A 91183-nucleotide genomic window follows, 5' to 3' on the forward strand; every position below is an offset into this window, starting at 1 on the left:
TTTCCCCGCGAACACCGGCGAAGCGGGTGCCATGCACCGCGCTGCCTGCTTCGCGGGTTAACCCGCTCCCACAGGATGGGGGTTCACCCGCGAAGGCGTCTGGTCAGGCGGAAGCGCCCAACTGGCCTGGGCGTCGCACCTGGGGCTGCGAGGCATTGGCGGCTGCGCCTTCTTCGATGGCCTGCTGAATCGCCTTGCGGCGGCGTTCTTCGGCGCGGCGGCTGAAGTACCAGACGAAGAAGGTCACCAACGAGACAGACAGCAGAATCAGGCTGGCCACCGCGTTGATCTCGGGCTTCACACCCAACCGCACCGCCGAGAATACTTCCATCGGCAAGGTGGTCGAACCCGGGCCCGACACGAAGCTGGCCAATACCAGGTCATCCAGCGACAGCGCAAACGACATCATGCCGCCAGCCGCCAGCGAAGGCGCGATCATCGGGATGGTGATCAGGAAGAACACCTTCCACGGCTTGGCACCCAGGTCCATCGCCGCTTCCTCGATCGACAGGTCCAGCTCGCGCAGCCGCGCCGATACCACCACCGCCACATACGCCGCACAGAATGTGGTGTGGGCGATCCAGATGGTGACGATGCCACGCTCCTGCGGCCAGCCGATCATCTGCGCCATGGCCACGAACAGCAGCAACAGCGAAAGGCCAGTGATCACCTCAGGCATGACCAGTGGCGCTGTGACCAGGCCCCCGAACAGCGTCCGGCCCTTGAAGCGGGTGACCCGGGTCAGCACGAACGCCGCCATGGTCCCCAATGCCACGGCCGCCACCGCCGTGTAGCAGGCGATCTCCAAAGAGCGCATCACCGACCCCATCAACTGGGTGTTGTCGAGCAGGCCGACATACCACTTGACCGACCAGCCGCCCCACACTGTCACCAGCTTGGAGGCGTTGAACGAATAGATCACCAGGATCAGCATCGGCAGGTAGATGAACAGCAAGCCGAGCACCAGCATCAGCTTGGAGAAACTGAAGCGCTTCATGCCCTGCCCTCCATTTCTTTGGCCTGGCTACGGTTGAACAGCAGAATCGGCACAATCAGAATCGCCAGCATCACCACCGCCAGCGCAGACGCCACCGGCCAGTCGCGGTTATTGAAGAACTCCTGCCACAGCACCTTGCCGATCATCAGGGTTTCCGGCCCGCCGAGCAGTTCAGGGATCACGAATTCACCCACCACCGGAATGAACACCAGCATGCAGCCGGCAATGATGCCGTTCTTCGACAGCGGCACGGTGATTTTCCAGAAGCTGTTGAAGGTGCTGGAGCCAAGGTCGGACGCGGCTTCGAGCAAACTTGAGTCATGCTTCACCAGGTTGGCGAACAGCGGCAGGATCATGAACGGCAGGTACGAATAGACCACGCCGATATACACCGCCAGGTTGGTATTGAGGATCTGCAGCGGCTGGTCGATCAGGCCCGTCCACATCAGGAAGCCGTTGAGCAGCCCGTTGTTGCTCAAAATGCCCATCCACGCATAGACGCGGATCAGGATCGCCGTCCAGGTCGGCATCATGATCAGCAACAGCAGCACCGTCTGGGTTTCTTTCTTGGCATTGGCAATGGCATAGGCCATGGGGTAGCCGATCAACAGGCACAACAGGGTGCTGAAGAAGGCCATCTTCAGCGAGCCGAGGTAGGCCGAGATGTACAGGTCGTCTTCGGTCAGCAGGCCGTAGTTGGCCAGGTTGAGCACCAGCTGGATCTTGTCTTCGACGTAGCTGTAGATCTCGGTGTACGGCGGGATCGCCACGTCGGCTTCGGCAAAGCTGATCTTCAGCACGATGAAGAACGGCAGCATGAAGAACAGGAACAGCCAAACGAACGGCACACCGATCACCAGGTGCCGCCCCTCAGGGGTGATGCGCCGGAAGGCTCGCTTGAGCTTGCGCAGCTTCATGACCGCAGTACCACGCCGCTGTCGTCTTCCCACCACACGTAGACTTCATCGTCCCAGGTGGGGCGGGCGCCCTGGCGCTCGGCGTTGGCGACGAACGACTGGACGATCTTGCCGCTCGGCAGTTGCACATGGAACACCGAGTGGCCGCCCAGGTAGGCGATGTCGTGGATCTTGCCGCGTGACCAGTTGTATTCGAAGTCTGGCTGCTGGGTGGTGACCAGCATTTTCTCGGGGCGCAATGCGTAGGTGATGTGCTTGTCTTCCACCGAGGTGGAAACCCCGTGGCCCACATAGATCTTGCGTTCGAGCTCTGGCGAGGCAATCAGGGCGTGGCCCTCGGCATCGTCGATCACCTCGGCGTCGAACAGGTTGACGTTGCCGATGAACTCGCACACCAGGCGGCTGGTGGGGGTTTCATAGATGTCCACCGGCGAGCCGATCTGGGCGATCCAGCCCAGGTGCATGATGGCGATGCGCTGGGCCATGGTCATGGCCTCTTCCTGGTCGTGGGTGACCATGACGCAGGTTACGCCCACACGCTCGATGATCTCCACCAGCTCCAGCTGCATCTGCGAGCGCAGCTTCTTGTCCAGCGCGCCCATCGGTTCATCCAGCAGCAGCAGCTTGGGGCGCTTGGCCAGCGAACGGGCCAGGGCCACACGCTGGCGCTGGCCACCGGACAACTGGTGCGGCTTGCGCTTGGCGTACTGGGTCATGTGCACCAGTTTCAGCATCTCGGCCACACGGGCTTCGATGTCGGCCTTGGGCATGCGGTCCTGCTGCAGGCCAAAGGCGATGTTCTGCGCCACGGTCATGTGCGGGAACAGCGCGTACGACTGGAACATCATGTTGATAGGCCGTTCGTAGGGCGGCATGTCGGTGATGTCGACACCATCGAGGAAAATGCGCCCCTCGGTGGGCCGCTCGAAGCCGGCGAGCATGCGCAGCAAGGTGGACTTGCCCGAGCCGGAGCCACCGAGCAAGGCGAAGATCTCGCCCTTGCGGATTTCCAGGGACACATCGTCCACGGCGACCGTTTCGTCGAATTTTTTCGTGACCCGGTCGATCTTGACCAGCACCTGCTTGGGTTGCTGGCCACCCTCGAGGGCTTTTTTATAGGCACCGGAGGCAACTGCCATGAGTGAAACTCCCAACAAGATTTTTTATGCCCGCCGGGCCTGACGCGCAGGCACCGGTGCGGGCCTGGTGGATTACTTGCCCGACTTGACCTTGGTCCAGCTACGGGTCATCAGGCGCTGCACCTTGGGCGGCAGCTCTGCGTTCACGAACATCTTGTCCAGTACGTCCTGCGGTGGGTAAACCGCGGCGTCAGTCCTCACGGCCTGGTCCATCAGGTCGCCAGCCTTCAGGTTGGGGTTGGCGTAACCGACGTAATCACTGACCTGGGCGATAACCTCAGGTTTCAGCAAATAGTTGATGAAGGCATGGGCCTGTTCGACGTTCTTGGCGTCCTTGGGGATGGCCAGTACGTCGAACCAGAGGTTGCCGCCTTCCTTGGGAATGGCATAGGCCAGGTTCACGCCCTTCTTCGCCTCTGCGGCGCGGGCCTTGGCCTGGAACACATCGCCCGAGAAACCCGCTGCCACACAGATGTCGCCGTTGGCCAGGTCGGTGATGTACTTGGAAGAATGGAAGTACGTCACGTACGGACGCACGGCCAGCAGCTTCTGCTCTGCAGCCTGGTAATCCTTGGCATTGGTGCTGTTGGGGTTCAGCCCCATGTAGTTGAGCACTGCCGGGAGCATTTCGTCTGCCGAATCGAGGAACGCCACCCCACACTTGGAGAGCTTTTTCATGTTCTCGGGTTCGAACAGCACAGCCCAGGAGTCGATGGTGTCCACGCCCAGCGCAGCCTTCACCTTGTCGACGTTGTAACCAATGCCGTTGGTGCCCCACAGGTAGGGCACGGCATACAGGTTACCCGGGTCGTTCTTGTCCAGCCGCTTCATCAGCGACGGGTCAAGGTTGGAATAGTTTGGCAGCAGGTTTCTGTCGAGCTTGCGGAAGGCGCCCGCCTTGATCTGCTTGCCGAGAAAGTGGTTGGACGGTACGACCACGTCGTAGCCGGTGTTACCGGCCAGCAACTTGCCCTCCAGGGTTTCGTTGGAGTCGAACACATCCAGCACGGGCTTGATGCCAGTGGCTTTTTCGAAGTCCGCGAGTGTGGTGGGGCCGATGTAGTCGGACCAGTTGTACACGTGCACCGTAGGCGCCGCTTGGACGCTGCATGCCAGCGTCAGGCCCGCTGCAGCCATGAAGGCCTTGCGTAATACAGAATTGGACAAGTGGGAGGTCCTCACAATCAGTGCCTGGGTAGCGACAATGCTGCCGCACACGCAAAACCGGCGCGCAACTTACCTTCGCAGCCTCGATGCCGCAATCATCAATTGCCATTGTTGGCCTCCAGGCCGGAAAAGCCCGGCCCAGAGGTGCTGCAACGGGCTTACTTGCCCGATTTGATCTTGGTCCAGCTACGGGTGATAACCCGCTGTACAGCCGCATCAGGCGCTGCAATTGCGTACAGCTGCTTTTTCACTTCGGCGGACGGGTAGATGCTCGGGTCGCTGGTGATGTCCTTGTCCACAAACTGAGTGGCGGCCTTGTTGCCGTTGGGGAAGCGCACGGCATTGGTGATCTCGGCCATGACTTCTGGCTGCATCAGGAAGTCCATGAACTTATAGGCCGCTTCCTTGTGCTCGGCGTCCTTGGGCATGGCAACCATGTCATAGAACGTGCCGGCACCTTCCTTCGGAATCACGTAGTCCAGCTTGACCTTGTCGCCGGCTTCGTGGGCGCGGGTCTTGGACTGTTCCAGGTCACCCGAGTAGCCGACCGCCAGGCAGATGTTGCCGTTGGCCAGGTCACCGATGTACTTGGAGGAGTGGAAGTAGGTGATCGAAGGACGGATGGAGAGGAACAGGTCCTCGGCGGCCTTCAGGTCTTCTTTCTTGGTGCTGTTGGTCGGCAGCTTCAGGTAGTGCAGTGCAGCCGGCAGCATCTCGGTGGGGGCGTCGAGGAAGCTCACGCCGCAGCTCTTGAGCTTGGCGATGTTCTCGGGCTTGAACACCACATCCCACGAGTCGATCTTGTCGACACCCAGTGCGGCCTTGATCTTCTCTGGGTTGTAGCCGATGCCGATCGAACCCCACATGTAGGGGAAGGCGTATTTGTTGCCCGGGTCGCTGGCATCACCCACGGCCTTGAGCAGGTCTTCGTCCAGGTTTTTCCAGTTGGGCAACTTGGAGCGGTCCAGTTCCTGGTAGACACCCGCCTTGATCTGCTTGGCCAAGAAGTTGTTGGACGGCACCACGATGTCGTAGCCCGACTTGCCGGCCAGCAACTTGGCCTCCAGGGTTTCGTTGCTGTCGAAAACGTCGTACTTGACCTTGATACCCGACTGTTTTTCGAATTTGGCGATGGTGTCCGGAGCGATGTAGTCCGACCAGTTGTAGACGTTCAATTCCTTGTCTTCAGCCTGTGCAGCACCCGCCATCGCGCCCATCAGGGCTGCGGCCAGCAACGTCTTGCCCATTTTATTCATGCGTCATGCTCCAGATTGTTCGGTTAGCCATCCGTTCAGCTGCCAGGCCACGCAGTACCTGCGTTTGGGCGACTGCAGCAGCCGCTAGTCTGGCAAGTTACGAGGCTGTGTTTCAAGAAAACCACAACCTTGTAACGACTTAATGTCACATCGCTAGGTTCATTTGATCGCTTCGAGGGTGAGGTCCAGGCACGTGCGGGCCTTTTCCACCAGTTCGTCGATCTCCTGATGGCTGATGACCAGGGGCGGCGCGATGATCATCGTATCGCCCACCGCGCGCATGATCAGGCCGTTTTCGAAGCAGAAATTGCGGCAGATCATGCCAACACCCATGCCCTCGTAACGGCTGCGCGTGGCCTTGTCTTTCACCAGCTCGATAGCGCCGAGCAGGCCCAGGCCACGCACTTCACCCACCAGCGGGTGGCCCTGCAGCTCACGCAAACGCTGTTGCAAATACGGTGCCGCTTCGCGGCGGGCCTTCTCTACGATGTGCTCGTCGCGCAGGATGCGCAGGTTTTCCAGGCCCACTGCTGCGGCCACAGGGTGGCCAGAATAGGTAAAGCCATGGTTGAAGTCGCCGCCTTCGCTGAGTACCTGGGCCACCGTGTCACGCACGATCACACCGCCCATGGGGATGTAACCGGAGGTAAGGCCCTTGGCGATGGTCATCAGGTCGGGCGTAAGGCCGTAGTAATCCGAGCCGAACCACTCGCCAGTCCGCCCGAAGCCGCAGATTACCTCGTCGGCCACGAACAGGATGTCGTACTTGGCGAGGATCTCCTTTACCTTCGGCCAGTAGGTGTCTGGCGGGATGATCACACCCCCGGCGCCCTGAACAGGCTCGGCAATGAACGCCGCAACGTTCTCTTCGCCGACCTCGAGAATTTTCTGTTCCAGCTGTTCGGCAGCCCAGACCCCGAAGGCGTCCGGCGTCATGTCGCCACCGTCGCCGTACCAGTACGGCTGGGGGATGTGCACGATGCCGGGTATCGGCAGGCCGCCCTGCTCGTGCATACCGCTCATGCCGCCCAGGCTGGCGCCGGCTACCGTGGAGCCGTGGTAGCCGTTGATGCGGCCAATCACGGTCTGCTTCTGCGGTTTGCCCTTCAGGGCCCAGTAATGGCGAACCATGCGCAGCACGGTGTCGTTGCCCTCGGAACCTGAGCTGGTGAAGAACACATGGCTCATGCCTGTCGGGGCAACCTCGGTGATGGCCTTGGCCAGTTCCAGGGCCGGGGGGTGCGCGGTCTGGAAGAACAGGTTGTAGTAAGGCAACTCACGCATCTGCCGCTCTGCAGCCTGCACCAGTTCTTCACGGCCATAACCTACCGCTACGCACCACAGGCCGGCCATGCCGTCGAGAATCTTGTGCCCCTCGCTGTCCCACAAATGCACGCCCTGGGCCTTGGTAATGATGCGCGGCCCCTTTTCCTTCAACTGTTTGTAGTCGCTGAAGGGGGCGAGGTGGTGCTCGCCACTCAGGGTTTGCCATTCACGGGTTTGCGGGTTGTTGAGGCTCATGTGCTTCTCCGTAGACAGACAGCCGCGCTGCTGCGGCACCAGGGTTATCAGACAGCAAACAGCAGGAACTCACGCTCCCAGGAACTGATGACGCGCTTGAAGTTTTCGTGCTCGGCACGTTTGGTGGCGACGTAGCCGGTGATGAACTTCTTGCCCAGGTACTGCACCAGGGCACGGCTGTTCTCCATGCGCTCAAGTGCGTCTTCGATAGTCAGCGGCAACCGCAGGTTGCGCCGCTCGTAACCACGCCCCTGTACCGGCGCACTGGCGGCAATGCCTTCGACCATGCCGATGTAGCCACACAGCAGGCTGGCTGCAATGGCCAGGTAGGGGTTGGCGTCGGCGCCAGGCAGGCGGTTTTCCACCCGCCGGTTTTGCGGGCCGGCGTCCGGTACGCGCAGGCCGACGGTACGGTTTTCTTCACCCCACTCCACGTTCACCGGTGCCGAGGTGTCGGGCAGGAAGCGCCGGAACGAGTTGACGTTGGGGGCGAACAGCGGCAACGCCTCGGGGATGAACTTCTGCAGGCCGCCAATGTGGTTGAGGAACAGCTCGCTCATGCTGCCATCGGCATTGCTGAAGATATTCTTGCCAGTGGCCACGTCCACCACGCTCTGGTGCAGGTGCATGGCGCTGCCGGGCTCACCGGTCATGGGCTTGGCCATGAAGGTGGCCGCCACGTTGTGCTTGAGCGCCGCCTCACGCATGGTGCGCTTGAACACCAGGATCTGGTCTGCCAGGTGCAGGGCATCGCCGTGACGGAAGTTGATTTCCATCTGCGCCGTGCCGTCTTCATGAATGAGCGTGTCCAGGTCGAGCTGCTGCAGTTCGCACCAGTCGTAGACGTCTTCGAACAACGGGTCGAATTCGTTGGCGGCTTCGATCGAGAACGACTGGCGCCCCGTTTCTGGGCGGCCTGAACGGCCTACGGGCGGTTGCAGCGGGAAGTCGGGGTCTTCAACGCGCTTGGTCAGGTAGAACTCCATCTCGGGCGCGACGATGGGCTGCCAGCCCTTGTCGGCGTAGAGCTTGAGCACCTTTTTCAGCACGTTGCGCGGCGACAGCTCGACTGGGTTGCCCTTCTTGTCGTAGGTGTCGTGGATCACCTGCGCGGTCGGTTCGATGGCCCAGGGCACCAGGAACACGGCGCCCTCGTCGGGGCGGCAGATCATGTCGATGTCCGCTGGGTCCAGCAGCTCGTAGTAGATGTCGTCGTCCACATAATCGCCGGTCACGGTCTGCAGCAGTACGCTCTCGGGCAGGCGCATGCCTTTTTCGGCGATGAACTTGTTGGTGGGCGAAATCTTGCCGCGCGTGATGCCTGTCAGGTCGCTGATCATGCATTCGACTTCGGTGATCTTGTGCTCTTTCAACCAATCGGTGAGCTGGTCGAGGTTGTTACTCATAAATACCTCAGGAGGTAAGGTGGTCCGCGACTTGATTCTGGCTGCAGTAGGTAGCTAAAGCAAAACCCTCCGCCCACGCGGGGGGTGGATACACTGCACGTGGAGCGTATCCGTAACGGGGTATCGGGGCAGGAATACAGAGAAAAGGCGAAAACCAATGACGAGGGCGGGCCGAGCGATGCCAGACGTCAATTATTGCGGCCAGTACGGACCTTGTGTCGACGCACCGCGCAAGCATGACTGGAACACCCTGCAGCACTGTACGTGCAGTGCTTTCAGGCCGTGACAAGCGGACCATGTGACCCTCGTTTTATTGTGTTCTGGGGTGTGATCGAGCTTAGCCTCGTTCATTTTTTTACACAACTACCGCGTAAAAAATAAACGACGGCAAGCTTCAGATAGCCCTTCTCGATGGAAATAGCGGATAATGGCACGCCCCGATATGCAGCAAATCTGCCGTAGATGAGCCATTTCAGGGCATCATGGGGTCGGCTTGACATCAGTTGGGCTTTTCGATTGACTGGTCCTGCAAGCCCCCCTTGATTGATATTTTTAACAACAAAGGTGTTGCATCATGTCGGTACCCCCGCGTGCCGTTCAGCTTAACGAAGCGAACGCGTTCCTTAAGGAACATCCTGAGGTTCTCTACGTTGACCTTCTGATTGCAGATATGAATGGTGTGGTGCGCGGCAAGCGCATAGAGCGCACCAGCCTCCACAAGGTTTACGAGAAAGGCATCAACCTGCCGGCCTCCCTCTTCGCCCTGGACATCAACGGTTCCACCGTCGAAAGCACCGGGCTTGGCCTGGACATCGGCGATGCTGACCGCATCTGCTACCCGATTCCGGACACCCTCTCCAACGAGCCATGGCAAAAACGCCCGACTGCCCAGCTGCTGATGACCATGCACGAGCTGGAAGGCGAGCCGTTCTTCGCCGACCCGCGTGAAGTGCTGCGCCAGGTGGTGAGCAAGTTCGATGACATGGGCCTGACCATCTGCGCCGCATTCGAACTGGAGTTCTACCTGATCGACCAGGAGAACGTGAACGGCCGCCCGCAGCCACCACGCTCGCCCATTTCAGGCAAACGCCCGCAGTCGACCCAGGTCTACCTGATCGACGACCTCGACGAGTATGCCGACTGCCTGCAGGACATCCTCGAAGGCGCCAAGGAACAAGGCATCCCGGCTGACGCCATCGTCAAGGAAAGCGCCCCCGCCCAGTTCGAAGTCAACCTGCACCACGTGCCCGACCCGCTCAAGGCGTGCGACTACGCGGTACTGCTCAAGCGGCTGATCAAGAACATCGCCTACGACCATGAGATGGACACCACCTTCATGGCCAAGCCCTACCCGGGCCAGGCAGGCAACGGTTTGCATGTACATATTTCCGTGCTGGACAAAGATGGCAACAACATCTTCACCAGCGAGGATCCCGAGCAGAACGCCGCGCTACGTCACGCTGTCGGCGGTGTGCTCGAGACCCTGCCCGCGTCCATGGCGTTCCTGTGCCCGAACGTGAACTCGTACCGCCGCTTTGGCGCGCAGTTCTACGTGCCCAATGCGCCGAGCTGGGGCCTGGACAACCGTACCGTCGCCCTGCGCGTGCCTACTGGCTCGCCGGACGCGGTGCGTATCGAACACCGCGTGGCCGGTGCCGATGCCAACCCGTACCTGATGATGGCTGCCGTGCTGGCAGGCGTTCACCATGGCCTGACCAACAAGGTCGAGCCTGGCGAGCCGATCGAAGGCAACTCGTACGAGCAGCTGGAACAGAGCCTGCCGAACAACCTGCGCGATGCACTGCGCGAGCTGGATGACAGCGAGATCCTCAACAAGTACATCGATCCGAAGTACATCGACATTTTTGTCGCGTGCAAGGAGAGCGAGCTGGAGGAGTTCGAGCACTCGATCTCTGACCTCGAGTACAACTGGTATCTGCACACCGTGTAAATGAAAACGCCGCCCATCCAGGCGGCGTTTTTTTGGGGCTCCCGCGAAGAGCCCACCCCAGGTTTACAGAGCCTTCTCGAAAATCTTCGAATTGCGCTGGTAGTTGTACAGCGAAGCCCTCGCCGCCGGCAGGCGCTCGACACCGCTGGGTGCAAAACCGCGCTCGCGGAACCAGTGCGCCGTACGCGTGGTGAGCACGAACAAGGTACTCAACCCCAACTGCCGGGCGCGGCTCTCGATGCGCTCCAGCAGCTCGTCACCGCGCCCGCCGTGGCGATACTCCGGGTTTACCGCCAGGCATGCCAGCTCGCCGGTATCGGACTCGGCAATCGGGTACAACGCCGCGCAGGCGATGATCATGCCTTCACGCTCCACCACGCTGAACTGCTCGATCTCGCGCTCCAGCACCTCACGCGAGCGACGCACCAGGATACCTTGCTCCTCCAGCGGGCTGATGAGGTCGAGCAAACCGCCCACGTCCTCGATGGTGGCCTCGCGCACGATCTCGAACTGCTCTTGCGACACCAGCGTACCGCCACCTCCCCGGGTGAACAGCTCGTTCAGCAGCGCACCGTCTTCGGCATAACTGACGATATGGCTGCGCGCCACGCCGCCCTTGCACGCCTCGGCTGCAGCATCCAGCAACTCGGCCTGGTAGTCACTGCCCAGCCGCTGCAGATGGGGCGCCACCTGCTGCGGGCGCAGCTCACGTATCAGGTTGCCCTGCTCGTCCAGCAAGCCCGACTCGGCACCGAACAGCAGCAACTTGTCGGCGCCCAGTTCGATGGCAGCACGGGTGGCGACGTCTTCGCAGGCCAGGTTGAAGATTTCACCGGTGGGCGAATAGCCCAGCGGTGACAACAATACGATGGAGCGCTCATCGAGCAGCCGGCTGATGCCCTTGCGGTCAACCCGGCGCACTTCGCCGGTGTGGTGGAAGTCCACACCCTCCACCACCCCGATGGGCCGTGCGGTGACCAGGTTGCCGGAGGCTACCCGCAAACGTGAACCCTGCATCGGCGAGGCAGCGATATCCATCGACAACCGTGCCTCGATGGCCAGGCGCAGCGCCCCCACCGCATCGATCACGCAGTCCAGCGTGGGCGCATCGGTGATGCGCAGGCCGCGATGGTAGCGCGGGGCAAGGCCACGCTCGGCCAGGCGGTTTTCGATCTGCGGGCGCGAACCATGCACCAGCACCAGGCGCACGCCCAGGCTGTGAAGCAGCACCAGGTCGTGGACGATGTTGCCGAAATTAGGGTGTGCAACCCCATCGCCGGGGAGCATGACCACGAAGGTGCAGTCGCGATGGGCGTTGATGTACGGGGAGGCATGACGCAGCCAGTTGACGTAATCGGGCATGACAGGGCCTGTGGGTAAGTGGACGGAGAACGGCGTTACAGGGGGCGTTCGGCATCATCGTCGGAACAGGCTTGCGGTCACGCGCGGTCTCCTCTAGGCAGAAACGATTGAATGCGATGGACGTTTACTGCAGGCAATAGTGCCGGATCAGGTCACGCAATAGACGCACGGTAGGCTCGATACGTGACATTTCAAGGTACTCGCCCGGCTGGTGGGCGCAGGCGATATCACCCGGGCCCAGCACGATGGTCTGGCAGCCCAGCTGCTGAAGATAAGGCGCTTCAGTGCCGAATGCCACCGCTTCGGCGCGGTGGCCGGTGAGGCGCTCGGCCACCTGGACTAGCTCGGCGTCGGCCGCCTGCTCGAACGGCGGCACCTCGGGGAACAGCGGTGCGTAGTCGATGTGCACTTCGTGACGCTCGGCGACCGGCTGCAACTTTTCACGAATGGCGGCACGCAACTGTTCCACGTCCATGCCCGGCAACGGCCGCAGGTCGAACTCCAGGGCGCATTGCCCACAGATACGGTTAGGGTTATCGCCCCCGTGAATACAGCCGAAGTTCATGGTCGGCGTAGGTACCGTGAACTGCGGGTTACGGTAGGTAGCCTGCCATTGCCGGCGCAGGCCCATCAGTTCGCCCATGGCCTCGTGCATGGCCTCCATGGCGCTGTGGCCCAGGCTCGGGTCGGAGGAGTGGCCGCTGCGACCGAGAATGTCGATGCGGTCCATCAGGATGCCCTTGTGCATGCGGATGGGCTTGAGGCCGGTCGGCTCGCCGATGACGGCTGCGCGGCCAAGCGGCTGGCCGGCCTGCGCCAAGGCACGGGCACCCGACATCGAGCTCTCTTCGTCACAGGTGGCCAGGATCAGCAGGGGCTGCTTGAAGTCATGCTCGAGCAGCGGGATGACCGCCTCGATGACCAGCGCAAAAAAACCTTTCATGTCGCAGCTGCCCAGCCCCACCCAGCGGCCGCCCACCTCGGTGAGTTTGAGCGGGTCACTGGTCCACAGTTGCTCGTCATAGGGCACGGTGTCGCTGTGCCCGGCCAGTACCAGCCCGCCCGGGCCGGTACCACGGCTGGCCAGCAGGTTGAATTTGCCGGGGGCGACCTGCTGAATGTCGCAGGCGAACCCCAGGTCACCGAGCCAACCCGCCAGCAGGTCGATCACCTGGCGGTTGGACTGGTCCAGCGCAGGCTGGGTGCAACTGACCGAAGGCGCAGCGATCAAGGCGGCAAATTGGTCTTTCAGCGGCGGCAACGGCATGCGCGTACTCCTCGGAAGCGTTGCCCATCATAGGACTATCCGCTGTCTGGAATAAACCGTTGGCGGTCGACTGCTGTAGACTCTGCGTCAACCACGCCCCCTCCTTCGAGCCTGTGATGCACAAAGAAACCGAACTCAAGCTGCGCGCCAGCCGCGAGACCCTTGCCGCGCTGCGCGAGCACCCGCTGCTGAAAAAGCGCAACAAGTCTGGCTGGCAGACCCGCGAACTGCTCAACCAGTACTTCGACACCCCCGAGCGCGAGCTTTCTGCCGCCCGCGTCGCCCTGCGCCTGCGCCGCGACGGCGATGCCGTCATCCAGACCTTGAAATGCCGCGGCCAGAGCGTGGCCGGGCTGTCCGAGCGCAACGAGTACGAGTGGCCGCTGGACAAGGCCAAGCTGGACCTCAAGAAGCTCGACGACAGCTGCTGGCCGGCACAACTGGCCAGCCTGGACAAAAAAACCATCAAGCCGCTGTTCACCACCGACTTCAGCCGTGAATACGCCGAAATCGCCTGGGGCCGCGGCAAGAGCAAGGTTGTGATCGAAGCAGCCCTGGACCAAGGCTTTGTGGTCGCCGGCAAGCGCAAGGAAGCCATCTGCGAGTTGGAGCTGGAACTGCGCGAGGGTGACCCGCAGGCCTTGCTGGAGCTCGCTGCGGAGCTTGCCGCCGGCCTGCCACTGATGCCATGCGACATCAGCAAGGCCGAGCGTGGCTACCGCCTGCTGGAGCCTGACAGCTACGACCTGGGGCTGCCAGCCACCGAGCTGGACGCCGAGATGGCAGTGGACGATGCCTACGCCGCCCTGGCCTGGCAACTGCTGGGCAGCAGCCAGCGACTGGCCGAGCAGTACCGCCATAATGGCCATTGGCGGCTGCTGCAGGACTGGGTGGAATGCCTGGGCGAACTGCGCGCCCTTACCGCCAGCCTGGGCCAGGCCGCCCCGCGTGCGGCTACCCGCGACCTGCGCGGGCGCCTTGATGCGCTGCTGGAAGACTGGCGCCCGCTGGTACAGGCTGGCAACGACGACGAAGACGTCCGCCGCGCAGCCCCCGAGCAGTTTGCCGAAGAGCTCGAAGACATCCGCTGGGGCCAGTTCTCGCTGGAAACCTCGCGCTGGCTGTTGGCCCGCACCTGGACGTTGGAGCGCAAGGGCCGTGGCGAGCGTCAGGGCAAAGCACAACTGGCCAGCTGGCTGGCGCACCTGGTGGGTGAAGAAGGCCGCGCGCTCAAGTTGCCACTGTACACCCAGCGCCCCGAAGACCTGGCAGAACAGCTGCCGCGCATCGAACAGTTGCTGGCCTGGCTGCACCATGCCCGGCAGGTACTGGATGCGCCGCAGATGGACCGCCTGTACGGCGACCTGAAAAAGCTCCATGAGCTGGCGGAGCAACCCATCAGCGATGAGTCGCTGGAAGCCCGCATCGAACAGGCGCGTACCGTGGATCAGAGCCGGGGCTGGAAGCACCTGCTCAAGGCCTGACCCCGCTCACGCCCCGCTGCGCCCTCAACGGGCCAGCGGCAGGCTGGTGGTGGACTTGATTTCCGAGAGGGCAACGATCGAGTTCACCTCCTGTATGCCAGGCACATTCGACAGTTTTTCGAAGAAGAACCGCTCGTAGGCTTCGATGTCGGGCGTGACGATGCGCAGCAGAAAGTCCACAGACCCCATCAGCACATAGCATTCCAGCACCTCCGGAAACCCACGGATTGCGTCGGTGAACTCGGTGAAGTTGGAGCGCCCGTGTGCGTTGAGTTTCACCTCGGCAAATATCTGCGTGTTCAGGCCAATTTTCTTGCGGTCCAGCAAAGTGACCTGCCCCCGGATGACGCCTTCCTCGCGCAACCGCTGAATACGCCGCCAGCACGGCGATTGCGACAGGCCCACACGCTCGGCGATCTGTGCGCTGGACAGCGACGCGTCTTCCTGCAGCAGTTCCAGAATGCGACGGTCGTAAGCATCCAGTTCGCTGCGCATTGATCAGTCTCCAATATCTATTTTTTCGAATAACTTTATTCGCCTTACCGGCGAACGAGCTCGATCATAGCGAAACAATGCCGTTTCAGGCATGCAAGAATTTCTGCATGAACCTGGAGATGCCCATGAACCCGATGCCCCGTACCGACGCCTGGGCCGCCAGCAACGCCCACAGCACCGTGAGCTACCAGCTGCAGGCCGAAGCCGAGCCAGACAGCCTGTGCCGCGTGCTCAACCTGTTCGCGTTGCAGTTTTTGACGCCCCACAGCGTCCACGTGAGCCAGCACGCGGATTGGCTGGCCATTGAAATCGGCATTGCCGGGCTGAGCTGGCACCGCGCCGAGGTGATTGCGCAAAAACTGCGTAACCTGGTGTGCGTGGCCGATGTGAACCTGACCAACCAACACCGTGTGGAACTGGCAGTGATCTAGCGCCAGCGCAGCCCTGCAAAACCTCGAAACCCTTTGCAGCTGCCGCCTGCGGCCGCCCGGCTAGCCTTGATGGACGTACCCATCAGGCACGGACGCCCTCATGCACAACCCCGACACCCTCGCACTCGACCTTCACCGCATACTCGAAGCCCTGCTCGCCGACAGGCTGGTGGATGCCAACGACAGCCTGCGCGTGCTGCAACGCGCGGCCGAACACCCCGTCGACCACCCGCTTGAGCAGATCGCCGCCTGCGCCCTGGACAACCGCAAATCCCCCGGCCAGCCACTGGACCTGGACCATTTGTGCCAGTGGCTGGCGGGCAAGGTCGGCCAGCCCTACCTGCGCATCGACCCGCTGCAACTGAACCTGCCCCAGGTGTCGGGCCTTGTATCACCCGCCTTCGCCCGGCGCCACGGCATCCTGATCGTCGCAGCCGACGCCCTCAGCGTCACCGTGGCCAGCGCCCAGCCCTATCAGGACGACTGGCAGGCAGACCTTGCGCGCAGCCTCGGCCGCAAGGTGCTGCGGGCGGTGGCCAGCCCCGTGCACATACGCGAGTGCGGGCAATCGTTCCAGCGCCTGGCGCAGTCGGTGAAAGGCGCCCAGAGCCAGCAATCGACCAGCCTGGGCGAGCTGGAACAATGGCTGGAAGCGGGCCGGCGCCACACCGACGCAAGCGCAGACGATGCGCATATCGTGCACATCGTCGACTGGCTGCTGCTGTATGCCCTGGAACAACGCGCCAGCGACATTCACCTGGAGCCGCGCCGCGACCAGGGCCACTTGCGCTACCGTATCGACGGCCTGCTGCACGCCGTCTACAGCTTCCCGGCCGGGGTGTCGTTGGCGCTGGTCAGCCGGCTGAAACACCTGGCCGGCATGGACGTGGCGCAGAAACGTCGCCCTCAGGACGGCAGGTTGCACAGCCGTCTGCCCAGCGGCGAGGCAGTGGAGTTGCGGCTATCCACGCTGCCCACCTCGTTCGGCGAAAAGCTGGTACTGCGCCTGTTCGACCCGCAGCGGCTGCATGAGAGCTTCGAGCAACTGGGCCTGCAGGCGCAGCAACTGGCACAGTGGCAAACCCTGCTTGGCCAGCGCCAGGGCATCATCCTGGTCACTGGCCCTACCGGCTCGGGCAAGACCAGCACGCTTTACGCCAGCCTCAACTACCTGGCCACGCCCCAGGTCAACCTGTGCACCATCGAAGACCCTGTGGAGCGGATCGAGCCCGCCTTCAACCAGTTTCAGGTCCAGCACGGCCTGGGCCTGGGGTTCTCCGAAGGCGTAAGGGCGATGCTGCGCCAAGACCCGGACATCATCATGATCGGCGAGATACGCGACCGCGAAACCGCCCTGGTCGCCGTGCAGGCCGCACTCACCGGGCACCTTGTGCTGTCTACCCTGCATACCAACGATGCCTGTGCAACGATCATCCGTTTGCAGGAGCTGGGCGTGGCCGACTACCTGATAAAAGCGACCCTGGTGGGGGTGATGGCGCAGCGGTTGGTGCGCACGGTTTGCCGGCGCTGCCAACCCAACGCATCCGCAGCCTGCCGCACCTGCCGCGGCACAGGCTTCTGGGGCCGCACGGGGCTGTTCGAGCTGCTGGTACCCAGTGAGCGCCTCAAGGCAATGATCGGCCCCGGAACTGACTTGGCAGACCTGCGCCGCCAGGCACTGGCCGATGGCCTGATCGACTTGCGCCGCGCTGCCCAGGCAAAGCTGGCAAGCGGCCAGACCGTGGAGCAGGAAGTGCTGCGAGCCTGCAACTGACCCACCTTGGGCATCAAGGAACTTGGCGTGCTGGAAAAGATCCAAATCCCATCTTAAACCCCCACCCTTCGAGGTGTTCAATCATGCGTCTCAAAACCGCCATCACCGTCGCTGCCTTGCTTTCGCTGCCCGTCGGCTCGGCCATGGCCGATACGTTCTGGCGTAATGTGCTTTCGTCCGGCGCAACCACCGGGTCGACGTACCTGACCTCACGCGACCACAAGCTGGTCATGGCTGCACAGGACGATGCTGGCAGCTTCGTGGCCAGCGATGGCGCCATTCGCGGCCCCTTCCTGGAGTCGGCGATGCGCCAGGTACGGGTGGAGAACCCGGGCCTGAAGGCGACTGACATGGAACTGGCCAACGCCATTCTGGCAAAGAATGCAGTGGCCGAATAAACCTGTAACCGGTGACTGCAAAAGGGCTGCCCGGCAGCCCTGAGCATTGCATCACTCGCCGATGGCTGCCTTGTAACCGGCAGCATCCAGCAGCTTTTGCAACTCTGCAGCATCGCTTGGCTTGAGCTTGAAGATCCAGGCGTCGTAAGGCTTCTCGTTCAATTCCTCAGGACTGTCTGCCAGCGCTTCGTTGACGGCGATCACTTCGCCACCCACCGGGGCGTAGATGTCCGAGGCCGCCTTCACCGATTCCACCACGCCCGCTGCGTCGCCAGCGGCGAACACCTTGCCCACTTCGGCCAATTCCACGAAAACCACATCACCCAAGGCTTCCTGGGCGTGGTCACTGATGCCTACGGTAACCGTGCCGTCGGCTTCCAGGCGAGCCCACTCATGGCTGTCGGCAAAACGCAGTTCGGCGGGGATATTGCTCATGTCTTGAATTCCTCGATTGGCTCAGCGGTACGCCCGCCGTTATGTGATGGTTCAGATCAGGACCTTGCCATGGCGCACGAAGGTCGGCTTGACCACGCGCACCGGGTACCATTTGCCACGAATTTCTACCTCGGCCCGGTCACCCGTGGCCATGGGCACGCGTGCAAGGGCGATGGACTTGCTCAGCGTAGGGGAGAAACTACCACTGGTGATCTCCCCTTCGCCAATCCCTGCTACACGCACGACCTGATGGGCGCGCAGAACACCGCGTTCTTCCAGTACCAGGCCGACCAGTTTTTCCTGGACACCCTGCTCGATTTCGGCCAGCAGGGCGGCGCGACCGATGAAGTCGCGAACGGGCTCCCAGGCAATGCTCCAGCCAAGGTTGGACGTCAACGGGGTGTGGGTTTCGTCGATATCCTGGCCATACAGGTTCATGCCCGCTTCAAGGCGCAGGGTATCGCGGGCCCCCAGGCCACTCGGCGCGATACCGGCACCCACCAGGTCGTTGAAAAAGTTCACGGCCTGGTCGCCGGGGAAGATGATTTCCAGGCCATCCTCGCCGGTGTAGCCGGTGCGCGCGAAGAACCAGTCGCCGTCGGCGAGGCCCTCGAAGGGGCGCAGTTGGCGAATCAGGGCAGCACGCGAGGCACTGACCAGCGCTGCGACCTTTTCCCGGGCATGGGGGCCCTGAATCGCCAGAACGGCCAGGTCGGGGCGCACCTGAAACTGCACGGCAAAGCCCTCGCACTGCAATTGCAGCCAGCCGAGTACCCGGGCCCGGGTGGCCGCGTTGGTGACCAGGCGGTAGCCATTGGCGGTGCGATAGGCGATCAGGTCATCGATGACGCCGCCCTGCTCGCTCAGCAGTGGGCTGTAGAGGGCCTGCCCGACCAGGCCCAAGCGGGCGACGTCGTTGGCCAGCAGCCGCTGCAGCCAGCCGGTGGCCTCGTCGCCCTGGACATCGATGACCGTCATGTGGGAAACGTCGAACACCCCACAGTCCTTGCGCACCTGGTGGTGCTCCTCAACCTGCGAGCCGTAGTGCAGCGGCATGTCCCAGCCGCCGAAATCGACCGTCTTGGCACCCAGTGCCAGGTGCAGGTCATACAAAAGCGTGCGCTGTCCCATGGGTTTCTCCTTCCGGGCGTGGCGAAGCGGCGGCGGTGCGAAACTGGGCGCCGTCCGGCTGTGCCAGACCTGCTGCTACGCCATCACCTGCCGCGCGAATGCCGCGCATTGTAGCGGCAAGCCCGCCAAGTGGCACCCTCAGCGCGACTGACCGGGCCGCCGTGCAGAACGCCTGATAAGGCCGACAACCGGCAGCAGGCCCACCAGCACCAGCGTCAGCGCCGGCAGCGACGCACGCGCCCACTCCCCCTCGCTGGTCATCTCGAACACCCGTACAGCCAGCGTATCCCAGCCAAACGGGCGCATCAGCAGGGTGGCCGGCATCTCCTTGAGCACGTCGACGAACACCAGCAACGCGGCACTGAGTACACCGGGCACCAAGAGCGGGAGATACACCCTGAAAAACAACCTGGGGCCGCCCACGCCCAGGCTGCGGGAGGCCTCCGGCAGCGAAGGGCGAATCCGTTCCAGGCTGCTTTCCAGCGGCCCGTAGGCTACGGCGATGAACCGCACCAGGTAGGCCAACAGCAGCGCCGCAAGGCTACCCAGCAACAAAGGCTTGCCGGCACCACCCAGCCAGGTGGACAGCGGAATCACCAGGTGGTTATCCAAATAGCTGAACGCCAGCATGATCGACACGGCCAGCACAGAGCCTGGCAAGGCGTAGCCCAGGTTGGCCAGCCCTACCCCCATGCGGATACCGGGCGCAGGTGCCTGGCGCCGGGCAAAGGCCAGCAGCAAGGCCACGCAAACCGTGAGCAACGCCGCCGTCCCCCCCAGATACAGGGTATGCAGCACCAGGCCCACATAGCGCTCATCCAGGTCGAAACGTCCGCGCTGCCAGAACCACCACAGCAACTGCAGCACCGGGATGACGAATGCACAGGCGAATACCAGCAGGCACCAGCCACTGGCCAGTAGCGCCTTCAGGCCGCGCAGCCGGTACAACGCCTGCCCGCGCGGCCGTTCGTTGCCAGTGCGGCTGGCCCCCCGGGCGCGACGCTCGCCATACAGCACCAGCATGACTGCCAACAGCAGCAGGCTGGCCAGCTGCGCGGCAGTGGAGAGGCTGAAGAAGCCGTACCAGGTCTTGTAGATGGCCGTCGTGAAGGTGTCGAAGTTGAAGACCGCCACGGCGCCGAAGTCGGCCAGGGTCTCCATCAGCGCCAGCGCGATGCCTGCGCCGATCGCTGGCCGCGCCATCGGCAGGGCCACCCGCCAGAACGCCTGCAACGGCGACAGGCCAAGCACCCGCGCCGCTTCCATCAGGCCTCTGCCCTGGGCCAGGAAGGCCGTACGCGCCAGCAGGTACACGTAGGGATAGAACACCAGCACCAGCACGATGATCACGCCACCGGTAGAGCGTACCCGCGGCAGGCGCATGGGCCCGAAGGCCTCACGCAAGGCCGTTTGCACTGGGCCGGCGAAGTCCAGCAGCCCAACGAAGACGAACGCCAGTACGTAGGCGGGAATCGCAAATGGCAGCATCAGCGCCCAATCCAGCCAGCGCCGCCCCGGAAACTCGCACAGGCTGGTCAGCCAGGCCAGGCTGACGCCCAGCACGGTGACACCGATGCCCACACCCACCACCAGCGTCAGGGTATTGCCCAGCAGCCGGCTCATTTGCGTGTCCAGCAAGTGTGACCAGATCTGCAGGTCCACCGCTTGCCAGGACAGCAGCAGCACGCTCAGCGGCAGCAGTACCAGCGCCGCGATCAGGCCGACCGGCAGGTACCAGCGGCGTTGGGGGGTGTGGGGCAAGGTCTGGGTTCCGAGTGGGGTGAGGCGGGCTTAGTTGTAGCCTGCGCGGTCCATCAGGCGAATGGCTTCAGCCTGGCGCTTGCCGGCGATTTCCACCGGGATGCTGTCGGCCTTGAAGCTGCCCCAGGCGGCGACTTCATCCGAAGGCTTGACCTTCGGGTTCGCCGGAAACTCCTGGTTGATGTCGGCAAACAGCTTCTGCGCCTCTTCACCGGTCATCCACTCCACCAGCTTTTTGGCCGCTTCCGGATGCGGTGCATGCTTGGTCAGGCCGATACCGGACAGGTTGACGTGCACACCGCGGTCGCCCTGGTTGGGCCAGAAGATTTTCACCGGCAGGTTCGGGTTCTGCTTGTGCAGGCGGCCGTAGTAGTAGGTATTGACCACGCCTACGTCGCACTGCCCGGCCTCGATGGCCTGGATCACTGCGTTGTCGTCGGAGAACACATCGGTGGACAGGTTGTTGACCCAACCCTTCACGATCTGCTCGGCCTTGGCTTCGCCGTGGTTTTCGATGAGGGTGGCCGTCAGCGACTGGTTGTACACCTTCTTGGCCGTGCGCAGGCACAGGCGGCCTTCCCAGTCCTTGTCGGCCAGCGCTTCATAGGTGCTCAGCTCTTCAGGCTTGACCCGGTCACTGGCGTAGACGATGGTGCGGGCGCGCAGGCTCAGGCCAGTCCAGTCATGGGACGAGGCGCGGTATTGTGCAGGGATGTTGCGGTCGATGATGTCCGACTTGATCGGTTGCAGAATGCCCATCTGCTCGGCCTGCCAGAGGTTGCCGGCATCGACGGTGAGCAGCAGGTCCGCCACCCCGTTGTCGCCCTCGGCCTTGATGCGTTGCATCAGTGGCGCTTCCTTGTCGGTGATGAACTTGATCTTGACCCCGGTCTTGGCGGTGTAGGCATCGAACACCGGCTTGATCAGCTCATCGATGCGCGAGGAATACACCACCACTTCGTCAGCTGCCTGGGCAGTGCCACCGAACAGGGTAAGGGCCAGTGCGGCCAACAGGGGCTTGCGTGGCAACATGGAAAGCGCTCCTCGGATCGTTAGAGAGGCGCAAATGGTAGTGAATCCCATTTTCCAGCTCATCCCCTTAGCCGTTACCGGATGTTGCAGTGGGCCACGGGGTGACCCCGACGTTTCAGGCCTTGGCCAGTTCCGGCAGGTCGCCACTCAGGCCCAGCGCCTGGCGCACGAACACCGCCTTGGCTTCTGGCATCTGTTCCACCAGCTTCAAACCGCTGTTGCGCAACCAGCGCAGCGGCAGGGGGTTGGCCTGGAACAAACGCTCGAAGCCTTCCATGGCCGCCATCAGCGCCAGGTTGTGCGGCATGCGCCGGCGCTCGTAACGGCCCAGCACTTTCACATCGGCCAGCCGCTCGCCCCGCTCGCAGGCACCGATCAGTACCTCGGCCAGCACAGCAGCATCCAGGAAGCCCAGGTTCACGCCCTGCCCCGCCAGCGGGTGAATGGTGTGGGCGGCATCGCCAATCAATGCCAGGCCTTCATCCACGTAGCGTTTGGCATGGCGCTGGCGCAGCGGCACGCACACCCGAGCGTCGGTTTGCAGCACATCGCCCAGCCGCCCTTCGAATGCCTGCTGCAGCGCCTTGTTGAATGCAGGCTCGTCCAGCGCCATCAGCCGCTCGGCGTGCTCCGGGGTGGTCGACCACACGATCGAACACCAGTCTTGCGCGCCATCACGGCTTAGCGGCAGGAACGCCAGCGGGCCATCATCGGTAAAGCGCTGCCAGGCGGTGGCCTGGTGGCCGGCCGTGCAGCGCACGCTGGTGACGATGGCATGGTGCAGGTAGTCCCACTCGCGGGTTTCGCACCCGGCCAGGCGGCGTACCGCAGAGTTGGCGCCATCGGCAGCGACCACCAGTGGCGCCCGCAGTTGCCGGCCATCGTGCAAGGTCACCAGCCAGTCCTTGCCGGACCGGCGCAATTGCTCCAGCCGGGCGTTGGGCAGCAGGCCGACATCGCTGTCGTGCAGGCGCTCCAGCAGGCCGTCCTGCACCACACGGTTCTCGACAATGTGGCCGAGTACCTGGGCATGCACGCTGGCGGCCGAGAAGTGGATCTGACCCGTGCCGCTGCCGTCCCACACCTGCATGTGGCAGTACGGTGTAGCACGGCGCTGCGCGATGCCTTCCCAGGCCCCCAGCCGCTCGAGAATGCGCTGGCTGGCGGCCGAGAGGGCACTGACCCGTGGCTCGAAGGCGGCACTGGCATCGAAAGGCCGCACTGTCAGCGGCCCGCCATCGAGCAGCAGCACGTGCAAGCCGCTGTGGCGCAAGGCCAAGGCCAGGGCACTGCCGACCATGCCGGCACCTACTATCAGAAGATCTGCGCGCATTTCCATGCCTTACGCCAGCCTCGCTTGCGGCTTGAGCCGCACGTATAGGGTTTTGTCGACCCGCGCCACCAGCTCGCCGGCACCGTCGCGGATATCCACCTGCAGCCTGGGCAGGCATTTTTTGCCAGTGGCGGTCTGTTGGCGGATTTCGTCCAGCAGCCCGTCATCGATGTGGAATTCGGCATACACCGGGCCCTTGCCCGGCGAAATGAAATCGATGCTGGCGGCCTTGTCCCAGACAATGTAGTCGCGCCCCAGTTGCTCGATCAGCAGCAGCATGTAGAACGGGTCGACCATGGCATACAGGCTGCCGCCGAACTGGGTACCGACGTAGTTGCGGTTCCAGCGCGTGAGTTTCATCGCCACCTGAATGCTGCGCATGTCCGGGCTGATGTGCTGCACACGGATACCAGCCCCCAGGTACGGCGGGTAGAGGTTGAGCATCCAGCGCAGCATGCGTGCACGCCGCGCCAGCTTGCGGGGGTTACTCATGCTTTGCTCCGCAGGTCCGGCCGGGTACCCAGGCCCATGGCCTGGCGCGCGAACCAGCGCTTGGCCGGCGGCAGCAGGTCGAGGCCGAGCAGGCCAAGGTTACGTGCCGCCGCTACCAGCGGCTGGTTGCTGCCGAACAGGCGCGTGACCTGATCGGAAAAACCAATGGTCAGGGCCTGGTCCAGTTGCTGGCGACGGTGGTAAGCCTGCAGGGTCGGCAGGTCGCCCGGTATCGCGGGGCCGGCCAGAAGTGCCTCGGCCAGGGACTGCACGTCACGCAGCGACAGGTTGAAGCCCTGCCCGGCGATGGGGTGCAGGCTGTGCGCGGCATTACCCAGCACCACCAGGTGCGGCCGCACCTGTTCCTGGGCTTCGACCAGCGAAAGCGGATACAGGTGCCGGGCACCGACCTGGCGCAGCGCCCCCAGGCGATAGCCAAAAACACCCTGTAGCTCACGCAGGAAGCTGCGTTCGTCCACCTCGGCCAGGCGCTGTGCATCCATGCCCTGGCGCGTCCAGACCAGCGCGCAGCGGTTTTCAGGCAGCGGCAGCAAGGCCATGGGCCCGGCTTCGGTGAAGCGTTCGAAGGCCTGGCCGCCATGGGCTTCACCCGGCGTGATGTTGGCAATCAGCGCGCTCTGCTGGTAAGGCGTGGTGCGCACATGGATGCCCAGCTGCTCACGCAGCCCCGACCGACCGCCATCGGCGAGCACAGCCAGGTCGCACTCGAACAGCGTGTCGTCGTTGAGCCGCACGCGGTAACCGCCTTCGATGGCCTGCAGCGCAGACACCTCTGCGGGGCAGCGCCAGCTCACCACGTCACGGTCCAGGCCTTGCCACAGGCACTGCCCAAGCCAGGCGTTTTCTACCACATAGCCAAGCGCTGGCACGCCCTCCTGGCCGGCGTCCAGGCGGGTGGTGCCAAAGCGGCCACGGTCCGACACATGGATTTGCGTGATCGGTTCGGCCCTGCGGCCAATGGCCTGCCACAGCCCCAGTTGCTCGTAGATCTGCCGGGTGCCAAAGGACAGCGCCGATGAACGTGCATCGTAGCTGGGCTGGAAGCTGTCGCCGGGCGCGAAAGGCTCGATCAGCAGGATCTTCCAGCCGCGGGCCTTGGCGCCCGCCTGCAGGGCCAGGGCCAGGCTCGCGCCCACCAGGCCACCACCGATGATCGCCAGGTTTACCCGGTTCATACGCGCGCGGCCTGCATCAACGCTTCGATTTCGGCGACCGTGCGCGGCACGCCCGACGTCAGGATTTCACAACCTTGCCTGGTCACCACCACATCGTCCTCGATCCGTACACCAATGCCGCGCCACTTCCTGGCCACAGCCTGATTGTCGGCACCTATGTAGATACCGGGTTCGACGGTCAGGGCCATGCCAGGCTCGAGCACCCGCCATTCACCCCCGACCTTGTAGTCGCCCACATCGTGCACATCCATGCCCAGCCAGTGCCCGGCACGGTGCATGTAGAACGCACGGTAGGCTTCGCTGTCGATCAACGCCTGCACCTCACCCTCAAGCAGGCCCAGTTCCACCAAGCCCTCGGTAATGACCCGTACCGTGGCCTCGTGGGCGTGGTTCCAGTGCTTGCCGGGGGCGATCTCGGCAAACGCCGCCGCCTGGGCCTTGAGCACCAGCTCGTAGATGGCCTTCTGCTCAGGCGAAAAGCGCCCGCTGACTGGGAAGGTGCGGGTGATGTCGCTGGCGTAGCAGTCGATCTCACAACCGGCATCGATCAGCACCAGGTCGCCGTCCTTGAGCAGGGCGTCATTCTGCTGGTAGTGCAGGATGCAACCGTTGCGCCCGGCGGCCACGATGGACCCATACGCCGGCATCTTCGCCCCGCCCTTGCGGAACACGTAGTCCAGCTCGGCCTCCAGGCTGTACTCATACAGCCCAGCCCGGCACGCCTGTATGGCCTGCACATGGGCCCGCGCAGAAATATCCGCGGCGCTACGCATCACCTTCACTTCCGCCGCCGATTTATACAGGCGCATGTCGTGCAGCAGATGATCCAGGGCAACGAACTCGTTCGGCGGCTGCGCGCCCAGGCGAGCCTTGGAACGGATCACGTTGATCCAGTCCATCAGCCGGCGGTCGAATTCCGGGTTGCTGCCCATGGCGCTGTATACCCGCTCGCGGCCTTCGATCAGGCCCGGCAGGATTTCGTCGATGTCGGTGATGGGGAATGCATCATCGGCGCCGAACTCGCGTACCGCGCCTTCCTGGCCAGCACGCAGGCCATCCCACAGCTCACGTTCGGGGTTGCGCTCGCGGCAGAACATCACGTACTCGCCATGCTCGCGGCCTGGGATGAGGGCGATTACCGCCTCGGGCTCGGGGAAACCACTGAGGTACTGGAAATCACTGTCCTGCCGGTACACATGCTCGACGTCGCGGTTGCGGATGGCAACCGCAGCGGCGGGCAGGATGGCAATGCTGTTGGGGACCATCTGCGCCATCAGCGCCTTGCGCCGGCGGGCATACTCGGCCTTGGGAATACGGCTCATGGGCAGACTACCCCCGGGTTGGTCAGTGCAGAGATGGCTTGGGCGCGGGTGCAGCCGGCGTGGCCAGCTCGGAGAACAGCAGCAGCGGCGCTACGCGCAGGTATTCCATGACTTCCATGTAGTCGCTTTCGCCGTCTTCGGACTCTTCCAGGGCTTCTTGCACCTGGGAGATGGCGACCAGGTCCTGCAGCACTTCCTTGGCCTCGATGGACAGGTCCTTGCCGCCGGCGTTCAAGCCGAAGCCGGTAATGAAGCCCTGGCACCACTGACCCAGCGCGGTGGCGCGGTCGGTGAGGGCGGCATCATCGGAAGGCAACAGCAGGACGATGGCCATTTCGTCGCCGGTGAGTTCACCTTTGACCATTTCCTGCAGGCCGATCAGGGCGTTGCGTACGGTATCGCCGGGTTCGGTTTCCAGCAGTTGGGCCGCATCGGCCAGCCAGGCATCGGCATCGAAGCCGGCACCGGCGCAGCTGCGGCCAATGAGCAGGCCGTGCAACTCGGCCGGGGTGACAGGGTGACCATTGCTCGACAGCAGCATGGCGAAGGCGACGTAGGGCGATTGGGTATTGGGCATGGGCAGCTAGGCGCCAGACGGCGCAATGACTAGAATGGAGGCCTTGTATCCTAGCACCGGCAGGCGCGCCAAGACCATCGGCACTGGCCGGCGCCACCCAGGGAGAGGCATCATCGTCAGGTGAGTCAACGACGGAGCGAATCGAGTGCAACCCACGCAAGACAAAGACCTGCAGGCACTGATGAGCCGATTCGAGCTGCTGATCGAACGTGTCGAGCAACTTAAACGGCAAAATGCACTCCTAGTAGCTCAGGAAAAGTCCTGGCGCGAAGAGCGCGCCCACCTCATCGAAAAGAACGAGATCGCCAAGCGCAAGGTCGAGTCGATGATCTTACGCCTCAAGGCTCTGGAGCAAGACTCATGAGTTCAAGCAATAGCGTCACCGTGCAGATCCTGGACAAGGAATACTCGATCATCTGTCCACCCGAAGAGCGCAACAACCTGGTGAGCGCCGCGCATTACCTGGACAGCAAGATGCGCGAGATCCGCAGCAGCGGCAAGGTGATCGGGGCCGACCGCATCGCGGTGATGGCGGCGCTGAACATCACCCACGAAATGCTGCACCGCCAGGAAGACCGCACCGCTGCACCTGCGGGTGGGGCGAGCCGCGAGCAGGTGCGCGACCTGCTGGAACGGGTCGATCAGGCGCTGTCCGACGATGCGGATACCAAAATCAGCTGAGATTGGTATACTGGCGCCACTCCCTGGGGGATGCGCCAGTCGGTTATGTCCCTGAGCCGATACGCACAACCACGGGGGTTGCACGCTGGGGCCGGTGTGCATGTCCGCTCGACGGAAAGCCTTAACGCCCCCTGCAATCTCCACCTTGAACTTTCGGGTTCAAGGGCTACACCGATAGCGGTCTTATCGGGGAGCCTGAATTCTCTTGCCCGCCCTTCGGCGGGCAATTCGTTTTGGCCGCAAGCGTCGGCCAGTACCCCTGGGACCGCCTGTGCCATGACCGACACCGCGCCGCTCACCCGCCCCCAGCTTCGTCGCCTGCTCCGCAAAGCCCGCCGCGCACTCACCCCCGCCCAGCAACGCCAGGCCGCTGCCGGCCTGTATCGCCAGCTGGCGCAGCACCCGCTGTTCCGGCGCGCCCGGCACATTGCCCTGTACCTGCCCAACGATGGTGAAATAGACCCTCGCCTGTTGCTGCGTGAAGCCCAGCGACGGGGTAAGCGCACCTACTTGCCGGTACTGCATGCATGGCCACGCACACGCATGGTGTTCCAGCGCTTCGAACAGGGCGAAGCCCTCAACCCCAACCGGTTTCGCATCCCTGAGCCGGTCATCGACCGCAGGCGGCAGCGCCCGATCTGGGCCTTGGACCTGATTTTGCTACCACTGGTCGGTTTTGATGATGCAGGCGGGCGGCTGGGGATGGGCGGCGGGTTCTACGATCGCAGCCTGGCCTACCAGGCACGCCGTAAAACGTGGAAAAAGCCACTGCTGCTGGGGCTGGCCCATGAATGCCAGAAGGTGGAGCGGCTGGCGCAGGCCAGTTGGGATGTACCGCTGCAGGGCACGGTGTCGGACCGCCACTGGTACCTGGCGCCGCAGTAGGCCGTGCCGCTTGTGGGGGTCAACGTTGCGGCTGGCTGGCCTCGGCGGCCGTCTGATAGGCGTTGTCCAGCTTGCGCTCCCAGAACCCTTGCGCATAACCGGTGGTGACCACACCCAAGCCAAAAATGAACACCAGGACCCACAGCAGGTCCGGCTTTTTACGTTGATTCATCGACGATTGCCCCCCAGGCAAACTGTTCAGTGCTCGGCGACTTTTTGGGTAGCGCCGTAGCATCGCACTTCAAACGGGGCGCATTCTCCGACAACATGCGTCCGCAAGCAAACCTTGACGTCAACCGGCTGTCGGTTTAGTTCAATACGTTATTTCAAAACTTTTCAGGAGCACCGCGCATGGCCTATTGGCTGATGAAGTCCGAGCCCGACGAGCTGTCCATCGAGGCCCTGGGGCGGTTGGGTGAGGCGCGCTGGGACGGGGTGCGCAACTACCAGGCGCGCAATTTTCTGCGGGCCATGAGCGTTGGCGATGAGTTCTTCTTCTACCATTCCAGCTGCCCGCAGCCTGGGATCGCGGGCATCGCCAAGGTAGTGCGCGCGGCGTACCCGGACCCCACCGCCCTCGACCCGCAAAGCCACTATTACGACGCCAAGGCCACCGCCGATAAAAACCCGTGGAGCGCGGTGGACGTGGCCCATGTGCAGACCCTGCCGCGGGTGCTGGAGCTGGGCTGGCTGAAGCAGCAAGCCGAACTGGCCGAGCTGCCACTGGTGCAAAAAGGCAGCCGCCTTTCAGTGATGCCGGTCACCCCCGCGCAGTGGGCGGCGGTGTTGGCCTTGCGCTAGGCCTCACAGCCAGCCCGCCCGCCTTACTGGACGATCAGGTTGTTGAACAGCAGGTCCTCGACGATCGGCTTGCCCTCTTCGGCTTCCATCACCTGCTGAACCTGCTTCAGTGCCTCCTGGCGCAGGTGCTCCTTGGCCTCGACATTGCTCATGCTGTCTACCGTCTGCTGGGCGAACAGTGCCACCAGCTGGTTACGGATCAACGGCTCGTGGCTCTGCACGGCCTTAGCCGCTTCATCGCCGGTGACCCGCAGGGCTACGTCAGCCTTGTACACCCGCAGGCGAGGGCCACCGTCGAGGGCATAATTGCCTACGAATGGAGGGTTGAGGCTGATATAGGCGACCTTGGGCGCGCCCTCCTTGGCTTCTTCGGCCAGGGCTGCGGCAGGTAGCACCAGGGCCAGTACCATCAAGATCCACGCTTTCACGAATTCGCTCCTCAATACAGTTGCCGCCAGCTTACCCAGCGCGCCGTGCAAACCCAAGCCCGGGCTTATGCCTGCCCATCAGGGCAGGCCATGCTCGTTGACCCGGCGGGCCGGCCTCCTACACTTATCGGCCATTACCCGCAAAGGAATAGCCCACGATGAAAGCCTTGCTGTGCAAAACCCTGGGCCCGGCAAGCGGCCTGGTACTCGAGGAGGTGGCAAGCCCTCTCCCCAAGCCAAACGAGGTGCTGCTGGATGTGCGTGCCGCCGGGGTCAATTTCCCGGACACCCTGATCATCGAAGGCAAGTATCAGTTCCAGCCTGCCCTGCCCTTTTCACCTGGTGGGGAGGCGGCCGGGGTGGTGGCGGCGGTTGGCGAAAAGGCTGGCGCCTTCAAGGTAGGTGACCGGGTAATGGCGCTGACCGGCTGGGGTGCATTCGCCGAACAGGTGGCGGTACCGGCCTACAACCTGCTGCCGATACCGGCGGGCATGGATTTCACCAGCGCCGCAGCCTTCGGCATGACCTATGGCACCTCGATGCATGCCCTGCGCCAGCGGGGACGGTTGCAGCCAGGGGAAACCCTGCTGGTGCTGGGCGCATCCGGTGGCGTGGGCCTGGCGGCCGTTGAAATCGGCAAGGCCATGGGCGCCCGGGTGATCGCAGCGGCCAGCAGTGCCGAGAAACTGGCGGTGGCCAAAGCTGCCGGGGCAGATGAGCTGATCGACTACAGCGGGGGCAGCCTGCGCGAAGAAATCAAGCGCTTGACCGGGGGTAACGGTGTGGATGTGATCTTCGACCCGGTGGGCGGCGAACTGTTCGAGCAGGCGGTACGCGGGCTGGCCTGGAACGGCCGGTTACTGGTAGTGGGCTTTGCCAGTGGTGTGATCCCGCAGCTTGCAGCCAACCTGGTGCTGCTCAAAGGCGCGGCGGTGCTGGGCGTGTTCTGGGGGGCCTTCGCCCAGCGCCAGCCCCAGGACAACGCGGCAAACTTCCAGCAGCTGTTTGCCTGGTACGCCGAGGGCAAGCTGAACCCACTGGTGTCGCACACCTATCCACTGGCCGAGGCTGGGGCGGCCATCGACAAGCTGGGCCAGCGGCAGGCAGTGGGCAAGCTGGTGGTGTCAGTGCCGTGAGGGCGCTACCGCCTCAGGCCTCGCCCAGGTTGTGACAGCGCCTGAAACGCGCCTCCAGGCTGCGGTCAGGCATCTGGTGAGTACGCAGGGCGTTGAGTGTTTGCTCAACATAATCGCGCGTAGTGCCGTAGCGCCCTGCTGCACGGGCCAGAATGTGGCTGAGCAGCGTGTCTGGCAGGTTACCTGCGTAGCACGGCAAATGGCGCTCCAGCACAAAGCCCAGTGCCTGCACCTTGCTGCCGTCGCCCAGCCGGCAATTCAGCCAATGGGGGCGGTACGCCGGGTAGGGCATCTCCCGTTGCCACAAGGCCATCAGCGAGGCGTCCAGTGTGCGCTCGTCCAGCCTGTAGGCGAAGCCGCTGCAGGAGCCACCACGGTCCAGGCCGAAGACCAGCCCAGGGGTTTCTGGCGTGCCACGGTGCTCGTGCGACCACAGGTACAGGCCGCGGTGATAGCCGTGCACCCGCGCCCGCTGACGCTCCACGGCGCTGCACTCTGGCCGCCAGATCAATGAGCCGTAGGCAAACAACCACACTGGCCCACCCGGGTGCTGCGACAGGGTGGCCTGCATGGAAGTGTGCAACTGCTCACGTGTGAGGGGCTGGCCAAAATCGAGTGACGGGGGGTAGTTAACTTGCCAGGACGAACTTTCAAGTGCCGACATAAGCTGCCGCCAGGAGTCTCCGCATACAAAAACATGTAACCCAACTAGGCCTTGAGGCACACGCAGTACCCACTCGCCGCGGCCGGCATGGGCCGGGACGCCAACAGAGCGGGCCCGGACCTTGTATAAGCTAAGTCAGGAAGTTGAGGCGGACAAGCGCATGTCGAAATTTTCATGCACGCAGCCGACGACCGGAACTTATTGTTTCCAGGCCAGCGAAAGTTAGTGATCAAGGCGGTAACAATTACCGCCTTATACCCCGATGTTCAAACTTCGGTTATTAGCCGCGGGGGGCGTAGGCAAAGACATCGGCACGCATACGGTGCGCATCCATGCCCGCTTCAACCAGGGCGTCGAGGGTGGCATAGATCATGTTGGGCGAACCGCTGGCATAGACGTGTACGCTGTTGAGGTCACTGATGTCCTCGCAGACCGCTTGGTGCAGCATGCCGCAGCGCCCTTCCCAACCACACAGGTCGCTGACCACCTGGTGCAGGTACAGGTTCGGCAACTGCAACCACTCGTCCCAGTGTTCGATCTGGTAGAAGTCCTCTGGCCGGCGCACGCCCCAGTACAGGTGGACCGGGTGCTTGAACCCTTGAGCGCGGCAGTGCTCGACCAGGCTGTGCATCTGCCCCATGCCGGTGCCAGCAGCGATCAGCACCAGTGGCCCGTCAGGCAGTTCGGCCAGGTGTGTATCGCCAAAGGGCATTTCAATGCGCGCCAGGCGGTCGTGCTGCAGTTGTTCGATCAACTGTACCGCGCTGGGCTCGCGCGCCAGCACATGCAGCTCAAGCTCGCGGCCGGCATGGGGGGCAGATGCCAGCGAAAACGCCGCCTGCTTGCCGCCCTGGCGTTCGATCATCAGGTACTGCCCGGCATGGTAACGCAGCGGCTTGCCCGCTGGGGCACGCAAGCGGACGCGCCAGACGTCGCCGCCAACCTCGCGGCACTCACTCACGGTGCACGCCAGTTTGCGCACCGGCAATTCGCCCAGGGCGAGCACCCCATCCCACAGCAGCACGCAGTCCTCCAGGGGTTCGGCAAGGCAGGTGAACAGCTCACCATGATCGCGCACCTCACCGTCCTGGCGCACGCGGCCCTCTACCAACAACGCGGCGCAGACATGGCAATTGCCATTGCGGCAGCTGTTGGGGCAGTCATAACCCAGCCGGCGCGCGCCATCCAGGATCCTTTCACCGGGCTCGAGCGCCAACACCGCCCCGGACGGCTGCAACGTTACCTGCATCAATCTATTCCCAACTGATCCCACAGCTCATCGATACGCCGGGTAACGGCTTCGTCCTTGACGATAACCCGCCCCCACTCGCGTGTAGTCTCGCCCGGCCACTTGTGGGTGGCATCCAGGCCCATCTTCGAACCCAACCCCGACACCGGTGACGCGAAGTCCAGGTAGTCGATCGGCGTGTTGTCGATCATCACCGTATCACGCTTGGGGTCCATGCGCGTGGTGATGGCCCAGATCACGTCGTTCCAGTCGCGGGCATTGATGTCGTCGTCGGTCACGATAACGAACTTGGTGTACATGAACTGTCGCAGGAACGACCATACACCCAGCATCACGCGCTTGGCATGCCCCGGGTACTGCTTCTTCATGGTCACTACCGCCATGCGGTACGAACAACCTTCGGGCGGCAGGTAGAAGTCGACGATTTCCGGGAACTGCTTCTGCAGGATCGGCACGAACACTTCGTTGAGCGCCACACCCAGGATGGCAGGTTCATCCGGCGGCCGACCGGTGTAGGTACTGTGATAGATCGGTTTCTGCCGATGGGTGATGCGCTCCACGGTGAACACCGGGAAGCTGTCGACTTCGTTGTAGTAACCGGTGTGGTCGCCGTAAGGCCCTTCGGGGGCCATCTCGCCTGGGTGAATCACACCCTCGAGGATGATCTCGGCACTGGCTGGAACCTGCAGGTTGTTGCCCCGGCACTTGACCAGCTCGGTGCGGTTGCCGCGCAACAGGCCGGCGAAGGCGTATTCGGAAAGCGTATCGGGCACCGGGGTCACGGCGCCCAGAATGGTCGCAGGGTCGGCGCCCAGCGCAACAGCGACGGGGAATGGCTGCCCGGGGTGCTTCTCGCACCATTCGCGGTAGTCGAGGGCGCCGCCACGGTGGCTCAGCCAACGCATGATGACCTTGTTGCGGCCAATCACCTGCTGGCGGTAGATACCCAGGTTCTGGCGGTCCTTGTTCGGGCCGCGGGTAACGGTGAGGCCCCAGGTAATCAGCGGCGCCACGTCGCCTGGCCAGCAATGCTGCACCGGCAACGCACCGAGGTCGACATCATCGCCCTCCAGCACTACCTCCTGGCACACGGCGTCCTTGACCACCTTGGGCGCCATCGACACGACCTTCTTGAAGATCGGCAGCTTTGACCAGGCATCCTTGAGGCCCTTTGGCGGCTCCGGCTCCTTGAGGAAGGCCAGCAACTTGCCGATTTCGCGCAACTCGTCGACAGACTCGGCGCCCATGCCCATGGCCACCCGCTGCGGGGTACCGAACAGGTTGCCCAGCACCGGCATGTCAAAGCCTGTGGGCTTCTCGAACAACAATGCCGGGCCTTTGGCGCGCAGGGTACGGTCGCAGACCTCGGTCATTTCCAGGACGGGAGAGACCGGGACCTGGATGCGCTTGAGCTCGCCGCGCTGTTCCAGGCCACGGATGAAGTCGCGCAAGTCGCGATACTGCATGCAGAAGCCTCGTGTTGGCCGTGTCGATCGGGGGGTGCAGAGTGTAGCGCAAATGAATTGGGGCCGCTTCGCAGCCCTTCGCGGGCAAGCCCGCAAAGGGCTGCAAAACAGCCCCAATCAATAACCGCCGGAAATGCTTACTTGCGCTTCATCGACAGGAAGAACTCGTCGTTGGTCTTGGTCTGCTTGAGCTTGTCGACCAGGAACTCGATCGCGGCGATTTCATCCATCGGGTGCAGCAGCTTGCGCAGAATCCACATGCGCTGCAGCTCGTCGTCGGCAGTGAGCAGCTCTTCGCGGCGGGTACCGGAACGGTTGATGTTGATGGCCGGGAACACGCGCTTTTCGGCGATGCGGCGGTCCAGCGGCAGCTCCATGTTACCGGTGCCCTTGAACTCCTCGTAGATCACTTCGTCCATCTTCGAGCCGGTTTCGACCAGCGCGGTGGCGATGATGGTCAGCGAGCCGCCTTCTTCGATGTTACGCGCAGCGCCAAAGAAGCGCTTTGGCTTTTCCAGGGCGTGGGCGTCGACACCACCGGTGAGTACCTTGCCGGAGCTCGGGATCACGGTGTTGTAGGCACGTGCCAGGCGGGTGATGGAGTCCAGCAGGATCACCACGTCCTTTTTGTGCTCGACCAGGCGCTTGGCCTTCTCGATGACCATCTCGGCCACCTGCACGTGACGGGTGGGTGGCTCGTCGAAGGTGGACGCAACCACTTCGCCGCGCACGGTGCGCTGCATTTCGGTCACTTCTTCAGGGCGCTCGTCGATCAGCAGGACGATCAGGTGGCACTCAGGGTTGTTACGGGTAATGTTCGCCGCGATGTTCTGCAGCATGATCGTCTTGCCCGCCTTGGGCGGCGCGACGATCAGGCCACGCTGGCCTTTGCCGATCGGGGCGCACAGGTCGATGACGCGACCGGTGAGGTCTTCGGTGGAGCCGTTACCGGCTTCCATCTTCAGGCGCTTGTTGGGGAACAGCGGCGTCAGGTTTTCGAACAGGATCTTGTTCTTCGCGTTTTCCGGGCGGTCGAAGTTGATGGTGTCGACCTTCAGCAGCGCGAAGTAGCGCTCCCCTTCCTTCGGCGGGCGGATCTTGCCGACGATGGTGTCACCGGTGCGCAGGTTGAAGCGGCGGATCTGGCTTGGCGAGACGTAGATGTCGTCAGGGCCGGCCAGGTAGGACGCATCAGCGGACCGCAGGAAACCGAAACCATCCTGGAGAATCTCCAGCACGCCATCACCGGAAATCTCTTCGCCGCTCTTCGCGTGCTTTTTCAGCAGGGCGAAGATCACGTCCTGTTTGCGCGAACGGGCCATGTTTTCGATGCCCATCTGTTCGGCCATTTCCAAAAGATCGGTAATCGGCTTTTGCTTGAGTTCAGTCAGGTTCATAAGGGGAATGACGTAATCATGTAAGAAGGGAGAATTAAGCTTTGGCTTAATGAGGCCGCGCCGCTAGATGGCGAAAGGATCGCGTACTGATTCGAATTGGGGATGCTTCGGCGACGGCATGTAGAGGGCACTGGAGAAGCAGTGCGAGGCCGAATGTAACACTTGCTTTTTTCTGCGTCTAGTGCAGTAGAAAAGAAAAGCCCCGCATTTGCGGGGCCTTTGTATCACAGGTGGGCGTCGAGGAACGCTTGCAGCTGGGATTTGGACAGCGCACCCACCTTGGTGGCTTCGACGTTGCCGTTCTTGAACAGCATCAGCGTCGGGATACCACGTACGCCGTGCTTGGCAGGGGTTTCCTGGTTCTCGTCGATGTTCAGCTTGGCGACGGTCAGCTTGCCCTCGTAGGTACCCGCGATGTCGTCCAGCACTGGAGCGATCATCTTGCAGGGGCCGCACCACTCAGCCCAGTAATCCACCAGCACCGGGCCTTGGGCCTTCAGGACATCAGCCTCGAAGGTGGCGTCGGTCACATGTTTGATCAGATCGCTGCTCATGGATATCTCCAGGTTCGTATGCAAAAAAACGTTGCCCATCATAGCTGCACCCGCCGCCTACAGGAAGCCGCAGACGATTGAGTGTAACTATAGTTGTGGAAGATGCCGCGAATCGAAACTGTCACATGGCCTTCATAGAATCGAATGGCACATTGCCTTGCATCAAGCACAGTACGAAGGCGAGGTGCCACGCGTTGGCGACAGCCTGCTATCGTGGCACGATTGCCAGGTTAACGACCGAGAACGACCAGATCATGCCGCAAACCACCGCGAAGAACCTGTCCCTGATCGCAGCCATCGACCTTGGCTCCAACAGTTTCCACATGGTAGTGGCCAAGGCCCACCATACCGAAATCCGCATCCTCGAGCGGCTGGGCGAAAAGGTGCAGCTGGCCGCCGGCATCGACGAAGAGCGCAGGCTCAGCGAAGAAGCCATGGAGCGGGGCCTGGAGTGCCTCAAGCGCTTTGCCCAGTTGATCAACGGCATGCCGGCAGGCGCCGTACGCATCGTGGGCACCAACGCCCTGCGCGAAGCACGCAACCGCAACACCTTCATCCAGCGTGCCGAAGCCATTCTGGGCCACCCCGTCGAGGTCATTTCCGGCCGCGAAGAGGCGCGCCTGATCTACCTGGGCGTATCGCACACCCTCGCTGACACCCCGGGCAAGCGCCTGGTGGCCGATATCGGCGGCGGCAGCACCGAGTTCATCATCGGCCAGCGCTTCGAGCCGCTGCTGCGCGAGAGCCTGCAGATGGGCTGCGTCAGCTTCACCCAGCGCTACTTCCGCGACGGCAAGATCACCCCGGCCCGCTACGCCCAGGCCTACACCGCCGCGCGCCTGGAACTGATGAGCATCGAAAATGCCCTGCATCGCCTGACCTGGGACGAGGCCATCGGCTCGTCCGGCACCATCCGCGCCATTGGCGCAGCCATCAAGGCCGGTGGCCTGGGCAATGGCGAGGTCAACGCTGAAGGCCTGGCGTGGGTCAAGCGCAAGCTGTTCAAGCTGGGCGAGGTCGACAAGATCGACTTCGACGGCGTCAAGCCAGACCGTCGTACCATCTTCCCCGCAGGGCTGGCCATTCTCGAGGCGATCTTCGATGCCCTCGAACTGCAGCGCATGGACCACTGTGACGGCGCGCTTCGTGAAGGGGTGCTGTTCGACCTGCTGGGCCGCCACCACCACGAAGACGTGCGCGAACGCACCCTGAACTCGCTGATGGAGCGTTATCACGTGGACCAGGGGCAGGCGGCGCGGGTAGAGCGCAAAGCCCTGCACGCCTTCGACCAGGTGGCCGCCGCGTGGGACCTGCAGGGCGGTAACTGGCGCGACCTGTTGGGCTGGGCTGCCAAGGTGCACGAAATCGGCCTGGATATCGCCCACTACCACTACCACAAGCATGGCGCCTACCTGATCGAGCACTCCGACCTTGCCGGGTTTTCCCGCGAGGACCAGCAGATGATGGCCTTGCTGGTGCGCGGCCACCGCCGCAATATCCCCAAGGACCGCTACGCCGAACTGGGCGATGAAGGCGTGAAGCTGTTGCGCCTGTGCGTGCTGCTGCGCTTTGCCATTCTGTTCCACCATATCCGTGGCAACCAGCAGATGCCAAAAGTGGAACTCAAGGCAGACGATGACCGGCTTGAAGTGGTGTTCCCGCAGGGCTGGCTGGAGCAGAACCAGCTGACCCAGGCCGACTTCGCCAACGAGGCGGAGTGGCTGGCCCGGGTCGGGTTCATCCTCAGCGTACGTTAAGTACCGGGTTGCTCAGGCGCTCCAGCAGGGTCGCCTGGGCACTGCGCGGGTTCTGGTTGCCGGTTGGCGAGCTACGCACATAGCGGCCGTCCGGCTGCAGGGTCCAGGCATGGGTGTTGTCGGTGAGGTAGGCTTCCAGTTCCTTCTTCACCCGCAACAGCAGCTTCTTGCCTTCCACCGGGAAGCAGGTCTCGACACGCTTGTCGAGGTTGCGCTCCATCCAGTCGGCACTGGACAGGTAGATCTGCTCTTCGCCGCCATTGAGGAAGTAGAACACCCGGGTGTGCTCCAGGAAGCGGCCGATGATCGAGCGCACCTGAATGTTGTGTGAAACCCCCGCAATGCCTGGGCGCAGGCAGCACATGCCGCGCACCACCAGGTCGATCCTCACGCCCGACTGGCTGGCCTTGTAAAGCGCCTTGATGACCTTGGCGTCGGTCAGCGAGTTGAACTTGGCGATGATGTGCGCCGGTTTGCCGTCGAGGGCAAACTGGGTTTCCCGCGCGATCATGTCCAGCATGCCCTTCTTCAGGGTGAACGGCGCATGCAGCAGTTTTTTCATGCGCAGGGTCTTGCCCATGCCGATCAGCTGGCTGAACAGCTTGCCGACGTCTTCGGTGAGGGCATCATCGGAGGTGAGCAGGCTGTAGTCGGTGTAAAGGCGGGCGTTACCGGCGTGGTAGTTACCCGTGCCCAGGTGGGCGTAGCGCACGATCTCGCCCTGCTCGCGGCGCAGAATCAGCATCATCTTGGCGTGGGTCTTGAAGCCAACCACCCCATAGATCACTACTGCCCCGGCCGCTTGCAGGCGGCTGGCCATCTGCAGGTTGGACTCTTCGTCGAAGCGGGCCCGCAGCTCAATCACCGCGGTAACCTCCTTGCCGTTACGCGCTGCATCCACCAAGGCATCGACGATCTCCGAGTTGGCCCCGGAGCGGTAAAGGGTCTGGCGCACGGCGAGTACATGCGGGTCCTTGGCGGCCTGGCGCAGCAGGTCGATCACCGGCGTGAAGGACTCGAACGGGTGCATCAGCAGGATGTCCTGCTTGCCAATCACGCTGAAGATGTTGTCGGCATTCTGCAGCAGCTTGGGGATGGCCGGGGTGAACGGCAGGTACTGCAGCTCGGGGTGGCTATCCAGCCCGGTGATGCTGAACAGGCGCGTAAGGTTTACCGGGCCGTTTACCTGGTACAGCTCGCTCTCGCTCAGGCTGAACTGCTTGAGCAGGTAGTCCGACAGGTGTTTCGGGCAGGTGTCGGCCACCTCCAGGCGCACGGCATCGCCATAGCGGCGCGAGAACAGCTCACCGCGCAACGCGCGGGCCAGGTCATCGACCTCTTCGGAGTCCAGTGCCAGGTCTGCGTTGCGGGTCAGGCGGAACTGGTAGCAGCCCTTGACCTTCATGCCCTGGAACAGGTCGTCTGCGTGGGCATGGATCATCGACGACAGGAACACATAGTTGGCCCCCGCGCCGCCCACCTCCTCTGGCACCCGGATGACCCGGGGCAGCAGGCGCGGTGCCGGGATGATCGCCAGGCCCGAGTCGCGGCCAAAGGCGTCGACGCCTTCGAGCTCGACGATGAAGTTGAGGCTCTTGTTCACCAGCAGCGGGAACGGGTGCGTGGGGTCGAGGCCGATCGGGGTGATGATCGGGGCGATCTCGTCGCGGAAGTAGCGGCGCACCCAGGTCTTGAGCTTGGGTGTCCAGTAACGGCGGCGGATGAACCGAATCTGGTGTTTTTCCAGCTCGGGCAGCAGCACATCGTTGAGGATGGCGTACTGGCGGTCCACTTCGATGTGGACCAGCTCGCTGATGCGCGTCAGCGCCTGATGCGGCTGCAAACCGTCGGCACCGGCCTGCTCACGGGCAAAATTGATCTGCTTCTTGAGGCCGGCTACGCGGATTTCGAAGAACTCGTCCAGGTTGCTGGAGAAGATCAGCAGGAACTTGAGGCGTTCGAGCAGCGGGTAGCTCTCGTCCAGCGCCTGTTCCAGTACGCGAATGTTGAACTGCAACTGCGACAGCTCGCGATGAATGTACAGGCTGGTGTCGTCCAGGCCTGGTACGGCGATGGCAGGCGCAGGGGCCGGCGGCGGCGCGACCGGCTCAGCGGCCTGCTCCACCAGAGGCTCTGGCACGGGGGGCAGGTCTGGCGGGGTTTGCACCAGTTCTTCCGGAAGCTCCTGGGCCTCCTTGATCACGACAGGGGTGAGCACTTCGTTGTTCATCTGGCGGTCCTGAGGACGTTAACGCCCTATCATCAATTGAGCGGCAAGATAAGCGCCCATTATGACGCCTGTGTTACATAACAGGGCAAGGCATGGCGCGTAGCATCAGGCATTGTCCGTGTAGGCATTGTTCACGTCGAGACACATTTGGACACTTTCCCGAATGCCCACGAAGGGGTAGGCTGCGCGTTCATTTCGCCAGCACCTCAGAAAATGCTCCAACAATTCCTGCAGGATTTCGGCTACTTTGCCCTTTTTCTAGGCACCTTCTTCGAAGGCGAGACCATTCTGGTGCTTGCGGGTTTTCTTGCGTTCCGCGGTTACATGGATATCAAACTCGTGTGCCTGGTGGCCTTTCTGGGCAGCTATGCCGGGGATCAGCTGTGGTACTTCATGGGCCGGCGGCACGGGCGCAAGATCCTGGCACGCAAGCCACGCTGGCAGGCCATGGGCGACCGGGCCCTGGACCACATCCGCCGCCACCCGGATATCTGGGTGCTGAGCTTCCGCTTCGTCTACGGCCTGCGCACGGTCATGCCGGTTGCCATTGGCCTGTCTGGCTACCCGCCACGGCGCTACCTGCTGCTCAATGGCATTGGTGCAGCCATCTGGGCAGTGGCCCTGGGTGCTGCGGCCTACCACTTCGGCGCCATCCTCGAAGGCCTGCTGGGCAACATCAAACGTTACGAGCTGTGGGTGCTTGGCGCCTTGCTGGTGCTGGGCGTGGGGCTGTGGCTGCGCAGGTACTTGCGCACGCTGCGGGCAGAACGCCGGGCCGCGCGCGAGTCGCAGGACTGAACACCCGCGCGCCCGCGCAATCCAACCAAACAGGACGTCCCCGCGCTGGGCAGCGCTGCCAGGCTGGCGGGTATCGAGCGCATCGACCCTGGAGAAATGAGCATGACAAAAAAAGTAGCGGTGATTCTTTCCGGTTGCGGCGTGTATGACGGCGCAGAAATCCACGAAAGCGTGATCACCCTCCTGCGCCTCGACCAGCGTGGTGCGCAGGTACAGTGCTTCGCCCCGGACATCGCCCAACTGCACGTCATCAACCACCTGACGGGCGAAGAGATGCCCGAATCGCGGAACGTGTTGGTGGAGTCGGCGCGCATTGCCCGCGGTGAGGTGAAGGATATCCGCGAGGCCAAGGCCGAGGACTTCGACGCGCTCATCGTGCCGGGCGGCTTCGGGGCGGCCAAGAACCTGTCCACCTTCGCGGCTGACGGGGCGGACTGCAGCGTCAACGCAGACGTACTGGCCCTGGCCGAAGCGTTCGCGGCCGCCTGCAAGCCGGTTGGCCTGATCTGCATTTCGCCGGCGCTGGCGGCCAAGATCTACGGGCCTGGCGTGGTGTGCACCATCGGTACCGATGCCGATACCGCCGCCGCCGTGGTGAAGATGGGCGGTACCCATGAAGAGTGCGACGTACACGACATCGTTGAAGACGTGCAGCGCAAGCTGGTGACCACCCCGGCCTACATGTCGGCCAAGACCATCAGCGACGCAGCCGGGGGCATCTACAAGCTGGTGGACCGGGTGCTGGAACTGACCCACGAGTAAACCCAGGCTCGCAGGGCCTGGCGCAGCGCCGTCGGCTCAGGCCTTGGACAGGCGGGCGATGATGCGGTCCAGCGCGTTGGCGAACGCCTGTTTGTCGCGCTCGGCGTAGGGCGGCTGCCCTCCCCCCGCCTGGCCCTGCTCGCGCAGTTCGGTGAACAGGTTACGTGCTGCCAACCGGTCGCCCATGTTTCGCTCGTCGAACTCGCGCCCACGCGGGTCCAGCGCCGCCACGCCCTTCTTCACCAGGCGGTCGGCCAAGGGCACGTCGCTGCAGATGACCAACTCGCCCGGCATGGCGTGTTCAACCAGGTAATCGTCGGCCGCATCAGGGCCGCTGGGCACCACGATCAGCTTCACCAGCGAAAACGCCGGTTTGGCCACAGCCTGGCCCGCCACCATCACCACCTCGAACTTGCGTTTGAGGGCAAATTTCACGATCAGATCCTTGGCTGCCTTGGGGCAGGCGTCTGCATCGATCCACACTCTCATCAGAAACCTCACACTCAACTTGACCCGCCCATCATGCAGCAAGCCTGTGCAAAGCAGTAATTGCCGAGCAACCGACGGGCAAATGACGCCAATATTCCGATAATGCTGCTGAGGCACCGCGGGTAAGGCTAAACTCGCTGCAGCCCCACCGGCCTGCCGAGCGCCCCATGAACCACCCCCACGAAATCCGCCTTGACCTGGACCAAGGGATTGATCGCAAGCTCTTGTCGACGTTGCGTGGGCGTTTCATGCACATCAATCAGGGCCGGTTACTGCGCGCAACAGAGGGCCTGTCCACGCGCCAGCAGCAGGTGCTTACGCTGCTACCGCTGCTGCTGCACGTCAATCATCCCCTGCTGCCGGGGTACATCTCTGGCAATACGCCTGCCGGCGTGTGCGGCTTCGAACCGAGTGCCGCACAGGTGGCCGAGGCCCAGCGCCTGGCCCGCTCATTCAGCACCAAGCCCCGTGAAAATTCTTCGCCACGCCCGATACAGGGGCTGTTCCTGATCGGCAGCCTGGGCTCGCTGGCCCAGGCCGAGCAAAGTGACATGGACTTCTGGGTGTGCCACGCCGCGGATCTACAACCCGAGGCGCTGCAAACCCTGCGCTGCAAATGCCAATTGCTGGAGGCCTGGGCCGCCAGCCTGGGCGCCGAGGCGCACTGCTTTCTGATCGATACCCAAGCGTTCGCACAGGGCCAACGCACCGGCCAACTGGGCTCGGACGATTGCGGTACGACCCAGCACTACCTGCTGCTGGACGAGTTCTACCGCACTGCCATCTGGCTGGCTGGGCGCATCCCCGTGTGGTGGCTGGTACCGGTGGACCAGGAGGGCGATTACGCTGGCTACACGCAGGCGCTGCTGGGCAAACGCTTCATCCCCGAACAGGAAACCCTCGACCTTGGCCATCTGGCGCAATTGCCTGCCCAAGAGTTCGTCGGCGCCGGCCTGTGGCAATTGTTCAAGGGTATAGACTCGCCCCACAAGTCGCTGCTCAAGCTGCTGTTGATTGAGGTCTACGCCAGTGAACACGCCACCCAGCCCTGCCTGAGCCTGGAATACAAAGCGGCCGTGTTCGCCAACCAGACCGACCTGGACGCGCTGGACCCGTACGTGATGATGTACCGCCGCATCGAACGCTACCTGCTGCAACGCGGGCAACCTGCTCGCCTGGAATTGGTACGGCGCAGCCTGTATTTGAAGGTAAACAGAAAACTCAGCGACAAATCCCGGGCAAGTGGCTGGCAGCGCAGGTTGATGCAGCGCCTGACCGACGAATGGGGTTGGGGCCAACGGCAGCTGGCCTTGCTTGACAGCCGCCCGCTATGGAAGGTGCAGCAGGCTACCCTGGAGCGGCGCGAACTGGTGGCCGAACTGAGCGGCAGCTACCGCTTTCTCAGCCACTTCGCCCGTGTGCGCAATGCGGCAAGCCGTGCCGACCAGCGCGACCTCAACGTGCTTGGCCGGCGACTTCGTGCAGCCTTCGAGCGCCGTGCCGGCAAGGTAGAAGTGATCAACCCGGGCAGCGTGCAGGACCTTGCCGAGAGCCTCCTGACACTGGCCCAGGAACCTGATGGCAAGGCGCCCGGCAGCCACCGCTGGGCGCTTTACCGCGACAACCTCAGCACCTATGACATGGAACTTGCCAGCCCCCTCAGGCACGACCGGCACCTATTGCCCCTGCTGGCCTGGGCGCATTGCAACGGCGTGATCGACAGCAGCACCCGGCTGGCCATCCAGCCGGGGGCCAGCGACCTGGCAGAGCCGGAGCTGTCCGCGCTGCTGGGCTGCCTGCGGGCACTCATCAGCCTGCCAATGCCACCCGCCAGCGAGGTACACCTGCTGCAACCCAGTGTGGCCGACCAGATTCTGCTGCTGGTAAACGTCGCGCTGGACCCCTTGCCCCATCACCGCGACCTGGACATCACCCTGACGACCGAACGCACCGATTCGCTCAGCTATGGCGGCGTACGCGAAAACCTCGTGCTGACGGTGGACCAGGTAACCGTCAACACCTGGAGCGAAGTGCTGGTGGCGCGATACGAAGGTGAGCACGCGCTGGCGCGCTGCCTGCGCGACCATCTCGCCACGCCCGCGCGCGCGAATCACCGGCCGGGTGTACGGGTGCACTGTTTTTGCCAGAACCGCGCCCAGGCCATTCGCCAGCGCATCCAGGAAGTGTTCGATACGGTTCAAGGCCTGCATCAGCAGGGGCTGCCCTGTCGCTACCTGTTGCAGGTAGCGCACTACACCCATGTGCTGGAGCTGCTGCCGGGTGACGCCAGCCTCACCAGCCTGGCCGGGCATGACGAACTGCTGGCCTGCCTGGGGCAACCACGCAACCGTTACAGCCCCCTGCACCTGGACCCCAACGCCCTGCAAGGCACGGACCTTGCGCTGGCGCTGAAACAAGGCCGCCCTGGCTGCATTCAGGTGTTCCACAGGCTGCTGGGCGGCGTGGTAGAGGTGCATGTACTGGATGAGTGCAATGCCCTGTGGCACCACCGCCTGCCAGTGCAAGACGACGCCGAACTGCCGCGCGAGCTCCAGCGCGTTTTGCACCCGCTGTTGCACGGCCGTAACGCTGTGCCCGACATTCACTACGTGCCTCTGTAGCCATGAGGGCGTGAAGCCCCAGCCCGCTCAGAGGTCGAAATCACCTGCCGCTTCGGGCTGGTACTCGACCTCCAGCAGCTTCAGCTTGAGGGTTTTGCCCCCGGGCGCGGGCCAGTCGATCTGTTCGCCAACAGAAAGCCCCAGCAAGGCGCAACCAATGGGTGCCAGAATCGAAACCTTGCCATCTGGGCCGGCATCCTTGGGGTACACCAGGGTGAGGTGATAGTCCTTGCCGCTGGCTTCTTCACGGCAGTGCACCCGCGAATTCATGGTCACCACGCCGGCAGGTACGTCCTCGTGACCGACCACCTGTTCGGCGCGGTCCAGCTCGCCCATAAGGGCAAGCACGCCCGGCGTACTTTCGTCGAGGCTGTCGATAAGACGCTCCAGACGCTGTACGTCCAAACGGGTGAGGATGAGGGAAGGCTTGGTGCTCATGATCCAGTCAGACTCCTTTGAACAGGCAATTTTCGATGCACAGATAAAGCAAAACCCCGCCCAAGGGCGGGGTTTGTACAGGCTTTGGCGTCACCGACGCAGAACCCGACACTACCACAGCCGGGCAAATACTCAAGCCCTTGCGGTCACTGTGCCTTTGCCTGATCGCGCAGGCTCTGCGCCTCGCGGCAGATCTGCCGGCGGCGGTGGTCATCGGCCGAACGCCACTCGCGGATATGCTCCACGTGGCGGTGGCAGCCGGTGCAGACGCGCTGTTCATCCAGCCGGCACACGCTGATGCACGGCGACGGCACGGCGGGGCTGACGTTGCTGTAAAGCGGCTTGGGCGGCCGGGCCTGGGGGGTGCTCATGTCAGATCTCTTCGAAGTCCAGCTTCTCGCCCGCCCGCTCCCAGACGATGCGCTCGAGCATTTCGCCCAGCAGCTCCTCGCTCTTTTCACACACCCACTTGCCGCTCTCTTCGTCGTAATCGAAGTGGAAACCGCCGGAGCGGTCGGCCAGCCACAGCTGGCGCAGGGGCTCCTGACGGCTGAAGATCAGCTGGCTGCCGTTTTCGAACGTGATGGTCAGCACGCCTGCGGAGTTTTCCATGTCCAGGTCCATGCCGCTCTCGTCGAACAGGTCTTCCAGCGCCTGTTGGGTCGCATCGACCAGGTCGTGGAAACGCGCTTCAGTCAAACTCATTGCAGGAACCTCGAAATTGGCTGCATGACAGGCAAGCCGGGCAAGATACGGGCGCCAAGCGCCCGCCGCAAGCGGCAGATTGCAAGCGGCAAGCTGCAAGCCACAAGCTGCAAGAAAAGGCTCAGCGTACACCGGCCAGCTTTTTCTTGTCGCTTGTAGCTTGCCGCTTGTAGCTCGTAGGGCTGCCGCCCCTCGCATAGGCAAGGCGCCGGTCGCTCGGTATACTCCGGCGCAATACTGCATTTTTAAGGATTTCACCCATGAAGCGCCTGATTTCCTCCCTCGCGGCGCTGGTCGCTGTTGCCTGCCTCGTTTCCGCATGCGGCCAGAAAGGCCCACTGTACCTGCCAGATGATGGCAAGGACGGCAAGGATGTGCACAAGTCGCACCAGCACCAGAGCAAAGCCAAGCCCGCCCAGACCGAAGAGCAGCAGCCTGACGTGCAGTCGGAGCCTGGGCAATCGCCAGAGCAGTAAGGGAATCAGATGAACGCTTTCAACTACCGCGACGGTGAGCTGTTCGCGGAAGGTGTGTCGCTGTCGGCCATCGCCGAACGCCATGGCACGCCGACCTACGTGTACTCGCGGGCGCACATCGAAGCCCAGTACCGCAGCTATACCGATGCCCTGCAAGGCAGTGAGCACCTGGTGTGCTTCGCGGTCAAAGCCAACTCCAACCTGGGTGTGCTGAACGTGCTGGCACGCCTGGGCGCTGGCTTCGATATCGTTTCCGGTGGCGAACTGGAGCGTGTACTGGCTGCGGGCGGGCGGGCTGATCGCGTGGTGTTCTCCGGTGTCGGCAAAACCCGCGAAGACATGCGGCGGGCCCTGGAAGTGGGCGTGCACTGCTTCAATGTGGAGTCCACCGACGAGCTGGAGCGCCTGCAAGTGGTGGCGGCCGAGATGGGCAAGGTGGCGCCGGTTTCCTTGCGGGTAAACCCCGACGTGGACGCGGGCACCCACCCGTACATCTCCACCGGCCTCAAGGAAAACAAGTTCGGTATCGCCATCGCCGATGCCGAAGCCATCTACGTGCGCGCTGCACAGTTGCCGAACCTGGACGTGGTGGGTGTCGACTGCCACATCGGCTCCCAGCTGACCACCGTGGAACCGTTCCTCGACGCGCTGGACCGCCTGCTGGTGCTGGTTGACCGCCTGGCCGAGTGCGGCATCCACTTGCGCCACCTGGACCTGGGCGGTGGCGTGGGCGTGCGCTACCGTGATGAGCAGCCGCCACAGGTGGCTGACTACATCAAGGCCATTCGCGAACGCGTGGGCGAGCGGGACCTGGCGTTGGTGTTCGAGCCGGGCCGCTACATCGTGGCCAATGCCGGCGTGCTGCTGACCCGGGTGGAATACCTCAAGCACACCGAGCACAAGGACTTCGCCATCATCGATGCGGCCATGAACGACCTGATCCGCCCGGCCCTGTACCAGGCGTGGATGGGGATCGATGCGGTCAAACCGCGCCACGGTGAAGGCCGCCCCTATGACCTGGTGGGCCCCATCTGCGAAACCGGCGACTTCCTGGGCAAGGACCGCATGCTGAACTTGGCCGAGGGTGACCTGCTGGCGGTGCAGTCGGCGGGCGCCTATGGTTTTGTCATGAGCTCCAACTACAACACCCGTGGCCGTTGCGCGGAAATCCTGGTCGACGGCGACCAGGCATTCGAAGTACGCCGCCGCGAAACCATCGCCGAATTGTACGCTGGCGAAAGCCTGCTGCCGGAGTAAGCCCATGCTGCTGCGCTTTACCAAGATGCATGGGCTGGGCAATGACTTCATGGTCCTGGACCTGGTCAGCCAGCACGCACATATTCAGCCCAAGCACGCCAAGCAGTGGGGTGACCGGCACACCGGTATCGGCTTCGACCAGTTGCTCATCGTCGAAGCCCCGAACAACCCTGAAGTGGATTTCCGCTACCGTATCTTCAATGCCGACGGCTCCGAAGTGGAACAGTGCGGCAATGGTGCGCGCTGCTTCGCCCGCTTCGTGCTGGACAAGCGCCTGACCGCCAAGAAGCGCATCCGCGTGGAAACCAAGAGCGGCATCATCGTGCTGGACATCCAGCAAGATGGCCAGGTAAGCGTCGACATGGGCCCACCCCGGTTCATCCCTGCCGATATCCCGTTCATTGCCGATGAGCAGGCCCTGAGCTACCCGCTGGAAGTAGACGGCCAGGTGCATGCCGTTGCCGCCGTGTCCATGGGTAACCCCCATGCCGTGCTGCGTGTGGATGACGTGCAGGCCGCACCTGTGCATCAATTGGGGCCGAAGATCGAGCACCACCCACGTTTCCCGCAGCGGGTCAATGCCGGCTTCCTGCAGGTGCTCGACCGCCATCGCGCCAGGCTGCGCGTGTGGGAACGCGGTGCCGGGGAAACCCAGGCGTGCGGCACCGGCGCTTGCGCCGCTGCGGTAGCCGCCATCAGCCAGGGCTGGATGGACTCCCCGGTATCGCTGGAGCTTCCGGGCGGCCGCCTGCACATCGAATGGGCAGGCCCAGGCAAGCCCGTGCTGATGACTGGCCCGGCTGTACGGGTTTACGAAGGACAGGTTCGACTTTAAGCGAGTAACCGTCATGACCGATCAGCCCAAGGTTGTACCCAAGCAGTCCGCTGACCTCGATGCCGAAGCGGTGGTCGCCTACCTGCGTGACCACCCCACCTTCTTCGCCGAGCACGACGAACTGCTGGTGGAGCAGCACATCCCGCACCAGCGGGGCGATAGCGTTTCGCTGGTAGAACGGCAGCTCAAACTGCTGCGCGACCGTAATATCGAGATGCGCCACCGCTTGTCGCAGCTGATGGATGTGGCACGCGACAACGACCGCCTGTTCGACAAAACCCGCCGGCTGATTCTCGACCTGCTCGATGCCGGCAACCTGGAAGAAGTGGTGATGGTGGTCGAAGACAGCCTGCGCCAGGAATTTCAGGTGCCCTTCGTCAGCCTTATCCTGTTTGGCGACAACGTCGCACCGGTGGGCCGCTGGGTCAGCAATGCCGAGGCCCAGCAGGCCATAGGCGCCCTGCTCGGTGGCGGCAAAACGGTCTGCGGCAACCTGCGCGAACACGAACTGGCGTTTCTTTTTGGTGAAGAACAACGCCGGGAAGTAGGCTCCAGCGCCGTGGCCGCCCTTGAGTACCAGGGCCTGCATGGGGTGCTGGCCATCGGCAGCCGCGACCCGCAGCACTACAAGAGCAGCGTCGGCACGTTGTTCCTTGGCTACATCGCCGAGGTGCTGGGCCGGGTGGTGCCCCGCGTCAGCCAGACCCTGCGCCCGGTACGCTGATGGACCACGCGCTGGAGGCTTATTGCGCGCACCTGCGCAACGAGCGCCAGGTGTCCGAGCACACGCTGCTGGCCTACCGTCGCGACCTGGCAAAGGTCATTGCCTACTGCAACCAGCACGGCATCGCCGGCTGGCCAGCCTTGCAGATCCAGCAACTGCGCCAGCTGGTCGCCAGGCAGCATCACCAGGGCCAGTCTTCGCGCAGCCTGGCACGCCTGCTGTCGGCGGTGAGGGGCCTGTACCGCTACCTCAACCGTGAAGGCCTTTGCCAGCATGACCCGGCCAATGGCCTGAGTGCCCCCAAGGGCGAGCGCCGGCTGCCCAAGGTGCTGGACACCGACCGCGCCCTGCAATTACTGGATGGCGGGGTTGATGACGATTTCATCGCCCGGCGCGACCAGGCCATGCTCGAGCTGTTCTATTCCTCGGGCCTGCGGCTTTCCGAACTGACCCAGCTCGACCTCGACCATATCGACCTTGCCGGTGGCCTGGTACAGGTCCTGGGCAAAGGGGGTAAGGCCCGGGTATTGCCCGTGGGGCGCAAGGCCCGCGAGGCATTGCAGGCCTGGTATCGCCTGCGCGGCATCGGCAACCCTCGGGACAGGGCCGTGTTCATTACCCGTCAGGGCAACCGCATCAGCGCCCGGGCGGTGCAACTGCGGGTAAAAGCAGCGGGTGAGCGCGAACTGGGCCAGCACCTGCACCCGCACATGCTTCGCCATTCCTTCGCCAGCCATGTGCTGGAGTCCTCCCAGGACCTGCGGGCGGTGCAGGAGATGCTCGGCCATGCCGACATCGGCACCACGCAGATCTATACCCACCTGGACTTCCAGCACCTGGCCACGGTGTACGACAGCGCCCACCCCAGGGCCAAACGCAGCAAAGGCAGCGACTCATGAGCATCAAGCTGATCACGTTCGACCTCGACGACACCCTGTGGGACACCGCACCAGTGATCGCCAGCGCAGAAGTGGTGCTGCGCGACTGGCTGGAAGCCAACGCCCCGACCCTGGGCAGCGTGCCGGTGGAGCATCTGTTCGCCATTCGCGAGCGCCTGGTGCAGGCCGAACCTGGCCTGAAGCATCGCATCAGTGCCTTGCGCAGAAAGGTGCTTACGCACGCCCTGCAAGAGGTGGGCTACAGCGACCAACAGGCCCTGGCACTGGCCAACGAGGGTTTCGAGGTGTTCCTGCATGCCCGGCACCAGGTCGAAATATTTCCGGAGGTGCAGCCGATGCTCGAAGCCTTGCGCCAGCGCTACACCCTGGGTGTGGTGACCAATGGCAATGCCGACGTCAGCCGGCTGGGGCTGGCGGACTACTTCCGCTTTGCCCTGTGCGCCGAAGACCTCGGCATCGGCAAGCCCGACCCGGCGCCGTTTCTGGAGGCCCTGCGCCGGGGCGACGCGACGGCCAGTGCCGCTGTGCACGTCGGCGACCACCCTGGCGACGATATTGCCGGTGCCCAGCGCGCCGGGCTGCGCGCCGTGTGGTTCAACCCGCAGGGCAAGCCCTGGGCAGGCGAGCGGGCGCCGGATGCGGAAATCCAGCAACTGTCGCAGCTACCCGGCATCCTCTCCCGCTGGGCCTGACAAGCCCTACCTCTCCCGCAAAAACAACCACCCACAAAAAAGCCCGCAGCGACGGCGGGCTTTTGAGTACGCAACCACTTAGATAGGGCGGCTACCGTACTTGTTGTCTGGCTTCTTGGGCGGGTCGGCGACCACGTTGGCCTCCACTTCCTGAACCTTGCCGCCGCGCGCCAGGAACTCTTCCATGGCCTTGGCCAGGGCATCGCGTTCCTTCTGCTTGGCTTCCAGGCTGGGCATCTCGTCTACCGAGACAGCAGCCTTCGACTTGCCTTTGGCGGCAGGTGCCGGGCTGCTGTCGTCGTCGCCTGCATCTTCGGCAACGTCGTCAGCGGCTGCTTCAAGGCCTTCATCGCCTTCTTCTTCGTCACCGACCTCGAGGTCATCATTTTCCAGATCGTCGTCGCTCATGTTCTACCTCATGACTTGCAAAAGCAGGTTAGTTAGAGACCAGTGCAGCCGTAGACCGGCAGCCACTGGTGAAAATTCAACTGGCCGTGGGATATGGGCCACTGCCCCTGGGCCCGCACCCCTGATGGGAAGGCGGTACCCGGCAGGCCCTGCTGATAGCAAGGCCTCGACATAACTTGCAACCCATGCTGGCTACCCGCCACTGGCAAGCCTAGCAAAGGCTGGTGAAGCGTGGGCGCTTCGCGTCCAACACCCTTCGGCGCGCATTCTAGCGCGCCCGCAGAAAAAGCAAAGCGCCATGAATGCGCCTTAATCTGTAAGTTTTATGCCTACGTGGCGAACGTGTGAGATAAACCGTTTGCCATGCAGGAAAAGCTAAAAAATTGGCAAAAAAATGCCCGGCAAGCCGGGCAAGTTTTTACAGAGCGGCAGTTACAGGTTGTAACCACGCTCGTTGTGCTGAGCCAGGTCGAGGCCGACCGACTCTTCTTCTTCGTTGACCCGCAGGCCCATCACCAGGTCCAGCACCTTGAGGATCACGTAAGTGACGATGGCGGTGTAGGCCACGGTGAAGATCACGCCCTTGGCCTGGATCCAGACCTGCATGCCGATGTCGGTCACAGCGCCGAAGCCACCCAGTGCCGGGGCTGCAAACACACCGGTAAGCATGGCGCCAACAATGCCGCCGATACCGTGGACGCCAAAGGCGTCGAGCGAATCGTCATAGCCGAGCTTGCGCTTGAGGCTGGTTGCGCAGAAGTAGCAGATCACACCCGAGGCCAGGCCGATCACCAGAGCGCCCATTGGGCCCACGGTGCCTGCAGCCGGCGTGATGGCTACCAGGCCCGCCACCACGCCCGACGCGATGCCCAGGGCGCTTGGCTTGCCGTGGCCGACCCACTCGGCAAACATCCAGCCCAGCGCTGCAGCAGCGGTGGCAATCTGGGTAACCAGCATGGCCATGCCGGCAGTGCCATTGGCCGCGGCGGCAGAGCCTGCGTTGAAGCCGAACCAGCCGATCCACAGCATGGCTGCACCCATCAGTGTATAGCCAAGGTTGTGCGGCGCCATGGGTGTGGTGGGGTAGCCTTTGCGCTTGCCCAGCACCAGGCAGCAGACCAGGCCGGCGATACCCGCATTGATGTGCACGACCGTGCCGCCAGCGAAGTCCAGTACGCCCCAGTCCCACATCAGCGCGCCGTCACCGCTCCATACCATGTGGGCGATCGGGGCATACACCAGGGTGAACCAGATGGCCATGAACACGAGCATGGCGGAGAACTTCATGCGCTCAGCGAATGCACCCACGATCAGCGCCGGGGTGATGATGGCGAAGGTCATCTGGAAGGTGATGAACACCGCTTCAGGGAACAGCGCGGTGGCCGAGGTCAGGTGGTCGGGTGTGACGCCATTGAGGAAGGCCTTGGAGAGGCCGCCCACAAAGGAATTGAAGTTGAGCACGCCTTTTTCCATACCGGTGGTATCGAACGCGATGCTGTAGCCGTAGACGACCCAGAGGATGCTCATCAGGCCGGTGATTGCAAAGCACTGCATCATCACCGACAGCAGGTTCTTGGAACGCACCATGCCGCCGTAGAACAGGGCCAGGCCGGGGATGGTCATGAACAGCACCAGCGCCGTGGCGGTCAGCATCCAGGCGGTGTCGCCGGAGTTGAGCACGGGCGCAGCTTCTTCTGCCAGGGCCAGCCCGGGCATTACGAAGGACAAAAGGGCTCCTAGCCCTGCGATCTTACGCAGAGTCATGTTGTTTTCTCCTGGGGCGTTGGGTTTGGTGAGGCTTTGTTGTTGCTTTAGATCGCGTCGGTATCGGTTTCGCCGGTACGAATACGGATCGCCTGCTCCAGATTCACCACGAAGATCTTGCCGTCACCGATCTTGCCGGTGTTGGCCGCCTTGGTGATGGCTTCGATTACCCGATCAAGGTCCTTGTCGTCGATGGCGACATCGATCTTCACCTTGGGCAGGAAATCGACCACATATTCGGCACCCCGATACAGCTCGGTGTGACCCTTCTGCCGGCCGAAGCCTTTGACCTCGGTGACGGTGATGCCCTGCACGCCGATTTCCGACAGTGACTCGCGCACGTCGTCCAGCTTGAACGGCTTGATGATGGCTGTGACTAGCTTCATGAAACTCTCTCCCGATTTGGTGGACTTGCCCCAGGAAAACAAACCCGTCTCAAGTCTAAGCGCAGCGGTTGGCTTTGTAACGCATCGTCGGCATGCGCGCCGCCTGGTCACAAGGAACTGCATCAGTGCATGGCTCGATCATGTCATTGCAGAAACCTTGCCAGGTCAGGCAAACCCAGGAAAAACAGCACCTTATGCTTCATGCCAAGCATTGGCCAGTCGCCAGCATGGGTGGCGCGCACCCTTTCGGTGCGCCTGGCGCCGGCTCGCTGCGCGAAAAATGTGCAGCCGGTGGGACCGTCCGGCCGTTGAGGGCTGCGTGATACACTGGCTGCCATCATTCAATTGCAGTGGACAGCCTCATGCTCGCGCCCAAAGCCCTCCTCGATGCCCTGAGCGATCAGGCCTCGCGCCTGTTCAACAGCGATACCAACCAGCCCCGCGCCGAACTCGAAAGCCAGTTCAAGGTGCTCATGCAGGGTGCCTTCAGCAAGCTTGACCTGGTCAGCCGCGAAGAATTCGACAGCCAGATGGTGGTACTGGCCCGCACCCGGGCGCGTCTGGAGGCCCTTGAGCAACAGGTGAGCGAGCTAGAGGCAAGGCTGTCCCCGAACCGCCCCGATTAACCCGCCGTCCAAGGAGAGTCAACGCGATGAAAGTCAGTGCCCGCAATACGTTCGAAGGCAAAGTCAGCAGTGTTCAACCCGGTGCGGTCAACGCTGAAGTGGAACTTACCCTGGCCGGCGGCGAGAAACTGGTAGCGGTGGTCACCATGACCAGCCTGCACAACCTGAACATCAACGTCGGCAAGCAGGCCGTGGCACTGGTAAAAGCCCCTTGGGTGGTGCTGCTCACCGACGCGGCGGGTTACAAACTGTCGGCCCGCAACGCACTTGAAGGTGAAGTGGTGCGGGTGGGCGACGGTGCCGTAAATGCCGAGGTGGTGCTGAAGCTGTCCGGGGGCACCGAGGTGTATGCCATCGTGACCCGCGAAGCCGTGCAGGAGCTGGGCCTGGCGCCAGGCGTGAAAGCGACCGCGTTGATCAAGGCATCGCACATCATCCTCGGCACCAAACCCTAAAGTGGCTGGAAGGGCCGCTCAAGGCGCCTGGCGAAGGCGTGCGGGGCGGCCTTTGGCGGCAGCTCCCCGGGGCGCAGGTTGCCGCGGAACAGGGCCGCACCACACTGAGTGAACAGGGTTTTTACCCGGTTGTTCGAATTGAGCACTTCGGCGTGTATGTGCTCGATCACGGAATCGCCCGGCTGCAGGGTGGCAGCATGGTTGACCCACTCGATGGCGGCATAGCGGCTTTGCCTGCGGGTACCACGCCCCTGCATCCAGGCCAGGCCCAGTTCGGCACTGGCCCGGGCAGCGATCCACGGGTCCGGGTGTTCCACCAAGCTCAACAGGTAGGCCACCGCCTCGGCGCGTTCCCGTGCGTGGCCAAACTGGCGCAGCAGCATGCCCAGCCGTAGCCGTGCACAAGCGTTGGTTTGCGGGTGGCCCAAAGCGTCGATCAACAACCGCCGCACACCCAGCATGGTAGTACGGTCACGCAGGTTCACATCGCCACGCATGCGCAGGCAAGCCAGCCGGTACTTGGCTTGCCGGCTCCCGGCCTCAACCGCACGCTGTAACCAGCGCTCGGCCACTTCATCGTCCAGGTAATGTTCCGGGGTGTGGCCCAGGTCGCCATGATGCAGCTCGAACATCGCCAACGCGGCGCCCCGCAGGTTCAGTTCGGCGCAGCGCTCCAGCAGGTAGCACGCCACTTCGTGCCGGTTCGCCGACCACAGCAGGCGCACCAGGTCGAGAAGCTCGAAGCCTGGTGCCTGGCCTGCACGCTGGCGCCTGACCGCGACCTGCAGCCAGTGCCTGGCCTGCTCGCCATTACGCGCCATCCCCCACAGGCCAAAACGATAGGCAGCAGCCCGCAAGGCGCAGGCAGCAGCATGGGAGCGCCCTTCACACAGGTGCAGCATGGCCGTGTGCAACAGGGCCTGCTCATTGGCCGCCCCGCTCGCCAGCGCAACCCGCACCAGGCGGTTGAATGGCTGGCCCAGCGCCTGAATGGCCCCAAGGTCAGCGTCACATGCCAGGCTCGCCACAAAATCGGCAAAGGCATCGCCACGTGCCGGTATGGCGCAGCTTCGCAGCGCGCCACGCCAGGCCAGCACCACGGCGTTATCCCTGGGCCTGAGCGGGCGCTTGGCCCAGGCATCGCATAATGCCTGGTAATCATCGACCGTTTGCGGCTGGTCGAAGGCCGGTAACGCAAGCCGGTCTTCGATAGCCATCCAGCGCAGCGCGTTGCGCAGCGCCTCGCCCCAGTTTTCGCACAGCGGCCCACTGGCCAGCAGCTCGACTGCCTGCAAGCTGCCCCCCCAACGGGGCAACAGGTACTGGGCATACGCCTGGATGGCCTCGAAGCAGCCGGGGCAAGCGGCCAGGGCATGGCGCATCCAGTAGTGGTGCGGAGCCTCCTGAGGCTCGTCGTTGCGCGGCTGCAAGCCAGCCGGCAGCACTTTCGGCAGCTCTGCAAGCGGCAATACGCCATGCCTGACCAAAAACGGCGCTGCTGCCTCCTGGACTTCAACATCGGCATTGGCGCTGGGCCTGAAGCGCGCGGGCTGGTGCTGGAACAACTCGATGAGCCAGCCTGGTTCACGGAAGTGAGCGCTGATGCGCAGCATGCCGATAGCCGCCGCTGCGGGTTGACGGGAATGGGCCATTGCCCGCAACAGGTGCGCCGTCGCTGTCTCGCACATCTGCTCCACAGCCAGAAAGCGCGCCGCTGTGCGCGTGCCACTCTGGTCCACCTGGCGAGCCCTGTTGAAGCAGTGAAAACCCATGACCACCTGGGGGTGATAAGCCCTGGGGCAGGCATCGATCCAGGCCTTGAGGACTTGGCTCAACGCCCTGTCGCCCTGCTCGGGGGCGACCAGCATATGGCCCTCGACAGCGGCCATGTAGGCGGGGAATTCACCCGGTAGGGCCTGGCGCCAACGCGCCTCCAGGCTGTCGAAAAACCGATTGAGTTCAACGAATGCACTGGCCTGAACCAGCTCGCGGATCGCCTCCCGCGTGTGGGTGAGCGTTTGCACAGAGCAGTACCTCAAGTCCATTTCAAGGTAGAAGCGGTGCCATCCAATGGCATCGACGGTTTGCCCAGCAACAGTAAGCCAAAGCAGCCGAGCGCGCAAAATAATTGGATCCACTTGCAGGTTAAAACGAGCAGGTGCAAATGGCTTTCAGGCTTGGAAACCCTGATGCGCGGGAATGCTAATACGGCTAGCGGGCGGCGTTAATGCCCTTGTCTACGTGAGTCTAGAAAAGAAGTCACGGGATTCGTCGACCCTGGAGTGGGCATGGAGTGGCGTGATCTGGTCTGCGTTCACATAGGTGCTGACCAGATTGAGTGGAACTGGCGCTCTGATCGTGCTTTTACCCGAGCCATTTGGTCCCGCGAACACGCGGAACCTAGGCGTTGGCACTGGAGTTCACTCGGCGGACCTGAATTGCTTCCCCAACGCTAACTTTGCGGCGAGGCTTAACATTCCCTACAACGGTCACAGAGCCATCCGCCTTCGACTCTACAAGGTAGCAGCCCTGAACGTTCACGACGGTGTGCCCGGCTGCGAGCGCTCTCATATAGGCCGTACGCGTCGCACCTGCAGCAACTGAAGGAATCTCAGCCTCAAGGTTCCGAATCTCGTCCTCGGTGAGGCGCTTTTCACTCGGCATACCCTACTCCTGATTAGAATGGATGGAGACCGCTGCATGTCAGCCAGCTCGCGCCACCGGACCGCGATCACCTCACCGCTTGAGTATCTAGCCCCGTGCCACGCTTTAGTACCACATATTCCTTCACAGCCCGCCACTAGCGGCCGAAAAACCCTGACGCACACTTGTAGAACGCGCCTCTGCCTCACGCTCTATGCTTGCCCCAGGCCGCAGGAAGCGGCCCTTGCAGCGACCACGGAGCGTCCATGTCCTTAGCACTCGTCCACAGCCGCGCCCAGGTTGGCGTGCAGGCCCCCGCCGTCAGCGTCGAAACCCACCTGGCCAACGGCCTGCCGCACCTCACCCTGGTGGGCCTGCCGGAAACCACTGTGAAAGAAAGCAAAGACCGGGTGCGCAGTGCCATCGTCAACTCAGGCTTGAACTACCCTGCCCGGCGCATCACCCAAAACCTGGCCCCGGCTGACCTGCCCAAGGACGGTGGCCGCTACGACCTGGCCATCGCACTGGGCATCCTCGCCGCCGACGGCCAACTGCCTGCGGCCATGCTGGCGGATATGGAGTGCCTGGGCGAGCTGGCACTGTCGGGGGCATTGCGAGCGGTTCAAGGGGTGCTGCCTGCGGCGCTGGCCGCGCGCGAAGCTGGCCGGGCGTTGGTGGTGCCGCGGGAAAATGCCGAGGAAGCCAGCCTGGCCAGTGGCCTGGTGGTGTATGCGGTCGGCCACCTGCTGGAACTGGTCGCTCACCTGAACGGCCAGGTGCCGTTGCCTCCCTATGCCGCCAACGGCCTGGTACTCAACCCTCAGCCTTACCCCGACCTGAGCGAGGTACAGGGGCAGTTGGCCGCCAAGCGCGCACTGTTGCTGGCGGCTGCCGGAGCGCACAACCTGCTGTTCACGGGGCCGCCCGGTACGGGCAAGACACTGCTCGCCAGCCGCCTGCCGGGGCTGTTGCCGCCGCTGGATGAACACGAAGCGCTGGAGGTAGCTGCCATCCAGTCGGTCAGCGGCCATGCGCCGCTGAGCAGCTGGCCACAACGGCCCTTCCGCCACCCGCACCACTCCGCTTCAGGGCCTGCGCTGGTCGGTGGCAGCAGCCGCCCTCAACCGGGGGAAATCACCCTCGCCCACCACGGCGTGTTGTTTCTAGACGAGCTGCCGGAGTTTGAACGGCGGGTGCTGGAGGTGCTGCGTGAGCCGCTGGAGTCGGGCGAGATCGTTATCGCCAGGGCCCGGGACAAGGTGCGCTTCCCTGCCCGTTTCCAGCTGGTTGCTGCCATGAACCCGTGCCCATGCGGCTACCTGGGCGACCCCACTGGCCGCTGCCGTTGCAGCACTGAGCAAATCGCGCGCTATCGCAACAAGTTGTCGGGGCCACTGCTCGACCGCATCGACCTGCACCTGACGGTAGCCCGTGAAAGCACCACGCTGAACAGTCAGCCTTGTGGTGAAACCAGCGCAACAGTCGCCGCCAAGGTGGCGCAGGCGCGTGACGTTCAGCAACGGCGGCAAGGCTGTGCAAACGCGTTTCTGGACCTGGATGGGCTACGCCAACATTGCACCCTTGCTGCAGCCGACCAGGCATGGCTGGAAGTCGCCTGCGAGCGGCTTACCCTGTCATTGCGTGCCGCGCACCGGTTGCTGAAAGTGTCCCGCACCTTGGCCGACCTCGACCAGTGCCCGGCCATTGGCAGGGCACACCTGGCCGAGGCATTGCAGTACCGACCGGGAAACAGTTAGGCATACCCCCAATGCGCCAACATGTTTGTGCACCATTCGTGCGCGAACGCCTTGGTGCATAGCGCGATATCGTGTCGTACAAACCAGGCGGTCGCGCGCGTCTGCCACAGGCGTTACTGGCCCGAAACAAGCGTAGGAGCGAGCGCAGCTCGCGATGCGCCGCGCGGGCGGCGCTCGGTCTCACAGGCGCAGCCTCTGTCGCGGCGAACACCTGGCAGCCCTCACGCGCCCCCAAACCGACCCCTTCGCCGAAAGCTACGGTGGGACCGAAAGGTGTTCACCAGCGCACTTGCACTACCTGTCGCAGATAAACCAGGCCGATTCGCCCGCTAAAGCCCAACGCTTACAACACCACCCGCAAACACTGCCCCGCGTGATACAGCGAGAACCCGGACTCATAGAACGCTGTGCGCAACGAAGGCGCACTCACCCCCTTCATCGGTGAGAACGGTATCGGCAGGCTGCCCGCCTCGCCCTTCAGCAGAAACTCGGCAAAGGCGCGGCCAATCACGGTACCGGTGGTATTGCCCCGGCCGTTGTAGCCGGTCACCGCCACCAGGCCCGGCGCTGGTTCGAACAGGCGCATCAGGTGGTCGGGGGTGAAGTCGATGCAGCCGGTCCAGTGCATTTCCCACTCCACCTTGCCCAGCCCAGGGTAGTAGTGGCCCTGGATCCGGTCAGCCCAACTGCGCACAAACCACGCCGGTTTGTTGTCGACCCGCCCAAGGCTACCGAGCAGCAGGCGGCCCTGGTCGTCGCGGCGGATGCTGCTGAGCACAGTGCGGGTATCCCAGGAGCCCTGCCCATACGGCAAGACCTTGTCGGCGGCTTCGCCTTGCAGCGGCTTGGAGGCAACCTGATAGTAGTAACCGCGGAAGAACTGCTTCTGCAGGTTGCTCCAGTCACCTTCGGTGTAGGCGCCCGTGGAAATCACCACCTTGCCCGCGCGCACCGAGCCGCGCGCTGTCTTCACACGCCAGGCATCGCCATCACGCTCAAGGCCTTCGACAGAAGACTGCTGGAACAGCTTGCCGCCCAGGCGCACCACGGCAGCGGCCAGGCCCTGGGTGTAGCCCATGGGGTTGATGGTGCCGGCGCGGCGGTCGAGCAGCGCAGCGGCAATTTTGTCGGTGCCGCAATACGCCTGGCACTGGGTGCCAGTCAGCAGTTCCACGTCGGCACCGCGGCGGTGCCATTGCTGGTGGCGGGCCTCGAGGTCGGCGATGCCGGTGGCGTTGTGCGCCATGTGCAGCGTGCCTTTGTGCTGGGCCTGGCAGTCGATGCCCAGGCGCTCGATCATGGCGAATACTTCGCCGGGGGCATCGCCGAGCACCTTGTTCAAGCGGCTGCCCTGTTTCTCGCCCAGGGTGGCCTCGACGTCGTCGGGGCGGATCCAGGTGCCGGCGTTGACCAGGCCGACGTTGCGCCCCGAACCACCGTGGCCCACCTGCCAGGCCTCCAGCACGATCACTGACTTACCCTGTTCGAGCAAGTGAATGGCCGCCGACAGCCCGGTGATGCCACCACCGATCACGCAAACATCAGCCTTGTGCTCACCTGCCAGGGCCTGGGCGGCGACGGCCGGTTTGCTGACGGATTCCCACAAGCATTGTTGATGCAGTTCGGACATGGCCCGGCTCCAGCATTGTTGTTCTTGTTGGGGCTGTTTCACAGCCCATTCGCGGGCAGCAGAGATGCTGTAAGGGCGCGCTTGCCCGCGATACGGGGGCCCAGCCCCCGGTCACGCTGCATCACAGCCTCAGTCGAACACAATCCCCTGGGCCAACGGCAATTCGCGGGAATAATTGACCGTGTTGGTCTGGCGACGCATGTAGCCCTTCCAGGCATCAGAACCCGATTCACGCCCGCCACCGGTTTCCTTCTCGCCGCCAAATGCACCGCCAATTTCGGCGCCACTGGTACCGATGTTGACGTTGGCGATGCCGCAGTCGCTGCCCGAGGCACTCTGGAAGCGCTCGGCTTCACGGATATCCGTCGTGAAAATGCACGACGAAAGGCCCTGTGGCACTTCGTTGTTCAGGCGCAGGGCCTCTTCGAAGTCGTCATAGGCAAGCACGTAGAGGATCGGGGCGAAGGTTTCGTGGCGTACCACGTCGCTTTGCGCCGGCATTTCGGCAATGGCAGGCGACACGTAGTAGGCGTTGGGGTACTGGTCGGCCAGCTGGCGCTCGCCACCAAACACCTGGCCACCCTCGTCGCGCGCCTTGGCCAGCGCGCCCTGCATGGCGTCGAACGACAGCTTGTCGATCAGTGGGCCGACCAGGTTGTCCTTGCGCGGGTCGCCGATGCGCACCTTGCCGTAGGCGGCTTTGACGCGGGCAACCACTTCGTCCTTGATCGAGCGGTGCACGATCAGGCGGCGCAGGGTGGTGCAGCGCTGGCCAGCAGTGCCCACAGCGGAGAACAGAATACCGCGCACCGCCAGGTCCAGGTCGGCGCTCGGGGCCAGAATCATGGCGTTGTTGCCACCCAGCTCGAGAATGCTGCGGCCAAACCGGGCCGCCACACGCGGGCCCACTTCACGCCCCATGCGCGTACTGCCGGTGGCGCTGACCAGCGGCACACGCGGGTCGTCGACCATGGCCTCGCCAGCTTCACGGCCACCGATCACCAACTGGGCCAGGCCTGCCGGGGCGTCGCCAAACGCCTTCAGGGCTTTATCGAACAATGCCTGGCACGCCAGGGCAGTGAGCGGGGTTTTCTCGGACGGCTTCCACAGCACGGCATTACCGGCCACCAGGGCCAGGGCCGTGTTCCAGGCCCAGACGGCGACGGGGAAGTTGAAGGCACTGATTACCCCTACCACACCCAGCGGGTGCCAGGTTTCGCGCATATGGTGGCCCGGGCGCTCGGAGGCGATGGTCAGGCCGTACAGCTGGCGCGACAGGCCCACGGCGAAGTCGCAGATGTCGATCATTTCCTGCACTTCGCCCAGGCCCTCCTGGGTAATCTTGCCCGCTTCGATCGACACCAGCTCACCCAGGTCGGCCTTGTGCTCGCGCAGCACTTCGCCGAACAGCCGCACCAGCTCGCCACGGCGTGGGGCCGGGACGCTTCGCCAGGCTTCGAAGGCACGCTGGGCGTGATCGATGCAGGCCACGGTCTCGGCCTTGCCGAGCAGTTTCACCGAGGCGATCTGGCTGCCATCGATGGGCGTGTAAACAGGGTAATCGCCCTGGGTATGAGCCTCGGCGGCAACCCCCAGGCGCTCGAGCAGTGCGGCAACCATTGGTGTACTCCTACATCGGATGACAGGTTGGAAAATGATGTGGATCAGTATTAATCCGATCACTTCGGTGCAACAAACGACCTTTATTCCGCATATCATTCCCCCAGGTAATGATCTGAGCCACTGAGAACGCTATGTCAAAACGCCTGGTGCCTTCCATGACCGCCCTGCAGTGCTTCGAAGCTGCAGCCCGTCACCTCAGCTTCACCCGCGCTGCCGAAGAGCTGCACCTCACCCAGAGTGCCGTCAGCAAACAGGTGGCGCAGCTCGAAGACCTGTTGCGCCACCACCTGTTCCTGCGCATCCGCCGGCGCCTGCAGCTCACGCCGGCGGGCAGCCTTTACCTGGCCGAAGTGAACAAGATTCTTACCCAGGTGGATATGTCCAGCCGCTACGTGCTCACCTATGGCGAGCAGACCGAAATATTGAAGGTAGCCACTCAACCGAGTTTTGGCGTGCGTTGGCTCATCCCTCACCTCAAGGGCTTTGGCAAAAGGCACAGCAACATCCACCTGGACATCCGCAACGAAATGGAACCGTTCGCCCTGTTGCAGGGCTCGGCGGACGTGGTGTTCTTCTACGGCCAGGGTACGTGGCCGGGGGCCACCTGCGTGGAGCTGTTCCGCGAAGAGGTGGTGCCGGTGTGCGCGCCTGAACTGCTGGCCGGCCGCACGCTTGAGCACGCGGCGCAGCTTGCTGACCTGGTGCTGTTGCAGAGCACTTCGCGGCCCGAAGCCTGGCACGAATGGTTCGACGAGTTGGGCCTGCAGAGTGTAAGTGCCTACCACGGCCCGCGTTTCGATACGTTCTACATGGCATTGAGCGCAGCGCAGGCAGGGTGTGGGGTGGCGCTGGTGCCGCGTTACCTGGCAGCAAAGGAACTGGCCGAAGGCAGCCTGGTGGTGCCGTGGCGCCATGCCATGCGCAGCACGGGGGCACACTACCTGGCGTATGCCGAGCATGCCGCAGAGGTGCCCAAGGTGCGGGCGTTGGTGGAATGGATTGGCGAGCAGCTTCAGGCTTGCTGAGTGATTGAGGACAAGCCCGCGCCGTTAGGTCGATCAAAAAAGGAATGACCCATTCACTTTTTTTCGCTTGTGAGCGCGGTGCATTCCCAGTTTTCATGTAAGTGTCCAAACCAAACCAGGAAGCTAGCGATGCCCGCCCACGATTTCGTCAGCCCCGACAGCATCCGCGCGCAGTTCTCTGCCGCCATGTCGCTCATGTACAAACAGGAAGTGCCACTGTACGGCACGCTGCTGGCGTTGGTGAGCGAAATCAACCAGCAGGTCATGGCCCAGCAGCCAGACGTGGCGCAGGCCCTGCGCTGGACGGGGGAAATCGAGCGGCTGGACCATGAACGCCACGGTGCGATCCGGGTGGGTACGGCCCAGGAGCTGGCGACCATCGCCCGCCTGTTTGCGGTCATGGGCATGCAGCCGGTGGGCTACTACGACCTCAGCAGTGCCGGGGTGCCCGTGCATTCCACCGCGTTCCGTGCCGTGCATGAGCAGTCTTTGCACGTCAGCCCGTTCCGCGTTTTCACTTCGCTGCTGCGCCTGGAGCTGATCGACAACCTGCAGTTGCGCGAAATGGCCCAGGGGATCCTGGCCAAACGCCAGATCTTCACCCCCCGCGCACTCCAGCTGATCGAGCAGCATGAACGCGATGGCGGCCTGAACGCCGCAGATGCCCAGGCTTTCGTACAGGAAGCCCTGCACACCTTCCGCTGGCACCGGGACGCCACCGTCACCGCCGAACAGTACCAGCAGTTGCACGACCAGCACCGCCTGATTGCCGATGTGGTGGCGTTCAAGGGCCCGCATATCAACCACCTCACCCCGCGCACCCTGGACATCGATGCCATCCAGCTCGGCATGCCGGCCAAGGGCATCACACCCAAGGCCGTGGTCGAAGGGCCCCCGCCCCGCCGCCACCCTATCCTGCTGCGCCAGACCAGCTTCAAGGCCCTGCAGGAAAAGGTCGCATTCAGCGGCCAGCACGGTAGCGAAGGCAGCCACACCGCGCGCTTTGGGGAAATCGAGCAACGTGGCGCGGCGCTGACGCCGAAGGGGCGCCAGCTCTACGACAAGCTGCTCGACGCCACCCGCGCCGCACTGGGTGGCGCACCCGCCGAGGCCAATGCCGCGCAGTACATGGCAATGCTCACCGACACCTTCGCCGCCTTCCCGGACGACCTGGCGCAGATGCGTGAACAGGGCCTGGCGTACTTCCGCTACTTCGCTACCGAGAAAGGCCTGGCTGCGCGCGATCAACAAGGCAGGTCCACGACCTTGCAAGGGCTGATCGAAGCAGGCCACGTGCATTTCGAGGCACTGGTGTACGAGGATTTCCTGCCCGTAAGCGCCGCCGGGATCTTCCAGTCCAACCTGGGCGACGATGCCCAGGCCGAGTACGGCAGCAACGCCAACCGTGCGGCCTTCGAAGCGGCGCTGGGGTTGCAGGTGCAGGATGAGCTGGCGCTGTACGCGCAAAGCGAGCGCCGCTCGCTGCAGGCCTGTGCGCAGGCGCTGAGCCTGGCATCGCTGTAAGGCAGCAGATCGAAGGGGGCGCCTGGGGCGCCCCACCGTTTCAGCGGAAGCGGTCCACTTCCTGACGCAGCTGCGCTGCCAGCCCTTCCAGCTCCCGCGCTGTGAATGCCAACTCGTTGGCCACCTCGCGTTGTTCACCGTTGGCCTGGGCGATACTCTGCAAGTTGCGGCTCAGCACGGTCGCGGTGCTGCTCTGCTCCTGGGTCGCCGTACTGATCACGGCAAACTGCTCACCCGCCGCCCGGCTTTGTTCGTCGATGCGGGCGAGCGCCTGCGCGACCTTGCCATTGCGCGCCAGGCCGTCCTGCATCAGCTGGTTACTCTGCTCCAGCGTGGTGATGGCGTGCCCGGTCTGCTGCTGGATGCTGGTGATCATGCCGGAGATTTCATCCGTGGCCTGGCGAGTTCGCGCTGCCAGCCCACGCACCTCGTCAGCCACCACTGCAAAGCCGCGCCCCTGCTCACCGGCACGGGCCGCTTCGATGGCAGCGTTCAAGGCCAGCAGGTTGGTCTGCTCGGCGATGGCGGTGATGACGCTGATGATGCTGCCGATCTCTTGCGAACGCGCACCCAGGCTGTTCATCACCGTGGCGGTACCACCGAGGGCATCGGCAATCTGCGTGAGCGAGTGCGACGCTTCTTCCATGGCACCGCGGCCCACGCGGGTCTGCTGGGCATTGTCGCGGGCCAAGCGCTCGGTGCCCGCCATGTTGTCGGCGATGTTCATGGAGGTGGCGCTGAACTCTTCCACCGCGCCTGCCATGCTGGTGATTTCGCCTGATTGCTGGTCCATGCCCTCGCAGGCGCCAGCCGAGAGGCCAGACAACGAACGGGCCCGGGTGCTGACCTGCTCGGAAGCACTGCGAATATGCTCGACCATGTTCGAGAGGGCTTCACCCATCTTGTTGAAGCTGCGCGCCAACTGCCCGATTTCGTCGTGGCTGGTCACGTTCAGCCGTGCGTTCAGGTCACCTGCCCCGAGCGCTTCGGCCTGGCGCACCAGGTCGTCCAGCGGGCGCAGCTTGCGCCTGAGCAACCACGGCGTGGCAACCACGGCCATGAGCATGGCCAGCAGGCTGCCGACGGCAAGGCGCAGGCCTACGCTCCAGGTCACCTCGCGGATCTCCGCCAGCGGCATGCTCGCAACCACGGTCCAGGGCCCCTCGGCAAAGGGCGCGGTGGCGCTGTACAGCGGTTGCTCGGCATTGGCCGGCGGCACCAGCCACTGGCCCTTTTCATCCTGCAGTGCCAACGAACCGGTCTGGCCAATGCGGAAGCGTTTGAGGTTGGCGAACTGGGCATTCTGCGCATCGGTGTAGTCGAAACCCACGAACAGCACTGCGATCACTCGGCCATTGCCGTCGGTCATCGGCACGTAGCGCGTCATGTAGTTGCGGTCGAACAACACGGCGCGGCCAACGTACATCTGCCCGGCCAGCAGCTTGGCGTAGGCCGGGTGCTGGCGGTCGAGCTGGGTACCGATAGCGCGGCTGCCGTCCTGTTTCTTCAGGTTGGTGCTGATGCGCACGAAATCGTCGCCGCTGCGCACAAACACCGTGGCGATACCGGCAGTCATCTGCTGGAAGTCGTCTACCTGCTGGAAGTCGTTGTTCAACAGCTGATCGCCCAGGTACAGGGCCGGCGTTGCCTGGCCTGCAACCTGCACGGTCTGCCCTGCATGCAGCGACAGCCCTGATGCGAAGCGGCGCTCGAACAGGCCGCTCAGGCGCTGGGTATTGTCCGTGAGCGAGCCATGGAACGTGTCAAGCTGGTCGGCCAGCAAGCGCGCCTCACTGGCCAGGTGGGCCTGGCGCGTGGCGAGGTTGGCATCGTCCAGTGAACGCAGGGCAAAAAGGGTACTGCCGGAAATCACCAGCGCCAGCACGATGGCGAGGGCGATACCGAGTTGCGAGGCAATTCGGGCACGCGGTTGAGGCATGGGGAAGCTCCTGGCAAGAGGCCGGGATCATCCTGATCACGCTGACCGCCCGCTTCTATTCGACGGGAAGCGCGCCCTCTTCCGGGACGCTGGTGCCACTTGATCGGCGTCGCTGCTGAATACTTGAGTGCCGGGCCGGGATATACCGCTCGCAATCAAAGGGCTGGCAATATCGCCACCTCGGGTAGCGCCATGGCAGCCACCTCTGCTTGCAGAAAAGCACTCAGGCGGCGTAGCCGCTCGCCGCCCGGCCGTGTGCGCGGCCATACCAGGTAGTAGTCCATGCCGCTGGGTACCGCTGTCGGCCATGGCAGGCTCATGCGCCCCTGCGCCACATCTTCGGCCACCATCATCAGGTCGCCGATAGAAACACCGTAGCCACGGGCCGCCGCAATCATGCCCAGTTCCAGGGTGTCGAACACCTGCCCGCCCTTGAGCGAAACCTTGCCACCCAGGCCCAGGCGCTCCAGCCATACCCGCCAGTCGCGCTTGTCCATCGTAGGGTGCAGCAGCTCGCTGCTCGCCAGGCGCGCCGCGGTCCAGGGCCCTTCATCCAGCAGCCCGGGTGCGCCCACCGGCACCAGCAGTTCGGGGAACAGCTTGCGCACCTCCCACTCTGCCGGGAATACCCCATCGCCCAGCAGCACCGCGCAATCGAAGGGTTCCTGGTTGAAGTCCACATGGTCCACGTCCATCCAGGCACTGGTCAGTTGCACTTCGTTGCCAGGCTGCAGCCGGCGGAAGCGGCTCAGCCGGGCCAGCAACCAGCGCATGGTCAGGGTGGACGGCGCCTTCATGCGCAGCATGTCGTCTTCACCGCGCAACGTGTCACAGGCACGCTCAAGCGCGGCAAAGCCTTCGCGCACACCCGGTAGCAACACCCGTGCAGCTTCGGTCAGTTGCAGGCTGCGGCCACTGCGCATGAACAGGCGGCAGGCAAAGTGATCCTCCAGCGTGCGAATGTGCCGGCTGACTGCGCTCTGGGTAATGGACAGTTCTTCGCCGGCACGGGTGAACGAGTTCAGCCGCGCCGCGGCTTCGAATGCGCGCAGGGCATAGAGGGGAGGCAGCTTGCGTTGCATGAGGCTCCTGGCACACGGGCCCTTGGGGCGAATGATCAGGAAGCTTACATGCATGAGTCAGACTCATGCCAATGATCGCATTTATCCTTTTGTGCAAAGCTGACCCAGGCCTCAGAATCGCCCTTCGTTCCCGCCTGTCATCACCAAGGACCGCCCCATGCACGTCGCCCCCACTACCGAGTTCAAGGCATTGCTGCGCCTGGCAGGCCCGCTGATCGCCTCGCAGTTGGCGCACATGCTGATGGTACTCACCGACACCCTGATGATGGCCCGCATCAGCCCACAGGCCTTGGCCGGTGGCGGCCTGGGTGCGGCGAGCTACTCGTTCGTGTCGATCTTCTGCCTGGGCGTGATCGCGGCGGTCGGCACCCTGGTGGCCATCCGCAAGGGTGGCAACGACATCGAAGGGGCCACGCGCCTGGCCCAGAACGGCCTGTGGCTGGCATGGGGCCTGGCGCTGTTTGCGGCGCTGGTGCTGTGGAACCTGGAGCCTGCGCTGCTGCTATTTGGGCAAAAGCCCGAGAACGTGGCCTCGGCCGCCGAGTTCCTGACCCTGCTACCCCTGGCCCTGCCCGGCTACCTCACATTCATGGCGTTGCGCGGGTTTACCAGCGCCCTGGGCCGTTCGGCACCGGTGATGGTCATCAGCCTGGTGGGTACGGTGCTCAACTACCTGCTGAACGTTGCCTTGATCGAAGGCATGTTCGGCCTGCCAAAGCTCGGCCTGATGGGCATCGGGCTGGTAACTGCCGTGGTGTCGATGGGCATGGCCATTGCCCTGGCGCTGTACATCCGCTGGCACCCGGCCTACGCCGCCTACCCACTGCGCAAAGGCCTGTCCCGCCCGTCGCTGCCGGCGTTGCGCGAGCTGTGGCGGCTGGGCCTGCCGATTGGAGGCACCTACATGGTGGAGGTGGGGCTGTTCGCATTCGCGGCGCTGTGCATGGGCGTGTTGGGCAGCACGGAGCTGGCGGCGCACCAGATCGCCCTGCAGATCGTGTCCACCGCGTTCATGGTGCCGACCGGCCTTTCCTACGCCGTGACCATGCGTGTGGGCCTGTACTTCGGTGCGGGCAACCTGCTGGCAGCCCGCAGCGCCGGGCGGATTGGCATCGGCCTGGGGGGCCTGATCATGTTCGCCTTCGCCGCGCTGTTCTGGCTGCTGCCCGACGCCCTGGTGGGGCTATTCATCGACCGGAATGACCCTGCGTTCTCGGCGATCTTCCAGCTGGCCGTGCAGTTGTTGATGGTGGCTGCCTGGTTCGAGCTGTTCGACGGCATGCAGACCATCGCCATGGGTTCGATCCGCGGGCTGAAAGACGCCAAGACCACGTTCCTGATCGGGCTGGTGTGCTATTGGCTGGTGGGCGCGCCAAGCGCCTGGCTGTTCACCTTTACCCTGGGCGGCGGCGCGGTCGGCGTCTGGTGGGGCCTGGCATTGGGCCTGGCGTGTGCAGCAGTGGCGCTTACGTTCGGCTTTGAATGGCGAATGAAGCGCCTGCTGGGTAAAGCCGGCTAGCCGGCCTCGGCCTGCTGGCACTGCAACAGGAACACCATCAGTTCGTCCACGGGCAATGGCTTGCTGACCAGAAAACCTTGCACCTGGTCACAGCCAAAGCCCCGCAACAAGCCGAGTTGCTCGTCGCTTTCCACCCCTTCAGCCACCACCTCCAGGTTGAGGTTGTGGGCCAGGTTGATCATGGCGTGCACCAGTTTGCGGTTTTCTTCGCGCATTTCCATCTCGGCGACGAAGCTGCGGTCCACCTTGAGCAGGGCGATGGGCAGGCTGTTGAGGTGCACGAATGACGAAAACCCGGTGCCGAAGTCATCCAGCGAGAAGCGCACGCCAAGGCGCCCCAAGGCGTCCATGGTCTGGCGCACCAGCTCGTTGCGGCGCATCACGGCCGTTTCGGTCAGTTCAAATTCCAGCCAGCGGGCATCGACCCCATATTCCTGAATGAGCCGGCTCAAGGTGGCCAGCAACTGGCTGTCCTGAAACTGGCGGAAACTCAGGTTGACGGCCATGTGCAGCGGCTCCAGCCCGGCCGCTCGCAGCGCCTGCATGTCCCGAAGCGCACGGGCGATGACCCAGTAGCCCAACGGCACGATCAGGCCGCTCTGCTCGGCCAGCGGCACGAACTCGCTGGGGGGCAACAGGCCACGCTCGGCATGACGCCAGCGTACCAAGGCCTCCAGGCCAACGATGTGGCCGTCCGCCAGGTTCAGCCGCGGCTGGTAGTGCAGCTCCAGCTCATCGCGGCGCAGGGCACGGCGCAGCTCGCTCTCCAGGTCTGCCAGGCTGCGGGCATTGCGGTTTATGCGCTCGTTGAAGACATGGTACGTGCAGCCCTGGCTGCCTTTGGCCTGGCGCATGGCGATGTGGGCGTGCCACATCAGCGGGTCGGCCCCACCTTGGGCGCGGGCATGTGCCAGGCCCAGGCTACAGCCCAGCAGCAGGCTTTCACCGTCGATCCAGTAAGGTTCGGCCAGCGCCTCGATGATGCGTTCGGCCATCCACTCGGCGCGTTTGGGGTCGCGGCGGGTGTCGATGAGCAGGGCGAACTCGTCACTGCCCAGCCGCGCCAGCTGGTCGCCGGCTTCCAGCTGGTGGGTCAGGCGGTTGACCACCTGCAGGATCAGCCTGTCCCCGCTTTGGTGGCCCAGGGCATCGTTGACGTGGCGGAAGTTGTCCAGGTCCAGGTGGCCCAGGGCCAGGCCGCGGCCTTCGTTTTCGGCCAGGCGAGCAGTGAGCAGCGCCTGGAAACCCTGACGGTTGGCTATACCGGTGAGGGGGTCCTGCTCTGCCAGGCGCTGCAAGGTGGCCACCAGTACACCCCGCTCGCGCACATGGCGCAGGCAGCGGCGCAAGGTATGGGCACTGAGCTGGTCACTGACCAGCCAATCGCTGACACCCGCTGGCACCGTTTCAGGTTCGTCGTTCAGCAACAAGATGGTGGGCAGCTCGCACCGGCCCGCTGCCGGCAACAGGGCCGGGGTTGCCAGCACGATCGCCTGGCGGTCTTGGCTGAACAGGCTGTCGACCGCCTCCCAGCTGGGTGCCGTTACCAGCACGGTTGTACCGCGCAAGGCAGGCATGCACGCGTGCAGCAAAGTGGCCCATTCCGGCTCATTGGCCAACAGCAGCAAACGCAGAGGTTCGACAGGCGTAGGCAAGGGGGCTCCTTAAAGCTTTACGGTGCAACGATGAACGGTGGCCATATTACTGCATTTAATGAAAATGATTTTCACTTTTAAACATGTTCTTGTGTGATGTCATTCCGACGTATTTTGTCGTGCATCGTGCGCGAATCCTGACCACCCGGCAAATACGATTTTTTCAGCTGCAACCATTAGTGCCACTAATGATGCTGCAAAAGTCTGACTCGCGCGTCAGACGGTCGCGCCACAATAGGCCCATGCCTGATAGAATGCGCGGCTATTTTCTGGCGACCCCCGGTTTCTAGCATGTCCCGACTCAATCCCCGGCAGCAGGAAGCCCGTGACTATGTCGGCGGCCCTCTATTGGTGCTCGCCGGTGCAGGCTCGGGCAAGACCAGCGTGATCACGCGCAAGATTGCCCACCTCATCCAGAACTGCGGCATCCGTGCCCAGTACATCGTGGCGATGACCTTCACCAACAAGGCCGCCCGCGAGATGAAAGAGCGGGTCGGGACCCTGCTGCGCCCAGGGGAAGGCCGCGGGCTCACGGTGTGCACGTTCCACAACCTGGGCCTGAACATCATCCGCAAGGAGCACGGCAAGCTGGGCTACAAGCCAGGCTTCTCGATCTTCGATGAGTCCGACATCAAGGCATTGCTGTCGGACATCATGCAGAAGGAGTACTCCGGCGACGACGGCATCGACGAGATCAAGAACATGATCGGTGCCTGGAAGAACGACCTGATCCTGCCACCCGAGGCCCTGGAAAAGGCGCGCAACCCGCGTGAGCAAACCGCCGCCATCGTCTATACCCACTACCAGCGCACGCTCAAGGCGTTCAACGCGGTGGATTTCGACGACCTTATCCTGCAGCCGGTAAAGCTGTTCCAGGAGCACCCCGAGGTGTTGGAACGCTGGCAGAACCGCGTGCGCTACCTGCTGGTGGACGAATACCAGGACACCAACGCCAGCCAGTACCTGCTGGTGAAGATGCTGATCGGCATGCGCAACCAGTTCACCGTGGTGGGCGACGACGATCAGTCGATCTACGCCTGGCGCGGCGCGCGCCCGGAAAACCTGATGCTGCTCAAGGAGGACTACCCCTCCTTGAAAGTGGTCATGCTGGAGCAGAACTACCGCTCCACCAGCCGCATCCTGCGCTGCGCCAACGTGCTGATCGCCAACAACCCCCATGCGTTCGAGAAGCAGTTGTGGAGCGAAATGGGCGTAGGTGACGAGATCCGCGTCATCCGCTGCAAGAACGAGGAAGCCGAAGCCGAGCGCGTGGCCATGGAAATCCTCACGCTGCACCTGCGCACCGACCGCCCCTACAGCGACTTTGCCATCCTGTACCGTGGCAACTACCAGGCCAAGCTGATCGAGCTGAAACTGCAGCACCACCAGGTGCCCTATCGCCTGTCGGGTGGCAACAGCTTCTTTGGTCGCCAGGAGGTCAAGGACCTCATGGCCTACCTGCGCCTGCTGGTGAACCCGGACGATGACAACGCCTACCTGCGGGTCATCAACGTCCCCCGCCGGGAGATCGGTTCCACCACCCTGGAAAAGCTTGGCAACTATGCCACCGAACGCGGCACGTCGATGTACGCCGCCAGCGAGGAGCTTGGCCTGGGTGAGCACCTGGATGCCCGCTACACCGAGCGCCTGCAGCGCTTCAAGCACTGGCTGGACGGCGTGCGCCAGAAGGTCGCGCTGGACGACCCGATTGCCGCGCTGCACGAAATGATCCGCGACATCGACTACGAAAACTGGATTCGCCAGCAGACCGCCAGCGACAAGGCGGCCGAGTTTCGTATCAGCAACGTCTGGTTCCTGGTCGACGCACTGAAAAACACCCTCGAGAAGGACGAAGAGGGTGACATGACCATCGAGGACGCCATCGGCAAGCTGGTGCTGCGCGACATGCTCGAGCGCCAGCAGGAAGAGGAAGAAAACGCCGAAGGTGTGCAGATGATGACCCTGCACGCGTCCAAGGGGCTGGAGTTCCCGTACGTGTTCATCATGGGCATGGAGGAAGAAATCCTCCCGCACCGCTCCAGCATCGAGGCCGACACCATCGAGGAAGAGCGCCGCCTGGCTTACGTGGGCATCACCCGCGCGCGCCAGACCCTGGCCTTCACCTTTGCCGCCAAGCGCAAGCAGTACGGGGAAATCATCGACTGTACGCCCAGCCGCTTCCTCGACGAACTGCCCCCGGAAGACCTGGCCTGGGAAGGCCTGGACGATGCCCCGGTCGAGGTCAAGGCCGCACGCGGCAACAATGCCCTGGCCGACATCCGGGCAATGCTCAAACGCTGATCAACCATTACTCTTAAACGCTGCCGCTGTTTGCGGCCACCTTTGTTACATCGAGGAATACCATAGTGGAAGCACTGCATCAGAAGATTCGCGAAGAAGGCATCGTGCTTTCCGATCAGGTTCTCAAAGTCGATGCGTTTCTCAACCACCAGATCGACCCCGCGCTGATGCAACTGATCGGTGACGAGTTCGCCCGCCTGTTCGCCGACGCCGGCGTGACCAAGATCGTCACCATCGAAGCCTCGGGCATTGCCCCGGCGGTGATGACCGGCTTGAAACTGGGCGTACCGGTGATCTTTGCCCGCAAACATCAGTCGCTGACGCTGACCGAGAACTTGCTGACGGCATCGGTTTACTCGTTCACCAAGCAGACCGAGAACACCGTGGCCATTTCGCCCCGCCACCTCAACAGCAACGACCGCGTGCTGGTAATCGATGACTTCCTGGCGAACGGCAAGGCGTCGCAGGCACTGATCTCGATCATCAAGCAGGCCGGAGCAACCGTGGCTGGCCTGGGCATCGTCATCGAGAAGTCGTTCCAGGGTGGGCGTGCCGAACTGGACAGCCAGGGCTATCGCGTCGAGTCGCTGGCGCGGGTGAAGTCGTTGGCCGGTGGCGTGGTGACGTTCATCGAGTAAGGCCTTGCTCGAGCGCCGCCTGGCACCGGCCCCGCCGGTGTTCGCGGGTGCCCCCACACCGACCGGGCACGGCGCATTTCTAGGCCGCTGTGGCGGCGAGGGCGGCCAGCAACAAGCGCTGGTAAAGGTCTTCTTTCAGGCCGTCGGGCTGCTCCAGCGCCATGCGCGCCAGATGCGCCTCATAACCTTCCGGCCCGGGCGCATCGAGGGTTGCCTTGCCCAGCGCCAGCACTTCGCTCAGCTTGAACTTGCTCTTCAACCAGCCAAGTGCCCGCAGCAGGTCCTGCTCCACATCGGTGAAGTCGGTACCCAGCGGGTATTCGGCAAACAGCTGGCTGTGCTGTGCGCGAACCGCCTCAAGGCGTTCAGGGGTGTTGTGCGTGAAGCGCGTGTCCAGCTGGAAACCTTTGGCCAGCTTGCCAGCGCTTTTCGCCTCCTCCATCAGCGCCTGCTGAAAGCGTGAGTCGCACACGGCCAGCAACCGCGCAATCACCTCGCTGTCGGTGTGCCCCCGCAGGTCGGCAACCCCATACTCGGTGACCACGATGTCGCGCAGGTGCCGGGGGATGGTGCAGTGGCCGTAGCGCCAGAACAGGTTAGAGGTGACCTCACCACCTGCCTCACGCCAGCTGCGCAGCAGCAGTATCGAGCGGCCGCCCTCCAGCGCATGGCCCTGGGCGACGAAGTTGTACTGCCCGCCTACCCCGCTGAGCACGCGCCCGTCTTCCAGCTGGTCCGCCACACCGGCGCCCAGCAGGGTCATGCCGAATGCCGTGTTGATGAACCGCGCATCACGGCGCTGGCGACGCTTCAGGGCTTCATCGCCATACAGTTCGTTGACGAAGCTGATGGCCGTCATGGCAAACCGTGCACGCTGCTCCAGGGGCATGTCACGCAGGCGCTGGTAAAACGACTGGGGCCCAAGGAAAAACCCACCGTGCAGCACCACCTCCTGCTCGTCTGCAGTACGTCGCAGCAGGCCCGCATCGGCCAGTTCCAGCAGGCCGTTGACGAACATCTCGCTGCAACCGTAAAGGCCTTCATCGAGCGGGGCCATACCGCCTTCCCGCTCGATCAACGGCTGCCAGGCGGCGGCGCCCAGTGCATCCAGTGCCTCACGATAGGCGGCATTATCGCCCTGGCGCGCCAGCAGCGCCGCCGCTACCGCGTCGCCCATGGCGCCGATACCAATCTGCAAGGTGCCACCATCGCGCACCAGGCTGCTGGCGTGCAGGCCAATGCAGTGGTCCTGGGTATTGACCGGCATGTTGGGCGTGGAAAACAGGCGCCGCTGCTCGGCCTCATCCAACAGCAGGTCGAAGGCATCCATCGGCAGCTCTGCGTCGCCTGGCATGTAGGGCAGTTGGGCATGCACCTGGCCGAGCATGAGGATGGTTTCGCCTGCTGCACGCCGGCGCTCGACCATGGGCAGCAAGTCCAAGGTGATGTCGGGGTTGCAGGCCAGGCTCAGGTGCACAGGCCGCTCTGGCGTGGCGGCCACCAGTTGCGCGATCAGGTTCAGGCCCTTGGCGTTGATGTCCCGGGCGGCGTGGCTGTAATTGCTACTGACGTAGTCCTGCTGGGCCGGCTCGCTGTTCAGCAGGCTGCCCGGCTGCATGAAGAACTGCTCCACACGAATGTTCGGCGGCAGGCTGTCGTTACGCAGGTCGGCCAGGTAATCGAGCTCTTCATAGTCGGCGAAGACACGCTCGACGAAGGGTTCGAGAAAGCGCCTTTGCAGGCCATCGCCCAGCGGTGGCCGGCCGAGGGACAACGCGGTGTAGAGGGTAAGCTGCCGCTCGGGCAGCTCGCGCACCCGGGCATAGAGGGCGTTGACGAACGCGTTGGGCTTGCCCAGGCCCAGCGGCAGGCCCATGTGGATATGGGCCGGCAGGCGCGACAGCACCTGGTCGACGGCATGTTCGACAGAGCAGAGGTGCATCGGGGGCCTCCTGAGTCACCCATGGATTCACGGGGTTGGACAGAAGGCTGGCAGCATTGGTTGCCGTGGCGTTGCAGCACCCCACAAAAACAAAACCCGCCATCGGCGGCGGGCTTCGTGCAATAACGCGGTGACCTACAGGCCGGACATCTTCTTGATGGCGGCTTTCAGGTCGTCATCCGAGCAATCGGCGCAGGTGCCTTTGGGCGGCATGGCATTGATGCCGGTGATGGCCTTGGCCAGGATGCCATCCAGCCCACCCTGGTGGTCGGCGCGCTCTTTCCAGGCTGCGGTATCGCCCACCTTCGGCGCGCCCAGCAGGCCAGTGCCATGGCAGGCGTTGCAGTGCTTGGCGATGATGTCATCCGGCGTCTTGGCGGCCCCACCGCCTGCTGTGGCGGCCACTTCCATGCCTTTGCATTCCTGGCCCTGAACACACACCTGGCCTACCGGCGCCAGGCGCTTGGCAATATCGTCGTTGGTTGCAGCGGTTGCGCTCATTGCCCAGAGGGCGAGTAAGGCGGCTGGTAGCGCCAGCATCTTCTTGATTTGGTTCACGCGAACACCCTCATGGTGGCTAATCATGCTCGCGGCCACGGATCCTCGAGCGCTGAAAAGTATAGCGGTAACCATAAGGGCGGGAAACGACCCTACACCGGAAAGGGGTATTGGCGAAACAATGCACTGCGCTGGATCAAAAGTTTGAAGGCGTTGCCGCGCTTATCAGCCGTGCTGGCTGGTCGTAGGGGTTGCGAAAACGGTGCGGGCGGGTGCTTTCGAAGTAGTAGCTGTCGCCTGCTTCGAGGATGAACAGCTCGGTGCCAACGACCAGTTCCAGGCGGCCTTCCAGCAGAATGCCGGTTTCTTCGCCGTCATGGGTCAGCATTTCTGCGCCGGTATCGGCACCTGGCGGGTAGACCTCGGTGAGAAAGGCGATGGCACGGTTGGGGTGCGACTTGCCAACCAGCTTCATGGTGACGGCACCATCGGAGATGTCGATCAGCTCATGGGCCTTGTACACGATCTGTGCCGGGCTTTCAGGCTCAAGTTCCACGGAAAAGAACTCGACCATGGACATGGGTATGCCACTGAGCACCTTGCGCAGGGAGCTGATCGAAGGGCTGACGCTGTTCTTCTCGATCATCGAGATTGTGCTGTTGGTCACCCCGGCACGCTTGGCGAGTTCACGCTGGGACAGGCCCTTGAGCTTGCGGATGGCTTGCAGTCGTTCGCCGACGTCCAAAGCTGGAGCCTCCTGAAACGGTGTGGGGGGTGGATGTGAACGATATCATGGCAACGCCGTTCAGTATTTACAACACACCGCCCCAACGCCATTCATTACGGCCCTCTACTCGCCGCAGTATTCCAGCGGTACGCGTTTGACGTTGCAGAACACCTGATACGGGATCAGGCCCGCATGGTCAGCCACTTCGCTGGCCAGCACCTGCTTGCCCCACAGCTCCACCGGGCTGCCCAGGGTGGCATGGGGCACGTCGGTAAGGTCCACGCTGAGCATGTCCATCGACACCCGGCCAATCAGTTGCGCGCGCGTGCCGGCCACCAGCACAGGTGTGCCGTTGGGTGCCTGCCGCGGGTAACCGTCGGCGTAGCCCATGGCGACCACGCCAACCCGGGTGGGCCGGGTGCTGACGAACTTGGCGCCATAGCCCACCGGCTCGCCTGCAGGCAGTTCACGCACGCTGATGATCCGCGATTGCAGGGTCATGACCGGCTGCAGGCGCTGCGCCTGAGGCTGGGCGGCGTCGAACGGCGTGGCGCCATACAGCATCAGGCCGGGCCGTACCCAGTCGCCCTGAGCCTGCGGCCAACCCAGCACACCTGGCGAGTTGCGCAGGCTGCACTCGGCTGCCAGGCCCTCCCGGGCCGCCTCGAATACGGCGATCTGGCGGGCAGTGGCGTCGGCTTCAAGCTCATCGGCCCGGGCGAAGTGGGTCATCAGCACGATGCGTGCGACCTTGCCGGTGGCCAGCAGCCGCTGGTAGGCGTCGTGGTAGTCCTTGGCGTGCAGGCCAACGCGGTGCATGCCGCTGTCCAGCTTGAGCCAGACGGTGATGGGCTTGTGCACCGGGGTGTTCTCGATGGCCTCCAGCTGCCACAGCGAATGCACGGCACACCACAGGTCGTGCTCGGCGATAAGGGCCAGCTCGCTGGCTTCGAAAAAACCTTCCAGCAACAGCACAGGCGCCTTGATGCCCGCGGCGCGCAGTTCCAGAGCCTCTTCGATACAGGCCACGGCGAAGCCATCGGCTTCGGCTTCCAGTGCCAGGGCGCAGCGCACGGCGCCATGGCCATAGGCGTCGGCCTTGATCACGGCAAGGGCTCTGGCACCGGTGAGTTCACGGGCCAGACGGTAATTGTGGCGCAGGGCCTGGAGGTCGATCAGGGCGCGGGCGGGGCGCATGGCGGCTGCCTTCTGGTGATTCAGGTTGAAAACGGTATGGGTGTGCCGGCGATGAGGCCGGCACCGCCACACTTACTGCTGGTGAACCGGTGCAGCATGCCCCTGCCTGGCCACTTCCCGGCCACTGCCGTAGCGCGAAATGTCCAGCCCTTCGGCGCTGATCTGCGGCTGCTTGCGTGCAATCAGGTCCGCCAGCAGGCGCCCCGAGCCACACGCCATGGTCCAGCCCAGCGTACCGTGCCCGGTGTTCAGGAACAGGTTGCGGAACGCCGTCGCCCCCACAATCGGGGTACCGTCCGGCGTAGCCGGGCGCAGGCCGGTCCAGAAACTGGCCTGGCCAAGATCACCGCCGCGAGGATAAAGGTCGTTGACGATCATCTCCAGCGTTTCGCGCCGACGCGGGTTCAGCGACAGGTCAAAACCGGCGATTTCGGCCATGCCGCCCACGCGGATGCGGTTATCGAACCGGGTGATCGCCACTTTGTAGGTTTCATCCAGAATGGTCGATGTGGGCGCCATTTCAGCGTTGGTGATCGGCACAGTCAGCGAGTAGCCCTTGAGCGGGTAAACCGGCGCCTTGATACCCAGCGGCTTGAGCAACTGCGGCGAATAACTGCCTAGCGCCAGCACGTAGCGATCGGCCGTTTCCAGCTTGCCATCGATCACCACACCGTTGATGCGATCGCCGGCGGCATCCAGGCGCTGGATGTCCTGGCCGAAGCGAAACTCCACGCCCAGCTTCACGGCCATCTCTGCCAGCTTGTTGGTGAACAGCTGGCAGTCGCCGGTCTGGTCGTTGGGCAGGCGCAAGGCACCTGCCAGAATATCCTTTACGCCGGCCAGCGCAGGTTCCACACGGGCAATGCCGTCGCGGTCGAGCAGTTCGTAGGGCACACCAGACTGCTCAAGCACCGCGATGTCCTTGGCCGCAGCATCCACCTGGGCCTGGGTGCGGAACAACTGGGTGGTACCGAGGCTGCGGTTCTCGTAGGCAATGCCGGTTTCAGCGCGCAGCTCGTCCAGGCAGTCGCGGCTGTACTCGGACAGGCGCACCATGCGCTCTTTGTTCACCGCATAGCGGTTGGCGGTGCAGTTGCGCAGCATCTGCGCCATCCACAGGTACTGATCGACATCGCCAGTGAGCTTGATGGCCAGCGGGGCGTGGCGTTCCAGCAACCACTTGATGGCCTTCAGTGGCACCCCCGGGGCAGCCCAGGGCGAGGCATAGCCGGGCGAGATCTGGCCGGCGTTGGCAAAACTGGTTTCCATGGCCACCGCAGGCTGGCGGTCGACCACCGTTACGTCGAACCCTTGCCGGGCCAGGTAATAGGCACTGGCGGTTCCGATCACGCCGCTACCAAGTACCAGAACTCGCATCGTCTTGTTCCTCACACGCGGCACGCCGCAGGTTGTTATTGGGTGGCCATTGATGAGCGCAGTATAGGAATTCGCGACCAGTGCATTTCACTATATAAAAGCCTAATATTGGCGAGAATTCTCGGCAGAATCGCCTTTGACGGAGGGGCATCCCCTATGAGAACCCAGCACCAGAGCAAGCGTGAACTGGACAAGATTGACCGCAACATTCTGCGCATCCTGCAAAACGACGGGCGGATTTCCTTTACCGAGCTGGGCGAAAAGGTCGGGCTCTCGACCACCCCGTGCACGGAGCGGGTTCGACGCCTGGAGCGCGAAGGCATCATCATGGGCTACAACGCGCGCCTGAACCCTCAGCACCTCAAAGGCAGCCTGCTGGTGTTCGTGGAAATCAGCCTGGACTACAAGTCGGGCGACACGTTCGAAGAGTTCCGCCGCGCCGTGCTCAAACTGCCCCATGTACTGGAGTGCCACCTGGTGTCCGGCGACTTCGACTACCTGGTCAAGGCGCGCATTTCGGAGATGGCGTCGTACCGCAAACTGCTGGGCGATATCCTGCTGAAGCTGCCGCACGTGCGGGAGTCCAAGAGCTACATCGTGATGGAAGAAGTGAAGGAAAGCCTCTGCCTGCCGATCCCGGACTGACCTACACCAGCACCTGCCGGGTAGTGGCAATGAACTGGTGAACCAGCTGTTCGGCGGCGGGGTCGATCATCGGTTCCGGGCCCCGGCCACGCGGGCAGGCCAGGCGCGGGGTGGTGCCGAACAGGCGGCAGATCATCGGGCGCTCCTGGTACACCGTGCAACCTTGAGGCCCCAGGTGCACGCAGTCCAGCCGCTCCAGTGCGGCGTCCTGTTCGGCCTGGGTTTTGCGCGGCAGGCGGGCCATCTCCTGGGCGGAGGTGGTGACCGGGCCGCAGCAATCGTGGCAACCAGGTTCGCATTCGAACGAGGGGATGAGTTCGCGCAGGAAGTGGATTTTGTGGCGGTTGCAGGGCATGGCGAAGTACAGGCTGACGAAGTGGGTGGATTATAGGCCCATTCGCGGGTAAACCCGCCCCACCGAATAGCCCGCCCTCGCGGTCTTAACCGCGAAACCGGGCATGGCCTGGCTGGTTGCTGCGCCTGCGCGGCACAGCTTATCCTCGCCGCTCTCTCCAGCTTCAGGGCCAGCCCGATGATCCACAGCGCGCAGCACGCCGCCTCCTACTACGCCGCCAGCCGCTTGCCACACCCGGATCACGCGTTCCTGCAGGGCGAACACAGCGCCGATGTATGCGTTGTGGGCGGAGGCTACTCGGGCCTTAACACCGCCATCGAACTGGCCGAACGCGGCTTTTCGGTCATCCTGCTGGAGGCCCGCAAGCTGGGCTGGGGCGCCAGTGGGCGCAACGGCGGGCAGCTGATACGCGGGGTTGGCCACGGGCTGGAGCAGTTTCTGCCGGTGCTCGGCGAGCAGGGTGTGCGCAGCCTGCAACTGATGGGGCTGGAGGCGGTGCAGATCGTGCGCGATCGCGTGGAGCAGCACGGCATTGCCTGTGACCTGAGGTGGGGCTACTGCGACCTGGCGAACAAACCTTCGCAACTGCAGGGTCTTGCCGAGGAAGCCGAGCATCTGCGCAGCCTGGGCTATGCCCACGCGCTACGCTTGGTGGGCAAGGACGATATCCACAGCGTGGTAGGCGCCGACTGCTACGCCGGGGGGCTGGTGGATATGGGCTCGGGGCACTTGCACCCACTCAACCTCGCCTTGGGCGAAGCGGCCGTGGCCAGCCGCCTGGGCGTGCGCCTATACGAACAATCCGAAGTCACGCGGATCGACTATGGCCCCCAGGTGCAGGTGCACACCGCACAAGGCCGGGTGCGTGCCAAGACCCTGGTGCTGTGCTGTAACGCCTACCTGAATGGGCTGGACCGCGAACTGGCTGGCAAGGTGCTGCCGGCCGGCAGCTACATCATCGCCACCGAGCCGTTGGGTGAAGAACGTGCTCGCGCCTTGTTGCCGCAGAACATGGCGGTGTGCGACCAGCGCGTTGCACTGGATTATTACCGCCTGAGCGCCGACCAGCGGCTGCTGTTTGGCGGCGCCTGCCATTATTCCGGCCGCGACCCTGGGGATATCGCTGCGTACATGCGCCCCAAGATGCTCAAGGTGTTCCCTCAACTGGCCGATGTGCGCATCGACTACCAGTGGGGTGGCATGATCGGCATCGGCGCCAATCGCCTGCCCCAAGTGGGCCGCCTGGCGGGCCAGCCGAACGTGTATTACGCCCAGGCGTATTCAGGCCATGGGCTCAATGCCACCCACCTTGCCGCGCGGCTGTTGGGCGAGGCCATCAGCGGCCAGGAAAGCGGGCGCTTCGACCTGTTCGCCAAGGTGCCGCACATGACCTTCCCTGGCGGCAAGCACCTGCGCTCGCCATTGCTGGCATTGGGGATGTTGTGGCATCGGCTCAAGGAGCTGGTTTGAAGGTTGGGCGGGGAGCGTCACGCCTTCCAGAAGGGCTTGCGGCCTTCGGTTCGGGCTTGCTCCCAGCTAAGCCCTACGTCGCGTAGCTCGTCGTCGGTCAGCTGCAACAGCGTTCTGCGGGTCTGCCAGCGGTGCAGCATCAGCCCCCAGCGGCCCAGCCCCTGCGGGGCATTGAATACCCTGGCTTGCTGGCCCGCCTCCAATTCCTTTGCCAAAAGCTGCAAGCGTACATCACTCATACCAGCCATCACTGCGCCCTCCACGTGTGCCGAATCCATAGGCAAAGCATGGGGGTTGGCGGCGATGGCAATACAGAGCCAATGCAGCCTTATTATTCCCATACAGAATTGGCCGCAAGCCGACTGAATGCTGTATTTTCCGCTCATCTGTACTGGTTGCTACGCCAAGTCAGCGCAGGAGTATGCCGTGACCCTTTACCTGAACCTCGCCGAGCTGCTCGGTGCCCGCATCGAACAAGGCCTTTACCAGCCTGGACAGCGGCTGCCCTCGGTAAGGGCCTTGAGTGCCGAACATGGGGTCAGCCTGAGTACCGTGCAGCAGGCGTACCGCATGCTGGAGGACGGTGGCATGGTCTCGCCGAGGCCCAAGTCCGGCTATTTCGTCAACGACCATCGCCAACTGCCAGCATTACCGGCCGTCAGCCGCCCGGCGCAGCGCCCGGTGGAAATCTCCCAGTGGGAACAAGTGCTTGAGCTGGTGCGCAGCACCCCGCGCCAGAACGTCATACAGCTGGGCCGCGGCATGCCCGATATCGAAGCCCCGACGCTCAAGCCACTGCTGCGCAGCCTGGCCCAGTTGAGCCGGCGCCAGGACATGCCAGGCCTGTATTACGACAACATCCACGGTAACCTGGCCCTGCGCGAACAGGTGGCACGCCTGGCGCTGGATTCGGGCTGCAGGCTGGCGCCCGCCGACCTCGTGATCACCACGGGTTGCCACGAGGCGCTGTCCTGCAGCATCCGGGCGGTGTGTGAGCCGGGCGACATCGTTGCGGTGGACTCGCCCAGCTTCCATGGCGCCATGCAAACCCTGAAGGGCCTGGGCATGAAGGCGCTGGAGATCCCCACCGACCCGGTCACCGGTATCAGCCTGCAAGCGCTGGAACTGGCCCTTGAGCAGTGGCCGATCAAACTTATCCAGATCACCCCAAGTTGCAACAACCCCCTCGGCTACATCATGCCCGAGGCCCGCAAGAAAGCCTTGCTGAGCCTCGCCCAGCGCTACGACGTGGCCATTCTGGAAGATGACGTTTACGGCGACCTGGCCTATACCTACCCGCGCCCGCGTACGGTCAAGTCGTTCGACGACGATGGCCGCGTGTTGCTGTGCAGCTCGTTCTCCAAGACCCTGGCCCCAGGCCTGCGGGTGGGCTGGGTTGCCCCGGGGCGTTACCTGGAGCGGGTGCTGCACATGAAGTACATCAGCACGGGCAGCACCGCCAGCCAGCCGCAGCTGGCCATCGCCGACTTCATCGCTGCGGGGCACTACCAGCCCCATGTTCGGCGCATGCGCAGCCAGTACCAGCGCAGCCGCGAACTGATGAGCGACTGGGTAACCCGGTACTTTCCGCCGGGTACCCGGGTAAGCCGCCCCCAAGGCGGCTTCATGCTGTGGGTGGAGCTGCCTGAACACTTCGACACGCTACGGCTGAACCGGGCGCTGCTCGAGCAGGACGTACAGGTGGCCGTGGGCAGCATCTTTTCGGCCTCGGGCAAGTACCGGCACTGTTTGCGCATGAACTTCGCCGCCCGCCCCACGCCGCAGATCGAAGCCGCCGTGCGCAAGGTGGGGGAAACCGCCCTGCGCCTGTTGGATGAAGAATACGCAGCCACGTAACTTTGCACAGCCCGGCACGGTCAAACCCGCAAGCCTTTCCTCGTACAGGACGACCCTCCCTTGAAAACCCAGCGAGCCCTGATGCTGGTGCTGCTGCTTGGCCTTGCCGGCTGCACCAGCGTCAGCACGCCCCGCGAGACCAGCCAGGCGCTACCGGCCAACGACTCAGCCTTCGGGCGCTCGGTGCTGCGCCAGGCTGCACCCTATGAGGGGCGCTCGGGCTTTCGCCTGCTGCCCAACAGCAACGAGGCATTCCGCGCGCGGGCCGAGCTGATCCGCAATGCTCAGGCCAGCATCGACCTGCAGTACTACATCGTCCATGACGGCCTCAGTACCCGCGCCCTGGTCCACGAACTGTTGCGCGCAGCCGACAGGGGTGTGCGCGTGCGCATCCTGCTGGACGACACCACCAGCGATGGCCTCGACGCCATCATGGGCACGCTCGCCGCCCACCCCAACATCCAGATCCGCGTGTTCAACCCTTTGCACCTGGGCCGCAGTACAGGGGTAACGCGGGCAATGGGGCGTCTGTTCAACCTGTCGCGCCAGCACCGTCGCATGCACAACAAGCTGTTCCTGGTGGATAACAGCATGGCCATTGTTGGCGGCCGCAACCTGGGTGACGAGTACTTCGACGCCGAGCCCAACCTGAACTTCACCGACATCGACCTGCTGAGCGTCGGGCCCATTGCCGAGCAGCTGGGGCATAGCTTCGACCAGTACTGGAACAGCGCACTGAGCCGGCCGATTACCGACTTTCTGTGGCACCAGCCCAACGAAAACGACCTGCACAGCAGCCGTCACCGCCTGGAAGTGTCCCTGGCCGAAGCACGAACCCAGCGCAAGCAACTGTACGACCGCCTGATGGCTTACCAGTCCCAACCACGCCTGGACACCTGGCGTAACGAGCTGATCTGGGCCCATGCCCAGGCGCTGTGGGACGCACCGAGCAAGGTACTGGCCGACGATGAGCCCGACCCGCAACTGTTGCTCACCCGCCAGCTGGGGCCGGACCTGCGTAACGTGCGCCACGAGCTGATTCTGGTGTCGGCCTACTTCGTCCCTGGCGAACCTGGGCTGCTGTACCTCACCCACAGTGCCGACGCAGGCATTTCGGTGAAACTGCTGACCAACTCACTTGAGGCCACCGACGTACCGGCCGTGCACGGTGGCTACGCGCCCTACCGCAAAGCCTTGCTGGAGCACGGGGTGAAGCTGTACGAGCTGCGCCGCCAACCGGGCGACCCAAGCGCCGGCAAGCTGAACTTCCATGGCGGCTCCGATTCCAGCCTGCACAGCAAGGCCATCGTGTTCGACCGGCACAAGACGTTCATCGGCTCGTTCAACTTCGACCCACGCTCGGTACTGTGGAATACCGAAGTCGGCGTGCTGGTCGACAGCCCGGAACTGGCGGAGTACACCCGGGCGCTGGCCGTACAGGGTATGGCCCCGTCCCTGAGTTACCAGCCGGAGCTGGTGGGCGGCAAGCTGATATGGGTGACGGAGGAAAACGGCCAGCGCCGCGTGCTGACGTCAGAACCCGGCGGCCTGTGGCGGCGCTTCAATGCCTGGATCAGCAAGGCGGTTGGCCTGGAGAAGATGCTGTAGGGAAAAGCCCGTTTAGCCCGGCACCGGCTCGAAAGCCCCACGGCGTCGGGTGAGCACCACCAACCCGGCGGCGCCTGCCGCCATCAGCAACGGCAGCGCGTGGCCACTGATCCATTGGCTGCCCGCCCCCGCCAGCAACGGCCCGAGCAGGCAACCGATACCCCACAACTGCGCCACGTGGGCATTGGCGCGTACCAGGGCGTCGTCCCGGTAGCGCTCACCGATCAGCACCAGTGACAAGGTAAACAGGCCCCCGGCACTGGCCCCGAACAGCACCCACAACGGCCAGATGGCAGGCGTGTGCAGCAACAGCGGAATCGCCAGGCTGGACACCAGCAAGGTCGTGGCGCACCCGGTGAAGAGGGTTTGCCGTGACATATGGTCAGCCAGCACGCCAATGGGCAACTGCAGCACTGCATCGCCTACCACCACGGTACTGACCATGAACAGGGCGATTTCCGTGCTGAAACCCTGCTGCAGGCAATAAACCGGCAGCAGCGTGAGAATCATCGCTTCGAACGAAGCGAACAGGGCAATAGCCCAGGCGATTACCGGCAAGCGCTTACAGAACGCGTACAGGTCGCCGAACGTGACACTGCAGGCTTCGGTGGAGGGTGCTCCGCCGCGCCCCAGCAGAAGCAGCGGCGCCAGCAGCAACAGCCCGGTCGCCGCCCAGAACCCGAAGTCATCGTCCGAGCCGAGCACGCCCAGCACCAGCGGGCCGGCCAACTGGCTCAGCGCATAGCTGCTGCCATACAGCGCCACCAGCCTGCCCCGCCATTGCTCGACCACCAGCTGGTTGATCCAGCTTTCGCCAAGGATGAATACCACGGTCAGGGCCATGCCGATCAGCAGGCGCAGCAGCAACCACAACGGGTAGCTGGGCAGCAGTGCCAGCAGGCCGATCGACAGCGCACCAGCCCACAGGCACAGGCGCATGGCAGAAGGCACGCCCACCCAGCCCGCCAGGCGGCTGGCAAGGCTGGCGCCTGCCAGCACACCCAGCGCGGGCATGGCCGCCATCACCCCGATAGCGAAGCTGCCGTAGCCCCAGGCTTCGAGGCGCAGGGACACCAACGGCATGCTGACGCCGAGCGCAAGCCCGACGCTCAGCACCGACGCCAGTACGGCGAAGTAGGTACCCCAGCGCATCGCAGCCCCCCGGGCTTACAGCTTGATCCAGGTCGCTTTCAGCTCGGTGTATTTCTCCAGTGCATGCAGGGACTTGTCACGGCCGTTGCCTGACTGCTTGAAGCCACCAAACGGGGCAGTCATGTCGCCGCCGTCGTACTGGTTGACCCAGACACTGCCGGCGCGCACGGCGCGGGCAGTTTTGTGCGCCTTGGAAATGTCCGAAGTCCAGATGCCGGCGGCCAGGCCATACGGGGTGTCGTTGGCAATGGCCACCGCTTCCTCGGCGGTATCGAAGCTGATCACCGAAAGCACCGGGCCGAAGATTTCTTCCTGGGCGATCTTCATGGCGTTGGTAACGCCATCGAAGATGGTCGGCTCTACATAGGTGCCGCCGGTTTCTTCCAGGGTGCGCTTGCCGCCTGTCAGCAGCTTGGCGCCGTCCTTGTGGCCTGCCTCGATATACGACAGCACGGTGTTCATCTGCTGGGTATCGACCAGGGCACCCACAGTGGTCTGTGGGTCCAGCGGGTTGCCTGGCTTCCAGCCCTTCAGGGCCTCCACCACCATGGGCAGGAACCTGTCCTTGATGGACCGTTCGACCAGCAGGCGCGAGCCTGCGGTGCACACCTCACCCTGGTTGAAGGCGATGGCACTGGCAGCGGCCTGCGCGGCAGCCTGCAGGTCTGGCGCGTCGGCGAACACGATGTTCGGGCTTTTGCCACCGGCTTCCAGCCAGACGCGCTTCATGTTCGACTCGCCCGCGTACACCATCAACTGCTTGGCAATCTTGGTGGAGCCTGTGAATACCAGGGTATCGACGTCCATATGCAGGGCCAGGGCCTTGCCGACGGTGTGGCCGTAACCCGGCAGCACGTTCAGTACACCGGCCGGAATGCCGGCCTCGATGGCCAGCTGCGCAATACGAATGGCCGTGAGCGGTGATTTTTCGGACGGCTTGAGCACCACTGAGTTACCGGTGGCCAGGGCTGGGCCCAGTTTCCAGCAGGCCATCATCAGCGGGAAGTTCCAGGGGACGATGGCGCCTACCACCCCTACCGGCTCGCGGGTAACCAGGCCAAGCTGATCGTGGGGGGTGGGGGCAACCTCGTCGTACACCTTGTCGATGGCTTCGGCTGTCCAGTGAATGGCATTGGCTGCACCAGGGATGTCGATGGTGGAGGAGTCGCCGATCGGCTTGCCCATGTCCAGGGTTTCAAGCAGTGCCAGCTCTTCGACGTTCTTGCGCAGCAGGTCGGCAAAGCGGACCAGCTTGGCTTTGCGCTTGGCCGGGGCCAGCTGCGACCAGACACCGGCATTGAAGGTGGCGCGGGCATTTTCAACGGCGCGGTTGGCATCGGCCAGGTCGCAACTGGCAACCTTGGCCAGGAAGCGTCCGTCAACCGGGCTCAGGCATTCGAAGGTGTCACCGGATGCGGCATCGGTGTATTCGCCGTTGATGAAGGCGCGGCCTTCGATCTTCAGTTGCTGGGCACGCTGTTCCCAATCTGCACGAGTCAGGGTGGACATACGAAACTCCTCCTCTTGTTTAAATGCAATGCCGCTCTGAGGGCTCACGGGCATTGTCGGAATAGGGCCGGGCGACACGCGCACACTGGCATGCGATACCCTAAACCAGCCCCTTCAAACTATCAATATATTTGACACCCAAGGCTCAAAAGCCTACTCATGTTAATTTTATTGAACAATCACAGGAGCCGACTCATGAGCATCGACCGTATCATCGACTTCGCCCAGGCCATAACCGAGGCAGAGCGCTACCGACCTGCCGCAGAAAAGATCATTAAAGGCGCGCCTGACCAGGCGGTATACAACCATTACTCCAGCCCTTGCGGGCAGTTTGCTGCCGGCGTCTGGGAAGGCGAGGTGGGGCAATGGGTGGTGAATTACACCGAGCATGAGTATTGCGAGATCGTGCAGGGTGTTTCGGTGCTGCGCGATCAGGAAGGCGGGGCCAAGACCCTGCGCGCCGGTGACCGTTTCGTCATTCCGGCCGGGTTCAAGGGCACATGGGAAGTACTTGAGCCGTGCCGTAAGATCTACGCACTGTTCGAGCAGAAGTAACCTGTGGCTTCAACGCCTGACAGGTATAAAAAAACCCGCGTCCTTTCGGATGCGGGTTTTTTTCAGGTCGCCGATCAATTACTTGATCTTGGCTTCCTTGTACACCACGTGCTTGCGGACAACGGGATCGTATTTCTTGATCTCGATTTTGTCCGGGGTGGTGCGCTTGTTCTTGTCGGTGGTGTAGAAGTGGCCAGTGCCAGCACTCGAAACCAGACGGATCAATTCACGCATGACGTTCTCCTTAGAACTTTTCGCCGCGAGCACGCAGCTCGGACAGCACTACTTCGATACCACGCTTGTCGATGACACGCATGCCCTTGGCAGATACGCGCAGACGCACGAAACGCTTCTCGGACTCAACCCAGAAACGGTGGTGTTGCAGGTTCGGCAGGAAACGACGACGGGTTTTGTTGTTTGCGTGGGAAATGTTGTTCCCGGTTACTGGACCCTTACCAGTAACTTGACAGACTCTCGACATGACTCAGCCCTCTAAAACCACATGCCCAACCCGGCATGGGTTGGCCGCTTAATCTCTCAGTCTTTGGCGCCAGGGCGCCGTGATTCTGGAGGTCTTATCGACCGGATTCGCTGATGCGACAGGCCGAGCCCCTAGAAAAGAGCGCTGCTTTATACCAGAAAGACTCGCTTGCAACAACATCTGATGCACGCCGGCAACAGGCTGAATGCCGCGGGCCAGCATACCGGCAGGCCTGGCTGGCGGTTGACCGCTCGTCGCCAGTTGCACAAAAAAGGGTGTGGTCATTTCCAGGCAGGGGCACTAGGGTAGGCCTTTTCCAGACTGCACTGGCAGATGGGCCATCTGACAGCCAAGGAGCCACCATGCGTGCCACCGCCTATTCGTTATTGTTTACCTGCCTGTGCGCCGCAGGCCTCGCCCAGGCCGCGCCCCTCAGCGTTTGCACCGAGGCCAGCCCCGAAGGCTTCGACGTGGTGCAGTACAACTCGCTCACCACCACCAATGCTACCGCCGACGTGCTGATGAACCGCCTGGTAGACTTCGATGCCGCCCAAGGCAAGGTGGTGCCGAGCCTTGCGGCCAGCTGGAAAGTATCTGCCGATGGCCTGGTGTACGACTTCACCTTGCGCGATGGCGTGAAGTTTCACAGCACGCCTTACTTCAAGCCTACCCGCGAGCTGAATGCCGATGACGTGCTGTTCAGCTTCCAGCGCATGCTCTACCCGGCCCACGCGTGGCACAAAACGGCACCTGGCGGCTATCCGCACGCCCAATCACTGCAGCTGGGCAGCCTGATCAAGGCGATCGACGCCCCTACGCCGAATACCGTGCGCTTCACCCTCAGCCACCCGGACGCCACGTTCCTGGCCACCTTGAGCATGGGCTTCGCCTCGGTCTACTCCGCCGAGTACGCCGACAAGCTGATGAAGGCCGGTACGCCAGACAAGCTCAACAGCCAGCCGATCGGTACCGGGCCATTCGTGTTCCAGCGCTTCCAGAAGGATGCGGTGGTGCGCTACCGCGCCAACCCGGACTACTTCGCCGGCAAGCCAGCGGTGGACCCGTTGATCTTCGCCATCACCACAGACGCCAATGTGCGGTTGCAGAAGCTCAAGCGTGGCGAATGCCAGGTTGCCCTTTCGCCCAAGCCGCTGGACATTGCCGAGGCGGGCAGCAACGCTGACCTGAAGGTGGCCAGCACCCCGGCATTCATGACGGCCTTCGTCGCCATCAACAGCCAGCACCCGCCGCTGGACAAGCCAGAGGTGCGGCAGGCCATCAACCTGGCGTTCGACAAGCAGGCCTACCTCAAGGCGGTGTTCGAGGGTTCGGCGGTGGCCGCCAACGGGCCCTACCCGCCCAACACCTGGAGCTACGCCAAGGACCTGCCGGGTTACCCGCTGGATTTGAACAAGGCCAAGGCCCTGCTGGCCAAAGCAGGTATGGCCGATGGCTTCAGCACCACGATCTGGACCCGGCCGTCGGGCAGCTTGCTGAACCCTAACCCCAGCCTGGGTGCACAGATGCTGCAGGCGGACCTGGCCAAGATCGGTATCAAGGCAGAGATTCGTGTGATCGAGTGGGGTGAGCTGATCCGCCGCGCCAAGGCTGGCGAACATGACCTGCTGTTCATGGGCTGGGCAGGTGACAACGGCGACCCGGATAACTTCCTGACCCCGCAGTTTTCCTGTGCGGCGGTGCAGTCGGGTACCAACTTCGCGCGTTTCTGCGACAACCGCCTGGACCAGCTGATCAGCGCTGGCCGCACTACCAATGACCAGAGCGTGCGCAGCAGGCTGTACCAGCAGGCACAAACGCTGATTCAGCAGCAGGCGCTGTGGGTACCCCTGGCGCACCCTACCGCGGCTGCGTTGTTGCGCAAGGACGTGGAGGGGTACCAGGTGAGCCCGTTCGGGCGGCTGGATTTCAGCAAGGTTTCGGTGGGCAAGTAATCAGGTTGGGCCTGCGAGGTGTTCGCCGTGGCGGGTGCAGCGCTTGTGAGATCGAGCGCCGCCCGCGCGGCGCATCGCGAGCTGCGCTCGCTCCT

85 protein-coding genes, 1 other RNA gene and 1 pseudogene are annotated in these 91183 nt (G+C 63.3%); 35 read left to right on the forward strand and 52 right to left on the reverse strand.

What is annotated here, in order from left to right:
• Positions 1-103 precede the first annotated feature (103 nt).
• From IAE36_RS11840 to IAE36_RS11870, 7 genes are all read right to left on the reverse strand, one after another.
• Positions 104-997, reverse strand: a complete 894-nt coding sequence (locus IAE36_RS11840) for an ABC transporter permease subunit (protein WP_028632977.1) — start codon at positions 995-997, stop codon at positions 104-106.
• On the reverse strand, positions 994-1914 hold the full coding sequence (locus IAE36_RS11845; RefSeq protein ID WP_028632976.1) for an ABC transporter permease subunit: 921 nt from the start codon (positions 1912-1914) through the stop codon (positions 994-996). Before IAE36_RS11845 ends, IAE36_RS11840 begins: the two co-directional genes overlap by 4 nt.
• Positions 1911-3053: a polyamine ABC transporter ATP-binding protein gene (gene potA / locus IAE36_RS11850; RefSeq protein ID WP_028632975.1), complete on the reverse strand. Its 1143-nt coding sequence runs from the start codon at positions 3051-3053 to the stop codon at positions 1911-1913. The genes IAE36_RS11845 and potA overlap by 4 nt, the downstream gene beginning before the upstream one ends.
• Before the next feature lie 72 nt (positions 3054-3125).
• Positions 3126-4220 carry a polyamine ABC transporter substrate-binding protein gene (locus IAE36_RS11855; protein WP_028632974.1) on the reverse strand — a complete coding sequence of 365 codons (1095 nt, stop codon included), beginning with the start codon at positions 4218-4220 and terminating at the stop codon, positions 3126-3128.
• A 158-nt stretch (positions 4221-4378) separates the two neighbouring features.
• Positions 4379-5476: a polyamine ABC transporter substrate-binding protein gene (locus IAE36_RS11860; RefSeq protein ID WP_028632973.1), complete on the reverse strand. Its 1098-nt coding sequence runs from the start codon at positions 5474-5476 to the stop codon at positions 4379-4381.
• A gap of 159 nt (positions 5477-5635) precedes the next feature.
• On the reverse strand, positions 5636-6997 hold the full coding sequence (locus tag IAE36_RS11865) for an aspartate aminotransferase family protein (RefSeq protein WP_201212572.1): 1362 nt from the start codon (positions 6995-6997) through the stop codon (positions 5636-5638).
• Between the two features lie 47 nt (positions 6998-7044).
• Positions 7045-8403, reverse strand: a complete 1359-nt coding sequence (locus tag IAE36_RS11870) for a glutamine synthetase family protein (RefSeq protein ID WP_028632971.1) — start codon at positions 8401-8403, stop codon at positions 7045-7047.
• Between the two features lie 574 nt (positions 8404-8977).
• Between IAE36_RS11870 and IAE36_RS11875 the strand changes: the two genes are divergently transcribed.
• The gene (locus tag IAE36_RS11875) at positions 8978-10354 is read left to right on the forward strand and encodes a glutamine synthetase family protein (protein WP_028632970.1); all 1377 of its coding nucleotides are present in this window, start codon (positions 8978-8980) and stop codon (positions 10352-10354) included.
• A 63-nt stretch (positions 10355-10417) separates the two neighbouring features.
• On the opposite strand, the gene argA is transcribed toward IAE36_RS11875, so the two are convergent.
• Both argA and argE read right to left on the reverse strand, forming a co-directional pair.
• Positions 10418-11716, reverse strand: coding sequence for an amino-acid N-acetyltransferase (argA, locus tag IAE36_RS11880; protein ID WP_028632969.1), 1299 nt, complete (start codon positions 11714-11716; stop codon positions 10418-10420).
• A 124-nt stretch (positions 11717-11840) separates the two neighbouring features.
• Positions 11841-12983, reverse strand: a complete 1143-nt coding sequence (argE, locus tag IAE36_RS11885; protein WP_201212574.1) for an acetylornithine deacetylase — start codon at positions 12981-12983, stop codon at positions 11841-11843.
• A gap of 116 nt (positions 12984-13099) precedes the next feature.
• Here argE and IAE36_RS11890 point away from each other — a divergent pair, with 116 nt between their 5' ends.
• Positions 13100-14467, forward strand: coding sequence for a CYTH domain-containing protein (locus IAE36_RS11890; protein ID WP_201212576.1), 1368 nt, complete (start codon positions 13100-13102; stop codon positions 14465-14467).
• Positions 14468-14491: 24 nt separating this feature from the next.
• Here the strand turns inward: IAE36_RS11890 and IAE36_RS11895 are convergent, their stop codons facing one another.
• A complete protein-coding gene (locus tag IAE36_RS11895; RefSeq protein WP_201163822.1) occupies positions 14492-14962 on the reverse strand; it encodes an Lrp/AsnC family transcriptional regulator in 471 nt (156 codons plus the stop codon).
• Positions 14963-15087: 125 nt separating this feature from the next.
• Between IAE36_RS11895 and IAE36_RS11900 the strand changes: the two genes are divergently transcribed.
• The 3 genes from IAE36_RS11900 (at position 15088) to IAE36_RS11910 (ending at position 17565) form a co-directional block, all read left to right on the forward strand.
• Positions 15088-15393, forward strand: coding sequence for a hypothetical protein (locus IAE36_RS11900; RefSeq protein WP_060480957.1), 306 nt, complete (start codon positions 15088-15090; stop codon positions 15391-15393).
• A gap of 100 nt (positions 15394-15493) precedes the next feature.
• Positions 15494-17167: a GspE/PulE family protein gene (locus tag IAE36_RS11905; RefSeq protein ID WP_201212579.1), complete on the forward strand. Its 1674-nt coding sequence runs from the start codon at positions 15494-15496 to the stop codon at positions 17165-17167.
• 83 nt (positions 17168-17250) lie between these two features.
• A complete protein-coding gene (locus IAE36_RS11910) occupies positions 17251-17565 on the forward strand; it encodes a DUF2388 domain-containing protein (RefSeq protein WP_028632963.1) in 315 nt (104 codons plus the stop codon).
• Between the two features lie 51 nt (positions 17566-17616).
• Here IAE36_RS11910 and gcvH read toward each other — a convergent pair whose 3' ends face one another.
• The 9 genes from gcvH to IAE36_RS11955 all read right to left on the reverse strand — a co-directional run bounded on the left by gcvH (position 17617) and on the right by IAE36_RS11955 (position 26844).
• Complete coding sequence (gcvH, locus tag IAE36_RS11915; protein ID WP_201212581.1) at positions 17617-18000, reverse strand: glycine cleavage system protein GcvH; 384 nt, start codon at positions 17998-18000, stop codon at positions 17617-17619.
• Positions 18001-18051: 51 nt separating this feature from the next.
• Positions 18052-19131 carry a glycine cleavage system aminomethyltransferase GcvT gene (gene gcvT / locus IAE36_RS11920; protein ID WP_201212583.1) on the reverse strand — a complete coding sequence of 360 codons (1080 nt, stop codon included), beginning with the start codon at positions 19129-19131 and terminating at the stop codon, positions 18052-18054.
• Between the two features lie 138 nt (positions 19132-19269).
• Complete coding sequence (locus tag IAE36_RS11925; protein WP_201212585.1) at positions 19270-20892, reverse strand: ABC transporter permease; 1623 nt, start codon at positions 20890-20892, stop codon at positions 19270-19272.
• Between the two features lie 30 nt (positions 20893-20922).
• Positions 20923-21924, reverse strand: a complete 1002-nt coding sequence (locus tag IAE36_RS11930) for an extracellular solute-binding protein (RefSeq protein WP_028632959.1) — start codon at positions 21922-21924, stop codon at positions 20923-20925.
• 115 nt (positions 21925-22039) lie between these two features.
• A complete protein-coding gene (locus IAE36_RS11935; RefSeq protein ID WP_201212587.1) occupies positions 22040-23257 on the reverse strand; it encodes a 2-octaprenyl-3-methyl-6-methoxy-1,4-benzoquinol hydroxylase in 1218 nt (405 codons plus the stop codon).
• A gap of 9 nt (positions 23258-23266) precedes the next feature.
• Positions 23267-23749, reverse strand: a complete 483-nt coding sequence (locus IAE36_RS11940) for a DUF4442 domain-containing protein (protein ID WP_028632957.1) — start codon at positions 23747-23749, stop codon at positions 23267-23269.
• Positions 23746-24945: a 2-octaprenyl-6-methoxyphenyl hydroxylase gene (gene ubiH, locus IAE36_RS11945; RefSeq protein ID WP_028632956.1), complete on the reverse strand. Its 1200-nt coding sequence runs from the start codon at positions 24943-24945 to the stop codon at positions 23746-23748. Before ubiH ends, IAE36_RS11940 begins: the two co-directional genes overlap by 4 nt.
• Complete coding sequence (pepP, locus tag IAE36_RS11950) at positions 24942-26267, reverse strand: Xaa-Pro aminopeptidase (RefSeq protein ID WP_201212589.1); 1326 nt, start codon at positions 26265-26267, stop codon at positions 24942-24944. The genes ubiH and pepP overlap by 4 nt, the downstream gene beginning before the upstream one ends.
• A gap of 22 nt (positions 26268-26289) precedes the next feature.
• Positions 26290-26844 carry a YecA/YgfB family protein gene (locus IAE36_RS11955; RefSeq protein ID WP_028632954.1) on the reverse strand — a complete coding sequence of 185 codons (555 nt, stop codon included), beginning with the start codon at positions 26842-26844 and terminating at the stop codon, positions 26290-26292.
• 181 nt (positions 26845-27025) lie between these two features.
• Here IAE36_RS11955 and IAE36_RS11960 point away from each other — a divergent pair, with 181 nt between their 5' ends.
• The 4 genes from IAE36_RS11960 (at position 27026) to IAE36_RS11975 (ending at position 28410) form a co-directional block, all read left to right on the forward strand.
• Positions 27026-27208 carry a TIGR02449 family protein gene (locus IAE36_RS11960; RefSeq protein WP_029886233.1) on the forward strand — a complete coding sequence of 61 codons (183 nt, stop codon included), beginning with the start codon at positions 27026-27028 and terminating at the stop codon, positions 27206-27208.
• The gene (locus IAE36_RS11965) at positions 27205-27525 is read left to right on the forward strand and encodes a cell division protein ZapA (RefSeq protein ID WP_028632952.1); all 321 of its coding nucleotides are present in this window, start codon (positions 27205-27207) and stop codon (positions 27523-27525) included. The genes IAE36_RS11960 and IAE36_RS11965 overlap by 4 nt, the downstream gene beginning before the upstream one ends.
• Before the next feature lie 17 nt (positions 27526-27542).
• A non-coding RNA gene (gene ssrS, locus IAE36_RS11970) (6S RNA) lies at positions 27543-27722 on the forward strand.
• Positions 27723-27801: 79 nt separating this feature from the next.
• Positions 27802-28410 (forward strand): 5-formyltetrahydrofolate cyclo-ligase, encoded by a 609-nt coding sequence (locus IAE36_RS11975; RefSeq protein WP_201212591.1) that lies wholly within the window; start codon positions 27802-27804, stop codon positions 28408-28410.
• Positions 28411-28429: 19 nt separating this feature from the next.
• On the opposite strand, the gene IAE36_RS11980 is transcribed toward IAE36_RS11975, so the two are convergent.
• A complete protein-coding gene (locus tag IAE36_RS11980) occupies positions 28430-28582 on the reverse strand; it encodes a hypothetical protein (RefSeq protein ID WP_169338809.1) in 153 nt (50 codons plus the stop codon).
• 179 nt (positions 28583-28761) lie between these two features.
• Between IAE36_RS11980 and IAE36_RS11985 the strand changes: the two genes are divergently transcribed.
• Positions 28762-29211: an EVE domain-containing protein gene (locus IAE36_RS11985; RefSeq protein WP_201212593.1), complete on the forward strand. Its 450-nt coding sequence runs from the start codon at positions 28762-28764 to the stop codon at positions 29209-29211.
• 23 nt (positions 29212-29234) lie between these two features.
• On the opposite strand, the gene IAE36_RS11990 is transcribed toward IAE36_RS11985, so the two are convergent.
• Positions 29235-29639, reverse strand: a complete 405-nt coding sequence (locus tag IAE36_RS11990; RefSeq protein ID WP_028632949.1) for a flagellar basal body-associated protein FliL — start codon at positions 29637-29639, stop codon at positions 29235-29237.
• A 158-nt stretch (positions 29640-29797) separates the two neighbouring features.
• Between IAE36_RS11990 and IAE36_RS11995 the strand changes: the two genes are divergently transcribed.
• The gene (locus tag IAE36_RS11995; RefSeq protein WP_201212595.1) at positions 29798-30775 is read left to right on the forward strand and encodes an NADPH:quinone oxidoreductase family protein; all 978 of its coding nucleotides are present in this window, start codon (positions 29798-29800) and stop codon (positions 30773-30775) included.
• A gap of 13 nt (positions 30776-30788) precedes the next feature.
• Here the strand turns inward: IAE36_RS11995 and IAE36_RS12000 are convergent, their stop codons facing one another.
• From IAE36_RS12000 to trxA, 5 genes are all read right to left on the reverse strand, one after another.
• Positions 30789-31439, reverse strand: coding sequence for a gamma-glutamylcyclotransferase (locus IAE36_RS12000; protein ID WP_201212597.1), 651 nt, complete (start codon positions 31437-31439; stop codon positions 30789-30791).
• A 280-nt stretch (positions 31440-31719) separates the two neighbouring features.
• Positions 31720-32688: a CDP-6-deoxy-delta-3,4-glucoseen reductase gene (locus tag IAE36_RS12005; RefSeq protein ID WP_028632946.1), complete on the reverse strand. Its 969-nt coding sequence runs from the start codon at positions 32686-32688 to the stop codon at positions 31720-31722.
• Positions 32688-34154: a 4-hydroxy-3-polyprenylbenzoate decarboxylase gene (gene ubiD / locus IAE36_RS12010; protein WP_028632945.1), complete on the reverse strand. Its 1467-nt coding sequence runs from the start codon at positions 34152-34154 to the stop codon at positions 32688-32690. The genes IAE36_RS12005 and ubiD overlap by 1 nt, the downstream gene beginning before the upstream one ends.
• 137 nt (positions 34155-34291) lie before the next feature.
• Positions 34292-35551: a transcription termination factor Rho gene (rho, locus tag IAE36_RS12015; RefSeq protein WP_003253661.1), complete on the reverse strand. Its 1260-nt coding sequence runs from the start codon at positions 35549-35551 to the stop codon at positions 34292-34294.
• A gap of 224 nt (positions 35552-35775) precedes the next feature.
• A complete protein-coding gene (trxA, locus tag IAE36_RS12020) occupies positions 35776-36105 on the reverse strand; it encodes a thioredoxin TrxA (protein WP_028632944.1) in 330 nt (109 codons plus the stop codon).
• A 254-nt stretch (positions 36106-36359) separates the two neighbouring features.
• Here trxA and ppx point away from each other — a divergent pair, with 254 nt between their 5' ends.
• The gene (gene ppx, locus IAE36_RS12025) at positions 36360-37862 is read left to right on the forward strand and encodes an exopolyphosphatase (protein ID WP_028632943.1); all 1503 of its coding nucleotides are present in this window, start codon (positions 36360-36362) and stop codon (positions 37860-37862) included.
• Here the strand turns inward: ppx and ppk1 are convergent.
• Positions 37849-40092: a polyphosphate kinase 1 gene (gene ppk1 / locus IAE36_RS12030; RefSeq protein WP_028632942.1), complete on the reverse strand. Its 2244-nt coding sequence runs from the start codon at positions 40090-40092 to the stop codon at positions 37849-37851. The genes ppx and ppk1 overlap by 14 nt on opposite strands.
• Before the next feature lie 213 nt (positions 40093-40305).
• Between ppk1 and IAE36_RS12035 the strand changes: the two genes are divergently transcribed.
• Together IAE36_RS12035 and elbB are read left to right on the forward strand one after the other, a co-directional pair.
• Entirely contained in the window at positions 40306-40890 is a 585-nt protein-coding gene (locus IAE36_RS12035; protein ID WP_201212599.1) for a DedA family protein, read from the forward strand.
• A gap of 102 nt (positions 40891-40992) precedes the next feature.
• On the forward strand, positions 40993-41652 hold the full coding sequence (elbB, locus tag IAE36_RS12040) for an isoprenoid biosynthesis glyoxalase ElbB (protein WP_028632941.1): 660 nt from the start codon (positions 40993-40995) through the stop codon (positions 41650-41652).
• Between the two features lie 36 nt (positions 41653-41688).
• Here the strand turns inward: elbB and IAE36_RS12045 are convergent, their stop codons facing one another.
• On the reverse strand, positions 41689-42141 hold the full coding sequence (locus IAE36_RS12045; RefSeq protein WP_201212601.1) for a YaiI/YqxD family protein: 453 nt from the start codon (positions 42139-42141) through the stop codon (positions 41689-41691).
• 167 nt (positions 42142-42308) lie between these two features.
• Here IAE36_RS12045 and IAE36_RS12050 point away from each other — a divergent pair, with 167 nt between their 5' ends.
• Positions 42309-44762, forward strand: coding sequence for a class I adenylate cyclase (locus IAE36_RS12050; protein ID WP_201212603.1), 2454 nt, complete (start codon positions 42309-42311; stop codon positions 44760-44762).
• Positions 44763-44789: 27 nt separating this feature from the next.
• On the opposite strand, the gene rnk is transcribed toward IAE36_RS12050, so the two are convergent.
• The 3 genes from rnk to cyaY all read right to left on the reverse strand — a co-directional run bounded on the left by rnk (position 44790) and on the right by cyaY (position 45905).
• A complete protein-coding gene (rnk, locus tag IAE36_RS12055) occupies positions 44790-45200 on the reverse strand; it encodes a nucleoside diphosphate kinase regulator (RefSeq protein ID WP_028632939.1) in 411 nt (136 codons plus the stop codon).
• A gap of 146 nt (positions 45201-45346) precedes the next feature.
• Positions 45347-45571, reverse strand: coding sequence for a DUF1289 domain-containing protein (locus IAE36_RS12060; protein WP_028632938.1), 225 nt, complete (start codon positions 45569-45571; stop codon positions 45347-45349).
• Position 45572: 1 nt separating this feature from the next.
• Entirely contained in the window at positions 45573-45905 is a 333-nt protein-coding gene (cyaY, locus tag IAE36_RS12065; RefSeq protein WP_028632937.1) for an iron donor protein CyaY, read from the reverse strand.
• 260 nt (positions 45906-46165) lie between these two features.
• Between cyaY and lptM the strand changes: the two genes are divergently transcribed.
• From lptM to IAE36_RS12095, 6 genes are read left to right on the forward strand one after another with little or no spacing between them, the layout of a single operon-like run.
• Positions 46166-46381, forward strand: coding sequence for an LPS translocon maturation chaperone LptM (gene lptM, locus IAE36_RS12070; RefSeq protein WP_201212605.1), 216 nt, complete (start codon positions 46166-46168; stop codon positions 46379-46381).
• A gap of 9 nt (positions 46382-46390) precedes the next feature.
• Positions 46391-47638: a diaminopimelate decarboxylase gene (gene lysA, locus IAE36_RS12075; RefSeq protein WP_201212607.1), complete on the forward strand. Its 1248-nt coding sequence runs from the start codon at positions 46391-46393 to the stop codon at positions 47636-47638.
• 4 nt (positions 47639-47642) lie between these two features.
• Complete coding sequence (gene dapF / locus IAE36_RS12080; RefSeq protein WP_028632935.1) at positions 47643-48473, forward strand: diaminopimelate epimerase; 831 nt, start codon at positions 47643-47645, stop codon at positions 48471-48473.
• A 13-nt stretch (positions 48474-48486) separates the two neighbouring features.
• Positions 48487-49197, forward strand: coding sequence for a DUF484 family protein (locus IAE36_RS12085; protein WP_028632934.1), 711 nt, complete (start codon positions 48487-48489; stop codon positions 49195-49197).
• Entirely contained in the window at positions 49197-50096 is a 900-nt protein-coding gene (gene xerC / locus IAE36_RS12090) for a tyrosine recombinase XerC (RefSeq protein WP_201212609.1), read from the forward strand. Before IAE36_RS12085 ends, xerC begins: the two co-directional genes overlap by 1 nt.
• Positions 50093-50788: an HAD family hydrolase gene (locus IAE36_RS12095; RefSeq protein WP_201212611.1), complete on the forward strand. Its 696-nt coding sequence runs from the start codon at positions 50093-50095 to the stop codon at positions 50786-50788. Before xerC ends, IAE36_RS12095 begins: the two co-directional genes overlap by 4 nt.
• Before the next feature lie 78 nt (positions 50789-50866).
• Here the strand turns inward: IAE36_RS12095 and sutA are convergent, their stop codons facing one another.
• The 3 genes from sutA to glnK form a co-directional block, all read right to left on the reverse strand.
• Positions 50867-51196, reverse strand: coding sequence for a transcriptional regulator SutA (sutA, locus tag IAE36_RS12100; protein ID WP_201212613.1), 330 nt, complete (start codon positions 51194-51196; stop codon positions 50867-50869).
• A 432-nt stretch (positions 51197-51628) separates the two neighbouring features.
• Positions 51629-52960, reverse strand: coding sequence for an ammonium transporter (locus IAE36_RS12105; RefSeq protein ID WP_028632930.1), 1332 nt, complete (start codon positions 52958-52960; stop codon positions 51629-51631).
• Positions 52961-53007: 47 nt separating this feature from the next.
• Positions 53008-53346, reverse strand: coding sequence for a P-II family nitrogen regulator (gene glnK, locus IAE36_RS12110; protein ID WP_002555808.1), 339 nt, complete (start codon positions 53344-53346; stop codon positions 53008-53010).
• A 362-nt stretch (positions 53347-53708) separates the two neighbouring features.
• Here glnK and IAE36_RS12115 point away from each other — a divergent pair, with 362 nt between their 5' ends.
• On the forward strand, positions 53709-53972 hold the full coding sequence (locus IAE36_RS12115; protein ID WP_028632928.1) for an accessory factor UbiK family protein: 264 nt from the start codon (positions 53709-53711) through the stop codon (positions 53970-53972).
• A gap of 26 nt (positions 53973-53998) precedes the next feature.
• Positions 53999-54427, forward strand: a complete 429-nt coding sequence (locus IAE36_RS12120) for a TOBE domain-containing protein (RefSeq protein ID WP_028632927.1) — start codon at positions 53999-54001, stop codon at positions 54425-54427.
• On the opposite strand, the gene IAE36_RS12125 is transcribed toward IAE36_RS12120, so the two are convergent.
• Positions 54424-56451, reverse strand: coding sequence for a DUF4034 domain-containing protein (locus IAE36_RS12125; protein WP_201212615.1), 2028 nt, complete (start codon positions 56449-56451; stop codon positions 54424-54426). The genes IAE36_RS12120 and IAE36_RS12125 overlap by 4 nt on opposite strands.
• An 885-nt stretch (positions 56452-57336) precedes the next feature.
• On the opposite strand from IAE36_RS12125, the gene IAE36_RS12130 reads away from it, so the two are divergent.
• Positions 57337-58827 carry a YifB family Mg chelatase-like AAA ATPase gene (locus IAE36_RS12130; protein ID WP_201212617.1) on the forward strand — a complete coding sequence of 497 codons (1491 nt, stop codon included), beginning with the start codon at positions 57337-57339 and terminating at the stop codon, positions 58825-58827.
• A 343-nt stretch (positions 58828-59170) separates the two neighbouring features.
• Here IAE36_RS12130 and amaA read toward each other — a convergent pair whose 3' ends face one another.
• Entirely contained in the window at positions 59171-60457 is a 1287-nt protein-coding gene (gene amaA, locus IAE36_RS12135; RefSeq protein ID WP_201212619.1) for an L-pipecolate oxidase, read from the reverse strand.
• A 129-nt stretch (positions 60458-60586) separates the two neighbouring features.
• Positions 60587-62077, reverse strand: a complete 1491-nt coding sequence (gene amaB, locus IAE36_RS12140) for an L-piperidine-6-carboxylate dehydrogenase (RefSeq protein ID WP_028632922.1) — start codon at positions 62075-62077, stop codon at positions 60587-60589.
• Between the two features lie 134 nt (positions 62078-62211).
• On the opposite strand from amaB, the gene IAE36_RS12145 reads away from it, so the two are divergent.
• A complete protein-coding gene (locus tag IAE36_RS12145) occupies positions 62212-63105 on the forward strand; it encodes a LysR family transcriptional regulator (protein WP_201163787.1) in 894 nt (297 codons plus the stop codon).
• Positions 63106-63234: 129 nt separating this feature from the next.
• Positions 63235-64629 (forward strand): 2-oxoadipate dioxygenase/decarboxylase HglS, encoded by a 1395-nt coding sequence (gene hglS / locus IAE36_RS12150; protein WP_201212621.1) that lies wholly within the window; start codon positions 63235-63237, stop codon positions 64627-64629.
• A gap of 40 nt (positions 64630-64669) precedes the next feature.
• Here the strand turns inward: hglS and IAE36_RS24065 are convergent, their stop codons facing one another.
• From IAE36_RS24065 to IAE36_RS12160, 3 genes and pseudogenes are all read right to left on the reverse strand, one after another.
• Positions 64670-65530, reverse strand: a complete 861-nt coding sequence (locus IAE36_RS24065) for a methyl-accepting chemotaxis protein (protein WP_442967451.1) — start codon at positions 65528-65530, stop codon at positions 64670-64672.
• Positions 65525-66568, reverse strand: a pseudogene (locus IAE36_RS24070) (Cache 3/Cache 2 fusion domain-containing protein); the annotation flags it as partial. The pseudogene IAE36_RS24070 and the gene IAE36_RS24065, both read right to left, overlap by 6 nt.
• A 155-nt stretch (positions 66569-66723) precedes the next feature.
• Entirely contained in the window at positions 66724-67650 is a 927-nt protein-coding gene (locus tag IAE36_RS12160) for a LysR substrate-binding domain-containing protein (protein WP_201212625.1), read from the reverse strand.
• 157 nt (positions 67651-67807) lie between these two features.
• Between IAE36_RS12160 and IAE36_RS12165 the strand changes: the two genes are divergently transcribed.
• A complete protein-coding gene (locus IAE36_RS12165; RefSeq protein ID WP_201212627.1) occupies positions 67808-69169 on the forward strand; it encodes a NorM family multidrug efflux MATE transporter in 1362 nt (453 codons plus the stop codon).
• Here IAE36_RS12165 and IAE36_RS12170 read toward each other — a convergent pair.
• Complete coding sequence (locus tag IAE36_RS12170) at positions 69166-70824, reverse strand: putative bifunctional diguanylate cyclase/phosphodiesterase (protein WP_201212629.1); 1659 nt, start codon at positions 70822-70824, stop codon at positions 69166-69168. The genes IAE36_RS12165 and IAE36_RS12170 overlap by 4 nt on opposite strands.
• Before the next feature lie 291 nt (positions 70825-71115).
• Here IAE36_RS12170 and rep point away from each other — a divergent pair, with 291 nt between their 5' ends.
• On the forward strand, positions 71116-73125 hold the full coding sequence (gene rep, locus IAE36_RS12175; RefSeq protein ID WP_028632915.1) for a DNA helicase Rep: 2010 nt from the start codon (positions 71116-71118) through the stop codon (positions 73123-73125).
• Positions 73126-73190: 65 nt separating this feature from the next.
• Positions 73191-73763 carry a xanthine phosphoribosyltransferase gene (locus IAE36_RS12180; protein ID WP_028632914.1) on the forward strand — a complete coding sequence of 191 codons (573 nt, stop codon included), beginning with the start codon at positions 73191-73193 and terminating at the stop codon, positions 73761-73763.
• Between the two features lie 79 nt (positions 73764-73842).
• On the opposite strand, the gene IAE36_RS12185 is transcribed toward IAE36_RS12180, so the two are convergent.
• The 5 genes from IAE36_RS12185 to dadA all read right to left on the reverse strand — a co-directional run bounded on the left by IAE36_RS12185 (position 73843) and on the right by dadA (position 79585).
• The gene (locus tag IAE36_RS12185; protein ID WP_201212631.1) at positions 73843-75705 is read right to left on the reverse strand and encodes an acetyl-CoA hydrolase/transferase family protein; all 1863 of its coding nucleotides are present in this window, start codon (positions 75703-75705) and stop codon (positions 73843-73845) included.
• A 135-nt stretch (positions 75706-75840) separates the two neighbouring features.
• Positions 75841-76263, reverse strand: coding sequence for a c-type cytochrome (locus IAE36_RS12190; RefSeq protein WP_028632912.1), 423 nt, complete (start codon positions 76261-76263; stop codon positions 75841-75843).
• A 136-nt stretch (positions 76264-76399) separates the two neighbouring features.
• Positions 76400-76948, reverse strand: a complete 549-nt coding sequence (locus IAE36_RS12195) for a cupin domain-containing protein (RefSeq protein ID WP_028632911.1) — start codon at positions 76946-76948, stop codon at positions 76400-76402.
• Between the two features lie 105 nt (positions 76949-77053).
• Entirely contained in the window at positions 77054-78127 is a 1074-nt protein-coding gene (gene alr, locus IAE36_RS12200) for an alanine racemase (RefSeq protein WP_201212633.1), read from the reverse strand.
• A 72-nt stretch (positions 78128-78199) separates the two neighbouring features.
• The gene (gene dadA / locus IAE36_RS12205) at positions 78200-79585 is read right to left on the reverse strand and encodes a D-amino acid dehydrogenase (RefSeq protein WP_154660054.1); all 1386 of its coding nucleotides are present in this window, start codon (positions 79583-79585) and stop codon (positions 78200-78202) included.
• Between the two features lie 75 nt (positions 79586-79660).
• Between dadA and dadR the strand changes: the two genes are divergently transcribed.
• Complete coding sequence (gene dadR / locus IAE36_RS12210; RefSeq protein WP_003258963.1) at positions 79661-80149, forward strand: transcriptional regulator DadR; 489 nt, start codon at positions 79661-79663, stop codon at positions 80147-80149.
• A gap of 1 nt (position 80150) precedes the next feature.
• Here the strand turns inward: dadR and IAE36_RS12215 are convergent, their stop codons facing one another.
• Positions 80151-80504, reverse strand: a complete 354-nt coding sequence (locus IAE36_RS12215) for a YkgJ family cysteine cluster protein (protein ID WP_028632908.1) — start codon at positions 80502-80504, stop codon at positions 80151-80153.
• A gap of 177 nt (positions 80505-80681) precedes the next feature.
• On the opposite strand from IAE36_RS12215, the gene IAE36_RS12220 reads away from it, so the two are divergent.
• Positions 80682-81974, forward strand: coding sequence for an NAD(P)/FAD-dependent oxidoreductase (locus IAE36_RS12220; RefSeq protein WP_201212635.1), 1293 nt, complete (start codon positions 80682-80684; stop codon positions 81972-81974).
• Between the two features lie 17 nt (positions 81975-81991).
• On the opposite strand, the gene IAE36_RS12225 is transcribed toward IAE36_RS12220, so the two are convergent.
• Entirely contained in the window at positions 81992-82222 is a 231-nt protein-coding gene (locus IAE36_RS12225) for a DUF1127 domain-containing protein (protein ID WP_201212643.1), read from the reverse strand.
• 178 nt (positions 82223-82400) lie between these two features.
• Here IAE36_RS12225 and IAE36_RS12230 point away from each other — a divergent pair, with 178 nt between their 5' ends.
• Together IAE36_RS12230 and IAE36_RS12235 are read left to right on the forward strand one after the other, a co-directional pair.
• Positions 82401-83831 (forward strand): aminotransferase-like domain-containing protein, encoded by a 1431-nt coding sequence (locus tag IAE36_RS12230; protein ID WP_161629583.1) that lies wholly within the window; start codon positions 82401-82403, stop codon positions 83829-83831.
• 81 nt (positions 83832-83912) lie between these two features.
• Positions 83913-85439: a phospholipase D family protein gene (locus IAE36_RS12235; protein ID WP_442967452.1), complete on the forward strand. Its 1527-nt coding sequence runs from the start codon at positions 83913-83915 to the stop codon at positions 85437-85439.
• 12 nt (positions 85440-85451) lie between these two features.
• Here the strand turns inward: IAE36_RS12235 and IAE36_RS12240 are convergent, their stop codons facing one another.
• Both IAE36_RS12240 and IAE36_RS12245 read right to left on the reverse strand, forming a co-directional pair.
• Positions 85452-86591, reverse strand: a complete 1140-nt coding sequence (locus tag IAE36_RS12240; protein WP_201212639.1) for an MFS transporter — start codon at positions 86589-86591, stop codon at positions 85452-85454.
• A 15-nt stretch (positions 86592-86606) separates the two neighbouring features.
• Positions 86607-88100, reverse strand: a complete 1494-nt coding sequence (locus tag IAE36_RS12245) for an aldehyde dehydrogenase (RefSeq protein WP_060480902.1) — start codon at positions 88098-88100, stop codon at positions 86607-86609.
• Between the two features lie 195 nt (positions 88101-88295).
• On the opposite strand from IAE36_RS12245, the gene IAE36_RS12250 reads away from it, so the two are divergent.
• On the forward strand, positions 88296-88655 hold the full coding sequence (locus IAE36_RS12250) for a cupin domain-containing protein (protein ID WP_028632901.1): 360 nt from the start codon (positions 88296-88298) through the stop codon (positions 88653-88655).
• A gap of 78 nt (positions 88656-88733) precedes the next feature.
• Here the strand turns inward: IAE36_RS12250 and rpmG are convergent, their stop codons facing one another.
• A complete protein-coding gene (gene rpmG / locus IAE36_RS12255; protein WP_003253507.1) occupies positions 88734-88889 on the reverse strand; it encodes a 50S ribosomal protein L33 in 156 nt (51 codons plus the stop codon).
• A gap of 10 nt (positions 88890-88899) precedes the next feature.
• A complete protein-coding gene (gene rpmB / locus IAE36_RS12260) occupies positions 88900-89136 on the reverse strand; it encodes a 50S ribosomal protein L28 (protein WP_028632900.1) in 237 nt (78 codons plus the stop codon).
• 362 nt (positions 89137-89498) lie between these two features.
• Between rpmB and IAE36_RS12265 the strand changes: the two genes are divergently transcribed.
• A complete protein-coding gene (locus IAE36_RS12265) occupies positions 89499-91088 on the forward strand; it encodes an ABC transporter substrate-binding protein (protein ID WP_201212641.1) in 1590 nt (529 codons plus the stop codon).
• Positions 91089-91183: the final 95 nt, after the last annotated feature.

Source organism: Pseudomonas sp. S36, from assembly GCF_016647875.1.
In the GTDB taxonomy this organism is placed as follows: domain Bacteria; phylum Pseudomonadota; class Gammaproteobacteria; order Pseudomonadales; family Pseudomonadaceae; genus Aquipseudomonas; species Aquipseudomonas parafulva.

What these genes read in the sequence shown, in the direction of transcription:
- sutA (WP_201212613.1), bottom strand. Translation starts at nt 51,196, where the DNA reads ATGAGCGACGACGATCTGGAAAATGATGACCTCGAGGTCGGTGACGAA.
- rpmG (WP_003253507.1), bottom strand. Translation starts at nt 88,889, where the DNA reads ATGCGTGAATTGATCCGTCTGGTTTCGAGTGCTGGCACTGGCCACTTC.
- IAE36_RS24065 (WP_442967451.1), bottom strand. Translation starts at nt 65,530, where the DNA reads ATGGGTGAAGCCCTCTCGAACATGGTCGAGCATATTCGCAGTGCTTCC.
- alr (WP_201212633.1), bottom strand. Translation starts at nt 78,127, where the DNA reads ATGCGCCCCGCCCGCGCCCTGATCGACCTCCAGGCCCTGCGCCACAAT.
- IAE36_RS12005 (WP_028632946.1), bottom strand. Translation starts at nt 32,688, where the DNA reads ATGCAGGTAACGTTGCAGCCGTCCGGGGCGGTGTTGGCGCTCGAGCCC.
- IAE36_RS12000 (WP_201212597.1), bottom strand. Translation starts at nt 31,439, where the DNA reads ATGTCGGCACTTGAAAGTTCGTCCTGGCAAGTTAACTACCCCCCGTCA.
- IAE36_RS11905 (WP_201212579.1), top strand. Translation starts at nt 15,494, where the DNA reads ATGCACAACCCCGACACCCTCGCACTCGACCTTCACCGCATACTCGAA.
- IAE36_RS11845 (WP_028632976.1), bottom strand. Translation starts at nt 1,914, where the DNA reads ATGAAGCTGCGCAAGCTCAAGCGAGCCTTCCGGCGCATCACCCCTGAG.
- argA (WP_028632969.1), bottom strand. Translation starts at nt 11,716, where the DNA reads ATGCCCGATTACGTCAACTGGCTGCGTCATGCCTCCCCGTACATCAAC.
- IAE36_RS12085 (WP_028632934.1), top strand. Translation starts at nt 48,487, where the DNA reads ATGACCGATCAGCCCAAGGTTGTACCCAAGCAGTCCGCTGACCTCGAT.
- IAE36_RS12185 (WP_201212631.1), bottom strand. Translation starts at nt 75,705, where the DNA reads ATGCACCTCTGCTCTGTCGAACATGCCGTCGACCAGGTGCTGTCGCGC.
- amaA (WP_201212619.1), bottom strand. Translation starts at nt 60,457, where the DNA reads ATGTCCGAACTGCATCAACAATGCTTGTGGGAATCCGTCAGCAAACCG.
- gcvH (WP_201212581.1), bottom strand. Translation starts at nt 18,000, where the DNA reads ATGAGCAATATCCCCGCCGAACTGCGTTTTGCCGACAGCCATGAGTGG.
- IAE36_RS12215 (WP_028632908.1), bottom strand. Translation starts at nt 80,504, where the DNA reads ATGCCCTGCAACCGCCACAAAATCCACTTCCTGCGCGAACTCATCCCC.
- IAE36_RS11985 (WP_201212593.1), top strand. Translation starts at nt 28,762, where the DNA reads ATGGCCTATTGGCTGATGAAGTCCGAGCCCGACGAGCTGTCCATCGAG.
- IAE36_RS11960 (WP_029886233.1), top strand. Translation starts at nt 27,026, where the DNA reads ATGAGCCGATTCGAGCTGCTGATCGAACGTGTCGAGCAACTTAAACGG.
- IAE36_RS11860 (WP_028632973.1), bottom strand. Translation starts at nt 5,476, where the DNA reads ATGAATAAAATGGGCAAGACGTTGCTGGCCGCAGCCCTGATGGGCGCG.
- IAE36_RS12105 (WP_028632930.1), bottom strand. Translation starts at nt 52,960, where the DNA reads ATGACTCTGCGTAAGATCGCAGGGCTAGGAGCCCTTTTGTCCTTCGTA.
- IAE36_RS11955 (WP_028632954.1), bottom strand. Translation starts at nt 26,844, where the DNA reads ATGCCCAATACCCAATCGCCCTACGTCGCCTTCGCCATGCTGCTGTCG.
- IAE36_RS11975 (WP_201212591.1), top strand. Translation starts at nt 27,802, where the DNA reads ATGACCGACACCGCGCCGCTCACCCGCCCCCAGCTTCGTCGCCTGCTC.
- rnk (WP_028632939.1), bottom strand. Translation starts at nt 45,200, where the DNA reads ATGAGCACCAAGCCTTCCCTCATCCTCACCCGTTTGGACGTACAGCGT.
- rep (WP_028632915.1), top strand. Translation starts at nt 71,116, where the DNA reads ATGTCCCGACTCAATCCCCGGCAGCAGGAAGCCCGTGACTATGTCGGC.
- IAE36_RS11935 (WP_201212587.1), bottom strand. Translation starts at nt 23,257, where the DNA reads ATGCGCGCAGATCTTCTGATAGTAGGTGCCGGCATGGTCGGCAGTGCC.
- dadR (WP_003258963.1), top strand. Translation starts at nt 79,661, where the DNA reads ATGAGAACCCAGCACCAGAGCAAGCGTGAACTGGACAAGATTGACCGC.
- xerC (WP_201212609.1), top strand. Translation starts at nt 49,197, where the DNA reads ATGGACCACGCGCTGGAGGCTTATTGCGCGCACCTGCGCAACGAGCGC.
- potA (WP_028632975.1), bottom strand. Translation starts at nt 3,053, where the DNA reads ATGGCAGTTGCCTCCGGTGCCTATAAAAAAGCCCTCGAGGGTGGCCAG.
- glnK (WP_002555808.1), bottom strand. Translation starts at nt 53,346, where the DNA reads ATGAAGCTAGTCACAGCCATCATCAAGCCGTTCAAGCTGGACGACGTG.
- dapF (WP_028632935.1), top strand. Translation starts at nt 47,643, where the DNA reads ATGCTGCTGCGCTTTACCAAGATGCATGGGCTGGGCAATGACTTCATG.
- argE (WP_201212574.1), bottom strand. Translation starts at nt 12,983, where the DNA reads ATGCCGTTGCCGCCGCTGAAAGACCAATTTGCCGCCTTGATCGCTGCG.
- IAE36_RS12240 (WP_201212639.1), bottom strand. Translation starts at nt 86,591, where the DNA reads ATGCGCTGGGGTACCTACTTCGCCGTACTGGCGTCGGTGCTGAGCGTC.
- pepP (WP_201212589.1), bottom strand. Translation starts at nt 26,267, where the DNA reads ATGAGCCGTATTCCCAAGGCCGAGTATGCCCGCCGGCGCAAGGCGCTG.
- hglS (WP_201212621.1), top strand. Translation starts at nt 63,235, where the DNA reads ATGCCCGCCCACGATTTCGTCAGCCCCGACAGCATCCGCGCGCAGTTC.
- IAE36_RS12165 (WP_201212627.1), top strand. Translation starts at nt 67,808, where the DNA reads ATGCACGTCGCCCCCACTACCGAGTTCAAGGCATTGCTGCGCCTGGCA.
- IAE36_RS12220 (WP_201212635.1), top strand. Translation starts at nt 80,682, where the DNA reads ATGATCCACAGCGCGCAGCACGCCGCCTCCTACTACGCCGCCAGCCGC.
- gcvT (WP_201212583.1), bottom strand. Translation starts at nt 19,131, where the DNA reads ATGGGACAGCGCACGCTTTTGTATGACCTGCACCTGGCACTGGGTGCC.
- IAE36_RS12245 (WP_060480902.1), bottom strand. Translation starts at nt 88,100, where the DNA reads ATGTCCACCCTGACTCGTGCAGATTGGGAACAGCGTGCCCAGCAACTG.
- IAE36_RS12130 (WP_201212617.1), top strand. Translation starts at nt 57,337, where the DNA reads ATGTCCTTAGCACTCGTCCACAGCCGCGCCCAGGTTGGCGTGCAGGCC.
- cyaY (WP_028632937.1), bottom strand. Translation starts at nt 45,905, where the DNA reads ATGAGTTTGACTGAAGCGCGTTTCCACGACCTGGTCGATGCGACCCAA.
- IAE36_RS12115 (WP_028632928.1), top strand. Translation starts at nt 53,709, where the DNA reads ATGCTCGCGCCCAAAGCCCTCCTCGATGCCCTGAGCGATCAGGCCTCG.
- ubiH (WP_028632956.1), bottom strand. Translation starts at nt 24,945, where the DNA reads ATGAACCGGGTAAACCTGGCGATCATCGGTGGTGGCCTGGTGGGCGCG.
- IAE36_RS12060 (WP_028632938.1), bottom strand. Translation starts at nt 45,571, where the DNA reads ATGAGCACCCCCCAGGCCCGGCCGCCCAAGCCGCTTTACAGCAACGTC.
- IAE36_RS11910 (WP_028632963.1), top strand. Translation starts at nt 17,251, where the DNA reads ATGCGTCTCAAAACCGCCATCACCGTCGCTGCCTTGCTTTCGCTGCCC.
- IAE36_RS12250 (WP_028632901.1), top strand. Translation starts at nt 88,296, where the DNA reads ATGAGCATCGACCGTATCATCGACTTCGCCCAGGCCATAACCGAGGCA.
- rho (WP_003253661.1), bottom strand. Translation starts at nt 35,551, where the DNA reads ATGAACCTGACTGAACTCAAGCAAAAGCCGATTACCGATCTTTTGGAA.
- IAE36_RS11965 (WP_028632952.1), top strand. Translation starts at nt 27,205, where the DNA reads ATGAGTTCAAGCAATAGCGTCACCGTGCAGATCCTGGACAAGGAATAC.
- IAE36_RS12265 (WP_201212641.1), top strand. Translation starts at nt 89,499, where the DNA reads ATGCGTGCCACCGCCTATTCGTTATTGTTTACCTGCCTGTGCGCCGCA.
- lptM (WP_201212605.1), top strand. Translation starts at nt 46,166, where the DNA reads ATGAAGCGCCTGATTTCCTCCCTCGCGGCGCTGGTCGCTGTTGCCTGC.
- IAE36_RS11930 (WP_028632959.1), bottom strand. Translation starts at nt 21,924, where the DNA reads ATGTTGCCACGCAAGCCCCTGTTGGCCGCACTGGCCCTTACCCTGTTC.
- ppk1 (WP_028632942.1), bottom strand. Translation starts at nt 40,092, where the DNA reads ATGAACAACGAAGTGCTCACCCCTGTCGTGATCAAGGAGGCCCAGGAG.
- IAE36_RS11890 (WP_201212576.1), top strand. Translation starts at nt 13,100, where the DNA reads ATGCACAAAGAAACCGAACTCAAGCTGCGCGCCAGCCGCGAGACCCTT.
- IAE36_RS11900 (WP_060480957.1), top strand. Translation starts at nt 15,088, where the DNA reads ATGAACCCGATGCCCCGTACCGACGCCTGGGCCGCCAGCAACGCCCAC.
- IAE36_RS11940 (WP_028632957.1), bottom strand. Translation starts at nt 23,749, where the DNA reads ATGAGTAACCCCCGCAAGCTGGCGCGGCGTGCACGCATGCTGCGCTGG.
- IAE36_RS11875 (WP_028632970.1), top strand. Translation starts at nt 8,978, where the DNA reads ATGTCGGTACCCCCGCGTGCCGTTCAGCTTAACGAAGCGAACGCGTTC.
- IAE36_RS12225 (WP_201212643.1), bottom strand. Translation starts at nt 82,222, where the DNA reads ATGGCTGGTATGAGTGATGTACGCTTGCAGCTTTTGGCAAAGGAATTG.
- IAE36_RS11995 (WP_201212595.1), top strand. Translation starts at nt 29,798, where the DNA reads ATGAAAGCCTTGCTGTGCAAAACCCTGGGCCCGGCAAGCGGCCTGGTA.
- amaB (WP_028632922.1), bottom strand. Translation starts at nt 62,077, where the DNA reads ATGGTTGCCGCACTGCTCGAGCGCCTGGGGGTTGCCGCCGAGGCTCAT.
- IAE36_RS12050 (WP_201212603.1), top strand. Translation starts at nt 42,309, where the DNA reads ATGAACCACCCCCACGAAATCCGCCTTGACCTGGACCAAGGGATTGAT.
- IAE36_RS12120 (WP_028632927.1), top strand. Translation starts at nt 53,999, where the DNA reads ATGAAAGTCAGTGCCCGCAATACGTTCGAAGGCAAAGTCAGCAGTGTT.
- IAE36_RS12145 (WP_201163787.1), top strand. Translation starts at nt 62,212, where the DNA reads ATGTCAAAACGCCTGGTGCCTTCCATGACCGCCCTGCAGTGCTTCGAA.
- IAE36_RS11870 (WP_028632971.1), bottom strand. Translation starts at nt 8,403, where the DNA reads ATGAGTAACAACCTCGACCAGCTCACCGATTGGTTGAAAGAGCACAAG.
- IAE36_RS12160 (WP_201212625.1), bottom strand. Translation starts at nt 67,650, where the DNA reads ATGCAACGCAAGCTGCCTCCCCTCTATGCCCTGCGCGCATTCGAAGCC.
- trxA (WP_028632944.1), bottom strand. Translation starts at nt 36,105, where the DNA reads ATGAGCAGCGATCTGATCAAACATGTGACCGACGCCACCTTCGAGGCT.
- ubiD (WP_028632945.1), bottom strand. Translation starts at nt 34,154, where the DNA reads ATGCAGTATCGCGACTTGCGCGACTTCATCCGTGGCCTGGAACAGCGC.
- IAE36_RS11895 (WP_201163822.1), bottom strand. Translation starts at nt 14,962, where the DNA reads ATGCGCAGCGAACTGGATGCTTACGACCGTCGCATTCTGGAACTGCTG.
- IAE36_RS11980 (WP_169338809.1), bottom strand. Translation starts at nt 28,582, where the DNA reads ATGAATCAACGTAAAAAGCCGGACCTGCTGTGGGTCCTGGTGTTCATT.
- IAE36_RS12235 (WP_442967452.1), top strand. Translation starts at nt 83,913, where the DNA reads ATGCTGGTGCTGCTGCTTGGCCTTGCCGGCTGCACCAGCGTCAGCACG.
- IAE36_RS12045 (WP_201212601.1), bottom strand. Translation starts at nt 42,141, where the DNA reads ATGAGAGTGTGGATCGATGCAGACGCCTGCCCCAAGGCAGCCAAGGAT.
- IAE36_RS12095 (WP_201212611.1), top strand. Translation starts at nt 50,093, where the DNA reads ATGAGCATCAAGCTGATCACGTTCGACCTCGACGACACCCTGTGGGAC.
- ppx (WP_028632943.1), top strand. Translation starts at nt 36,360, where the DNA reads ATGCCGCAAACCACCGCGAAGAACCTGTCCCTGATCGCAGCCATCGAC.
- IAE36_RS11865 (WP_201212572.1), bottom strand. Translation starts at nt 6,997, where the DNA reads ATGAGCCTCAACAACCCGCAAACCCGTGAATGGCAAACCCTGAGTGGC.
- IAE36_RS11840 (WP_028632977.1), bottom strand. Translation starts at nt 997, where the DNA reads ATGAAGCGCTTCAGTTTCTCCAAGCTGATGCTGGTGCTCGGCTTGCTG.
- elbB (WP_028632941.1), top strand. Translation starts at nt 40,993, where the DNA reads ATGACAAAAAAAGTAGCGGTGATTCTTTCCGGTTGCGGCGTGTATGAC.
- rpmB (WP_028632900.1), bottom strand. Translation starts at nt 89,136, where the DNA reads ATGTCGAGAGTCTGTCAAGTTACTGGTAAGGGTCCAGTAACCGGGAAC.
- lysA (WP_201212607.1), top strand. Translation starts at nt 46,391, where the DNA reads ATGAACGCTTTCAACTACCGCGACGGTGAGCTGTTCGCGGAAGGTGTG.
- IAE36_RS12035 (WP_201212599.1), top strand. Translation starts at nt 40,306, where the DNA reads ATGCTCCAACAATTCCTGCAGGATTTCGGCTACTTTGCCCTTTTTCTA.